At 60.3% G+C, this 113,463-nt stretch carries 109 protein-coding genes, 3 tRNA genes and 3 pseudogenes; 67 read left to right on the top strand and 48 right to left on the bottom strand.

Annotated features, from left to right (window positions below; translation table 11 throughout):
* Nucleotides 1-22 precede the first annotated feature (22 nt).
* Together P7F28_RS21685 and P7F28_RS21680 are read left to right on the top strand one after the other, a co-directional pair.
* The gene (locus tag P7F28_RS21685) at nt 23-514 is read left to right on the top strand and encodes a MarR family winged helix-turn-helix transcriptional regulator (RefSeq protein WP_277186735.1); all 492 of its coding nucleotides are present in this window, start codon (nt 23-25) and stop codon (nt 512-514) included.
* 110 nt (nt 515-624) lie between these two features.
* Nucleotides 625-2,187: a DHA2 family efflux MFS transporter permease subunit gene (locus P7F28_RS21680; RefSeq protein ID WP_277186734.1), complete on the top strand. Its 1,563-nt coding sequence runs from the start codon at nt 625-627 to the stop codon at nt 2,185-2,187.
* A gap of 3 nt (nt 2,188-2,190) precedes the next feature.
* Here the strand turns inward: P7F28_RS21680 and P7F28_RS21675 are convergent, their stop codons facing one another.
* From P7F28_RS21675 to P7F28_RS21620, 12 genes are all read right to left on the bottom strand, one after another.
* The gene (locus P7F28_RS21675) at nt 2,191-2,733 is read right to left on the bottom strand and encodes a hypothetical protein (protein WP_277186733.1); all 543 of its coding nucleotides are present in this window, start codon (nt 2,731-2,733) and stop codon (nt 2,191-2,193) included.
* A 146-nt stretch (nt 2,734-2,879) separates the two neighbouring features.
* On the bottom strand, nt 2,880-4,496 hold the full coding sequence (gshA, locus tag P7F28_RS21670; protein ID WP_277186732.1) for a glutamate--cysteine ligase: 1,617 nt from the start codon (nt 4,494-4,496) through the stop codon (nt 2,880-2,882).
* Nucleotides 4,497-4,704: 208 nt separating this feature from the next.
* The gene (gene ada / locus P7F28_RS21665; RefSeq protein ID WP_277186731.1) at nt 4,705-5,790 is read right to left on the bottom strand and encodes a bifunctional DNA-binding transcriptional regulator/O6-methylguanine-DNA methyltransferase Ada; all 1,086 of its coding nucleotides are present in this window, start codon (nt 5,788-5,790) and stop codon (nt 4,705-4,707) included.
* A 338-nt stretch (nt 5,791-6,128) separates the two neighbouring features.
* Nucleotides 6,129-7,469, bottom strand: coding sequence for an ATP-dependent protease ATPase subunit HslU (hslU, locus tag P7F28_RS21660; RefSeq protein WP_277186730.1), 1,341 nt, complete (start codon nt 7,467-7,469; stop codon nt 6,129-6,131).
* A gap of 12 nt (nt 7,470-7,481) precedes the next feature.
* Nucleotides 7,482-8,018, bottom strand: coding sequence for an ATP-dependent protease subunit HslV (gene hslV / locus P7F28_RS21655; RefSeq protein WP_277186729.1), 537 nt, complete (start codon nt 8,016-8,018; stop codon nt 7,482-7,484).
* A gap of 336 nt (nt 8,019-8,354) precedes the next feature.
* Nucleotides 8,355-8,771: an RNA polymerase-binding protein DksA gene (dksA, locus tag P7F28_RS21650; protein ID WP_277186728.1), complete on the bottom strand. Its 417-nt coding sequence runs from the start codon at nt 8,769-8,771 to the stop codon at nt 8,355-8,357.
* A gap of 590 nt (nt 8,772-9,361) precedes the next feature.
* Nucleotides 9,362-10,447 (bottom strand): GTP-binding protein, encoded by a 1,086-nt coding sequence (locus tag P7F28_RS21645; RefSeq protein WP_277186727.1) that lies wholly within the window; start codon nt 10,445-10,447, stop codon nt 9,362-9,364.
* An 87-nt stretch (nt 10,448-10,534) separates the two neighbouring features.
* Entirely contained in the window at nt 10,535-11,734 is a 1,200-nt protein-coding gene (locus P7F28_RS21640; protein WP_277186726.1) for a class I SAM-dependent rRNA methyltransferase, read from the bottom strand.
* Between the two features lie 54 nt (nt 11,735-11,788).
* Nucleotides 11,789-12,697 (bottom strand): tyrosine recombinase XerC, encoded by a 909-nt coding sequence (gene xerC, locus P7F28_RS21635; RefSeq protein ID WP_277186724.1) that lies wholly within the window; start codon nt 12,695-12,697, stop codon nt 11,789-11,791.
* 3 nt (nt 12,698-12,700) lie between these two features.
* Nucleotides 12,701-13,414: a DUF484 family protein gene (locus P7F28_RS21630; protein ID WP_277186723.1), complete on the bottom strand. Its 714-nt coding sequence runs from the start codon at nt 13,412-13,414 to the stop codon at nt 12,701-12,703.
* Nucleotides 13,415-13,449: 35 nt separating this feature from the next.
* Nucleotides 13,450-14,331 (bottom strand): diaminopimelate epimerase, encoded by an 882-nt coding sequence (gene dapF, locus P7F28_RS21625; RefSeq protein WP_277186721.1) that lies wholly within the window; start codon nt 14,329-14,331, stop codon nt 13,450-13,452.
* Between the two features lie 52 nt (nt 14,332-14,383).
* Entirely contained in the window at nt 14,384-15,268 is an 885-nt protein-coding gene (locus tag P7F28_RS21620; protein WP_277186720.1) for a lipid A biosynthesis lauroyl acyltransferase, read from the bottom strand.
* A gap of 279 nt (nt 15,269-15,547) precedes the next feature.
* On the opposite strand from P7F28_RS21620, the gene metK reads away from it, so the two are divergent.
* Both metK and P7F28_RS21610 read left to right on the top strand, forming a co-directional pair.
* Nucleotides 15,548-16,735 (top strand): methionine adenosyltransferase, encoded by a 1,188-nt coding sequence (metK, locus tag P7F28_RS21615; protein WP_277186719.1) that lies wholly within the window; start codon nt 15,548-15,550, stop codon nt 16,733-16,735.
* Between the two features lie 126 nt (nt 16,736-16,861).
* Nucleotides 16,862-17,977 (top strand): alkene reductase, encoded by a 1,116-nt coding sequence (locus P7F28_RS21610; protein ID WP_277186770.1) that lies wholly within the window; start codon nt 16,862-16,864, stop codon nt 17,975-17,977.
* Here P7F28_RS21610 and P7F28_RS21605 read toward each other — a convergent pair.
* Nucleotides 17,974-18,342 carry a hypothetical protein gene (locus tag P7F28_RS21605; protein WP_277186718.1) on the bottom strand — a complete coding sequence of 123 codons (369 nt, stop codon included), beginning with the start codon at nt 18,340-18,342 and terminating at the stop codon, nt 17,974-17,976. The genes P7F28_RS21610 and P7F28_RS21605 overlap by 4 nt on opposite strands.
* A 326-nt stretch (nt 18,343-18,668) precedes the next feature.
* Between P7F28_RS21605 and P7F28_RS21600 the strand changes: the two genes are divergently transcribed.
* Complete coding sequence (locus P7F28_RS21600) at nt 18,669-19,445, top strand: phytanoyl-CoA dioxygenase family protein (protein ID WP_277186717.1); 777 nt, start codon at nt 18,669-18,671, stop codon at nt 19,443-19,445.
* A 9-nt stretch (nt 19,446-19,454) separates the two neighbouring features.
* On the opposite strand, the gene P7F28_RS21595 is transcribed toward P7F28_RS21600, so the two are convergent.
* A complete protein-coding gene (locus P7F28_RS21595; protein ID WP_277186716.1) occupies nt 19,455-19,658 on the bottom strand; it encodes a DUF3185 family protein in 204 nt (67 codons plus the stop codon).
* A gap of 55 nt (nt 19,659-19,713) precedes the next feature.
* Complete coding sequence (locus tag P7F28_RS21590; protein WP_277186715.1) at nt 19,714-20,499, bottom strand: mechanosensitive ion channel family protein; 786 nt, start codon at nt 20,497-20,499, stop codon at nt 19,714-19,716.
* Between the two features lie 202 nt (nt 20,500-20,701).
* Between P7F28_RS21590 and mgrA the strand changes: the two genes are divergently transcribed.
* The 14 genes from mgrA (at nt 20,702) to P7F28_RS21520 (ending at nt 35,518) form a co-directional block, all read left to right on the top strand.
* Nucleotides 20,702-21,748: an L-glyceraldehyde 3-phosphate reductase gene (gene mgrA / locus P7F28_RS21585; protein WP_277186714.1), complete on the top strand. Its 1,047-nt coding sequence runs from the start codon at nt 20,702-20,704 to the stop codon at nt 21,746-21,748.
* 455 nt (nt 21,749-22,203) lie between these two features.
* Nucleotides 22,204-22,974, top strand: a complete 771-nt coding sequence (locus tag P7F28_RS21580) for a ferredoxin--NADP reductase (protein ID WP_277186713.1) — start codon at nt 22,204-22,206, stop codon at nt 22,972-22,974.
* A gap of 328 nt (nt 22,975-23,302) precedes the next feature.
* On the top strand, nt 23,303-24,121 hold the full coding sequence (locus tag P7F28_RS21575; protein ID WP_277186712.1) for a sensor histidine kinase: 819 nt from the start codon (nt 23,303-23,305) through the stop codon (nt 24,119-24,121).
* A 7-nt stretch (nt 24,122-24,128) separates the two neighbouring features.
* Nucleotides 24,129-24,785: a response regulator transcription factor RqpR gene (gene rqpR / locus P7F28_RS21570; RefSeq protein WP_277186711.1), complete on the top strand. Its 657-nt coding sequence runs from the start codon at nt 24,129-24,131 to the stop codon at nt 24,783-24,785.
* 170 nt (nt 24,786-24,955) lie between these two features.
* Nucleotides 24,956-26,386, top strand: a complete 1,431-nt coding sequence (locus P7F28_RS21565; RefSeq protein ID WP_277186710.1) for an amino acid permease — start codon at nt 24,956-24,958, stop codon at nt 26,384-26,386.
* 203 nt (nt 26,387-26,589) lie between these two features.
* Nucleotides 26,590-27,066, top strand: coding sequence for a (2Fe-2S)-binding protein (locus P7F28_RS21560; protein ID WP_277186709.1), 477 nt, complete (start codon nt 26,590-26,592; stop codon nt 27,064-27,066).
* 58 nt (nt 27,067-27,124) lie between these two features.
* On the top strand, nt 27,125-29,497 hold the full coding sequence (locus P7F28_RS21555) for a xanthine dehydrogenase family protein molybdopterin-binding subunit (RefSeq protein WP_277186708.1): 2,373 nt from the start codon (nt 27,125-27,127) through the stop codon (nt 29,495-29,497).
* Nucleotides 29,498-29,517: 20 nt separating this feature from the next.
* Complete coding sequence (locus P7F28_RS21550) at nt 29,518-30,321, top strand: xanthine dehydrogenase family protein subunit M (RefSeq protein ID WP_277186707.1); 804 nt, start codon at nt 29,518-29,520, stop codon at nt 30,319-30,321.
* Between the two features lie 6 nt (nt 30,322-30,327).
* A complete protein-coding gene (locus P7F28_RS21545) occupies nt 30,328-31,215 on the top strand; it encodes a MoxR family ATPase (protein WP_277186706.1) in 888 nt (295 codons plus the stop codon).
* Nucleotides 31,188-32,405 carry a VWA domain-containing protein gene (locus tag P7F28_RS21540; RefSeq protein ID WP_277186705.1) on the top strand — a complete coding sequence of 406 codons (1,218 nt, stop codon included), beginning with the start codon at nt 31,188-31,190 and terminating at the stop codon, nt 32,403-32,405. The genes P7F28_RS21545 and P7F28_RS21540 overlap by 28 nt, the downstream gene beginning before the upstream one ends.
* Nucleotides 32,396-32,959, top strand: coding sequence for a CoxG family protein (locus tag P7F28_RS21535; RefSeq protein ID WP_277186704.1), 564 nt, complete (start codon nt 32,396-32,398; stop codon nt 32,957-32,959). Before P7F28_RS21540 ends, P7F28_RS21535 begins: the two co-directional genes overlap by 10 nt.
* Complete coding sequence (locus tag P7F28_RS21530) at nt 32,932-33,951, top strand: XdhC family protein (RefSeq protein ID WP_277186702.1); 1,020 nt, start codon at nt 32,932-32,934, stop codon at nt 33,949-33,951. Before P7F28_RS21535 ends, P7F28_RS21530 begins: the two co-directional genes overlap by 28 nt.
* 93 nt (nt 33,952-34,044) lie before the next feature.
* Nucleotides 34,045-35,154: a PepSY domain-containing protein gene (locus P7F28_RS21525; protein WP_277186701.1), complete on the top strand. Its 1,110-nt coding sequence runs from the start codon at nt 34,045-34,047 to the stop codon at nt 35,152-35,154.
* Nucleotides 35,155-35,233: 79 nt separating this feature from the next.
* Complete coding sequence (locus tag P7F28_RS21520) at nt 35,234-35,518, top strand: BRO family protein (protein ID WP_277186700.1); 285 nt, start codon at nt 35,234-35,236, stop codon at nt 35,516-35,518.
* Nucleotides 35,519-35,937: 419 nt separating this feature from the next.
* Here the strand turns inward: P7F28_RS21520 and P7F28_RS21515 are convergent, their stop codons facing one another.
* From P7F28_RS21515 to P7F28_RS21505, 3 genes are all read right to left on the bottom strand, one after another.
* Nucleotides 35,938-36,666 (bottom strand): PepSY-associated TM helix domain-containing protein, encoded by a 729-nt coding sequence (locus P7F28_RS21515; RefSeq protein ID WP_277186699.1) that lies wholly within the window; start codon nt 36,664-36,666, stop codon nt 35,938-35,940.
* 184 nt (nt 36,667-36,850) lie between these two features.
* Nucleotides 36,851-37,888, bottom strand: a complete 1,038-nt coding sequence (locus tag P7F28_RS21510) for a serine/threonine protein kinase (RefSeq protein ID WP_277186697.1) — start codon at nt 37,886-37,888, stop codon at nt 36,851-36,853.
* Nucleotides 37,889-37,951: 63 nt separating this feature from the next.
* Nucleotides 37,952-38,164: a hypothetical protein gene (locus tag P7F28_RS21505; protein ID WP_277186695.1), complete on the bottom strand. Its 213-nt coding sequence runs from the start codon at nt 38,162-38,164 to the stop codon at nt 37,952-37,954.
* 593 nt (nt 38,165-38,757) lie between these two features.
* Between P7F28_RS21505 and P7F28_RS21500 the strand changes: the two genes are divergently transcribed.
* Nucleotides 38,758-38,943 carry a hypothetical protein gene (locus tag P7F28_RS21500; RefSeq protein WP_277186694.1) on the top strand — a complete coding sequence of 62 codons (186 nt, stop codon included), beginning with the start codon at nt 38,758-38,760 and terminating at the stop codon, nt 38,941-38,943.
* A 58-nt stretch (nt 38,944-39,001) separates the two neighbouring features.
* On the opposite strand, the pseudogene P7F28_RS21495 reads toward P7F28_RS21500, so the two are convergent.
* Nucleotides 39,002-39,693, bottom strand: a pseudogene (locus tag P7F28_RS21495) (dienelactone hydrolase family protein).
* A 567-nt stretch (nt 39,694-40,260) separates the two neighbouring features.
* Between P7F28_RS21495 and P7F28_RS21490 the strand changes: the two are divergent.
* The gene (locus tag P7F28_RS21490; RefSeq protein WP_277186693.1) at nt 40,261-41,406 is read left to right on the top strand and encodes a branched-chain amino acid ABC transporter substrate-binding protein; all 1,146 of its coding nucleotides are present in this window, start codon (nt 40,261-40,263) and stop codon (nt 41,404-41,406) included.
* 65 nt (nt 41,407-41,471) lie between these two features.
* Here the strand turns inward: P7F28_RS21490 and P7F28_RS21485 are convergent, their stop codons facing one another.
* Entirely contained in the window at nt 41,472-42,695 is a 1,224-nt protein-coding gene (locus P7F28_RS21485; RefSeq protein WP_370467370.1) for an MFS transporter, read from the bottom strand.
* Between the two features lie 169 nt (nt 42,696-42,864).
* On the opposite strand from P7F28_RS21485, the gene P7F28_RS21480 reads away from it, so the two are divergent.
* The 3 genes from P7F28_RS21480 (at nt 42,865) to P7F28_RS21470 (ending at nt 45,557) form a co-directional block, all read left to right on the top strand.
* Entirely contained in the window at nt 42,865-43,530 is a 666-nt protein-coding gene (locus tag P7F28_RS21480; protein ID WP_277186691.1) for a HugZ family protein, read from the top strand.
* A gap of 360 nt (nt 43,531-43,890) precedes the next feature.
* Nucleotides 43,891-44,196, top strand: coding sequence for an H-NS histone family protein (locus P7F28_RS21475; RefSeq protein WP_277186689.1), 306 nt, complete (start codon nt 43,891-43,893; stop codon nt 44,194-44,196).
* Between the two features lie 200 nt (nt 44,197-44,396).
* Nucleotides 44,397-45,557, top strand: a complete 1,161-nt coding sequence (locus P7F28_RS21470) for a cation diffusion facilitator family transporter (protein WP_277186688.1) — start codon at nt 44,397-44,399, stop codon at nt 45,555-45,557.
* Nucleotides 45,558-45,567: 10 nt separating this feature from the next.
* Here P7F28_RS21470 and P7F28_RS21465 read toward each other — a convergent pair whose 3' ends face one another.
* From P7F28_RS21465 to P7F28_RS21455, 3 genes are all read right to left on the bottom strand, one after another.
* On the bottom strand, nt 45,568-46,026 hold the full coding sequence (locus tag P7F28_RS21465) for an Lrp/AsnC family transcriptional regulator (protein WP_062638894.1): 459 nt from the start codon (nt 46,024-46,026) through the stop codon (nt 45,568-45,570).
* Between the two features lie 105 nt (nt 46,027-46,131).
* On the bottom strand, nt 46,132-46,788 hold the full coding sequence (locus P7F28_RS21460) for an exonuclease (RefSeq protein ID WP_277186686.1): 657 nt from the start codon (nt 46,786-46,788) through the stop codon (nt 46,132-46,134).
* Entirely contained in the window at nt 46,785-47,429 is a 645-nt protein-coding gene (locus tag P7F28_RS21455; protein ID WP_277186685.1) for an MBL fold metallo-hydrolase, read from the bottom strand. The genes P7F28_RS21460 and P7F28_RS21455 overlap by 4 nt, the downstream gene beginning before the upstream one ends.
* A 659-nt stretch (nt 47,430-48,088) precedes the next feature.
* On the opposite strand from P7F28_RS21455, the gene P7F28_RS21450 reads away from it, so the two are divergent.
* Complete coding sequence (locus P7F28_RS21450) at nt 48,089-48,673, top strand: septal ring lytic transglycosylase RlpA family protein (protein ID WP_277186683.1); 585 nt, start codon at nt 48,089-48,091, stop codon at nt 48,671-48,673.
* 45 nt (nt 48,674-48,718) lie between these two features.
* Here the strand turns inward: P7F28_RS21450 and rsmI are convergent, their stop codons facing one another.
* Nucleotides 48,719-49,612 (bottom strand): 16S rRNA (cytidine(1402)-2'-O)-methyltransferase, encoded by an 894-nt coding sequence (rsmI, locus tag P7F28_RS21445; RefSeq protein WP_277186681.1) that lies wholly within the window; start codon nt 49,610-49,612, stop codon nt 48,719-48,721.
* Between the two features lie 69 nt (nt 49,613-49,681).
* On the opposite strand from rsmI, the gene P7F28_RS21440 reads away from it, so the two are divergent.
* The 6 genes from P7F28_RS21440 (at nt 49,682) to P7F28_RS21415 (ending at nt 52,512) form a co-directional block, all read left to right on the top strand.
* A complete protein-coding gene (locus P7F28_RS21440; protein ID WP_277186679.1) occupies nt 49,682-50,041 on the top strand; it encodes a YraN family protein in 360 nt (119 codons plus the stop codon).
* 76 nt (nt 50,042-50,117) lie between these two features.
* Nucleotides 50,118-50,705 (top strand): phosphoheptose isomerase, encoded by a 588-nt coding sequence (locus P7F28_RS21435; protein WP_277186678.1) that lies wholly within the window; start codon nt 50,118-50,120, stop codon nt 50,703-50,705.
* Between the two features lie 31 nt (nt 50,706-50,736).
* Entirely contained in the window at nt 50,737-51,546 is an 810-nt protein-coding gene (locus P7F28_RS21430; RefSeq protein ID WP_277186676.1) for a BON domain-containing protein, read from the top strand.
* On the top strand, nt 51,546-51,875 hold the full coding sequence (locus P7F28_RS21425) for a c-type cytochrome (RefSeq protein WP_277186768.1): 330 nt from the start codon (nt 51,546-51,548) through the stop codon (nt 51,873-51,875). Before P7F28_RS21430 ends, P7F28_RS21425 begins: the two co-directional genes overlap by 1 nt.
* Nucleotides 51,876-51,942: 67 nt before the next feature.
* Nucleotides 51,943-52,018 (top strand) — tRNA-Ala (locus P7F28_RS21420).
* Between the two features lie 86 nt (nt 52,019-52,104).
* Complete coding sequence (locus P7F28_RS21415) at nt 52,105-52,512, top strand: VOC family protein (RefSeq protein ID WP_277186675.1); 408 nt, start codon at nt 52,105-52,107, stop codon at nt 52,510-52,512.
* Nucleotides 52,513-52,515: 3 nt separating this feature from the next.
* Here the strand turns inward: P7F28_RS21415 and P7F28_RS21410 are convergent, their stop codons facing one another.
* Together P7F28_RS21410 and sap1 are read right to left on the bottom strand one after the other, a co-directional pair.
* Complete coding sequence (locus P7F28_RS21410) at nt 52,516-53,067, bottom strand: YaeQ family protein (protein WP_277186674.1); 552 nt, start codon at nt 53,065-53,067, stop codon at nt 52,516-52,518.
* A 148-nt stretch (nt 53,068-53,215) separates the two neighbouring features.
* On the bottom strand, nt 53,216-53,560 hold the full coding sequence (gene sap1 / locus P7F28_RS21405; protein WP_277186673.1) for a surface attachment protein Sap1: 345 nt from the start codon (nt 53,558-53,560) through the stop codon (nt 53,216-53,218).
* Nucleotides 53,561-53,926: 366 nt separating this feature from the next.
* Here sap1 and P7F28_RS21400 point away from each other — a divergent pair, with 366 nt between their 5' ends.
* Entirely contained in the window at nt 53,927-54,553 is a 627-nt protein-coding gene (locus P7F28_RS21400; protein ID WP_277186672.1) for a LysE family translocator, read from the top strand.
* Nucleotides 54,550-55,020, top strand: a complete 471-nt coding sequence (locus P7F28_RS21395; protein WP_277186671.1) for an SgcJ/EcaC family oxidoreductase — start codon at nt 54,550-54,552, stop codon at nt 55,018-55,020. The genes P7F28_RS21400 and P7F28_RS21395 overlap by 4 nt, the downstream gene beginning before the upstream one ends.
* A 2-nt stretch (nt 55,021-55,022) precedes the next feature.
* On the opposite strand, the gene mnmE is transcribed toward P7F28_RS21395, so the two are convergent.
* Nucleotides 55,023-56,408, bottom strand: a complete 1,386-nt coding sequence (mnmE, locus tag P7F28_RS21390; protein WP_277186669.1) for a tRNA uridine-5-carboxymethylaminomethyl(34) synthesis GTPase MnmE — start codon at nt 56,406-56,408, stop codon at nt 55,023-55,025.
* Between the two features lie 313 nt (nt 56,409-56,721).
* On the opposite strand from mnmE, the gene P7F28_RS21385 reads away from it, so the two are divergent.
* Nucleotides 56,722-57,135 (top strand): transcriptional regulator, encoded by a 414-nt coding sequence (locus tag P7F28_RS21385; RefSeq protein ID WP_277186668.1) that lies wholly within the window; start codon nt 56,722-56,724, stop codon nt 57,133-57,135.
* Between the two features lie 99 nt (nt 57,136-57,234).
* On the opposite strand, the gene yidC is transcribed toward P7F28_RS21385, so the two are convergent.
* The 4 genes from yidC to rpmH form a co-directional block, all read right to left on the bottom strand.
* On the bottom strand, nt 57,235-58,905 hold the full coding sequence (gene yidC / locus P7F28_RS21380) for a membrane protein insertase YidC (protein WP_277186667.1): 1,671 nt from the start codon (nt 58,903-58,905) through the stop codon (nt 57,235-57,237).
* A gap of 8 nt (nt 58,906-58,913) precedes the next feature.
* Nucleotides 58,914-59,216, bottom strand: a complete 303-nt coding sequence (yidD, locus tag P7F28_RS21375; protein ID WP_277186666.1) for a membrane protein insertion efficiency factor YidD — start codon at nt 59,214-59,216, stop codon at nt 58,914-58,916.
* A gap of 58 nt (nt 59,217-59,274) precedes the next feature.
* Nucleotides 59,275-59,760 (bottom strand): ribonuclease P protein component, encoded by a 486-nt coding sequence (rnpA, locus tag P7F28_RS21370; RefSeq protein WP_277186665.1) that lies wholly within the window; start codon nt 59,758-59,760, stop codon nt 59,275-59,277.
* Nucleotides 59,761-59,831: 71 nt separating this feature from the next.
* Entirely contained in the window at nt 59,832-59,966 is a 135-nt protein-coding gene (gene rpmH, locus P7F28_RS21365; protein ID WP_006998755.1) for a 50S ribosomal protein L34, read from the bottom strand.
* Between the two features lie 428 nt (nt 59,967-60,394).
* Here rpmH and dnaA point away from each other — a divergent pair, with 428 nt between their 5' ends.
* The 3 genes from dnaA to gyrB all read left to right on the top strand — a co-directional run bounded on the left by dnaA (nt 60,395) and on the right by gyrB (nt 65,943).
* Nucleotides 60,395-61,978, top strand: coding sequence for a chromosomal replication initiator protein DnaA (gene dnaA, locus P7F28_RS21360; RefSeq protein WP_277186663.1), 1,584 nt, complete (start codon nt 60,395-60,397; stop codon nt 61,976-61,978).
* A gap of 253 nt (nt 61,979-62,231) precedes the next feature.
* Nucleotides 62,232-63,335 carry a DNA polymerase III subunit beta gene (gene dnaN, locus P7F28_RS21355; RefSeq protein WP_277186662.1) on the top strand — a complete coding sequence of 368 codons (1,104 nt, stop codon included), beginning with the start codon at nt 62,232-62,234 and terminating at the stop codon, nt 63,333-63,335.
* Between the two features lie 124 nt (nt 63,336-63,459).
* Nucleotides 63,460-65,943, top strand: coding sequence for a DNA topoisomerase (ATP-hydrolyzing) subunit B (gene gyrB, locus P7F28_RS21350; protein WP_277186661.1), 2,484 nt, complete (start codon nt 63,460-63,462; stop codon nt 65,941-65,943).
* An 85-nt stretch (nt 65,944-66,028) separates the two neighbouring features.
* Here gyrB and P7F28_RS21345 read toward each other — a convergent pair whose 3' ends face one another.
* Nucleotides 66,029-66,886, bottom strand: a complete 858-nt coding sequence (locus P7F28_RS21345; protein ID WP_277186660.1) for a GyrI-like domain-containing protein — start codon at nt 66,884-66,886, stop codon at nt 66,029-66,031.
* A gap of 126 nt (nt 66,887-67,012) precedes the next feature.
* On the opposite strand from P7F28_RS21345, the gene P7F28_RS21340 reads away from it, so the two are divergent.
* Both P7F28_RS21340 and dbpA read left to right on the top strand, forming a co-directional pair.
* A complete protein-coding gene (locus P7F28_RS21340) occupies nt 67,013-67,207 on the top strand; it encodes a hypothetical protein (protein ID WP_277186658.1) in 195 nt (64 codons plus the stop codon).
* A 4-nt stretch (nt 67,208-67,211) separates the two neighbouring features.
* Nucleotides 67,212-68,597 (top strand): ATP-dependent RNA helicase DbpA, encoded by a 1,386-nt coding sequence (dbpA, locus tag P7F28_RS21335; RefSeq protein ID WP_277186657.1) that lies wholly within the window; start codon nt 67,212-67,214, stop codon nt 68,595-68,597.
* 15 nt (nt 68,598-68,612) lie between these two features.
* Here dbpA and P7F28_RS21330 read toward each other — a convergent pair whose 3' ends face one another.
* Nucleotides 68,613-69,980, bottom strand: coding sequence for an MFS transporter (locus tag P7F28_RS21330; RefSeq protein WP_277186767.1), 1,368 nt, complete (start codon nt 69,978-69,980; stop codon nt 68,613-68,615).
* A gap of 162 nt (nt 69,981-70,142) precedes the next feature.
* Here P7F28_RS21330 and P7F28_RS21325 point away from each other — a divergent pair, with 162 nt between their 5' ends.
* Nucleotides 70,143-70,529, top strand: a complete 387-nt coding sequence (locus P7F28_RS21325; RefSeq protein WP_277186766.1) for a DUF488 domain-containing protein — start codon at nt 70,143-70,145, stop codon at nt 70,527-70,529.
* Nucleotides 70,530-70,566: 37 nt separating this feature from the next.
* Here the strand turns inward: P7F28_RS21325 and P7F28_RS21320 are convergent, their stop codons facing one another.
* The 4 genes from P7F28_RS21320 to P7F28_RS21305 form a co-directional block, all read right to left on the bottom strand.
* Nucleotides 70,567-71,241 carry a DUF799 domain-containing protein gene (locus tag P7F28_RS21320; RefSeq protein WP_277186656.1) on the bottom strand — a complete coding sequence of 225 codons (675 nt, stop codon included), beginning with the start codon at nt 71,239-71,241 and terminating at the stop codon, nt 70,567-70,569.
* 9 nt (nt 71,242-71,250) lie between these two features.
* Nucleotides 71,251-71,613 (bottom strand): DUF4810 domain-containing protein, encoded by a 363-nt coding sequence (locus P7F28_RS21315; protein WP_277186655.1) that lies wholly within the window; start codon nt 71,611-71,613, stop codon nt 71,251-71,253.
* Nucleotides 71,614-71,637: 24 nt separating this feature from the next.
* Nucleotides 71,638-72,315, bottom strand: a complete 678-nt coding sequence (locus P7F28_RS21310; protein WP_277186654.1) for a CsgG/HfaB family protein — start codon at nt 72,313-72,315, stop codon at nt 71,638-71,640.
* A 249-nt stretch (nt 72,316-72,564) separates the two neighbouring features.
* Nucleotides 72,565-72,640 (bottom strand) — tRNA-Lys (locus tag P7F28_RS21305).
* A gap of 163 nt (nt 72,641-72,803) precedes the next feature.
* Between P7F28_RS21305 and P7F28_RS21300 the strand changes: the two genes are divergently transcribed.
* From P7F28_RS21300 to P7F28_RS21290, 3 genes are read left to right on the top strand one after another with little or no spacing between them, the layout of a single operon-like run.
* Complete coding sequence (locus P7F28_RS21300) at nt 72,804-73,211, top strand: PaaI family thioesterase (protein WP_277186653.1); 408 nt, start codon at nt 72,804-72,806, stop codon at nt 73,209-73,211.
* On the top strand, nt 73,211-74,077 hold the full coding sequence (locus P7F28_RS21295; RefSeq protein ID WP_277186652.1) for a patatin-like phospholipase family protein: 867 nt from the start codon (nt 73,211-73,213) through the stop codon (nt 74,075-74,077). Before P7F28_RS21300 ends, P7F28_RS21295 begins: the two co-directional genes overlap by 1 nt.
* Nucleotides 74,078-74,091: 14 nt before the next feature.
* On the top strand, nt 74,092-74,568 hold the full coding sequence (locus P7F28_RS21290; protein WP_277186651.1) for an OsmC family protein: 477 nt from the start codon (nt 74,092-74,094) through the stop codon (nt 74,566-74,568).
* Here the strand turns inward: P7F28_RS21290 and P7F28_RS21285 are convergent.
* Nucleotides 74,565-75,581: a D-2-hydroxyacid dehydrogenase family protein gene (locus P7F28_RS21285; protein WP_277186650.1), complete on the bottom strand. Its 1,017-nt coding sequence runs from the start codon at nt 75,579-75,581 to the stop codon at nt 74,565-74,567. The genes P7F28_RS21290 and P7F28_RS21285 overlap by 4 nt on opposite strands.
* A 498-nt stretch (nt 75,582-76,079) precedes the next feature.
* Here P7F28_RS21285 and P7F28_RS21280 point away from each other — a divergent pair, with 498 nt between their 5' ends.
* The 3 genes and pseudogenes from P7F28_RS21280 to P7F28_RS21270 all read left to right on the top strand — a co-directional run bounded on the left by P7F28_RS21280 (nt 76,080) and on the right by P7F28_RS21270 (nt 80,232).
* A complete protein-coding gene (locus P7F28_RS21280; protein WP_277186649.1) occupies nt 76,080-77,945 on the top strand; it encodes a phosphoenolpyruvate carboxykinase (GTP) in 1,866 nt (621 codons plus the stop codon).
* 349 nt (nt 77,946-78,294) lie between these two features.
* A pseudogene (locus P7F28_RS21275) lies at nt 78,295-79,219 on the top strand (LysR family transcriptional regulator); the annotation flags it as partial.
* 179 nt (nt 79,220-79,398) lie between these two features.
* Nucleotides 79,399-80,232 (top strand): AraC family transcriptional regulator, encoded by an 834-nt coding sequence (locus tag P7F28_RS21270; RefSeq protein ID WP_306805966.1) that lies wholly within the window; start codon nt 79,399-79,401, stop codon nt 80,230-80,232.
* 9 nt (nt 80,233-80,241) lie between these two features.
* On the opposite strand, the gene P7F28_RS21265 is transcribed toward P7F28_RS21270, so the two are convergent.
* From P7F28_RS21265 to dprA, 4 genes are all read right to left on the bottom strand, one after another.
* Nucleotides 80,242-80,826, bottom strand: a complete 585-nt coding sequence (locus tag P7F28_RS21265; protein WP_277186647.1) for a LysE family translocator — start codon at nt 80,824-80,826, stop codon at nt 80,242-80,244.
* A 163-nt stretch (nt 80,827-80,989) separates the two neighbouring features.
* Nucleotides 80,990-83,641 carry a DNA topoisomerase III gene (locus P7F28_RS21260; RefSeq protein WP_277186645.1) on the bottom strand — a complete coding sequence of 884 codons (2,652 nt, stop codon included), beginning with the start codon at nt 83,639-83,641 and terminating at the stop codon, nt 80,990-80,992.
* 168 nt (nt 83,642-83,809) lie between these two features.
* Nucleotides 83,810-84,187, bottom strand: a complete 378-nt coding sequence (locus P7F28_RS21255) for a thioredoxin family protein (RefSeq protein WP_277186643.1) — start codon at nt 84,185-84,187, stop codon at nt 83,810-83,812.
* A 63-nt stretch (nt 84,188-84,250) separates the two neighbouring features.
* Nucleotides 84,251-85,420, bottom strand: coding sequence for a DNA-processing protein DprA (dprA, locus tag P7F28_RS21250; protein WP_277186642.1), 1,170 nt, complete (start codon nt 85,418-85,420; stop codon nt 84,251-84,253).
* Nucleotides 85,421-85,623: 203 nt separating this feature from the next.
* Between dprA and def the strand changes: the two genes are divergently transcribed.
* The 9 genes from def (at nt 85,624) to P7F28_RS21205 (ending at nt 94,241) form a co-directional block, all read left to right on the top strand.
* On the top strand, nt 85,624-86,127 hold the full coding sequence (gene def / locus P7F28_RS21245) for a peptide deformylase (protein ID WP_277186640.1): 504 nt from the start codon (nt 85,624-85,626) through the stop codon (nt 86,125-86,127).
* Between the two features lie 4 nt (nt 86,128-86,131).
* Entirely contained in the window at nt 86,132-87,097 is a 966-nt protein-coding gene (fmt, locus tag P7F28_RS21240; RefSeq protein ID WP_277186639.1) for a methionyl-tRNA formyltransferase, read from the top strand.
* A 58-nt stretch (nt 87,098-87,155) separates the two neighbouring features.
* Nucleotides 87,156-87,797 (top strand): LysE family translocator, encoded by a 642-nt coding sequence (locus P7F28_RS21235; protein ID WP_277186637.1) that lies wholly within the window; start codon nt 87,156-87,158, stop codon nt 87,795-87,797.
* Nucleotides 87,798-87,906: 109 nt separating this feature from the next.
* A complete protein-coding gene (gene htpX, locus P7F28_RS21230) occupies nt 87,907-88,761 on the top strand; it encodes a zinc metalloprotease HtpX (protein WP_277186636.1) in 855 nt (284 codons plus the stop codon).
* Nucleotides 88,762-88,912: 151 nt separating this feature from the next.
* A complete protein-coding gene (rsmB, locus tag P7F28_RS21225; protein WP_277186635.1) occupies nt 88,913-90,337 on the top strand; it encodes a 16S rRNA (cytosine(967)-C(5))-methyltransferase RsmB in 1,425 nt (474 codons plus the stop codon).
* Nucleotides 90,334-90,930, top strand: a complete 597-nt coding sequence (locus P7F28_RS21220) for a DUF4390 domain-containing protein (protein WP_277186634.1) — start codon at nt 90,334-90,336, stop codon at nt 90,928-90,930. Before rsmB ends, P7F28_RS21220 begins: the two co-directional genes overlap by 4 nt.
* Nucleotides 90,931-90,952: 22 nt before the next feature.
* Nucleotides 90,953-93,376, top strand: a complete 2,424-nt coding sequence (locus tag P7F28_RS21215) for a PAS domain-containing sensor histidine kinase (protein ID WP_277186633.1) — start codon at nt 90,953-90,955, stop codon at nt 93,374-93,376.
* The gene (gene esaR, locus P7F28_RS21210; RefSeq protein WP_277186632.1) at nt 93,377-94,090 is read left to right on the top strand and encodes a response regulator transcription factor EsaR; all 714 of its coding nucleotides are present in this window, start codon (nt 93,377-93,379) and stop codon (nt 94,088-94,090) included. It abuts the gene before it with no gap.
* Between the two features lie 75 nt (nt 94,091-94,165).
* Nucleotides 94,166-94,241 (top strand) — tRNA-Phe (locus P7F28_RS21205).
* 145 nt (nt 94,242-94,386) lie between these two features.
* Here P7F28_RS21205 and P7F28_RS21200 read toward each other — a convergent pair.
* Nucleotides 94,387-95,298 carry a lipopolysaccharide biosynthesis protein gene (locus tag P7F28_RS21200; protein WP_277186764.1) on the bottom strand — a complete coding sequence of 304 codons (912 nt, stop codon included), beginning with the start codon at nt 95,296-95,298 and terminating at the stop codon, nt 94,387-94,389.
* A gap of 1,695 nt (nt 95,299-96,993) precedes the next feature.
* On the opposite strand from P7F28_RS21200, the gene queC reads away from it, so the two are divergent.
* The 5 genes from queC (at nt 96,994) to P7F28_RS21175 (ending at nt 100,469) form a co-directional block, all read left to right on the top strand.
* Nucleotides 96,994-97,728 (top strand): 7-cyano-7-deazaguanine synthase QueC, encoded by a 735-nt coding sequence (queC, locus tag P7F28_RS21195; RefSeq protein WP_277186631.1) that lies wholly within the window; start codon nt 96,994-96,996, stop codon nt 97,726-97,728.
* Between the two features lie 29 nt (nt 97,729-97,757).
* Entirely contained in the window at nt 97,758-98,390 is a 633-nt protein-coding gene (gene queE / locus P7F28_RS21190) for a 7-carboxy-7-deazaguanine synthase (RefSeq protein ID WP_277186629.1), read from the top strand.
* On the top strand, nt 98,390-98,830 hold the full coding sequence (gene queD / locus P7F28_RS21185) for a 6-carboxytetrahydropterin synthase QueD (protein ID WP_277186628.1): 441 nt from the start codon (nt 98,390-98,392) through the stop codon (nt 98,828-98,830). Before queE ends, queD begins: the two co-directional genes overlap by 1 nt.
* Before the next feature lie 158 nt (nt 98,831-98,988).
* Nucleotides 98,989-99,771: an aldolase/citrate lyase family protein gene (locus P7F28_RS21180; protein WP_277186627.1), complete on the top strand. Its 783-nt coding sequence runs from the start codon at nt 98,989-98,991 to the stop codon at nt 99,769-99,771.
* Complete coding sequence (locus P7F28_RS21175) at nt 99,768-100,469, top strand: tetratricopeptide repeat protein (RefSeq protein ID WP_277186626.1); 702 nt, start codon at nt 99,768-99,770, stop codon at nt 100,467-100,469. Before P7F28_RS21180 ends, P7F28_RS21175 begins: the two co-directional genes overlap by 4 nt.
* 39 nt (nt 100,470-100,508) lie before the next feature.
* Here P7F28_RS21175 and rodA read toward each other — a convergent pair whose 3' ends face one another.
* The 5 genes from rodA to P7F28_RS21150 form a co-directional block, all read right to left on the bottom strand.
* A complete protein-coding gene (rodA, locus tag P7F28_RS21170; protein ID WP_277186763.1) occupies nt 100,509-101,657 on the bottom strand; it encodes a rod shape-determining protein RodA in 1,149 nt (382 codons plus the stop codon).
* 22 nt (nt 101,658-101,679) lie between these two features.
* Nucleotides 101,680-103,935, bottom strand: a complete 2,256-nt coding sequence (gene mrdA, locus P7F28_RS21165; RefSeq protein WP_277186625.1) for a penicillin-binding protein 2 — start codon at nt 103,933-103,935, stop codon at nt 101,680-101,682.
* Between the two features lie 88 nt (nt 103,936-104,023).
* Nucleotides 104,024-104,536: a rod shape-determining protein MreD gene (mreD, locus tag P7F28_RS21160; RefSeq protein ID WP_277186624.1), complete on the bottom strand. Its 513-nt coding sequence runs from the start codon at nt 104,534-104,536 to the stop codon at nt 104,024-104,026.
* On the bottom strand, nt 104,533-105,657 hold the full coding sequence (gene mreC, locus P7F28_RS21155; RefSeq protein WP_277186623.1) for a rod shape-determining protein MreC: 1,125 nt from the start codon (nt 105,655-105,657) through the stop codon (nt 104,533-104,535). The genes mreD and mreC overlap by 4 nt, the downstream gene beginning before the upstream one ends.
* A gap of 185 nt (nt 105,658-105,842) precedes the next feature.
* Entirely contained in the window at nt 105,843-106,886 is a 1,044-nt protein-coding gene (locus P7F28_RS21150; RefSeq protein ID WP_004189550.1) for a rod shape-determining protein, read from the bottom strand.
* A 378-nt stretch (nt 106,887-107,264) separates the two neighbouring features.
* Here P7F28_RS21150 and gatC point away from each other — a divergent pair, with 378 nt between their 5' ends.
* From gatC to P7F28_RS21120, 7 genes and pseudogenes are all read left to right on the top strand, one after another.
* Nucleotides 107,265-107,564: an Asp-tRNA(Asn)/Glu-tRNA(Gln) amidotransferase subunit GatC gene (gatC, locus tag P7F28_RS21145; protein ID WP_277186541.1), complete on the top strand. Its 300-nt coding sequence runs from the start codon at nt 107,265-107,267 to the stop codon at nt 107,562-107,564.
* A gap of 40 nt (nt 107,565-107,604) precedes the next feature.
* Nucleotides 107,605-109,101 (top strand): Asp-tRNA(Asn)/Glu-tRNA(Gln) amidotransferase subunit GatA, encoded by a 1,497-nt coding sequence (gatA, locus tag P7F28_RS21140; RefSeq protein ID WP_277186540.1) that lies wholly within the window; start codon nt 107,605-107,607, stop codon nt 109,099-109,101.
* A complete protein-coding gene (gene gatB, locus P7F28_RS21135; protein ID WP_277186539.1) occupies nt 109,098-110,573 on the top strand; it encodes an Asp-tRNA(Asn)/Glu-tRNA(Gln) amidotransferase subunit GatB in 1,476 nt (491 codons plus the stop codon). The genes gatA and gatB overlap by 4 nt, the downstream gene beginning before the upstream one ends.
* An 86-nt stretch (nt 110,574-110,659) precedes the next feature.
* Entirely contained in the window at nt 110,660-111,499 is an 840-nt protein-coding gene (locus P7F28_RS21130; protein ID WP_277186538.1) for a PPK2 family polyphosphate kinase, read from the top strand.
* A 23-nt stretch (nt 111,500-111,522) separates the two neighbouring features.
* Nucleotides 111,523-112,308: an exodeoxyribonuclease III gene (locus tag P7F28_RS21125; protein ID WP_277186537.1), complete on the top strand. Its 786-nt coding sequence runs from the start codon at nt 111,523-111,525 to the stop codon at nt 112,306-112,308.
* Between the two features lie 241 nt (nt 112,309-112,549).
* On the top strand, nt 112,550-113,101 hold the full coding sequence (locus P7F28_RS33890) for a PAAR domain-containing protein (protein WP_368860350.1): 552 nt from the start codon (nt 112,550-112,552) through the stop codon (nt 113,099-113,101).
* Between the two features lies 1 nt (nt 113,102).
* A pseudogene (locus P7F28_RS21120) lies at nt 113,103-113,463 on the top strand (N-acetylmuramoyl-L-alanine amidase); the annotation flags it as partial.

Here is a 113,463-nt window from a genome sequence, read left to right as displayed (position 1 = left end):
AAGCGGGACGCTCCCCGGCAAGATGAATTCAGAACCGCTCTACGACCCGGCCACGATTCAACTCGAATCCAGCCTCGGCTATTACCTGTCGAAGGCGCGCAACGTGTTGGTCGCGCGAACCGATGTGGCGTTGAAGCCGCTCGATCTCACGTCCAGACAGATTGGCGTAGTGTTGATGCTCGCGTCTGGACGCGCGCGCACGCCGCAGGAGTTATCGCGCGAAATGTCTTACGACAGCGGATCGATGACGCGCATGCTCGACAGGCTGGAAAAGAAGGGCTTTCTAAGCAGAACGCGGAGCGACGCGGACCGTCGTATCGTCGAACTGAGTCTGACCGAGCGCGGCCGCGATGCCGCTGCGCGCTTGCCGCAAATCGGCGCGGCGGTGCTGAACGAGCAGCTGCAAGGATTCACGCGTGCGGAACTGGATACGCTGACCGGATTGCTGGCGCGGATCATCGGCAACACGCCTGCGGATGAATGCGGCGGCTGCGCAGACGACGAAGACGATTGATTGCTTCTGAAGTAATTCTCTGACAAAAATTTGCGAAAATATCTGTCTGGGCAGAGAATGCCACGACATGGAAAAACCGATGCCTTCGCAGCGCATCCGGAGAGATCACGATGTCAACGACGACACCCGGCGCAGTCGCAGCGCCGCCCGCGCCGCGCCCGCTGACCGGCGGCGTGCTCGCCCTTCTGACGATGGGCCTCGCGCTCGGCACCTTTATGGAAGTGCTGGACACGTCCATCGCCAATGTGGCGGTGCCGACCATTTCCGGCAGCCGCGGCGTGGCGACCAGCGAAGGCACGTGGGTGATTTCGTCGTACTCGGTGGCATCGGCGATTGCGGTGCCGTTGACGGGCTGGCTCGCGCGCCGCGTCGGCGAGGTGAAGCTGTTCACCATTTCCGTGCTGCTGTTTTCGGTGGCATCGGCGCTGTGCGGGTTTGCGCATAACTTCGAATCGCTGATCGGGTTTCGGCTGCTGCAAGGACTCGTGTCCGGACCGATGGTCCCGCTGTCGCAAACCATCCTCATGCGCAGCTATCCGCCGGAGAAGCGCGGCCTCGCGCTCGGCCTCTGGGCGATGACCGTGATCGTCGCGCCGATCTTCGGGCCGGTGATGGGCGGCTACATCACGGATAACTACACGTGGCCGTGGATCTTCTACATCAACGTGCCGATCGGCATTTTTTCGGCGGTGATCGCGTATTTTCTGTTGCGCGGACATGAGACGAAAACGACCAAGCAACGGATCGATGCCGTCGGGCTGTCGCTGCTGGTGATCGGCGTCGCCACGCTTCAAATGATGCTCGACCTCGGCAAGGATCGCGACTGGTTCAACTCGACCTTTATCGTCTCGCTGGCGATTATCTCGGCGGTATCGCTCGCGTTCATGTTTGCGTGGGAGTTGACGGAGAAGGAGCCGGTGATCGACTTATCGCTGTTCCGCGACCGCAATTTCGCGATGGGCGTGCTCATCACGTCGCTCGGCTTTCTCGCGTTCTTCGGCTCGGTGGTCGTGTTGCCGTTGTGGCTGCAAACCGTGCTTGGTTATACGCCGTGGCTCGCGGGTCTCGCCACGGCGCCGGTCGGCATTCTCGCTCTCGTGCTCTCGCCGATGATCGGGCAGAACATGCATCGCATGAATCTGCGCGTGGTGGCGAGCACGGCGTTTATCGTGTTCGCGTTCGTGTCGTACTGGAACTCGACCTTTACGCTCGATACACCTTTCCACAGCATCATCTATCCGCGTTTGATTCAGGGCATCGGCGTGGCGACGTTCTTCGTGCCGATGACCACCATCACGCTATCCAGCGTCACCGACGATCGGCTGGCGGGCGCGGCGGGTTTATCGAATTTTCTGCGGACTTTGTCGGGCGCAATCGGCACGGCGGTCAGTACGACGTTCTGGGAAAACGACATGATTCGCCATCACGCGCGGCTGACGGAATCGGTCAGTGCGTACGCGCCGGCTACGACCGCGTATTCGGATACGTTGTCAGGGCTCGGGTTGTCGGGTCAGGCGTTGACGGCGCAGATGGATCGCGTGGTGACGGCGCAGGCGTACATGATGTCCACCAACGATTTCTTCCGCATTTCCTGTTACGCGTTTCTCGTGCTCGCCGTGATGGTGTGGCTGACGCGCCCGAAGAAAGGCGCATCAGCTTCGATGGGACACTAGCCCTTACTGTGGCGTGAGTTGCTGGCCGGATTGTCCCGGCTGGCTTTCCAGATTGAGCGGCATCGGCGTTGGAATCGGATTGACCTGCACGGCGCTCGGCGCGGGCGTCTGCGCTTGCGGCGTCACGTAACGCGCCGTCGATGGACCATTGCGCACGAACTGCTTGAAATCAGCGCCCGCTTGCCACGGACCCGGCTCGCAACCGAGCGGATGATCGCAATGCGCCGCAAAGCCGATCGTCGCGGTCGCTTCGTTCGTCGGCGTCATGGTCACCTGATAAGCCAGCGCGCGTTTGCTGCTCGACGGTCCCGCCGTCTGAATGATTGAGTTCGTCACCGTTTCAAGCTTGTACTCCGAGTGATTGGTCACCCAGACTTGCGCGCGCGCCCACCACGCATCGCATTCGGCCTTGCTCATGCACGTGAGCGGCTGCGTGGCCTGTTCCATCGTGGTGCTGCTGACCTGATCTTGCGACGCACAGCCGCTAGTCAGCAAAACGAGCGCGAGCGATGCCGCTAACGTTGCGCCTGTGAGTTTGATTCGCATCGTTTCCCCGAAATTCATGGATAAGTCACCAATTTTGGACACGACCAAACGGGCGATGTTTCCGCACGTTTCGGTCTGTTGCAAAAACGGGTAACACTTGCCGGCGCGCGGCGGCGCACACGCGGAAAAACGTGCGATAGCTGCGCTCAGCCGTTGTGATAATCGCGATACGACGCGACGAACGCATCGAACGATTCGGTATCGGCGTGTTCGACGGCGGCCTGATCTTCGACCGATTTCGCCGCGAGCGCCTTCATCTCGCGTTCTTCGTCGGCCGAAAGCGGGCGCGCGAGGAAGTTCTTCGCGTGTTCGCGGCTGAGGCCGAGCGCGAAGGCATCGAACGATTGGCCGTTGTCGCGCATGGTTTGCAGCACGCGTGCCGACGGCGTCAGCGACGCATCCGCGATGCGCGGGCGCAGGGCCGTCAGCGCGTCCGTATGCTCAGTGTGGCCGTGGAGTGTGTCAAGCGTGGCGGCGACGGGCGCGATGGCATCGAACAATTCGTTGGCCCATTGCGTGAGCGTGACGGGCTTGCCTTCGCGATTGAGCGTCAGCCCCGGTTTGCGGCCTTCCTTGGCGACCGCGCTGAAGTTGCCGTTTGCTTCGACGCTCGCATCGTGCGGCAGCATCGGGCTGTCTTCGAGCGCGCAATAGAGCAGATAGCCGTCCATGAAGCGCGACGTTTCGAGCGAAATGCCGGTCGGCTCGAACGGATCGATATCCAGACAACGCACTTCGATGTACTGCACGCCGCGCTGCGCCAACGCATGCAACGGACGCTCGCCCGACTGCGTCACGCGCTTGGGCCGAATGGTCGAATAGAACTCGTTTTCGATCTGCAACACGTTGGTGTTGATCTGCACCCACTCGCCGTTCTGCTGCGTGCCGATGGCTTCGTACGGCGCGTACGGCTTGCTCACCGCTTTCGCCAGCACATCGACATAGGCGTTCAGGTTGTCATAGCTCGGCAGCAAATCCGATTGCGCGGGATTGTTCGTATAACCGAGATCGCTCATGCGCAGGCTGGTGGCGTGCGGCAGATAGAACGTGTCCGCATCGAACGATTCGAGCGCGTGCGTCTTGCCCGCGACAAAGCGCTTGTTCAGCGCAGGCGATGCGCCGAACAGATACATCAGCAGCCAGTTCGTGCGGCGGAAATTGCGGATCAGCGCGAAGTATCGTTCCGACTGAAAATCCTGCGCCGATTGCGCGCTGGACGGATCGAGCGCCTGCCACGCGCGCCACACGTTTTCGTGCAGCGAATAGTTGTAGTGAATCCCGGCGATGCACTGCATCGTGCGCCCATAACGCAGCGACAAGCCACGCCGATACACCTGCTTCAACTGCCCGATATTCGACGTGCCGTAATAGCCGATCGGAATCTCCTGATCCGGTGGCAACGTGTTGGGCATCGAATCGTTCCAGAGGAATTCGTCGCCCATATGCGCGTGCGCAAATCGATGCAGCTTGTCGAGCCATTCCAGCGTCAGCGCGACATCCTTTTCCGCGGGCGTGATGAGTTCGACCAGCGCTTCCGAATAATCAGTCGTGATGTACGGATGCGTCAGCGCCGAGCCGAACAAACGCGGATGCGGCGTCATGGCGAGCGTGCCTTGCGGCGTCACGCGCAGACTTTCTTTCTCGATGCCGCGCAAGCCCTGACGCAGCGCATCGGCATGTGGACCGGACGCGAGCGCGGCCAGACGGCGTTCGTACGTGCCGGATTGGCGGGCTTCGAGGGGAGTGGAATTGTTGTTTGGCATGAAGCGTAGTGCTGATCGCGCTGCTCGGATTCTTAGGGTAGCGGGCACTTTAACATCTCGGTAATGGATGTGCTTGAGCCTAACGTTGACGTGGGTTTGCGGGATTTTTACGTGGATTTGCCGGGCGGTTTGCAGCAAGAAACGCACAAGGCAAAACGTCCGCGCGTCTTGCGACGGCGGACGTTTGGTTAGAGCAGACGATGAAAGATCAGCTTGTCTTCGCGGTCTTGCGCTCCGTATCCAGCAGCGTTTCCTTGCGATGCAGTCCCCAGCGATATCCCGCAATCGCGCCATCCTTGCCGATCACGCGATGACACGGAATCGCCAGCGCCACGGGATTCGATCCGCACGCGTTCGCCACGGCCCGCACCGCGCGCGGCGACCCGAGCGTTTCAGCGATATCCGTATAGCTGCGCGTCTGACCATACGGAATCTGCCGCAGCGCGTCCCATACGCGGCGCTGGAACGCGGTGGCGTTGATATCGAGCGGAAGATCGAAGCGTTCGCGCGTGCCGCTGAGATACGCACGAACTTGCGCGACGAACGGCTCCATCGCTCGAGCATTTTCGACGCGTTCGGCCTGCGCGAAATCCACCGCGAGTTGATCGATGAGCGTGGTCGAATCGTCGCCGAAGCTGATCTTGCAGACGCCTTTGTCCGTCGCTGCGATCAACACGGTGCCGAGCGGGGTATCGGCGGTGGTGTATCGGACCGTGAGTCCCGCGCCCTTGCGCTTATAGTCCGATGGCGTCATGCCAAGTTCCGCCGGCGCGGCTTCGTACATACGCGATGGCGAGCCGAAACCCGCATCGTGCGTGGCGCGTGTTACGTCGCGGCCGCGTTGAAGGGCATCGCGCAACACGCCCGCGCGCTGCGCCGCCTGATACTGACGCGGCGAAATCCCGACGATCCGCGAAAACAGTCGTTGCAGATGGAACGGGCTGATGTGGACGGCATCGCTCAATTGCGCGAGTGTCATGCGCTGCTGCGGATCGGCGTCGAGCACTTTGCAGGCGCGCTCGATGATCGCCAGTTCGCGCGGCAGACTCGTCGGCTGACACCGCTTGCACGGACGATACCCCGCGCGCTCGGCTGCCTGCGTCGTCATAAAGAACTCCACGTTCTCCCGGCGCGGCGCCCGCGATGCACACGATGGCCGGCAAAACACGCCCGTTGTGCGTACAGCGAAGAAGAATGCGCCGTCCGCGTTCCGATCGCGTGCGGTAACGGCTTGCCAGCGGTCGTCGTCGGATTCGAAGTGCGGAGCGATGTGGCTGGTTTCTGCGATGTTCATGATGGCCTCGATGGCTTTTGGGTACGAGTCCACTGTAGAGCCATGCCGATCAGGTTACGCGCCGTTTCTTGCGCTGTCATTTGAGCGCTTTTCTTACGGTTTCCTGACGGGTGACGCGCAGATACCACAGTTTGACGCCATTGGGGTTTATACTCAAATTTGTATTGCGTCGCATCAAGGAGCTGTGTAGTATTGGAACTGTCTCCTCCATGTCTCCTCCTGATATGGATTCAACCCGCCAACTTAGGCGGGTTTTTTTTCGCCCGTGCTCAGCGTGAGGGCGTAAAAAAAACCGGACATCGTTCGATGCCCGGTTCTTTGTAGTCACGCGCCAAACATCAAAGCACGTAGCGCGACAAGTCTTCGTCCTGCGCCACATCGCCCAATGCGCGATCCACATACGCGGCATCGATCTTCACCGGCTCGCCCGCGTGATTGCCCGCCGCGAACGACACTTCTTCCAGCAGCTTTTCGATCACCGTATAAAGCCGCCGCGCGCCGATATTCTCCGTCTTCTCGTTCACCGAATACGCGATCTCGGCCAGACGACGAATCCCGTCTTCAGCGAAATCGAGTTCCACGCCTTCGGTCGCCAGCAACGCCTTGTATTGCTTCACGAGACTCGCATCGGTCTGGTTCAGAATCGATTCGAAGTCCTGCACAGACAGCGAATCCAGTTCGACGCGAATCGGAAAGCGGCCTTGCAGTTCGGGAATCAGATCGCTCGGTTTGGCGAGATGAAACGCGCCGCTGGCGATGAACAAGATGTGATCGGTCTTGATCATGCCGTACTTGGTGTTGATGGTCGTGCCTTCGACCAGCGGCAGCAAATCACGCTGCACGCCCGCGCGCGATACCTCCGCGCCACCCACCTCGCTGCGCGACGCGATCTTGTCGATCTCATCCAGAAACACGATGCCGTTCTGCTCGACGTTCTGCACCGCGCGGCTCTTGACCTCTTCGTCGTTGAGCAGCTTGCCGGCTTCTTCATCGGTCAGCAACTTCAACGCTTCCTTCACCTTCACCTTGCGGCGCGTCTTCTTGCCACCGCCGATATTCGCGAACATCGAACGAATCTGCTCGGTCATGTCTTCCATGCCCGGCGGCCCCATGATGTCCATGCCGGTTTGCGGCTGCTCCACGTCCAGCTCGATTTCCTTGTCGTCGAGCGCGCCTTCGCGCAGACGCTTGCGGAAAGTCTGACGCGTGGTGTTGTCGCCTTCGCTGGTCACGTCCGTGGCGGCGTTGAAACCGACCGGGCGCGCCGTCGGCAGCAGAATATCGAGAATGCGATCTTCCGCACGATCCTCGGCCTTGGTGCGAACCTTCTTCATCTCCGATTCACGCGTCTGCTTCACCGAAATCTCGATCAGATCGCGCACGATGCTGTCCACATCGCGGCCCACATAGCCGACTTCGGTGAACTTGGTCGCTTCGATCTTGATGAACGGCGCATCCGCGAGCTTGGCCAGACGACGCGCGATTTCGGTCTTACCGACGCCCGTCGGCCCGATCATCAGAATGTTCTTCGGCGTGATTTCCTGGCGCAGCGGATCGGCCACTTGCTGACGACGCCAGCGATTGCGCAGCGCGACCGCGACCGCTTTCTTCGCGCGGCCCTGGCCGATGATGTGTTTGTCGAGTTCGGAGACGATTTCGGAGGGAGTCATGGTGGTCATCGCTGGGTTCCTTTACTCGATCGTCTCGATCACGCGATTGTGATTGGTGTAGATGCACATATCGCCCGCAATCGTCAGCGACTTTTCGACGATCTCGCGCGGCGAAAGCTCGGTGTTTTCCATCAGCGCCTGCGCGGCGGCCTGCGCATAAGCGCCGCCCGAACCGATCGCCGCGATGCCGTGTTCGGGATCGAGCACGTCGCCGTTACCGGTGATGACCAGCGTGGTGTCCTTATCGGCCGTAATGAGCATGGCTTCCAGCCGACGCAGCATGCGGTCGGTGCGCCAGTCCTTGGCGAGTTCGACCGCCGCGCGCGTCAGATTGCCCTGATGCTTTTCCAGCTTCGCTTCGAAGCGGTCGAGCAGCGAGAACGCGTCGGCCGTGCCGCCGGCGAAGCCGACCAGCACCTTGCCGCCATAAATGCGGCGCACCTTTTTAGCGCCGCCTTTCATGACGATATTGCCGAGCGTCACCTGACCATCGCCGCCCAACGCGACTTTGTCGCCGCGTCGCACGGAGACGATGGTCGTGCCGTGAAATTGTTCCATGTGCGTTCCTTGAGAAAACGGGGAGTGCGAGGCGCAGTATCGCCAGGCAGTCGAGAATTCGATGGGGTGCACGGCGCGGGGTTCCGTCGAGCGGACGGCGCCGCGCACGCGGCTCGCGGTTTTCAAGCGATTCAATGCTTCCGCGAGGCGCGTCCAGTTTATTTTAGGGCGTCGGCGGATTTATCAAGATGCGCGCGTCGATTCGCTGCACACGGAACACGCAGAAATGAAAAAGGCACACGTCCGACGTGTGCCTTTTTCAGAAACCACAGCTTTTTCGCGGCGGCGCGTTCCCCGTTGCGGGCGGTCCCGCGACGTGGGTCCGCTCGCCGTGCTTCAGTCGCCGAACAGCTTCTGACGCAGTTCGCGGCGCTCCTGTGCTTCGAGCGAGAGCGTGGCGGTCGGACGGGCGATCAGACGCGGAATGCCGATCGGCTCACCGGTTTCTTCGCACCAGCCGTAATCACCGGAATCGATTCGCGCGAGCGACTGCTGCACCTTCTTCAGAAGCTTGCGCTCGCGGTCCCGCGTGCGCAGTTCCAGTGCATGCTCTTCCTCGATGGTCGCGCGATCCGCCGGGTCCGGCACGATCACCGTTTCCCGCAGGTTCTCGGTCGTCTGGCCGGCATTCTTCAGAATGTCCGCTTGCAACTGTTCGAGCCGGTTCTTGAAGAAGGCGAGTTGTTCCTCGTTCATATAGTCCTTCTCGCTCATCTTCAGGATTTCGGCTTCGGTCAAGAGTTTCGTTGTCATCTGCTTGCTTCTTCAATGTAAGGCGATGTCTTCGCACCGCCCGCGACTGCGTGACCCGCATGCGACGCTTCTGGCTTCGCGCTAGGCATCACGCAAACGCCGATGCGGGGCCGAACTCCTCTGGAAACCGATATTGGATGATGCTCCGGACGTGATGAATCGTTTGCACGACTCGCATTTTCCGGCCCCGGTGCTCTGCCTTCGATTCGCCTTCCCCCGGTGAATCTCGACATCGTCCCGTCAGGACATCCCTTCTCCTGTATCCGCCGGCGTTGCGCTCAAGGACGCGCGGCCTTTGGAACTGCCCTTCTCCAGTGGGGCTGTATTGTAACTGAACCGCAATTTCCGGCGACAAGGAGGAAAACCCTGTCAATTTGTGCCGGAATGTCAAAAATATAACGCCTCAACGTGCAAAAAGCGATGTCAGTTGGTGGTCGCGATTACACATGCGTAATGAAAAACAACGATGAAAAACGCCGCGCGCGGGGCTTGTCGTTTCCCCATCGGCGGCGTTTTCGCATTTTCCACATTTTTCATTAACCGCTTCCCGCCGATAGAGCGAGATGCGTGCCAACCAATATCTCGCTTGCTTACTTCACGAGGCAGGCGTTGAGTCCATCGGTAATCAGATCCTGCGGCAGTTCGATACCGATAAACACCATCTTGCTGTTCTTCTTTTCGATCGGCATCCACTTGCCCGCGAGGTCGCTGCCCATCATCTGATGCACGCCCTGAAACACAACCTTGCGATCGACGCCCTTCATATACAGCACGCCCTTGTAACGCAGCAGACGCTCGCCGTAAATCTGCAAGATGCCGCCGAGAAAATCTTCGAGACGGTTTGGATCGAACGGCTTGTCGCTGCGATAGACGAACGACTTGATCTTGTCGTCGTGATGCGCGTGATGATGATTGTGGCCATGACCATGCTCGTGGTCATGACTGTGATCGTGACCGCAGGTGGAATGATCGTGATCGTCGTGATCGTGACCGTGAGCGTGGTCATGATCGTGATCGTGATCGTCTTCCGCGAGGAAATCCGGATCGATCTCCAGCTTCGAATTCAGATTGAAGCCGCGCAGATCGAAGATTTCCTTGATATCCGCATCGCCGAAATTCACCACGCGGATGGCCGCGCGCGGATTCATATGCAGCACGCGATGCTTCAGCGCCTCGAGTTCATCGGCGGAAACGAGATCGGACTTGGTGATGAACAGACGGTCCGCGAAACCAACTTGCCGCTGCACGACTTCGTGCTGATCGAGCTGCGCGTTCGCGTGCTTGGCGTCCACCAGCGTAATGATGGCGTCGAGCAGGAATTCGTCGGCAACGGTGTTGTCCATGAAGAACGTCTGCGCCACCGGGCCGGGATTCGCGAGGCCGGTGGTTTCGATCACCACGCGGTCGAAGTCCAGCGTGCCGGTCTTCTTGCGGTTGGCCAGGTCTTCCAGCGCGCGCGCCAGATCGCCGCGAATCGTGCAGCAGATGCAGCCGTTGCTCATCTGGATGATCTGCTCGTTCGTCTCCTGCACGAGAATTTCGTTGTCGATATTCTCTTCGCCGAACTCGTTTTCGATCACGGCGATCTTCATGCCGTGTTGCTCGTTCAGGATGCGCTTGAGCAGCGTGGTTTTGCCGCTGCCCAGAAAGCCGGTCAGGATGGTTACGGGAATCATGGTGTTCCTTTGAAATCGGGAGTCGCGCTTAATCGGCTATTGAAACATATTTGCAAAGCCGATGCTTTCGCGCCTAGATTGGGCCGTTCAGGCGATTTGCAACAGCAGTCCTTTCAGGTACTCGCCTTCCGGAAACGCCGTCAGCAGCGGATGATCGACGCCCGCGCCAAGCCGCTTGAGAATGCGCGCATCGACCCGCGCGTCCGCCGCCGCGCCCGCGACGATCTTCTGAAACAGGTCCGAATCGATCGCGCCGGAACACGAATAGGTGAACAGCAGGCCGCCCGGACGCAGCAGCTTGAAGCCGCTCAGATTGATGTCCTTGTACGCGCGCGCCGCGCGATCCACGGTTTCCTTCGATGGCGCGAACTTCGGCGGATCGAGCACGATCAGGTCGAAGCGCTGGCCTTCGTCGTAGAGACGGCGCAGGGTTTTGAAGGCATCGGCGTCGAGCCATTCGGCTTTTTCGGCGTCGAAGCCGTTGGCTTTGACGTTCTCGCGCGCGAGCGACAGCGCTTCGCCGGATGAATCGACGGACACCACGCGCGTTGCGCCGCCTTTGAGCGCGGCCAGCGAAAAACCGCCCGTGTAGCAGAAACAATTCAGCACTTCGCGGCCTTGCGCGTGCTGCGCGACCAGCACGCGGTTATCGCGCTGATCGACGTAGAAGCCGGTTTTATGGCCATTGCGCACATCGACGTGATAGCGCACGCCGCACTCGTTGGTGATAAGCGTATCGGCGGGCGGCGCGCCGGCGAGCACGCCGACGGTCTGCTCCAGCCCTTCCTTCTGCCTGATCGATACATCCGAGCGCTCGTAGACATTCGGGCAATCGGTCGCGGCGATCAGCGCCTGCACGATCGCGTCCTTCCACGACTCCACGCCCGTCGCCATAAACTGGCAAACGAGTTGCGCGTGTTTGCCTTCATCCGCGACGTAGTAATCGACGATCAAACCCGGCAAGCCGTCCGCTTCACCGAAGATCAGGCGCGTCGCGCCCGTATCGCGCACCATCGACTGACGATGCGAGACCGCGCGCTGCACGCGGCGCTTGAAGAACGCGTGATCGACGGGCTCGGTTTCATCGAACGTCCAGACGCGCGCGCGAATCTGCGATTGCGGACTGTACGATGCGCGCGCCAGAAAGCGCCCGTCGGCGGCGCGCACGGTGACCGTGGCACCCGGCGTCGGATTGCCGTCGATACGCGCGATGGCGTTCGCATAAACCCACGGATGGCGGCGAACCAAAGACCTTTCCTTCGCCGGTTTGAGCGTGATGGTGTTCATTTCTTTACTTCTTCAGATGCTTCGATGCAGCGCTCTGTTCAAAGCGCCGGAAGATTAATCGCGCTTCTTCGCGCGCGGATGCGCCGAGTCGTAGACGCGGGCCAGATGTTGAAAATCGAGCGATGTATAAATCTGCGTCGCCGTGATGTTGGCGTGGCCGAGCAACTCCTGCACCGCGCGCAGATCGCCGCTCGATTGCAGCACGTGCGTGGCGAACGAATGCCGCAGCACGTGCGGATGCACGTTCGACGGAATGCCCGCCATCAGCGCCATGCGTTTGACGCGTTCGCGCACCACGCCCGGCGCCATGCGATTTCCCCGCGACGACAGAAACAGCGGCGATGCATCGGCTTTGACGAACTGATCGCGCACCGCGATCCACGCGCGCAAGGCATCGATCGCCTTGCTGCCGACCGGAACCGTGCGCATACGCTTGCCTTTGCCGAGCACGGTGACTTCCGCGCTATCCAGATTCAGCCAACCCAGCGATGCCTTGTTCTGCGAAATATCGATACCGACGAGTTCCGCCAGTCGCAGCCCCGACGAGTAGAACAGTTCGAGGATGGCGTGATCGCGGAGTGCTTCGGGGGAATCCGAGAGCGGGGCGTCCATGAGCTGTTTGGCGTCATCGACGGATAGGGCTTTTGGCAGCGTTTTCGCGCGTTTGGGCGCGCGTACGGTCGCGACCGGATTCGCGGGCATTTCCACGCGCTCCGCGAGCCATCGATAAAACGCCCGCCACGCCGACAAGCGATGCGCAATCGAGCGCGACGATAAACCCGCCGCGTGCGCGCGCACCACCGCGCCACGAATATCGGCGGCGACCAGCGTTTCGAGCGGACGCGCTTTGGCGAGCGCGCGCAGTTCGCTCAGTTCGTGCGTATAGCCGCGCAACGTGTGCTCGGACAACTTCCGCTGATCCTTGAGGACCGCGAGATAGTCGGCGATGTTGTCGGCGGACATTTTTTAATGCGGCAGCAAGCGCGACAACGCCGCGCTCGACAACGCGCCGATCTGCGAGAGAAAGTCGGTCGCCATGCCATCGTGGAAGCGGCGCGGATCCGGTGAGCCCATCACGAGCAGACCGAACACGGGCGCATCCGGACCGCCTTGCGGATCACGCAATGCGATCAACGCGACGGACTGGATTTCGGCTTGTGCATCGCTTGCGTTGCTCGATGAAACCGCCGACGCCGAATTCGATGCCCCCAGCCATTGCGCCGCCGCGAAGCCGGTGTTCGCGCCGCAATACGGCGCATCGAGACTGGTCGCGAAAATGCGCACTTCCTCGCCAACCTGACGCGCGAAGTCGGCCTGACGGAAGGCCTCGTCGATATCCCACACGCGCAACGCGGCGTGCGGCACATCGAAGACATCGCACAGACCTTCGCTGATGGTCGCGGGCAGCGTGTACGGATCGCGCTGCGAAATCACGCGCACGGTCCATCGATTGAACTTGCTCGAAATGCTGTCGTTTTCGTGACCGTAACGCAGCAGTTCCGCCAGACGGCGTTCGAGCTGCTTGTTCTTGTCGCGCAGCATTTCCATCTGGCGTTCTTGCAGCGACACGGCCGCTTTGCCATGCGGATTCGACAGCCGGATACTGCCGAGCAACTCGGCGTTCTCGGCAAAGAAATCGGGATTGTCGAGCAGATAGTCGGCGACTTCGCGTGGATTCATGATGATGTGATTGCGTTAGGCACGGTCAGGCAAGATCAGGCACGATCTGCGAGGCGATCGAGATCGATCTCGCCTTCGAAAACCGTCGTCGCGGGTCCTGCCATGAAGAGCGACGCGGATTCGTCCGTCGCGCCTTCCCAAGTGATCGTAAGTGTTCCGCCGTGTGTATCGACGCGTACTGGAGAGTCCAGCACACCGCGCCGGATGCCTGCGGCCACTGCCGCGCATGCGCCCGTGCCGCACGCGAGCGTTTCACCCGCGCCGCGCTCGAACACGCGCAATTTGACCGAATGTCGATCGACGATCTGCATGAAACCCGCATTCACGCGCTGCGGAAAACGCGTATGCCGTTCGATCAGCGGTCCTTCCGTAGACACCGGATAGTTTTCGACATCCTCGACGATCTGCACGGCGTGCGGATTGCCCATCGATACGACCGAGATCCAGTTCGTGCCGCCGAGCACATCGAGCGGCCAGAGCGTGTCCGCGCCTTGCTTGCGGCCTTCGAGATTGCGGGCATCGAACGGGACGAGCGGCGGGTCGAAAACCGGCGTGCTCATATCGACCATCACTTCGCCGTTCGGCTGCACGGAGAGCGTGATGACGCCGTTTTGCACCTGCACGCGCACTTTCGATTGCTCCGTCAGCCCGCGCTCGCGCACGAACTTCACGAAACAGCGCGCGCCATTGCCGCAATGTTCGACTTCGCCGCCATCGCAATTGAAGATGCGGTACTTGAAATCGACGCCATCCACCGTCGGCTTTTCGACCAGCAGCAACTGGTCCGCGCCGACGCCGAAGTGCCGGTTGGCGAGCGCGCGAACCTGCGCGGCGCTCAGATCGAGCGCTTGCGAAAAGCCGTCGAGCACGACGAAGTCGTTGCCCGCGCCTTGCATTTTGGTGAATTTGAGTTTCATGGCCGGTATTGTATGTGAGTCGCGCGGGGCTGACTTGCGCGCGACATCGTCATCAATAAAAGCCCGGTTCGCCAGGCGGCCGCGTCTTGAAGCGCTTGTGCACCCAGTAATACTGTTCGGGCATTTCGGGAATGTGCTCTTCGAGAAACGCGTTCATGCGGCGCGCGTCGGCGTCGTCATCGCCGGAAGGGTAGTTCTGCCAAGGCTCGTAAATCTTCAGCCGATAACCCTTGTAGTTCGGCAGCACTTCACCGATGAACGGCACCAGTTGCGCCTTCCCCGTCTTCGCCAGCCGGCCGACGGCGGTCAGCGTGCAAGTGGGAATGCCGAAGAAGGGCACGAAGGTGGAATTACGCATGCCGTAATCCATATCCGCGCCGAGCATCACGGGCTTGCGATCACGCAGCCATCGCAAGACGATACGCGCGCTGTCCGCACGGCTCGCCATATCCGCGCCGAAACGCGCGCGCTGCGCCTTCGCCAGTTCTTCCACTTGCGGATTCGAAAACGGCTGATACAGCGACCCGCATTGCCGATGCAGCGAGTAATTCAGAAAGATCGATCCCGCTTCGATGCCCACGAAGTGAAAGCCGAGAAACAGCGTAGGCGGCAAATCCGGATCGGTGAGATCGACGGCGCTGTCGAGTTGAATCAGCTTTTCGAGCTTCTTTGCCGAGCCGAACCACTGCACGCTTCGTTCGACATAACTTCGAATGGCATGCCGAAAATGCTTCTGCGCGATGTCCTCGCGTTTCTCATCGGACCACTCGGGAAAGCACAGTTTCAGGTTCGTATGTACGATGCGTCTGCGCCGGCTGGGAATCTGATACAGCAGCCAGCCGAGACCATCACCGAAACGCGCGGTGATGCCATAAGGGATGATCGCCAGAAACTTGAGAAATGCAATGGCAATGGCCACGCCGATTCGCCCTAGCATGATGAAGCGCTCCAGCGAACATACGCGTTGTTGCGACGAATGGATGATTGTTTCAGGTCGAATGACAGCAAACGTTCGGCTCTGTAAAAACACGGGAAACCGGTATAATAAGACCTTCGCCGAGTTAATGGACAACTTGCGGGGCGAAGCCAGACGCGATCTTTCTCAAGCATGAGAATGCGCAACTGGAGGATGGACATCCGCTAAAGCGTCGCCGCTTCAGACTCCAAACGAAGTCGGCTACGTGAATATCAACCGTACTTTATTGGAGTCTGAAGCGTGTCAAACGACTACCTGTTTACCTCCGAATCCGTTTCCGAAGGCCACCCGGACAAGGTCGCCGATCAAATCTCCGACGCCATCCTCGACGCCATTCTGGCGCAGGACAAATACTCGCGCGTCGCAGCGGAAACGCTCTGTAATACCGGCCTCGTCGTGCTCGCCGGTGAAATCACCACCAACGCCAACGTCGATTACATCCAGGTCGCGCGTGACACGATCAAACGCATCGGTTACGACAATACCGACTACGGTATCGACTATCGCGGTTGCGCGGTGCTGGTCGCGTATGACAAGCAATCGCCGGATATCGCGCAGGGCGTGAACAAGGCGCACGACGACAACCTCGATCAAGGCGCGGGCGACCAAGGTCTCATGTTCGGTTACGCATGCGACGAAACGCCCGAACTCATGCCGCTGCCGATTCACTTGTCGCACCGTCTGGTCGAGCGTCAGGCGAATCTGCGCCGCGATGGCCGTCTGCCCTGGCTGCGTCCGGATGCAAAGTCGCAAGTCACCGTGCGTTATGTCGATGGCAAAGCGCATTCGATCGACACCGTCGTGCTCTCCACGCAGCACGCGCCGGACATCGAACTGGCGCAACTGCGTGAAGCGGTGATCGAAGAAGTCATCAAGCCGACGCTGCCGAAGGACCTCATCAAGGGCGATATCAAGTTCCTGGTGAACCCGACGGGCCGCTTCGTTATCGGCGGTCCGCAAGGCGATTGCGGTCTGACGGGCCGCAAGATCATCGTCGATACCTACGGCGGCGCAGCCCCGCACGGCGGCGGCGCGTTCTCGGGCAAGGATCCGTCGAAGGTCGATCGCTCGGCGGCTTATGCGGGACGTTACGTGGCGAAGAATATCGTCGCGGCCGGTCTGGCCTCGCGCGCGCTGATTCAGGTTTCCTACGCGATCGGCGTGGCGCGCCCGACTTCGGTGATGGTCAACACGTTCGGCACGGGCCGCGTGTCGGATGCGGAAATCACCAAGCTGGTTCTGGAGCACTTCGATCTGCGTCCGAAGGGCATCGTTCAAATGCTCGATCTGCTGCGTCCGATTTACGAAAAGTCGGCAGCTTATGGTCACTTTGGCCGTGAAGAGCCGGAATTCTCGTGGGAAGCAACGGACAAGGCGCTGGCACTGGCCGAAGCCGCTGGCACGGAGCCGGTCGCGTCCGTCGCGTAAGGCTTCGGGCGGTTTGACTTAGTTTCGATGTATCAAGAAACGGCAGGCATCGCGCCTGCCGTTTTGCATTGCGGCGCGGATTTTGCATATTGTTCGATGAGCCAACCGTCCGAGCAATCATCCGCCATGCCGTACGACACGCTGCTTTCGCCCGTCACCATCGGCAATTTAGAGCTGCCGAATCGCGTCATGATGGCGCCGCTCACGCGCAATCGCGCATCGCAACCCGGCGATGTGCCGTCCGAAATGAACGCCCTTTATTACGCGCAACGTGCGAGCGCGGGCTTGATCGTGACCGAGGCGACGCAGGTTTCGCGGCAAGGTCAGGGTTATTGGGCCACGCCGGGGATGTATTCGGATGCGCAGGAAGCGGGCTGGAAGGCGATCGCGGGCGCGGTGCACGCGCGGCATGGGCGGATTGCGCAGCAGCTCTGGCATGTGGGGCGCGTGTCGCATCGGCTGATACAGGATGGTGGTGCGCCGCCGGTCGCGCCTTCCGCGATCCGCGCGCGCAACACGCAGGTTTTCGTGCGAAACGATGACGGCTCGTTCGGCATGATCGACGCCGACAATCCGCGCGCGCTCGAAACGAATGAAATTCCCGGCATCGTGCTGCAATTCGTCGATGCCGCACATCGCGCCAAGCGCGCCGGTTTCGACATGATCGAAGTGCACGCGGCAAACGGCTATTTGCTGCATCAATTCATGGCGACCGGGACGAACCATCGCACGGACGATTACGGTGGCAGCGTCGAAAATCGGCTGCGATTGACCATTGATGTGCTCGAAGCTGTGTGCGGTGTGATGGGCGCGAATCGCGTCGGCATTCGTGTATCGCCGAACTTTATCGGCTTCGATTTGCAGGATGACGAAGCGGATACCTCATCGCTGCATCTGGCCTCGGAGTTGAAGCGCATCGGCGTGGCGTATCTGCATTTGGCCGAAGGCGATTGGGCGGGCGGCGAACCGCTGACGGAAGATTATCGCCGTGCGCTGCGTGAGGCATATGACGGGTCGATCATCCTGTGCGGCAATTACACCGCGAAGCAGGCGAATCAGCGCATCGAACGGGGCGATGCGGATGCCGTGGCATTCGGTCGCGCGTATCTGGCGAATCCTGATTTAGTGGAACGCATCCGTGCCAACGCGCCGCTGAACACGCCCGATGAATCGACGTTCTACGGCGGCGCGGAAAAAGGCTACACGGATTATCCGACGCTCGATGAAATGCCCAAGACTTAACGCGCCGCGAACGCGTACCAACCCGTGCTGCTGGTCGATAGACGACGCGGACGTCGGCTGGTCAACGCGGCGGCTTTGGGCTTGGCTGGTTTCATCGACGAGAAAGAGGGCGCGCGCAATGCCGCCGGACGCGGCAGCAATGACTTCAGCGTCACTTTCCGCGAGATCGCGCTGACACGCAGATTCAGGAAGAAACCGCGAAACCACGACCGAATGCCTTCGACCGGATGCACATGCTTGAACTGCTCCGCGATCGCATGCGTGCGCGCGGAATGATGACGTAACGCGCGGATAACGCCGTGTCGTGCGGGACGTGCGGCACGCGCCGCAACGCGGGTGAGGCCGTTGACTAGTCGTGGATTCATGTGAGCGTTTGGGTCGGTTTGCAATTGCGCAAACTCGAAGATAGTCGTCTCAAAAATAGCGTTCAACCGATTCGATTCAGCCGATAGAACGAAGTTGCACCGATATGATGCAGCGAATGTATCGGTTCATTACGACAAGGGTAAGTCCGCGTTTTCCCTGACCATTTCTTAAGCACACGCTTTATCAGGAATCCGCAATGCCTTGCCGTACAAGGCAGAACGGGCTTTCGCGCGGCGGCGGATTTACAATGATCCGAAAGTCTGATTCCGGGCATTAAGCCGGAAACATGAAGTCGTTTGAAAGCCGGTCGAGAGTGAAACTGAAAATGTCCGATCAAAATTTCCTTAAATCAAAAAAAGAGCAAGTCGCTGAACTGCGTGAAACGGGTTTCGTCATCGTGAAGGGATTGGTGTCCGAAACGCGTTGCGAAGCGATGCTCGCGGTCGCGCGCCAGCAATTGGCCGAAGCCGCCGCGCCGCTCGAATTCGAAGCCGATTTGCAATATCCCGGCGCGCCGTCGTCCAAGGACGCGCCCGGCGGCCACACGGTCCGCCGTCTGCTCGACGCTTATGTGCGTCACGCGCTGTTCGCCGAATGGGCGACATCGCCCGATGTGCGCGGCTGGATGGAGCTGTATTTCGGCGAGACGCCGTATCTTTCGCGCGCGCATCACAACTGCATGATGACCAAGCATCCCGCGTACGGAAGTCTGACGGGATGGCATCGCGATGTGCGTTACTGGTCGTTCGAGCGCGACGATCTGGTGTCGTCGTGGCTCGCGCTCGGCGATGAAGAAGTGGATAACGGCGCGCTGTGGTTCGTGCCGGGATCGCACAAACTGCCGTTCACGTCCGACCGTTTCGACGACGCCAAATTCTTTCGCGCCGATACGCCCGACAATGCCGCGCTTATCCGCACCGCCTTCTCACCGAAGCTTGAACGCGGCGATGTCGTGTTCTTCCACTGCAACACGCTGCATTCGGCGGGCAAGAACCTCACCGATCAGGTGAAGTTCTCGCTCGTGTACACGTATCGCGGCGCGAGCAATGCGGCGTTGCCGGGTTCGCGATCGGCATCGAAGCCGGAGATCGCGCTGGTTTGAATCGATAAATCAGCGTTTGGACGGAATCGCCAGGCCGATCAACCCGGCCAGCGACGCGATCACGCCGCCCGCGATCAGCCAGATGGTCTTGTTCGTGGGCGAGCCGGTGAAGAAGCGCGAAAAGTCGCTCGACAGCGAGTGAAACGACTGGCCGCCGAAGTACAGCAGAATGACGCCGCCGACCAGCAGCGCAACGGAAATCGCTCGGGACATAGTGTGAGTTCTCTGTCGATAAAGCGCGTTAGCTTATCAACACCTGGTCAGCACATCATGCGGCTTGAGGTACATCGCGCGTGAGCGGCTGAATCTTGCGCAGCAAATCGGCTTGCACGCTGGCGTGATCGCTGGCGCGCGTCCATGCGCCGACGTTGTACTTCACGCCCGTATCCGTGTAATCCGTCACCGCGACCCACGGCGCAGGCACGTCCTGCACGATGCGTGCATCTTCACTGATCAGCCGACGCAATTCTCCGAGCACATGCTCGACCTGCAAGCCATGCTGCGCCTGAAAATTGATCACCACGCGGCGACGGTCGTTGGCGCTGTAATTGGTGATGGCGTTCGCCCAGATCAGACTGTTCGGCACATACATGATGATGCCGTCCGCTTTCGTCAGCCGCGTGGTGAACAGACCGATTTCGTTGACCGTACCCGCCGTCGTCCCCGTTCCTTCGATGTAATCGCCCACGCGAAACGGCCGCAGCAGCAGCAACATTAAACCCGCCGCGATGTTCTGCAACGTGCCCTGCAAGGCCAGACCGATAGCCAGCCCCGCCGCGCCAAGCACGGTCAGAATGCTCGCCGCCGCGATCCCGAACTTGCCGAGCGCCGCGACGATGGCGACCACGCGGATCGCCCACATGGCGACGCTGGCGAGCACGGGCGTCAGCGTCGCATCGACACTCGTGCGGGCGAGCGCGCGACGCAGCGCGTTCGCGACGGCATTCGAAATCCACCAGCCGATTACGAGAATCAGGAGCGCCAACAAAATGTCGATGCCGTAGGTCAAGGCAATCGCGGAAAAGGAATCGTAGGCGGGGCGCAGGTTGTCCATGGGTCTTGCTCCAACGTAGAAGATTTGCTTTGGTCCGGCGGCGCGCCGGATCGTTCCCCGCACCGAATATCGGGATGGCGTGCGTGGAGTGCTCGTTGAATCGCTGATTGCCTTACCATTTACGACCCGGCTCGCGCTCAGGCGCGCCGATTCTTCAAAGATCATCCAACCGCACAATCGCAATCCGCAGGGGACATCCGACATGGCATACGAAGCCGCCTCAGAACGCTATTCATCGCACATGCAGTTCCGCACCTGCGGCAAGACCGGGCTGAAACTGCCCGCGCTGTCGCTGGGGCTTTGGCACAATTTCGGCGATACCACGCCCATCTCCACGCAACGCGACATTTTGCGCACCGCGTTCGACCTCGGCGTGACGCACTTCGATCTGGCCAACAACTACGGCCCGCCGTACGGCAGCGCCGAAACCAACTTCGGCCGCCTGTTCAAGGACGATTTCAAACCGTATCGCGACGAGCTGCTGATTTCGACCAAAGCCGGTTGGGATATGTGGCCTGGTCCGTATGGTCAAGGCGGCGGATCGCGCAAATACGTGCTCGCGAGTCTGGATCAGAGCCTGAAGCGCATGGGTCTGGATTACGTCGATATTTTCTACTCGCATCGTTTCGATGCGGATACGCCGCTGGAAGAAACCGCTGGCGCGCTGGCAACGGCCGTGCATTCGGGCAAGGCGCTTTACGTTGGCATTTCGTCATATTCATCGGCCAAAACGCGGGAAATGGCCGCGCTGCTGGCGGAGCACAAAGTGCCGCTGCTGATTCATCAGCCTTCGTACAACATGCTGAATCGGTGGATCGAAAAGGATCTGCTCGATACGCTCGATGAAGTCGGCGCGGGCAGCATCGCGTTCACGCCGCTCGCGCAAGGCTTGCTGACGAACAAGTACCTGAACGGCATTCCGCAGGACGCGCGCATTAACAAGCCGGGCGGCGGCTCGCTGAAGCAGGAACATCTGAGCGATGAAAACATCGCGCACGTCCGCAAACTCAACGATATGGCGCAGAAGCGCGGCCAAAGCCTCGCGCAGATGGCGCTCGCGTGGGCGCTGCGCGGCGGGCGAGTGACGTCGGTGCTGATTGGCGCGAGCCGCGCGGAGCAGGTCCGGGAGAACGTCGGCGCGCTGAAAAACCTGGAGTTTTCGAAGGAAGAACTCGCCGAAATCGATCAATACGCGCAGGAAGGCGGCATCAACCTGTGGGAAAAGCCGTCAACCGATCAGCGAATCTGACGCATCCGTGGCCTATCGCCAACAGGGATTTTCGAGATAAACGCGGCATCGTTGCTATCATGCGGGCTCGGCGGCTTTTCGATTTTCGTATCGACCAGCCGCCGTTTCGTCGGATGGCTTGTCTCTCCGATCGTGCAGCCAGCCGGGTCCATTCCGCCAGCCAGCACACGCCTGCGCGTTTGCCTGTGCGTCTGTAACGCAGGCGGGACGCGCGCTCTGCCGTAAGACGACGGGTGGCTATCGGGTTAAAATAGTCGATTGCACCGGTCAGCCTGACGATCAGCCTGCTCCTGCGGTTTGCGCCACGAGCGATGACGCCGGAGCAGCGCCGCTTGCCTCGCCATGCGCGGCGGCAAGCAGAATACGCAATCGATCAGCCACGTCTCGCGCCCTTTCGACGCCCGTTTCGGCTTATCCCGTCGCCAGCGTCACGATTTCGCATAGTCCAAGAAGCCATGAGCAACCTGAATCCTCAAACCGTTCTGAGTGTCCATCACTGGACCGACACGCTTTTCAGTTTCACCTGCACCCGCGACAGCGCGTTCCGCTTCGAAAACGGCCAATTTACGATGGTCGGCCTCGAAGTTGATGGCAAGCCGCTGCTGCGCGCCTACAGCCTCGCGAGCGCGAACTACGAAGAGCATCTCGAATTTTTGAGCATCAAGGTGCCCGACGGCCCGCTGACTTCGCGTCTGCAACACTTGAAGGTGGGCGATCCCGTGCTGATCGGCAAGAAGCCGACGGGCACGCTGGTCGCTGACAATCTGCTGCCCGGCAAGACGCTGTGGCTGCTGTCCACCGGCACGGGCCTCGCGCCGTTCATGTCGATCATCAAGGATCCCGAGGTGTACGACCGTTTCGACAAGATCGTGCTGACGCATACCTGCCGCTTTGTCGATGAACTCGCGTACAAGGATTTCATCACCGAGCATTTGCCGGCGCACGAGCATATCGGCGAGATCGTGTCGGAGAAGCTGGTGTATTACCCGACGGTCACGCGCGAAGAGTTCGCGAATCGTGGCCGTATCACCGATCTGATCGAAACGAAGAAGCTGTTCGCCGATCTGGCGATGGAGCCGTTCTCGCTCGAAAACGACCGCGTCATGCTTTGCGGCAGCCCGCACATGCTGCGCGACACGCGCGAACTGCTCGACTCGATGGGCTTCCAGGAAGGCAGCAACAATCATCCTGGTCATTACGTGGTGGAAAAGGCGTTCGTCGGCTGATCGCTATCTTCTGCAAAAAAAACCGGAGCCGCGTGCTCCGGTTTTTTTTCGCCTGTGCGTTGTTACATTTTCCCGAGCGTCTAAGAATGCTGTAGGACATCTTCCTACTGATTTTACGCAGCGAACTTCGCAAAAAACTTGAAGTTCGTGCGTTGAAGCCTTGTCGGACATGGATTTATAATATTTTTGAGATAAGATCCCTCAAACTGAATTGGACCGGATGACGAAACATCGTCCGAGTTCGATGTTACAGAGTGTAAAAGCCGTTACGCCGCTCGCGCGATGACCGAGGACGTAGCCGCCATTACGCTCAAAGCGAGGAAAGTCAATGAAACCGTCGGCCAGGGTCTCAGCGAGCCGCGCATCGCTTGCGGCGTCTTCGGCGGCGTCGGCGTCTTCATCTGCGTGTGAAGGCGAAGGCAAGCTCGAAGGTGACCGGCGTATCGAACGCCTGACCGCGCGCGTGCGCGATCTCGCCGCGCAAATCGTATCGGTTGAAGAACATACGCGGCGCGCGCTCGCTCAGGATCTCCACGATGACGCTGGCGCAGCCATGACCGCCGCCAATATCGCGCTTGCTCGCGTCGCTCACTGGCTTCCCGCCGATGCCCCCGACGCCTGCGCCGATGCACTCAGGCAAGCGCGCGCGTGCCTCGCGGATATCACCGAAGCGTGCCATCGGATTGTCGAAGACTTGCACGAGCCTGCGTTCGACCTGGGCGTGGGTGTGGCGATCGAACAATGGATCGCGGGCTTCAGTGAACAAACCGCGATTCCCGTCAATTTCAACCAATCAGTTGAAATTCCGCTCGATCGCCTGCCGCGCGATATCGCGATTGCGCTTTATCGCGTGATGCAGGAGGCGCTCAGCAACGCCGCGCGCCACGCGCAGGCCACGCGCGTGAGCGTGAGCATCGCACTCGATGCGCAATCGGTTACGTTGATAGTGGAAGACGATGGCGTCGGCATTACGCCGGTCGCGCGTCGCAAAACCGGCCGCTTCGGCCTGTCAGGCATGCGCTCGCGCTGCGATGCGCCCGGCGGCAGCCTGCGTATCGTGGCGGCGAAGGCGGGCGGCACCAGCGTGCGTGCGCGTCTGCCGCTGAACGGCGCCGCGCGTCGCATGCTGCGTGTGCTCAACGCGTGAGGCGACTGTGACGCTCAAAGTCCTGCTCGCCGACGATCACGCCATCGTGCGCCGTGGCGTCGCGCAATTGCTGGTGGAAGTGGGCGCGGCATCGAGCGTGATCGAGGCCGAAACGGGCCGCGACGCGCTCTCGCTCGCCACGCGCGACGCCTTCGACGTCGCCATGCTCGATATTTCGCTACCCGATATCAACGGTCTCGATGTGCTCAAACGCGTAAAGCGCGACGTGCCGCGTCTGCCCGTGCTGATGTTTTCGATGTATCGCGAGGATCAATACGCGGTTCGCGCGCTGAAAGCGGGCGCGTCGGGCTATCTGCCGAAAACCGCCGATCCGGCGTTGATGATCGGCGCGATCCGGCAAGTCGCGGCGGGCCGGAAGTACGTCAGCCCGGAAATGGCCGAAGCGCTCGCCACGTACGTGTCGCTCGACACCGAGCGCATGCCGCACGAAAAGCTCTCCGATCGCGAGTTTCAGACGCTTTGCATGCTCGCTTCCGGGAAACGATTGACCGACATTGCCAACGCATTGTCGCTTTCTGTGAAAACGGTAAGCGTTTATCGTGCACGCTTACTCGACAAGATGAAGCTTGCGAATAACGCCGAGCTTACCTTCTATGTGATGAGTAATCGCCTTGTCGATATGAATCCGGCGATTGCCGGATGACATCACACGCACGCAGAAATTTATCCCGAACAAGATAAATCGGTAAAAATTCACCGCAACAGTGCGCTATTTGCCCAAAAACTGGGCAATCTCTGAGTCTCCGCTAAAATGTCGGGTTTTCCCGAAGTAGCAGTAGGGCGCCCGACTGCGCCAATAGGAGACTCACCGCAATGTCGTTGTTCCGCAAGAAAAACATCGAGCACATGCTGGCCGGTGCTCACAGTACGTCACTCAAGAAATCGCTCGGCGCCATGGACCTGATGTTTCTGGGTATCGGCGCGATTATCGGCACGGGGATTTTCGTGCTCACCGGAAAAGGCGCGCTGCAAGCCGGACCGGCGCTGACGCTGGCCTTTATCGTCGCGGCTATCGCGTGCGGGCTTGCGGGTCTCGCGTATGCCGAATTTGCATCGGCGATTCCGGTTGCCGGCTCCATCTATACGTATTCGTACGCCACGCTCGGTGAACTGGCCGCGTGGATCATCGGCTGGGATTTGATGCTGGAATATGGGCTGGCGACATCGGCTATTTCGGTCGGCTGGTCGGGATATCTGCAATCCTTGCTGGCGGGATTCGGCATTCATTTGCCGACCGTGCTAACCGCCGCGCCCGGCGCGGACCCGCATCACGTTACGTATTTCAATTTGCCCGTTTTCCTCGTGATGATGGCGATTACGTGGCTGCTGTCCATCGGCGTGAAGGAATCGACGCGCGTGAATAACGTGATGGTCGGGATCAAGGTGTTAGTGGTGTTGCTGGTGATCGTGGTCGGCGTGTTTCATGTGACGCCTGCCAACTGGCATCCGTTTATGCCGATGGGTTATTCCGGCGTGTTCGGCGCGGCGGCGATCATGTTCTTCGCGTTTATCGGCTTCGATTCGGTGTCGTCGGCGGCGGAAGAAGTGAAGAATCCGAAGCGGGATCTGCCGATCGGCATTATCGGTTCGCTGGCGGTCTGCGCGGTGTTGTACGTGGCGGTGTCGGCGGTGGTGACGGGCATTGTGCCGTGGCAGCAGTTCGCGGGCATTCCGAATCCGGTTTCGTATGCGCTGAAAGTGGCGGGGCAGAATTGGGTCGCCGGTCTGATCGATCTCGGTGCGGTGCTCGGCATGCTGACCGGCATTCTCGTGATGCTCTACGGCCAGACGCGCATCATTTTCGCGATGTCGCGTGACGGTTTGCTGCCCGCGAAGCTGTCCAGCGTGCATCCGCGCTACAAGACGCCGCATTTCACGACGTGGTTCGTCGGCATTTTCTTCGGGCTGATTGGCGCGGTCGTGCCGCTCGACGTGCTGGCCGAACTGATCAATATCGGCACGCTCGCGGCGTTTTCGATGGTATCGATCGCCGTGCTGATTCTGCGCCGCACGCATCCGGAACTGCCGCGCGCGTTCCGTTGCCCCGGCGTGCCGGTCGTGCCCATTCTTGCCGTCGCGGCCTGCCTGTTCCTGATGGTCAATCTTCAGCCGGTGACGTGGATTGCCTTCATCGCGTGGCTGGTGATTGGCCTGGCGATCTACTTCGTGTATTCGCGCCGTCATTCGAAGCTCGCGCAAGGCGAAGCGGCGGTGACGAGCGAAAGCAACGTCGCAACGCACTGAAAGAGCACAGAAACAACGCCGCCTCCGGGCGGCGTTTTTCATTGGCGCGCGATTCCCGCACACGCGTGCGCCCCGATTGGCGGCATCGGCGGATTTGTGTTTTACTCGTTGTCACAAAAACGCATACACGAAATCCCAGCCTCGCGCTCAGGATGTGTTGTCGGGCGCGTGAGGCCGGTCTATCCCCCTAGGAGACAGTGAAAATGGCGCTCAGCATCAGCCTGACGGTCAACGGCAAACCCGTGACCGCCACCGTCGAACCGCACGTCCTGCTCGTTCAATTTCTACGCGAAGAACTCCGCCTGACCGGCACGCATATCGGCTGCGATACCGCGCAGTGCGGCGCGTGCACGGTGCATCTCGAAGGCCGCGCGATCAAGTCGTGCAACATTCTTGCCGCGCAGGCGGACGGAATGAGCGTGACGACCATCGAAGGCATGTCGAAGGACGGCCAGCTTCATCCGATGCAGGCAGCGTTCAAGGAATGCCATGGTCTGCAATGCGGCTTCTGTACGCCCGGCATGGTGATGAGCGCGAGCGCGCTGGCGGCGCAATCGCCGGGACTCTCCGAAGAAGAAGTGCGTGAACAGCTCGACGGCAATCTGTGTCGCTGTACGGGCTATCACAACATCGTCAAAGCGGTCATGCAGGGCGCGCAGGGCATGAAAGCCGGCGCCTGACTCGCGAACCCAATCTCATCCAAACGATGTATCGCGCCTTGTCGGAAAGGAGACCGCGATGAATGCCCCTGAGCAACACAAAATGATCGGCGCTGGTGTGAAGCGCAAGGAAGACTATCGATTTCTGACGGGCGCGGGCCAGTACACGGACGATGTCGTGCTGCCGCAGCAAAGCTACGGCGTGTTTCTGCGCTCGCCGCACGCGCACGCGAAGATCGGCAAGATCGATCTCGATGCGGCGCTCAAGTCGCCCGGCGTAATCGCCATTTTCACCGGTAAGGATCTGGCGGGCGAGAACGTCGGCGGATTGCCGTGCGGCTGGCTGATTCACAGCACCGATGGCTCGCCGATGCACGAGCCGCCGCATCCGGTGATCGCGCATGACAAGGTGCTGCATGTGGGCGATCAGGTGGCGCTCGTCGTGGCCGAATCGATCAAGCAAGCGAAGGACGCGCTCGAACTGATCGAGGTGAATTACGACGTGTTGCCCGCCACCGTCGATACCGCGAGCGCATCGAACGAAGGCCAGCCGCTCATCCACGACAGCGTGCCGAACAACGTCTGCTACAACTGGGGCCATGGCGATAAAGCCGCCACCGATGCCGCCTTCGCGCAAGCCGCGCACGTGACGACGCTCGATATCGTCAATCAACGCCTGGTGCCGAACGCGATCGAACCGCGCGCCGTGAACGCGAGCTATTCGAAGCACGACGAAAGTTATACGGTCTACGTCGCCAATCAGAATCCGCACGTCGAACGCTTGCTGATGGCGGCGTTCGTGTTGTCGCTGCCGGAATCGAAGTTGCGCGTGATTGCGCCGGACGTCGGCGGCGGTTTTGGCTCGAAGATCTTTCTGTATGCGGAAGATGTCGCGCTGACGTGGGCATCGAAAAAAGTGGGGCGTCCGATCAAGTGGACGGCCGAGCGTTCCGAAGCCTTTCTCTCCGATGCGCACGGCCGCGATCACGTTACCAAAGCCGAACTCGCACTCGATAAGGATGGCAAATTTATCGGCATGCGTGTGCATACGACGGCGAACATGGGCGCGTATTTGTCCACGTTCGCGTCGTCGATTCCGACCGTGCTTTACGCGACGCTGCTGGCCGGCCAATACGCCACGCCCGCGATCTACGCCGAAGTGAAAGCGGTCTTCACCAACACCGTTCCCGTCGATGCCTATCGCGGCGCGGGTCGCCCGGAAGCGACGTACGTGGTCGAGCGATTGGTCGAAACGGCGGCGCGCGAATTGAATATCGATCCGGTCGAGCTAAGACGTCGCAATTTCATTCGCGAGTTTCCGTACGCGACGCCGGTTGGTCTCACCTACGACATTGGCGATTACGACGCCATTCTGAATCGCGCGTTGGAACTCGCGGACGTGGCGGGATTCGCGCAACGCCGCGAAGAATCGAAGAAGAACGGCAAGCTCCGAGGACTCGGTTACTCGTGCTACATCGAAGCATGCGGACTCGCGCCATCGAACGTGGCGGGCGCGTTGGGCGCACGTGCGGGCTTGTTCGAAGCGGGCGAAGTGCGCGTGCATCCGACCGGCTCGGTCACCGTCTTCACCGGATCGCACAGCCACGGACAAGGGCACGAAACGACCTTTGCGCAAGTCGTCGCGGATCGGCTCGGCATCGCGATAGAAAACGTCGAAGTGATTCACGGCGACACCGGGCGTATTCCGTTCGGCATGGGCACGTACGGCTCGCGTTCGATATCGGTCGGCGGTTCCGCGATCATGAAAGCGCTCGATAAAGTCGAAGCCAAAGCCAAGAAAATCGCCGCGCATCTGATGGAGGCATCGGCGGAAGATATCGAGTTCGAGAATGGCGTGTTCCGCGTCGCGGGCACGGATCGGACGAAGACGTTTGTCGATGTGTCGCTCGCGGCGTACGTGCCGCACAACTTCCCGCTCGACAAGCTCGAACCCGGCCTCAACGAAAACGCTTTCTACGATCCGACCAACTTCACGTATCCGTCCGGCGCGTACATTTGCGAAGTCGAAGTCGATCAGGACACCGGCGAAACGCGCATCCAGCAATTCACGGCGGTCGATGACTTCGGCAACGTCATCAATCCGATGATCGTCGAAGGACAAGTGCATGGCGGACTCGCGCAAGGCATCGGTCAGGCGATGCTGGAGCGCTGTGTGTACGACAAGGAAAGCGGCCAGTTGCTTTCCGGCTCGTTCATGGATTACGCGATGCCGCACGCCATCGACCTGCCGAACTTCACGGTGGAAACGGCGAAAGGCACGCCGTGCACGCATAACCCGCTCGGCGTGAAAGGCTGCGGCGAAGCGGGCGCGATCGGTTCGCCGCCCGCCGTCATCAACGCGATTCTCGATGCCCTCGCGCCGCTCGGCGTGAAGGATTTGCAGATGCCTGCGACGCCGCATCGCGTGTGGACCGCGATGCATAACGCCTGAGCGCCCGAGGAGATCACGCCATGTATTCATTCGATTATCAAAGGCCGGATCAGGCGCAAGCGGCCGTCGCCGCGCTCGCATCCGATGGCGAAGCGAAGTATCTCGCCGGTGGCCAAAGTTTGTTGCCGACCATGCGTTTGCGCCTCGCGCAACCTTCCGCGCTGATCGACGTCACGCGTATCGCGTCGATGAAAAGCGTGTCGCTGAGCGGCGATACGCTGACCATCGGCGGCGCGATGTGTCACGCGGCGGTTGCATCGAACGATGATGTGAAGCGCGCGTTGCCCGGACTCGCGGACCTTGCCGGACGCATCGGCGATCGGCAAGTACGCGAGCGCGGCACCATCGGCGGCTCGCTCGCCAACGACGATCCGGCCGCGTGCTATCCGTCCGCCGTGCTCGCGTTGAACGCGACGGTGGTGACCGACCGCAGACGCATCGGCGCGGACGATTTTTTCCTTGGCATGTACGAGACCGCGCTGGAACCCGATGAACTGATTGTCGCGGTCGAGTTTCCGCTGGCCGAGCGCGCGGGCTACGAGAAGTTTCGCAATCCGGCGTCGCACTTCGCGCTGGTCGGCGTGTTCGTCGCGAAGCACAAGGACGGAGCCGTGCGCGTCGGCGTGACGGGCGCGGCGTCTTCCGTGTTCAGGGCGAAGGAACTGGAAGCGGCGTTATCGAAGGACTTTTCGGTGGCGTCCGCGCGCAGCGTGACCATCGCGCCCGACGACCTCAACGACGACATGCACGCGAGCGCCGTGTATCGCGCGCATCTGATTCCGGTGCTCGCGGGCCGCGCAATCGAACGGGCAATGTCCTTTTAAAAGGCGATGCAATCCATCGATGAAACGCTCGCGCGTCTGCGCGAGCAGCAATACTTCGCCAGCCGCGAACTTGCGACGGCGCTCTTTCTCGCCTTGAAGATGCAGCGTCCGCTGTTTCTCGAAGGCGAACCGGGCGTTGGCAAGACCGAACTGGCGAAGGCCGCGGCGGGTTTGTGCGGCACGACGCTCTTGCGTCTGCAGTGCTACGAAGGACTCGATACGGCGAGCGCGCTGTACGAATGGGACTATCCGCGTCAGATTATGGCGTTGCGGCTGGCGGAAGCATCGGGCGATACGCCTTCGAATGACTCGCTGTATCGCGAGGAGTTTTTGCTGAAGCGGCCGTTGTTGCAGGCCTTGCTGCCCGATCCATCGAATGTGGATGCGCGCCGCGTTTTGTTGATCGATGAAATCGATCGCGCCGATGAGCCGTTCGAAGCGTTTCTGCTCGAATTGCTGTCGGACTTTCAGGTATCGATTCCCGAATACGGCACGGTGCGCGCGACGCATCCGCCGCTCGTCGTGATGACGTCGAATCGCACACGCGAAGTGCACGATGCGCTGAAGCGGCGATGCTTGTACCAGTGGATCGGCTATCCGGAGCGCGAGGTGGAACTGGCGATTGTCGCGGCGCGCGCGCCGGAAGCGAGCCACGCGTTGCAGACGAAGGCGGTTGCGTTCGTGCACGCGTTGCGCACGCTGGATTTGTTCAAGGCGCCGGGCGTGGCGGAAACCATCGACTGGTGCCGTGCGCTTGCGGCCTTGTCCGTGTCCGAACTCGATCCGCAATCGGTGCAGAACACGCTGGGCGTGCTGCTGAAGTATCAGGACGATCTCGCGCGCATGGATGCGGACACGCTCGCGCAATGTCTCGCGGCGTCGCCATCGCCATGACGACGGACGCGTTCGCCCGCAATGTCGTGCATTTCGTGCGCTTGCTGCGTGGCGCGGGACTCGGCATGTCGCCCGCGCACGCCGTCGATGCGCTCGAAGCGCTGCGCTTTATCGACTTGCGCCGCCGCGACGATGTGCGCGCGACGCTCGCCTGTTTGCTGGTCCACGCCAACGACGAACGCAATATCTTCGACGCCGCCTTCGATCTTTTCTGGCGCGATCCGGATTGGGAAGGCAAGCTGCGCGCGCTGCTGCTGCCGAAGGTGACGAACGGCATGCCGCCGCCGAAGCGCAATAACCGTTTGGCCGATGCGTTGGCTGTTCACGCCGCGTCACGGGCTTCTCCGCCGCAGGAACAGACGGCCGAGATAAACGCGAAGCTCAGCTTCAGCGCCTCCGAACGCCTGAATCATCGCGATTTCGACACGCTTACCGCCGATGAATGGCGCACGCTGCGGCATCAGATTCGCGCGCATCGGCTGCCGCTGGCGACGGAGCGCACGCGTCGGCTGAAAGCGGCATCGCGCGGCACGCATGCCGATCTGAAAGCGAGCGCGCGTCATGCGGTGCGCTCGGGCGGCGACTGGACCGTGTGGAAATATCGCGCGGTCGCGGAGCGCCGTCCGCCGCTCGTTTTGCTGCTCGACATCTCCGGTTCGATGAGCGCGTACTCGCGCGCGGTCCTCTACTTTTGCCACGCGCTGTTGCAATCGCGGGAACGTTTGCAGGTGTTTCTGTTCGGCACGCGGCTGACCAACGCCACGCGCGCCTTGCGCGAACGCGATCCGGATATCGCCATTGCCGCGCTCGGGCAGAACGTCGCGGACTGGTCGGGCGGCACGCGTATTGGCGCGGCGCTGGCGGAGTTCAATCGGCGCTGGGCGCGGCGCGTGCTATCGGGTCGTGCAAGCGTGCTGCTCGTCACCGATGGCCTCGATCACGAAGCCATCGACGTACTCGATACCGAAATGCAGCGGCTCGCGCGCTTTGCGCATCGGCTGGTATGGCTCAATCCGCTGCTTCGATTTGCTGATTTCACGCCGCGCGCGCGAGGCGTGCGCGCGATCCTGCCGCACGTTGATGCGATGCTCGCGGCGCACAACCTCGACAGTCTGAGCGCCGTAGGACGCGAACTCGCCGCGCTGTCACGGCATAAAGGACGCCATAAAGGAGACATGCGATGGAACTGACCGAAACGCACACGCTGCCGGTGCCGCAGCAACGCGCGTGGGAAGCGCTCAACGACACGTCGATTCTGAAGGCGTGCATTCCCGGCTGCGACAGCATCGAAGCAGACGGCGAAAATGCCTATAACGTCGGGATGACTGCCGCCGTCGGCCCGGTCAAGGCACGCTTCAAGGGCCGCATGGAACTGACGGAAATCGACGCGCCGCACACGTACACCATCGTCTTCGAAGGGCAAGGCGGCGCGGCGGGCTTCAGCAAAGGCAGCGCGAAAGTGAACCTCGAACCCGGAGACGAAGCCGACACGACCAAGCTCAGCTACAGCGCAAACGCGCAGGTCGGCGGCAAGCTGGCGCAGATCGGTTCCCGTCTCGTGGACGGCGCGGCGCGCAAGATCGCAGCAGAATTTTTCAAACGATTCAGCGCGCAACTCGCCGGTTCAGGAAATTCCGAATCCGTTGCCGATGCGCAAGATGTAGCCTCCGCTGCTCAAGAAAGTGGCGGCGAAACGCAGGAAAAAGGAAAGAAATCATGGACAGCGTGGATCTCGAAGTCCTGAAGAACAGCGCGCGATGGCTCGCAGAGGGCAAACGCGTACTGCTGGTGACGGTGGTGAAGACGTGGGGCTCGTCGCCGCGTCCCGAAGGCGCGATGCTCGCGGTGCGTGAGGACGGGCACGTGGTCGGCTCGGTGTCGGGCGGGTGTATCGAAGATGATTTGATCGAGCGCGTGCGGCAGCGGGGCATCGAACAAGTGCTTCCGGAAGCGGTGAAGTATGGGATCAGCGCGGAAGAGGCGCATCGCTTCGGGCTGCCGTGCGGCGGCACCATCCAGCTCGTGCTGGAGCCGTTGACGCATGAGAGCGGCATCGCGGAGCTGTGTGCGGCGGTGGAAGCCGGCAAGCTGGTCGCGCGCACGCTCGATATGAAAACCGGCGTCGCGCGGCTCGAAGCTGCGCAAGCCACGGATGGCGTGCTTTTCGACGACAACCGTCTGCTGACCATTCACGGACCGCGTTATCGCATGCTGGTGATTGGGGCGGGGCAGTTGTCACGGTATCTGTGCAGTATCGCGGTCGGTCTCGACTATCAGGTGACCGTGTGCGATCCGCGCGAGGAATACACGGAAGAGTGGGACGTGGCGGGCACGACCATCGTTCGAACCATGCCCGACGACACCGTGATGGAGATGAAGCTCGACGAACGCTGCGCGGTGATCGCGCTCACGCACGACCCGAAACTCGACGATCTCGCGCTGATGGAAGCGCTGAAGACGCCAGCGTTTTATGTCGGCGCGCTCGGTTCACGTCGCAATAACGCGGCGCGGCGCGAGCGGCTAAAGGAGTTCGATCTGAGCGAGGCGGAACTGGCGCGGCTGCATGGGCCGGTGGGGATTTATATCGGCAGCCGGACGCCGCCGGAAATTGCCGTATCGATTCTCGCGGAAGTGACGGCGGCGAAAAACGGCGTCTCGCTGCCGGAATTGCTGCAAGTGGAAGGCGCGAAGGCGGCGCGCGAAATCGCGGGGAATGGAGAAGTCTGCGGCGTTTGAGGCTTACATAATGCCTACGGATGATCGTGCCGGGCTTCTATAATCATCTGTTCTCTTTCCTCAGCTTTTGATTGAATGCCCGGTAAGCCCTTTATGAGCCAGCGCGCGTTGCGCGTCTGGTCGATCGTGCATCGATGGACGAGTCTCATTTGCACGGCCTTCATGCTGTTGTTGTGTCTCACCGGTTTGCCGCTGGTCTTCGGCCACGAACTCGACCTTCTCACCGGCGATGCAATCGAGTTGCCCGCGCCCGAAACCGACGCGCGCGCAACTTACGATGCGGTGCTGCAAGCCGCATTGCGCGAGCATCCCGGTCACGTTCCGCAATATGTGATCTGGGAGCCTGACGAACTGCTGCTGCCCGTCGTCGTCACCGCGCCGCGCGCCGACACGCCTCCCGACGACACGCTCAGCACCACGGTCGATGCCCGCACGGCCAAACCGCTCGGCATGCCGCCTGGCAAAGGATCGCTCAAGTTCGTGCTGCTGAAACTGCACGTCGATATGTTCGCGGGACTGTTGGGCAAGCTGTTCCTCGGCGCGATGGGCGCGGTGTTTCTCGCGGCAATCGTGTCGGGCGTGGTCGTGTATCTGCCGTTCTGGCGCAAGGTCGGACTCGGGCGCGTACGGCTGAAGAAGAAACGGCGCATCGTGTGGCTCGACTGGCACAACGCCTTCGGCATGTTGACGCTGGCGTGGGCGCTGCTCGTCGGCGCGACCGGATCGATCAATACGCTTGCCGATCTGATGCTCGATGCCTGGCGCAACGATCAACTCGCGCAGATGCTCGCGCCTTATCACGGACAGCCGCCCGTCATGGTGCGCGCTTCTATCGACGATGCCGTGAAGACCGCGCACGAAGCCGCGCCGGGGATGATTCCATCGTTCGTGGCGTTTCCGGGCACGCGCTTCGCGAGCCCGCATCACTACGCGGTGTGGATGCGCGGCGACGGCATTCTGACCACGCGCATCATGCGCCCGGTTCTCGTCGATGCATCGACCGGCGCGCTCACGGATTCACGCGAACTGCCGTGGTATCTGAAAGTGCTGCTCGGATCGCAGCCGCTGCACTTCGGCGATTTCGGCGGCATGCCGCTCAAGATCTTCTGGGCAACGTTCGATCTGCTGACGATCGTGGTGCTGGGCAGCGGCCTGTATTTGTGGCTGACGCGGCATAACCCGAGGAGAGCGAAGCGGGCGTGATTTGGCCGTTTGGCCGAGGTGTGCTTTAAAAGGCGCGTCGATACATTGGTACTTCCTTTTCACAGCGAGGAAGTTATCGATGTCGAGCAATGAAGCTGCATCACGGCATCACCTGACGTTCGAAAACATCAGGCAGAAAAATGAAGAGGGCGAGTTCTGGTTTGCTCGTGATCTTGCGCCGCTGCTGGACTATCAAGACTGGCGCAACTTTGTTCAGGTGATCAAAAAAGCGAAGACCGCTTGCGAGCGCTCGGGGCACAAGGTCGAAGACCATTCGGTGACGTCACCAAAATGGTCCGGCTCGGCTCTGGCGCGAATCGCGCGGTGTCGGATTCCAGGTTGTCGCGTTACGCCTGTTATCTGATTGTCCAGAACGGCGATCCGTCCAAGGTCGTTATTGCCAACGGACAGACCTATTTCGCGCTCCAGACGCGCCGTCAGGAGTTGAGCGACGAGCCGTCATTTTCAAGCCTTTCTGAAGATCAACGGCGTTTGATACTTCGCGGAGAGCTGACGCATCACAACAAGGCGCTCAGCGCTGCTGCGCGTGCCGCCGGAGTAACAACTGGCTCAGACTATGCGATCTTTCAGGATCACGAGAGGCGCTTCCCACGCCGGAGAAAAGTATTCAGCAGATCGAGCGCGCGAAGCGGAAGGCGTTGAAGCAAAAGGAAAAAAACGCCGATCCTGAACGCTCTTCAAATTGACTTGAGAGATGCAACGGGACCATTTCGGTGAATCCACCGAAATGGTCCTTAGGACCTGATCAAACTGCGCCAGCCTTTACATTAACCCGCAAACCACCGCCGCAATCAGCGATACCGTCACGATCACCACGCCGGCCGTACGCCGCTTGTTCAACTCCGTCCACAGCAGCAAGCCCGTCAGCGAAAGCAGAATGATGCTGCCCGCGAACGTATCGATCAGCAGCACCCAGCCGATGCTCAGTCCCACGCCCTTGTGCAGATTCGTCATAGTGGCGAGGAAGGTGTTCTCGGTGCGCTTCACCGATACGAAGTTGTTGCCGACCCAGTACTCCGCCTGCACATTGCCGCCAGGAGAGGCGACCATCACCGACCATTGCTCCGGTTGCATCGTGCTCTTGTCGCCCCAACCGACGGGATGCGCGGGCTCGCGGCGCGTGCGTCCCAGATTGCCGTCGATCTTCAGTTCCTTCTTCAGCCACACGCCGAGATCGCGCGGCGATTTGAGGCCTTCGGCGGGCAGCGGCATCTGCATTTGCGCGACTTGCGGCTCGCCAGTGGAAATGCGCATCGGCGGCGCGCGATGATTCAGCAGAAAGCCCGTCACGCCGAACAGCAAACCCAGCAGCGCGCCCCACAGACCGACCCAGCCGTGCACCTTGCGCAGCCACTTCAAGAACGTCGAACGCCGCGAGCGATTCTTTCGAACCACGTGTTCTGCATCGTCGATCAAACGTCCGTGCGGGCGATATTGCGTGGAATGGCCCGTTGCGGGCGGTCGGGGACTGAGGGTGTCAGGCGCGTTCACGCGTCTCTCCAGAATTCGGGGGATGGCAGGCAACGCCATGCCCCGACCGGCTGATGACGCTTACGCGTGTCGATCGAAATGGGGATGGCAAATGTGGCAAATGAGAATCGTTATCATCACACGCTCAAATGACGTTTTCAATACCCTGCGAATCCCTGACAACATCCTTTTGTGACGAAAAATTTCAGACGGGCCAGAGCGGACCTTCCTGCATCGCGCCGATTTGCTCGCGCAACTCGAGGATGCGGTCTTCCCAATAACGCTGCGTGTTGAACCACGGAAAGGCGGCGGGGAACGTCGGATCGTGCCAGCGGCGCGCGAGCCAGGCGGAATAGTGGATGAGCCGCAGTGTGCGCAGCGCTTCGATCAGATGAAGCTCGCGCGGATCGAATTCGGCGAAATCTTCGTAGCCCGCGAGCAAATCGGTCAGCGCACGCGATGCCTCCGCGCGGCCGCCCGGCAGCAGCAGCCAGAGATCCTGAATCGCGGGCCCCATGCGGCTGTCGTCGAAATCGACGAAATGCGGGCCGGCGTCGGTCCACAAGACGTTACTTGGATGACAGTCGCCGTGCATCCGCAAATGCCGCACGTCGCCGGCGCGTTCGAAGCATTGTTCAACGCCTTCCAGCGCCAGCGATACCGCGCGTTCCCACGCTTCACGGACATCGTCCGGCACGAAGCGATGCGCGAGCAGAAAGTCGCGCGGTTCATAGCCGAAGGTCTGGATATCGAGCGTCGGCCGCTCGCGGTACGGCTCGATCGCGCCCACCGCGTGAATGCGCCCGATAAAACGCCCGAGCCATTCGAGCGTATCGCTACGATCGAGATCCGGCGCGCGCCCGCCGCGACGCTCGAACACGGAGAAGCGGAAACCGTCGAATTCGTGGAGCGTCGCGCCGTCGAGCACGCGCGCCGGAACGGCCGGAATTTCGCGCGCCGTCAGACTCGCGACGAAAGCGTGCTCTTCGAGAATCGCCGCGTTCGACCATCGTTGTGGCCGATAAAACTTCGCGACGACTGGCGGCCCATCTTCCACGCCGACCTGATATACGCGGTTTTCGTAGCTGTTGAGCGGCAGCATGCGGCCGTCGGTGCGTGCGCCGGTCGGCAGAAGCACGCTGTCGATCGCATCGAGCACGCGCTCGGGCGTGAGGCCGGCGAAGGGCGGCGCGTCGGCATCGGCGGACGGGCGCGGGGAATCATCGGAATGAGGAGAGTTCATTCCGGCATTGTGCCGCGCCTCGCAGCCGTTGGCATCGCGAATGCGCGGCGTGATGCGTGGGCGTCAATGCACGACCGTGTTGGCGGGACGTATGACGTCGCCGGTATCGATCAAATCTTCGAGGAAAAACGGCTCGGTATTGAGCAGTTTAGTTACGCCTGGCTCGCCTTCGTACCAGGCGACCATCGCCATATCACCGAGAATGCGCATGACAATGCCGCGTGCCCCTTGAGGCACGGCGATATGCACGGAGCGGACAATCGAACCGATTTGCATGATGAATCCCCGTTCCAGCGCCGGCTGAGGATAAAACGCCGGTCATATATTTCACCAAGCACAGGCTTTTCACGGCTCGTGCACCCAAACAACCGACCGCATCAATGTTGTGCGATGCGCAGCACGCACGGCCTACATGAACGATTGTGCAGTTACTTTAGCGCATCGTTGCGCGCTGGCGCGACGCTGAATGCGCGGATATGTTGTCCATCGCAGACGACTGGCACCAATTACTGACTCATCGACCGTTTAACAAGCATTCGCATAAGGCGAAACCCTTGCTTTCCAAAGGGCAGGCTCGCGGGCATTCCGGCGCGCGGCGCTTGGGTTGCGGATTGCATCGCATAAGGCACGCGCGTTCTGAAAGCCGAATGAAATCGGAACAATCTAAGGGTTTTTCCGCGTCTGCTTAAAAATTCGCAGCGCAAACCCTTGTCGTGCAAGGATTTTGCGCGTCGCATGGTTTCCCATTCGCTGAACTTGTGCCGACTTGTGTCAAAGCGCGGCCTATACTCGAATTGTCGATGCGATGCCCTTCACGACGATCACGACGACAAAGGCAAAGCTAAAAGCAGGACGATGGGAGACGCAAGATGACCACGTACTTCACGATCGGCGATTTCATTCTGATCATCCCGATGGCGCTCGCAGGCGCGCTGTTTCTCGGGGCCATTCCGTGCGCAACGCATTTCAAGAACAACGTGCTGCGGGTGTTCGGCGCGCTGCTCGGCGTGCTGGTGGCTTTTCTGCTGGTCGAGGGATTGCCGGCGCTAGTTTAGCGCCGCGCTTCACGCGATAAAAAGCGGACGCGCCGCGCCCGCTTCGGTTTCGCTTTGATTACAGATTTTCGCCAAGGAAGGTCAGCGTGCGCCCGTGCGCCAGCGCCGACGCCTTCGCGTTGAACGATGCGCGGTCACCGCAGTTGAAACCGTGATCGGCTTGCGGATATACATACAGCGCGGAGTCCTTGCGGCCCGCGAATTTCTGACGCACGGCATCGACGGCGTCGGCGGGAATGTGGGCGTCGAGTCGCCGTAGTGGAACTGCATCGGCACCTTGATCTTGTCGGCCTGATCGAGCGCGTTTTGAATGCCGCCGCCGTAGTACGCCACGCCCAGATCGACCGTGCCTTGCGCCGCCGCCAGATACGCGAGGCGGCCGCCGAAGCAATAGCCGATCGCCGCGACCTTACCCGTGACTTCGGGCAATGCACGCAATGCCTTCGCTGCAGCGCCGACATCGGCGACGGCTTCATCGAGCTTGGTCTTTTGCAGCAGTTCCATCGCCTTCTCGCGATCCGCGCCTTCGTAGCCCAGTTCGACGCGCGGCTGCGTGCGCCAGAAAACGTCCGGCGCCAGCGCGATATAACCATCGGCAGCATATTGATCCGCCACGCTGCGGATATGCGCGTTCACGCCGAAGATCTCCTGCAGGATGATCACGGCCGGTCCGGTGCCGGTCTTCGGCAGCGCCAGGTAACCCTGGAAGCTGTCGCCGTCGGCGGGAATATCGATCCAGCGGGAAGTCACGGAAACGGTCACGTTGAAGCTCCTTATTTAGCCGAAAGAGAGAGGCGAGTGAGTGTGCCAGCTTTCCCTTTCAGTCGCATAAGCGCGTCTTCTTGGCAAGCTGTGTGAAAGCTGGCATAGCCTTTGACGCGCATGGGTATTTTTAGAGCAGCGAGTCTAACAACACATCTAAATCGGCTTTAAAAAACAGCCTAATGAAGTGTCGATGCCGCGATTATCCAAAGCATTCCGACAAACCCGAACATCGCTCAAACCTTTGCGGGTGCAACCCGTGGAGAACCGCATGCCTAGGGCGTCTTCAGGGAAATGCACCACAAACGGCTGCATATCACAACAGGACGATAATCGGTAGTGACACCAGTATCTTAAAAAACTTCCCTAAATTAATTTGACAACCCTACACTTGCGCGCAGTGCGGATGGCAGCCGCCACAAATGGCTCGCCAGAAGGACTTGCCAAGTGCATGACGATGCATCCGGCGTGGTCGTCCACGGGACTGAGCGATCGTGATGAAAGACGGGGCACAGGGCGATTACGTAGTTTTTGGGACCGAAACTGGAGACTTACATGAACACCAAGCTTCACAAAATGTTGCCGATCAGCGCCGCAGCCTTGCTGTTCGCTACGTTGGCAACGTCCGCAGCAGCCGATGAAGTGGTCAAGATCGGTCACGTCGCTCCGCTGACCGGCGGTATTGCGCACCTGGGCAAAGACAACGAAAACGGCGCGCGGCTCGCAGTGGAAGAAATCAACGCCAAGGGTCTGACGATCGGCGGCCAGAAGATCACCCTGCAACTGGACCCGCAAGACGATGCAGCCGACCCGCGTACCGCTACGCAAGTCGCGCAGAAGCTGGTCGATGACAAGGTCGTCGGCGTCGTCGGTCACTTGAACTCCGGTACGTCGATCCCGGCATCGAAGATTTATAGCGATGCGGGCATCGTGCAGATTTCCCCGTCGGCAACGAACCCGACCTACACGCAGCAAGGCTTCAAGACGACGTACCGCGTCGTCGCGACCGATGCGCAGCAAGGTCCGGCGCTCGCCAACTACGCGGCGAAGACGATGAAGGTCAAGAGCGTCGCCGTGGTCGATGATTCGACCGCGTACGGCCAGGGTCTTGCCAACGAGTTCGAGAAGACCGCCAAGTCGCTGGGCCTGAAAGTCGTTTCGCACGATGCGACCAACGACAAGGCCGTCGATTTCCGCGCGATTCTGACGAAGATCAAGGGCGAAAATCCTGATGCCGTGATGTACGGCGGCATGGACGCAACCGGCGGCCCGTTCGCCAAGCAGGCCAAGCAACTCGGCCTGCGCGCCAAGGTGCTGGCAGGCGACGGCGTCTGCACGGAAAAGCTGGCTGGTCTGGCGGGCGGCGCCACCGACAACATCGTGTGTTCGGAAGCCGGCATGGCGCTCGAGAAGATGGAAGGCGGCGCGGCGTTCCAGGCGAAGTATCAGAAGCGTTTCGGCCAGCCGATCCAGATCTACGCTCCGTTCACGTACGACGCGGTGTACATCATCGTCGATGCAATGAAGCGTGCGAACTCGACGGATCCGGCGAAGATCGTCGCTGCGATGCCGAACACGGACTACAAGGGCGTGATCGGCGAGACGACCTTCGACTCGAAGGGCGATCTGAAGCACGGCGTGATCTCGCTGTACGACTACAAGAAGGGCAAGAAGTCGCTCCTCGACGTCGTGAAGATGTAATCACGCTTTAGTTTGATCGAAGCACAGAAGCGCGCGGTGCCGATTTGCTGATCGGCCCGCGCGCTTTATATTTTCCAGCGCCTGAGAATGCGCGGCCCGATTACGGTGATGATCGCGCAGCACGCTGCCACCACGCATAGGCCGATCGGCAGCGTGCTGATTTGCGCGACGCCGCCGATCAGAACCGGTCCGAACAGCAAGCCGAAATACGCGAGACCCGCGACCTGCGCGAGACCCTCCGCCGCCGTCACGCCTTCGACGCGCGCGGCTGCCGCGAACAGCACGGGCATCATGTTGGCGAGGCCTAGGCCCATCAGCGTGAAGCCGGTCATGGTGATCCACGTGATAGGGAAGACCAGCGCCATCACCATGCCGATAAACGCGAGCCCGGCGCTGCCGAAGATCAATTGCGGTGCGCCGAAACGCGCGCGGACCGTATCGCCGCCGAAGCGTCCGGCCGCCATGCCGCCTGAAAACGCCGCGTAGGCCGCGCTCGATACCGATGGCGTGGCCAGCACGACATCGCGCATATAGACGGTGGCCCAGTCGTACATGGCGCCTTCCGCGATCAATGCGATCAGCGCCATGCCGCCCAGCGCCCACAACGCGCCCGAACGCCATCGGTTCGATGACGACGCCTTCGCATGCTCATCGTGATGCGGCACGTGCGGCAGAACCGAAGGTATCGATATGAACAAGACGAGTGCGCCGAAGCCCGACGCCAGCGCGAGATGCAGCGCGGGCGCGAGTCCGTGCGCGAGCAACGCGCCACCGGCCGCCGCGCCCGCCATACCGCCGACGCTGAACATGCCATGCAGCGACGACATGATCGGCCGCCCGAGCGCTTCCTCGACCGCGCTGGCTTCAGCGTTCATCGCGACATCGAGCGTCGCCATGCCGAAGCCGAACGCCGCGAGCACGATCAGCAGCATCCAGTATGTCGGCGTCACCAGAATCAGCGAGCCGAAAATCACCATGCCGATACCGCCCGCCATACACGCGTTGCGCGTGCCGACGCGCGCGATCCACGACGCGTTCGTGAGCATCGCGAAGATCGAGCCGCCCGCGACCGCGAGCAGCGCGAAGGACAACATGCCGGGACTCAGCGCGAACTTGTCGCGCACGGTCGGCACGTGCACGCCCCACGACGCGTACATCATGCCGGCGATAAAGAAGATCGCCATCGTCGCGTAACGCGCGCGTTCGCGCGTCGCTGGCGGCAAGCTGCGATGCAGCGCGAGCGCCGATTGAGTTTCGCGGGAAGACGAGGCGGGAGTGGAATCGGACACGAAAGCAGCCGTTTGAGGAAATGAAGCGAAACGAGGACAACCCGAAGGACAACCGGACAGATTGCCACGAATCGAAGGAGCTTTCGATTCTATCGAACGGCTAGCAGACACGCTCGGACGTGGTGCATTACCATCGAACGCACTTATTTATGTTCGTCCGGTTAATCACATGCACATTCCATCGGAAGCGCCGATTCATCTTTTGCACCGTGTTTCGAACGGCACACTCTCGACTCATTCGCGCGAGCCTGCCGGTTTTCCTTATCCGACCGCACTGCCATTCGCACCGACCGCCCAACATATGCCGATGCTGCTGATCAGCAATCTCGCCGAACACACGCGCAATCTCCAGGCCGATTCACGCGCGGGTTTTCTGGTCGCGCATTCGGAAAACACAAACGTGCTCGAAGGCGAGCGGCTGACCTTGCTCGGGACATTTGCAGCGGCATCCGCCGATCGACAAACCGAACTCGCCCGCCGATATTTGCGTTATCACCCTTCCGCTGCGCGTTATCTCGATTTGGGCGATTTTTCGTTTTGGGTCATGAACGCGCAACGCATGCGATATATAGGCGGATTCGGCGCAATGGGCTGGCTCGACGGCAACGCGCTCGATCCGCTGGAGCCGATTTCCGCCGAAGACGAACTTTTTCTATACGAATTCGCCGACTCGCACGCCAATCGGCCGAAGCATCTTCGATTAACCGGAGTGGACCGATATGGCGCGGATTTGCTGATTGAGAGTGTGCGCAATCGTTTTACATTTGATCAGCCGAAATTAACTACGGATGAATTGGCGTCAGCGCTTACAGATTGTTTTACGCGCGAACAGTGAATTTTTGCGCGATTCGCTAACGATGTTACGTCCCGAATTGCAGTTTGACTGTCAACAGCTTTGTTCGCGTGATGTAGTTCCCACTGCATGAAACGTTTGGCGCGAATATCGCGGTTTGTTTTCATCGCATGGCAAAGAAACCAACTATCTGCATGTTCGCTATTTTGTGCCGGTCTACCGCAATTTAAGCAGAGTGGGCGGCAAATGTTACGAGGGAAACAAACAACGACGAATTCCGTGTCAAACAGCACATGTCAACATAATCGATTTTGTGCTACTCTGCGTGCCAATCCGAGGCTTTACTCACTGAATAAACGGGCAGAACGACTCGTCAATCAGCAAACCACTTAGGGAATTGCCATGCCTTCATACAAGGAACTACTCGCACAGCGCGAGACACTCGAGCGTCAGATCGAAGAAGCCAAGTCGCGCGAATATGCGGAAGTGCTTAACGAGATCAAACAGAAAATGGCGGATTATGGCATCACGCTTCAGGAACTCGCTGGCGGTCGCGGTGCCAAGGGTACTAAAGCAGCATCGCGCAGCCGTTCGGGCGTTGCGCCGAAATATCGTGATCCGGACAGCGGCGCCACGTGGTCGGGTCGCGGAAAGCCGCCGAAATGGATTGCCGGACAAGATCGCGACAGCTTTTTGATCGGTCGATAAAAGTCCGCTAAGCGCTGAAACGAGTTTGGATGGTTAAAAGCCGCGCCTTTTGTGCGCGGCTTTTTGTTTTTGCGGTGCGCTTTCCCGCTGCGGCCACAGAGTTAGCGGTCTGATTTATAAGCGCTTTTGTCATTCTTGTCACGGCGTCGCCGATGTACGGAGTGATAAAATCTCAGCCACTCGGTTCTGAATAAATTTACATGTCCCTTTCGACGGTTCACGCTGCGGAAAAGCAGGAAATCGCCCGCAAGACTACGTGGACAAGCATTGCGCTTAATACCGGGCTGACTACCGCGCAACTCGTCGTCGGCGTTATTGCACACTCTCAGGCCTTGATTGCAGATGGCGTTCATTCGCTCGCGGACATTGTGTCGGACTTTATCGTTCTGATTGCTAATCGGCAGGCTTCTGCCGCGCCGGATGTCGATCATAACTATGGACACAATCGCTATGAAACGGTTGCTTCATTATTTCTGGGCGGATTGTTGATTGCCGTTGGTGTCGGAATGCTTTGGCGCGGTGGATCGCGTGTCGCGAACCTTCAGGATATTGCGCCGGTTCACGCGAGTGCGCTCGCCGTCGCAATAATCGTCCTGGTTTCAAAAGAAGCGCTTTTTCGCTATATGCTGCGTGCGGCTGAGCGCGTTCGTTCAGCCATGCTGATTGCAAATGCGTGGCATGCGCGATCGGACGCGGCATCATCGCTCGTAGTTGCGTTGGGCATTATCGGCAGTCTGGCGGGATTTAGAGTTCTCGATCCGGTTGCCGCGTGTCTGGTCGGTTTTCTGATCGGCAAAATGGGATGGACGTTCGCGTGGGATGCCTTACAAGATCTTTCCGACCGCGCGCTCGATTTGGCGACCACGGAAGATTTGCGCGGCATTTTGCTGGCCACGTCCGGCGTGCGTGAAGTCCACGAGTTGCGCACACGCAAAATGGGCGATCTCGCAATGGTGGACGCACATATTCTCGTCGATCCGCTTATTTCCGTGTCCGAAGGGCATTTCATCGCGGAGTCGGCGCGCGCGCATATTCTCGCCGATGCGCGCGTGATCGACGCCCTGATTCACGTCGATCCGGAAAGCGATGATCTGAATCCGTTACCCGGCAATTTTCCGCTGCGTTCCAAAGTGACGGCAGCGGTCAGCGCCGCGTTGGCGGAACAGGAATTGACGCTGGAAACGCTGAACCTGCATTACCTGTCCAGCGGTTTCGATGTCGATATCGTTCTGCCCGAATCAGCGGACAATCAGATTGAGATTGCCGCGAAACTCGGCCGTGTCGATTTCCACGCGCTTAAACAATCGCTCGGCGCGCGACGAATCCGCGTGACGCGGAGCGTCACGACCGGATCGAACTGACCGCGAAACTTCAGAGCGGCAATTGGGTATCAAACTTGATTTCGCGCAGCACAACGCTGGTACGAACCTGCGCGACGGCGGGAATCTTGAAGATGCGATCGTGGAGAAAGGCGTCGTAGGACTTGATATCCGGCGCCACGATCTTGAGGATGTAATCGGACTCTCCCGTCGTGCTGTAGCACTCGGTGACTTCCGGGCACGTGGCGATCTCGCGTTCAAACTGCTCGACGCCGCCTTCCGTGTGCCGCGTCAAATGAATATGCGCGAGCGCGCAAACATGAAGACCGAGTTTTTCCCGGTCGAGCAGAGCGGTGTAGCGCTGGATCACGCCGGACTGTTCCATGTCCTTGATGCGCCGCCAGCAAGGCGTGCTGGACAGACCGACTTGGTCCGAGATTTCCTGAACAGAACGGCGCGCGTCCAGTTGCAGAAGACGCAGGATTTTTTGTGAGAATGTATCGAGAGTCAACTGCGCCTCCGTTCGGTCGCGATCTGACTCTAATGTTAGAGGCGCAGAAAAAGAAACGCAATGCAACGCGCCCGCACTGAGGGAGTTTCCCTAACGCGATTGCCTTCAGAGTGTTGTTTTACCCTCAGTCCCGATTCCGGGCGCGGGCGAATCGGCCGAATTCGTTTCGTTCGATGATTTCCCCGCTCCGGCTTGCGTGGCGCGCAACTCGGCCAGCATATTGCAGAACAGCGCGCCTTGTTCGATAGCGTCATCGAGCGCGACGTGCGTGTGCGGCAACTCATCGAACCAATGCTTGGGCAGACGCGGTTTGATGGCTTTTCGATACGGCAGCCCGGTCATGGCAAATGCGAGCGTCTTGATGTCGAGCGCGGACCACGAAAACGGGCATCGCTCGGCAAAGCGCATCATGTACCAGAACATATAGGTGAAGTCGAAACCCGCCGGGTACGCGACGAACACCGGCTTGCCAGGCAATTTTTCGACCCATTCGACATACGCCGGCAGCGCGATTTCCGGCTTTTGCAAATCCGTTCGGCACGCGGCCCACGCGTCGGGCTGCGTCTTCCACCATGCCGCCTGCACCGGATGCGCCGTCGCGCCTTCGAGCGTTTCGAGATTCGCGGAGAACGTGGCGATGAGCTGCTTGTCCGCCGTGAACGCCGCCGATGCAAAGCTCAGCATCGAATGCGGACCGGGAATCGGGCCATCGGCTTCGACGTCGGTGCTGACGTAGATTTCGGGGATCGCGGTCTCGTTCATGCCGCGACTCCATCGCCGACGTACGGATTCGTGCGCCGTTCGTCGCCAAATGTGGATGCCGGGCCGTGACCGGGCACGAAGGTGACGTCATCGCCGAGCGGCCAGAGTTTCTCGCGAATCGAACGGACGAGATCGGCATGATTGCCGCGCGGAAAATCCGTTCGGCCGATGGAGCCGGAAAACAGCACATCGCCCACGAACGCCAGCCGATGCGCGCGGCTGAAGAACACCACATGTCCCGGCGTGTGTCCGGGGCAAAAATAGACTTCCATGCTTTCGTCCCCGACTTGCACGGTGTCGCCGTCTTCGAGCCATCGCTCGGGCGTGAAGGCTTCGGCGTTCGAGAAGCCGAATCGCTGTGTTTGCGCGGGAAGCTGATCGATCCAAAACGCATCTTCCCGATGCGGGCCTTCGATCTCGATACCGTAGTGCTGCGCAAGCGCCTTTGCCCCGCCGCAGTGATCGAGATGCCCGTGCGTCAGCAAGATTTTTTCGACCACGACGTCATGCCGATCCACTTCCGCAATGATCCGTTCGATATCGCCGCCCGGATCGACCACGGCGGCGCGTCGCGTGGTCTCGCAGATCACGATCGAGCAGTTTTGCTGAAACGGTGTGACGGGAACAAGGATGACTTTCATATGACGCGTGTCGGTTCAGGGCAGCCTGTAAAAGATGCATTGTAGCGGGGCCAAAACAATCGCTGTGGGCTTTGGAAAAGCGTGAAAAATCAACGCAAGAACCAGCAATTCTTACGTTCATAGACAAAATCAATTGCTTTCAGCGCAGTCCGACGAGCGGAACCCCACTTTTTTTGTATAATGCCAACATCTGCGCATGGGAGTAACCGTGCCATCAATGAGTGATCGTCTTAACGCTTGTGCGTTTTTACAATCGCTTTCAGTACGCTGTTGGGGGCCAAAAGCCTCGTAACTGCAACTCAAGCACCGTTAGTTGGTGCACACGTCTTGTCCAGCCAGGCGCCGCGCGTCTGTCAGACGGCCATTGCCGCCGTCATGCTGGATGGGGCCTACGCCGCCGTTCCTGCGCATTTCATCGCGCATGAACGTGAAGCCACGTTCGACTGGCGGCATGTGGGGTCTGGTCAGGCTGCCGGGGACAGGTTGCGCCAGACGTGAACATTAATCGGGCGTTTGCGGCACGAATTTGCCGCATCCGTGCAGGAGCGCGTCGTTCGCTTGGTCGGACGGCGTTTTGCTTTGTGCGGCAAGTCCAGAGCGGCCTATCGCGCGCCCAGGGGCGCTGCGCGGGACGCTCACTTTACTGTTGATACACGTCTATGAATGCTCGACTTATTCGACACGTCGGTGGCCTGCTAGCCCTGGTGCTGGCCGGTTGCGCCGCGCCGGGATCGGGCGATGTAGCCTCCAATCCTCCGACGACTACCACCGTCAGCACGAGCAGTGCCCGCTCGCCGGCACCGCTCGCGTTCGACAACAACCTCAGCACGCTGCCGGACGACAAGAGCAAATCGCTCGCGGACGCCAAACCGATCACGAGCGGCCCGGATGCCAGCAGCTTCGAGCAGCAGGGTAAGGCATCGTGGTACGGCCGCATGTTCCACGGTCGCAAGACCGCAAGCGGCGAGAAGTTCAACATGAACGCGATGACGGCCGCGCACAAAACGCTGCCGCTGGCGTCGTGGGTGCGCGTGACGAACGAAGCGAATCACAAGACCGTGGTCGTGAAGATCAACGATCGTGGTCCGTACGTGAAGGGCCGCGTGATCGATCTGTCGTACGCGGCGGCGTCGAAGCTCGGCATGCGCGGCGAAGGCACGCAGAAGGTCAAGATCGAAGGGCTTTCGCAGCAGGAAGCGCAAGAGGCGCGCGAGGAAGCGCAGTCTCTCGCCGCGGATAATTGATCGCGCGAGAGGCCTAGCCTTTCAGCCAGTACGAACGGGCCGTTTTCACGGCCCGTTTTCTTTTTCGCCGCGCTTGTTAAGTATGAGCGCGCGCTCATACAGCGCGTTACGCGACGCGCCCGTCAACGTCGCCGCAATCTTCGCCGCGCTCTTTACCGATAACTCTTCCAGCAACGTCGATAGCAACGCGTCATGCGCGTCCTCGGCGTCTTCGCGTTCGGGCGCGCCCTCGACAACGAGCACGAACTCGCCGCGCTGACGATTCGCATCTTCTTCGAGCCAGCTATGCCCTTCGGCCAGGGTGCATTGATGAACGCTCTCGTGTAACTTCGTCAATTCGCGCGCGATCAAAAGCCGCCGCTCTCCGCCGAACGCGTCCGCGAGTGCGCGCGTCGTTTCGACTATTCGATGCGGCGCTTCGTAGAACACCAAGGCGGTCGGCAAATCGACGAGTGTGCGCAGTTGCGTCGCGCGTTGTTTCGCCTTCGTCGGCAGGAAGCCGATGAACGTAAAGCCGCTCGCCCATGCGCCCGCGACGCTCAGTGCGGTCGTGACGGCGCTTGCGCCCGGCAGCGGAATGACGGGAAGACCGGCTTCGCGCACGGCATCGACTAAACGCGCGCCGGGATCGGAGATGCTGGGCGTGCCTGCATCCGATACGCACGCCACGCGCTCGCCGCTGCGCAGATGCTCGATCACGCGTTCGGCGGCGCTGCGTTCGTTGTGCTCGTGTACGGCGATCGACGGCTTCGAGATGCCGTAGCGTGCGAGCAATTGCGCGGTGTTGCGCGTGTCCTCGGCGGCGATGCGATCGACAAGACCGAGCACATGCAACGCGCGCACGGTGATATCCGCAGCATTGCCGATGGGCGTCGCGACCACGTACAACGCGCCCGCCGGATAGGTTTGCCCTTCGGCCAGTTCGGAGACTTGAAGCATGAGCGCGCGCGTCCTGCGACTTGATAAAGAACGCCATTTTGCCACGCATGGTTCGACAACTTTTATGAGGTGGCCGTGTCCAAATCGCTCGGCGATGCTTTTGAAACGCACGCGCTCGACTATCTGCAACGGCATCGCATGACGCTTGTCGCGCGTAACGTGCGATGTCGCGGCGGCGAGATCGATCTCGTCATGCGCGATGAGCGCGGCGCGCTCGTGTTCGTCGAAGTGCGCGCACGCAAGAGCCGCCGATTTGCGGATGCGGCGTCGAGTATCGGCGTAACGAAGCGCGCGCGACTGATACGCGCAGCCCAGCATTATTTGCTGACGTGGCGCGGAGCCATACCACCATGTCGATTCGACGTGATTGCGTTCGATGCCGGCAAGATAAGCTGGCTACCGGATGCTTTTCGCGCCGATGAAACGTAGTCGCGCTTGATGCATGCGGTAAACTGCGCAGATTCAAACGCCCGCATAAATCACGCGCTTCCCAACACGAGAGTCGATGTCAGTCGAACGCATCCAACAGCAATTCCGCGACAGCGCGGCGCTTACCCATGAAGCACTCGACACGCTGGCGGTCCCGATCGCGGCCGCCGTCGATACGCTTTTCGGCGCGCTCGCCAACGGCTCGAAAATCCTCGTCTGCGGCAACGGCGGCTCGGCGGCCGACGCGCAGCGTTTCGCCGCGCATCTGATCGGCTGCTTTGAGCGCGAACGTCCGGGCTTGCCGGCCATCGCATTGACGACGGATACCTCGATCCTCACGGCCATTGGCAACGACTACGCGTTCGAGCAGATCTTCTCGAATCAGGTCCGTGCATTGGGACAAAGCGGCGACGTGTTGCTGGCGATCAGCGCATCGGGCAATTCGGTCAATGTGCTCGCGGCGATTCAGGAAGCGCACGAGCGCGAGATGATCGTCATCGCGCTGACGGGCGACGGCGGCGGCGCCATGACCGACGTCCTCGCCGATACCGACATCCATATCTGCGTGCCATCCGAGCGGACGGCGCGTATCCAGGAAATCCATCTGCTGACCATTCACTGTCTGTGCGACGGCATCGACGCGATGCTGCTCGGTGAAGATTGAATCTGAAAGTCTGAAAGGGGGAACGGAGTTGATGAACAAGACACGCGTCAAGGCGACGCTGGCCAATGCGACGCTCGTGGTGACTATGTTGTCGGGTGTGGCGTTGACCTTGCAGGGCTGCGCGCTGGCGGTCGTCGGTGCGGCGGCGGGTGGCACGCTGATCGCCACGGACCGGCGCACGCTCGGTGCACAGACCGAGGACCGCGAAATTCAGGTCAAGGCGAGTTCGCGGATCAATGAGAATTTGCCTGACGCCGCGCACGTGAACGTGACCGTGTTCAATCGCCGCGTGCTGCTGACCGGCGAAGTACCCGACGATGCATCGAAGCAGAAGGCCGAGGCCGTCGTGCGCGATATCAACAACGTGGGCAGCATCGTCAACGAACTGGCGATTCAGGGCGCGGCATCGATCTCCTCGCGCGCCAACGATTCGTATCTCGAAGGCCGCGTAAAGACTGCGATGGTCGGCGAGAAGGATCTGCGCGCGAACTACTACAAGGTGGTGTGCGAGCGCAGCATCGTTTATCTGATGGGGCTGGTTACGCCGGACGAAGGCGCGCATGGTGCGGATGTCGCGGCGCGTGTTCCGGGCGTCGAGCAGGTCGTGAAGGTGTATCAGTACATCAAGCCGGAAGAGGCGGTGGCGTTGTCGGCTGCTGCTTCGTCGGATGCGAGCGCTGTCTCTGCGGCGAGCGCGCCTGTTGCTGCTGAGCCGACTGTCGGCACGGTGCCGGATTCATCGGTGACTTCGCGTCCGCTGGATACGCAGACGCCTGCGCCGGTAAAGCAATCGGATGTGCATCCGGGAAGTGCGAATCCGGCATCGGCGGCTAAGAAATGATGTTTTTGTTTATGCGATCGGGTTTGGCCGCTGCAGTGCTGATGGGTGCTGCGGCTTCTGCATCGGCTGCGGATGGGATGACGATTGCGCGTGGCAACGCGTGCATGGGCTGTCATGCGGTGGATCGCAAGCTCGTGGGGCCGTCGTTTCAGCAAATCGCCGAGAAGTACAAAGGCGATGCGCAGGCGCCCGCGAAACTGGCGTTGAAGGTCAAGAAGGGCGGTGCGGGCGTGTGGGGTTCGATACCCATGCCCTCACACCCCGCCATGAACGATGCGGATGTGAAGACGGTCGTCGCGTGGGTATTGGCGGGCGCGCCGACGAAGTGATGCTTGTACGTTGCCTTCGCGCTTGCGTTTGAGTAAAAGGCGTGTGGTACTATTTTGTTTCGTTGGGGGGGGGGTAGCTCAGCTGGGAGAGCGTCGCGTTCGCAATGCGAAGGTCGGGAGTTCGATCCTCCTCCTCTCCACCACGAATCTAAAGGGCTTGGCTAACCGCCAAGCCCTTTTCATTTCCGCTAGCATTTGCCTCACACGCGCCGAACTCAACGGGGGCAACATGCACATCACCATCCGAGAAATCGATCACGTAGTGATTCGCTGTGCCGATCTCGACCGCATGATTGCGTTCTACCGCGACGTGCTGGGTTGTCCCATCGACAAAGAGCAGCGCGAAATCGGCCTCGTGCAGATGCGCGCGGGACGTTCGCTCATCGATCTGCTTGCCGTGGGCGCGACCATCGATCGGCCGGAAAGCGGTCAGCCAGGCGCGGGCCGCAATGTGGATCACCTGTGTGTGCGCGTCGAGCCATTCGATGCCGACGCCTTGCGCAAGCATCTGGAACAACACGGCGCGCGCATCGGCGAGCAGGCACGGCGATACGGTGCCGAAGGCTTCGGCCCTTCGCTTTATCTGTTCGATCCCGAGGGCAATATGATCGAACTCAAAGGTCCGCCCGAAGCCTGAGCGTCATTCAGCCGGCGCTTTGAGAACCGTCCAGCGAATCTCGACCGCATCGGCCTTCTCGCTTCCGAGCGATACATCGCCGTCCTGAACCATAAGCTGCAGCCGCATCGTCCGTTCGGCCATTTTCCCGAGCGCCTCAGCGATGCCATCATCGAGCGACCACACCGTCACATTCTGCAAACGTTCGATCTTGCCCTTCACGCCCTGCCACCAGATATCCGCCGTCCGTCCGGCATAGGCAATAACGACGACGCGATCCGCCCGGCCGCTTGCCTTCGCAATTCGCCGTTCATCCGGCTGCCCGACTTCGATCCACGTTTCGATCTGGCCCGTGAGGTCTTTCTGCCAGAGATCAGGCTCGTCCGTATCGGAGAGTCCTTTGCAGAATTCAAGGCGCTCGTCCGCGAACAGCCCGAAAGCCGCGACGCGCACCATCATCCGTTCGTCGGTTTCGGATGGGTGACGGGCGATCGTAAGCGAATGATCGCCGTAGTAATGACGATCCATATCGGCAATCTGAAGCTCTGCCTTGTAGATAGTTGATTTGAGGGCCATGCGAAGATTGCTGACAAAAGGAGTAGCGCCAGGACGGCGCGAGAGCGCTATTGTGCAGCGAATCGGTGTCAAATTGCAGCGGTAGCATGAACGACTTTCAGCCGACGCGATTTAAAATCGGGTCGGCTGAATCAGCACCCCAAAAGTTTTACTGGTCGATAAACCGATCAGTTGTCCACATACCTTGTTTATCGTTATTCGCCGCATTCACGAATTCGATATCGTGGCCCACTACGCGCACGACACGGAATTGCGAATTCATTGGCGTGGAAATGCATTCGTAGCCTTCGAAGAATTGCTGCATCTTCTGATGCTCGCCTGCTTGCGCATGCTGATCGGCTGAATCGAATTTATCTTTTGAGAGGCAGCCGAACGAATTGGGCCGGAAAGTGAATGTCTGCTGGGGCTGAACTACGTTGTCTTGAGCCTGAGCGGTACTTACGACGGCGAAAAGACCCATGATTGCGACAAGAGCAGGGACGCGTTTCTTCATGTATATAGCCTCCGAACGAAATCGTTTCGCATTTAGCTATGTATTTAAAAGCGGCTGACCGCAAAACTCATGCTAATTGAGTGCGACAAAGTTGCAAGGAAAGAATGTGTGCGAATGCAGCACGTTAATCGCTTTCCATTAATTTGGATATAAGCTAATCAAAAGCGAAAATCACTTCGATGGACAGTTTCGAGAATGAAAGCTTCGTTTGGCTTCCGCGGTCTGCGACAATTCGTCTCTGGCGGTGAGTTGTGCGCCGCATTAGGCGCTCGTGCGCGCCAGCCCACGCAGGCTAGACCATTCGGCCTATTGCAACGCGGCGCGGTTCGTGGATAAATCGACGGATCAAAAATCTGGAGACGGTGTATGACGCTTGCTCAATGGTTGCCCTTCGCCATCGCCTCGGCGATCCTCGTCGCGATTCCCGGTCCGACGGTGCTGCTCGTGGTGTCCTATGCGCTCGGACACGGGCGCAAGTACGCACTGGTGACGACGCTCGGCGTCGCGCTCGGCGATCTGACCGCGATGACCGCGTCGATGCTCGGGCTCGGCGTGCTGCTCGCGGCATCGGCGGAATTGTTTATGGTGGTGAAGTGGATCGGCGCGGCCTATCTCATTTATTTGGGCTTCAAGTTGTGGCGCGCGCCGATCGTCGATACGGACGCGGTCAAACCAAGCAATGACTTGCACACCGGCCGCATCATGGCGCACGCATACGCCGTCACGACGCTGAACCCGAAGAGCATCATTTTCTTCGTGGCGTTCGTGCCGCAATTCGTCGATCCGCACACTGCCAGCGTGTCGCAAATAGCGATTCTCGAAGCAACGTTCGTCGGCCTCGCCGCAGCGAATGCGTTCGCCTACGCGCTGCTCGCGTCCGGCGCACGCCGGGCGATCCGCAAGCCGTCGGTGCAGCGCGCGGTCAACCGAACCGGCGGCGCGCTGTTGATGGGCGCGGGCGTGTTTGCGGCGGCGTGGAAAAAGTCTGCATGAGCACAATCGACGATTGGTCGGCGAGCGCGCGCCGCGTGTATTTCGGCTTGCTCGATGACTGGAACCGGCAAGACGCGCGCGCAATGGCATCGCGTTTTGCGGAGCGCGGCAGTCTCGTCGGCTTCGACGGCAGCGCGATCGACGGGCACGCGTGCATCGAAGCGCACGTAACGCCGATCTTCGCTCAGCATCCAACGCCGCTTTTCGTGGCGAAGGTGCGCGAGGTTCGGCGCATCGCGGGCGATCAGACCTTGCTGGTGCGCGCCGTTGCGGGCATGTGGCCGCGCGGCGCGTCGGCGCTCGATCCTCAAATGAACGCAATTCAGACCGTCGTGCTTTCGCGATATGACGGGGTGTATCGGATAGAGATGTTTCAGAACACGCCCGCCGCGTTTCATGGGCGGCCGGAAGAGGCCGAGAAGCTCAGCGAAGAATTGCGCGCCCTTGGGAAACCGCAGTTCTCCTAGCCTTATTTTCCGATACAAAACCGGCTGAAAATCACGCCCAAAAGGTCATCGGAGGAGAATTCGCCGGTGATCGCGTTGAGATTGTCCTGCGCGAGACGCAGTTCTTCGGCGAACAAGTCGAGGACTTGCGAGTGTTGATCGGCGTGCGAGGCGGCAAATGCGAGGTGGTCGCGTGCCTCGCGCAGCGCAATCAAATGCCGCTCGCGCGCGAGATAAACGCTCTCCGCGCCCGCTTGCCAGCCGGCAATCTTCAGGAGCGCGTCGCGTAACAGGGCGATACCATCGCCCGTTTTCGCGGACAAATTCACTTCACGACCTTCAGCGTCGTCACGCAGCGCAGCGGCCGCGCCCGCCAAATCGGTCTTGTTCAACACGCGCACGACGGGGACGCCCGCCGGGAAGCGCGTGGCGATCACGCGGTCTTCGTCCGTTACGCCGGTACGCGCATCGAGCAAATGGAGCACGACGTCCGCGCGCTCGATCTCGCCCCACGTCCGCTCGATACCGATGCGCTCGACTTCGTCTTCGGTCTCACGCAAACCGGCCGTATCGATGATACGCAGCGGGATGCCTTCGACCTGAATCGTTTGAGCGACTTTATCGCGCGTCGTGCCGGCAATCGGCGTGACGATCGCGAGTTCAGCGCCCGCCAACGCGTTCAGCAACGACGATTTGCCGACGTTCGGCTGACCTGCCAGCACGACGGACAAACCCTCGCGCAGCAGCGCGCCCTGACGGGCATCGGCGAGAACGGAGTCCAGCCGTTGCCTGATGCGCGTCAGCTTGCCGCGCGCGTCCGCCGCTTCGAGGAAGTCGATCTCTTCTTCGGGAAAGTCGAGCGTCGCTTCCACCAACATCCGCAAATTGATGACGTCGTCCACGAGTACGTGAATCTCGCGCGAGAACGCGCCGTCGAGCGAGCGGCCGGCGGATCGCGCGGCGGCTTCCGTGCTGGCTTCGATCAGATCGGCGACGGCTTCGGCCTGCGCGAGATCGAGTTTGTCGTTAAGAAACGCGCGACGCGTGAATTCGCCCGGTTCGGCCAGGCGTAATCCGAACTCGCGTCCCACTTCGATCGCCCGTTGCAGCACGAGCTGCAGGACGATCGGCCCGCCGTGTCCCTGCAGTTCGAGCACGTGCTCGCCCGTGTATGAATTCGGCGCCGGAAAGTACAGCGCGATGCCGCGATCGAGCGCTTCGCCGTTTGCATCGACGAACGGTACATAGCTCGCGTGTCTCGGCGCAAGCGCCTGGCCGCAGAGCGCGACCATCGCTTTCTGCGCTGCCACTTCTCCCGCGCGACCAAACGACAGCCGCACCACGCCGATACCGCCGCGCCCTGGCGCAGTGGCGATTGCGACGATCGGATCGGTGTCGTTACTCAGCATGGCGGCGGTCTTGAGGGCAGAAATTAGGTTGTCGGGATTGTATCGCGGTGGCGATTTCGACCTGCGTTACACTTCTTTCATCAGACTATTCTCAAGTTATCTTATGTGCGATATATTGCGAAATGTGAAACAAATTGCAATTACGGCAAAGTTTTGATGAAACACAAAGTCTGGCAAGGCTTTGACGCATAACGAAGCTTGCTCAAAAGCAACTATTGAAATCGTCTGATCGAGATAAAAAGACTTATTGCTTCGACATATCTAGCGTGAGTGGTTGACTGCTAGCGGGCGAATGTTTCGCACAATCCACTCCATGCCGACACCAATCGAAAAGGCCGACTTCTCAGAGCGGCTCAAATTTTGCATGGCCCGCTCACCTGAAAAGATGCGCGGCGCGACCGATCTCGCGAATCGATTCAATCTGCGATATCGAGGAGAACCTGTCTCTGCACAAACCGCGCACAAGTGGCTGACGGGACGTTCAATCCCGACGGTCGATAAGCTCGAGACATTGTCAGAGTGGCTCAAGGTCGATATGCACTGGCTTCACTACGGACCGTCGCCGAGCAACTCGCAGACGCCACCGAAGCCGTTAGTGCATAGCGCGGATTATCCGGCGTCGGACGAAACGCTGGAGTTGGCGGCGAAGATCGAAGCGTTGTCACCGCATCACCGATATTTGCTCGAGGAGTTGATCGAGCAGTTCTATGGGGCGGGGAAGCGGTAGGTGTCGCTACTTTTCGGACTTGATAACGATCCTTGACGCATGAAAACAAAAACGCCCGGCAAGCCGGGCGTTTTCACATTCAATTGGAAGCAAGCAACCTCAAGCCGCCTTCTTCCTGTTCTTACCCATCATCCGCGTAATGTAATACTGCTGCGCGATCGACAGCACGTTATTCACCACGTAGTACAGCACCAGACCAGCCGGGAAGAAGAAGAACATGACCGAGAAAGCAATCGGCATGAACATCATCATCTTGGCCTGAACAGGGTCCGGCGGCGTCGGGTTCAGGCGCGTCTGCAGGAACATCGACACGGCCATCAGCACCGGCAAGATGAAATACGGGTCTTGCTGCGACAGATCGTGAATCCAGCCGATCCACGGTGCGCCGCGCATTTCCACCGACGACAGCAGCACCCAATACAGCGAGATGAACACCGGAATCTGAATCACCACCGGCAGACAGCCACCGAACGGATTCACCTTCTCGGTCTTGTACAGACCCATCAGCTCCGCGTTCATCTTCTGCGGATCGCTCTTGTAGCGTTCGCGAATCTGCTGCATGCGCGGCGTGATTTCCTTCATGCGCGCCATCGACTTGTAGCTCGCGGCGGACAGCGGGAAGAACACGGCCTTGATCAGCAGCGTCAGCAGCACGATCGCCCAGCCCCAGTTGCCGACGTAGCTGTGAATCTTCTCCAGCAGCCAGAACAGCGGCTTGGCGATGATCGTCACCATGCCGTAGTCCTTCACCAGTTCCAGACCCGGCGCGATGCCTTCGAGCATGCGCTCTTCTTCGGGACCGGCGAACAGACGCGCATCGACCGTTACGGTTTGCCCCGGCGCGATGGTCTGCACTGGTTGCTGCACGCCCACGCGATACAGATCCGGATCGATCTTCTGCACGTAGATATCGCGCTTGACGCCGGCCTGCGGAATCCACGCCGACGCGAAGTAATGCTGCACCATCGCGATCCAGCCGTTATCGGCAGAAGGTTCGAACGTAGCCTTGTTCTTGTCGATGTCCGAGAAATCGATCTTCTGGAAGTGCTTGGCTTCCGTATAGACAGCCGGCCCGATGAACGTGTGCGAGAAGCGCGGCGTTTCCACCGGCGTGTTGTCCCGCACCAGTTCCATATAGAGCTTCGGCGTGACCGGCGTGCTGCCGACGTTCTCGATCTTCGTATCGACATTGATCACGTAGCTGCCGCGCGTGAACGTGTAGGTCTTGATGACCTTCACGCCACCCTTCACCGGCGATTCGAACGCGAGCGTCAGCGTCTTGGCATCGCCCGACAGCGACGTCTGGCCGGGAATCGGCGTGAAGATGTCGTTGTGATTCGGGAAATCGCCGCCGAGCAGGCCGGTGCGCGCAAGGTACGTGTGGTTCGCGGTGTGATCGAACAGCGTGATGTAGAGGTTCGGCTGCTTGCCGTCGCCTTCCTTCATCAGTTCGAGCTTCGAGAGCGTGCCGCCGCGCGTATCGATTTCACCCGAGTAGACGTCGGTGGTGAATTTGACGAGTTGCGCCTGCGCCGTGGCGGGCGGAGTCGTCGTGCCCGGTGCGGCCGCGCCGGCAGGCGCATTCGGCAATTCGGACGGCTGTGCGCCGGAAGCTGCGGTTCCGGGTGCCGGGTTGGCGGCCGTCTTGGCCGGCTGCGTCGCGCTCGGGAAGAACATCGACGGGCGCCCGTGGTCGCGTTGCCAGTTGTCGAACAGCATGACCACTGACACGAAGAAGATGACCCATAGGACGGTGCGTTTGATATCCATGCGTTGTCTCAGTGTCGATCGGAAAGCGCTTCTGCGCCGTTTGGTTTTGAAAACTTGTCTTGCCCGGAAACGTCAGCCGGGCGCGAGGTGTGTTCGTTGGGAGGCGGCACGAGATCGACGCCGCCCGCGGAGAGCGGATGGCAGCGGCACACTCGCTTGACGGCGAGATACGTGCCACGCGCGGCGCCATGATACTGGATTGCTTCGCGCGCGTAGTCGGAACAGGAGGGATAAAAGCGGCACCGGTCGCCGAGCAGAGGGCTCACTGCAACCTTGTAGAAGCGCAACAACGCGATAAGTGCCGTTTGCATAAGCTTCGCGCCGCATGCCTGACGCGCCGTGGAGGACGAATCAGGCGCATCCCGCGCTTCATGGCCCGGAAGGGCCGGGTGTGACATCGACGGCGGGCGCACTGGGCGGCTCCGCCACAATTTCGGCTTTGCTTTCGGCCGCTCTGCGTGCAGCTTCTCGCACGGCGCGGTCGAACAAATAGTCCAGTTCGCCGCTGATCAGCGTGCCGAGCGCCGGAGACTTCGCACTCGGCATGGCTTTACGGTCGATTTTCGCGTGCAGCCGCACAAGGATATCGAAACCGTTCAACTGCTCGCGGCGCAGCCGGAAAGCTTCGCGCGCAAGCCGCTTGATCAGATTGCGGGTGACCGCGCGCGGCGCCTGCTTCTTGCCGATAACCAGGCCGAGCCGCGCTTCGTTTCCCGTGGGCTTGCCGTACAGGACGAAATGCGGCGAGCGTCGCCAGGGGCGCAAACGAAAAACGGATGAGAACTCATCCGTTTTCAGCAGCCTTGCGGCCTTGGGGAACGCGGCCTGCGCCGGCAACTGAACGATGTCCTTCATCAAGACTTCTGTGCGGCGCATGAGCGGCCCGCTGACACATGATGCCGACCGCGAGCTGCCATCGGCAAAACTCAGACTGCCAGGCGCTTGCGGCCCTTCGCGCGACGAGCGTTGATGACCTTGCGGCCGCCAGCGGTCTTCATGCGAACGCGGAAACCGTGGGTGCGCTTGCGGCGGGTAACGGAAGGTTGGTAAGTACGTTTCATGGTGCTCTCACTTGAGTGTTAAATGACCGCGCGGGCTAGGCTCCAGTGGGGTCACTGCAAGCACGATGGCCGGAGGCTCAGGAATTCTGTTTTCGCGGAACCCGCTATTTAAACCGTTTTCCTATTGACCGTCAATACTTTAGCGTGTTCGTTCGGCCGATCGAGCCGCCTCGAGACTGCACCGGCGACAAAAAATCGCGCTGATATGGCCCTGTGGATAACTCGCGCGCGCCCCGGTTTTGGCGTTAGAATCTCGCCTTACTCCCAAATATCCGCCTCCTGCTTCGGCCCGCCGTCCGCCCGCAAACCCTTGCGGCGTAAGCCTCCGAAGCGGGTCTGCTTGGCTGTGCCGGGACTTGCCGCGAATAGACGAACGTTCGGCAAGCACGGCCCGCAGATGCGCGGAGCAACCAAAACGACCGCATTCGATGAACGATTTCTGGGAACACTGTTCCGCACTGCTGGAGCGTGAACTGACGCCGCAGCAGTTCGTCACGTGGATCAAGCCGCTGACCCCGGTCGACTTCGATGCCGACGCGAACACCCTGCGCATCGCTGCTCCCAATCGCTTCAAGCTCGACTGGGTGAAGAGCCAGTTCTCGGGCCGTATCGCCGATGTGGCGCGCGAGTTTTTCGGCGCATCGATCGACGTGCAGTTCGTGCTCGACCCGAAGGCGACCGCGCGCAACGCGATTGGCGGCGGTCCGGCTGCCGCTCCGCGTCCGAGCGCGCCCGCTGCGGCTGCGCCGCGTGTGCCGACGCCTGCCGCTGCTCAGCCGCAGCCGCCGACGGTCGTCGCGCATGCGAACGCCACCGCGCATATCAACGCGCTCGCCGCCGAAGCCGCGCAGCAGGCCGCTCAGTCATTGCAGGACGATCAGGCCGATCTCGACCTCCCGAGCCTCGACGCGCAGGAAGCCGCCGCTGGCCGCCGCACGTGGAGACCGGGCAACGCGCCATCGACGGGCGGCGAAACCGATTCCGCCTACGAGCGCTCGAAGCTGAATCCCGTGCTGACGTTCGACAATTTCGTCACCGGTAAGGCGAATCAGCTCGCCCGCGCGGCCGCGATTCAGGTCGCCGACAATCCGGGCATCTCGTACAACCCGCTGTTTCTGTACGGCGGCGTGGGCCTCGGCAAGACACACTTGATCCACGCCATCGGCAATCAATTGTTGATGGACAAGGCCGGCGCGCGCATCCGCTATATCCACGCGGAACAGTACGTGTCGGACGTGGTGAAGGCGTATCAGCGCAAGGCGTTCGACGACTTCAAGCGCTATTACCATTCGCTCGATCTGCTGCTTATCGACGATATTCAGTTCTTCTCGGGCAAGTCGCGCACGCAGGAAGAGTTCTTCTACGCGTTCGAAGCGCTGGTCGCGAACAAGGCGCAGGTGATCATCACCAGTGATACGTATCCGAAGGAAATCTCCGGTATCGACGACCGGCTGATCTCGCGTTTCGACTCCGGTCTGACGGTGGCGATCGAGCCGCCCGAACTGGAAATGCGCGTGGCCATTCTGATGCGCAAGGCGTCGTCGGAGGGCGTGAGTCTGTCGGAGGATGTGGCGTTCTTCGTCGCCAAGCATCTGCGTTCGAACGTGCGCGAACTCGAAGGCGCGTTGCGCAAGATCCTCGCGTATTCGAAGTTCCATGGCCGCGATATCACCATCGAACTGACCAAGGAAGCGCTGAAGGATCTGCTGACGGTGCAGAACCGCCAGATCTCCGTCGAGAATATTCAGAAGACTGTCGCCGACTTCTACAACATCAAGGTCGCCGACATGTATTCGAAAAAGAGGCCGGCTAACATTGCGCGCCCGCGCCAGATCGCGATGTATCTGGCCAAGGAACTGACGCAAAAGAGCCTGCCCGAAATCGGCGAACTGTTCGGCGGACGCGATCACACCACGGTGCTTCACGCGGTGCGCAAGATCGCCGCGGAGCGCGGCACCGACGCGCAACTCAACCACGAGCTGCACGTTCTCGAACAGACGCTGAAGGGCTGACGCCAAATCGAGTCGATTATTGCGCGCGCGGGCCTGTTAATCGGCAAAAACGCCCCCATTTTTTCGGAACCCGTGGCGTTTTGAGGCACAATATAGGTTTTGGCCGCCCACGGCCTGGGCGGCTGGCGCCAAGCTTTCGCGAGTGACCGGCGGGGGGCCGGCAACGCGTGCTACGAGGTTGTCCGGCAATACGGTTCGATGAAAGAGCGGTGGCGAACCGGCGGACAGGCCGTCACATCAACGAAGGAACTCTATGCAACTGGTCAAGACCGAACGAGATAATCTTCTAAGGCCGCTGCAAACCGTGAGCGGTATCGTAGAACGCCGCCATACGTTGCCGATCCTCGCCAATTTGCTCATCACCAAGAACGGTGCCGACGTGTCGTTCCTCTCGACGGATCTCGAACTCCAGATCACCACGCGCGCCGACTTCGGCGTGGGCAGCGACCAGGTCGCCACCACGGTCGCCGCGCGCAAGCTGCTGGACATCCTGCGCGCCATGCCACCGGGCGACGTCGCGCTGGATCTGTCGGACAAGCGTCTCACGGTGCGTTCCGGCAAAAGCCGCTTCGCGCTGCAAACGCTCGCCGCCGACGAATTTCCTACCGTCAATCAGGCTACTGACTTCGGCGCGAGCCTCTCGGTTCCCCAGAAGACCTTCCGCCAGTTGCTCGGCATGGTCTATTTCGCGATGGCGCAGCAGGACATTCGCTACTACCTGAACGGCATGCTGCTGGTGGTGGACGGCGATCAGTTGATGGCAGTCGCCACAGACGGCCACCGTCTCGCGTTCTCGTCGATGAAAATCGAAGGTTCGTTCGCGCGTCAGGAAGTGATCATCCCGCGCAAGACCATTTTGGAACTTCAACGCCTGCTCGAAGATATCGACGACTCGCTGAAGATCGACATCGCGGCGACGCAGGTGAAGTTCACGTTCGGTCAGGTCGAACTCGTGTCGAAGCTGGTCGAGGGCAAGTTCCCGGACTTCCAGCGCGTGATTCCGAAGTCGCACAAGAACACGTTCGACATCGGCCGCGAAGAATTGCAGCGCTCGCTTCAGCGCGCGGCCATTCTGACGTCCGACAAATTCAAGGGCGTGCGATGCCTGGTCGAACCGGGCCAGCTCAAGATCATGTCCACGAACGCGGATCAGGAAGAGGCGCAGGAAGAACTCGAAATCGCGTATCAGGGCGACTCCGTGGATATCGGCTTTAACGTGACGTATCTGCTCGACGTGCTCGCGAACCTGAAGGTGGACACGCTCAAAGTCAGCCTCGGCGATGCCAATTCCAGCGCGCTCATCACTATTCCCGAGAACGAGGAATTCAAGTACGTGGTGATGCCAATGCGCATCTGACGCATTCAGTATCGAGAACACTCCAAGGGGCGGCTAGCCCCTTTGGCGTTTTTAAGGCGTTTCGAAAAGTTTCGAGCATCAGCGCAGTAACGTCGAAGCAGTGACGCAGAACCGGAAAAAATCCATGACTGAAAACACAAATTCGCAACCCGACAACAAGCCTGACAACAGCTATGGCGCATCGTCCATTCAGATCCTCGAAGGGCTGGAAGCAGTGCGCAAGCGGCCGGGCATGTATATCGGCGATACGTCGGATGGCACCGGTCTGCATCACCTCGTTTTCGAAGTGCTGGACAACTCCATCGACGAAGCACTGGCGGGCTATTGCGACGATATCCACGTCGTCATTCACGCGGACAACTCCATTTCCGTGACCGACAACGGTCGCGGCGTGCCGACCGGCCTGAAGATGGACGACAAGCACGATCCGAAGCGCAGCGCCGCTGAAATCGTGATGACGGAACTGCACGCGGGCGGCAAGTTCGACCAAAACAGCTACAAGGTGTCGGGCGGTCTGCACGGCGTGGGCGTGTCGTGCGTGAACGCGCTGTCGGAGTGGCTGCGTCTGACCGTGCGCCGCGATGGCAAGAAGCACTTCATGGAATTCTCGCGCGGCGTGGTGCAGAACCGCGAGATCGTCGAAGAAAACGGCGTGCAAATGTCGCCGATGCCTGTGGTTGGCGACACTGAAAATCGCGGCACCGAAGTGCATTTTCTGGCGGACGCGACCATCTTCGGCAATGTCGAATTCCACTACGACATTCTCGCCAAGCGTATGCGCGAGTTGTCCTTCCTGAACAACGGCGTGCGGATTCGTTTGACCGATCAGCGCACCGGCAAGGAAGACGATTTCGCCTTCGCGGGTGGCGTGAAGGGCTTCGTCGAGTACATCAACAAGGCGAAGCAAGTGCTGCATCCGAACGTGTTCCACGCGGTCGGCGAGCGCGAAAACGTGACCGTCGAAGTGGCGATGCAATGGAACGACAGCTTCAACGAAAGCGTGCTCTGCTTCACCAACAACATTCCGCAGCGCGACGGCGGCACGCATTTGACCGGCCTGCGCGCGGCCATGACGCGCGTGATCAACAAGTACATTGTCGATAACGACATCGCGAAGAAGGCGAAGGTCGAGACCACCGGCGACGATATGCGCGAAGGCTTGTCGTGCGTGCTGTCGGTGAAGGTGCCGGAGCCGAAGTTCAGCTCGCAGACAAAGGACAAGCTGGTGTCGTCGGAAGTGCGCGCGCCGGTGGAAGAAGTGGTCGCGAAGGCGCTGGAAGATTATCTGCAGGAAACGCCGAACGACGCCAAGATCATCACTGGCAAGATCGTCGATGCCGCGCGTGCGCGTGACGCCGCGCGTAAAGCGCGTGAAATGACGCGTCGTAAAGGCGTGCTGGATGGCATTGGTTTGCCGGGGAAGCTGGCGGATTGCCAGGAGAAAGATCCGGCGAAATCGGAGATTTATATCGTCGAGGGTGACTCGGCGGGTGGATCGGCCAAACAGGGACGTGATCGCAAGTTCCAGGCGATTTTGCCCTTGCGCGGCAAGGTGCTCAACGTGGAGAAGGCGCGCTTCGACAAGCTGTTGTCGTCGGAGCAGATCGTCACGCTGGTGACGGCGCTGGGCTGCGGTATCGGCAAGGACGATTACAACCTCGACAAGCTGCGCTATCACCGCATCATCATCATGACCGATGCTGACGTGGACGGCGCGCACATTCGTACGCTGCTGCTGACGTTCTTCTATCGGCAGATGCCGGAGATCGTGGAGCGCGGGTTTATCTATATCGCGCAGCCGCCGCTGTACAAGATCAAGGCGGGCAAGGACGAGCGGTATATGAAGGACGCGCACGAGTTGAATCAGCATATGCTGAAGCTCGCGTTGCAAGGCTCCGAGTTGCTGCCGAGCGAAGGCGCGGACGCCATTACCGGCGATGCGTTGGGCGAACTCGCGCGGGCGTATTTGCTGGCGCAGGCGGTGGTCGATCGTCTGAGTCGTATTTATGACGCGGCTTCGCTGGAAGCGGTGATGGATGGCGTGGTGATCGATTTGTCGTCGGAAGAAGCGGCGGCCGATTCGGCCAAGCGGCTGCAAGAGCGTCTGCGCGCTGATCCGCTAAAACCGGAAGTGACGGTCGAGCCGGCGTATGACCAGGTTCGTGAGTTGCGCTCGCTGCATATCAAGCGTCGTCATCATGGCAACGTGAAGGTTTCCGTGTTGGATGAAGACCTTCAGTTGACCGCCGACTACAAGCAACTCGTATCGACGGCGGATACGTTCAAGGGTTTGATCGGCGATGGTGCGTTGATCAAGCGAGGCGAACGTTCGATGGCCGTCACCGACTTCAAGAGCGCGATGAAGTGGCTGATCGCGGATGCCGAACGTAATGTGTCGAAGCAGCGTTATAAGGGCTTGGGCGAGATGAATCCGGGGCAGCTTTGGGAAACCACGATGGATCCGACCGTGCGGCGTTTGCTGCGCGTGCAGATCGAAGACGCGATTGCGGCGGATGGTATTTTCACGACGCTGATGGGCGATGATGTGGAACCGCGTCGCGCGTTTATCGAGAGTAATGCGCTGCGGGCGGGGAATATTGATGTTTGAGGGTTGAGCGATTCGACTCAAGCCTTATCGAAGCCCGTGATGCTGAAACATCACGGGCTTTTTCATTTGAAAAGCGACGCCCGATTTAACCCGCCGCCTTCAAAGGCAACCAAATCTCCGTCACCAACTCCGCCGGCGCCGTGTCCCTCGGGTTATTCAAATAAACCTCAAAAACCGGCGCCTCACCCGGCTCGCGACCGGACGAAGGCAACCACTGCCCATAAAGCCACTGATAAGCAAAACAAAGCTGTGCATACGGCCCGACGTGCGTCAAAACCGCAAACTCCCCGCCCGCGATTTCAAATCGCTTAACCGGCGTTTCGAACTTCACATCATTCGGCGAAAACACTTCAGCACAAGCCATCGACCGCAAATCGTCTTCGGCGACCGCATCCGGATCATCGAAATAAACGCCGACCATTCGTGCACGTGGATCGATCAAATTGCGCACAGCAAGCCACGAATAAAGCGATTCGAAAGCCCGCGAAATCCCCATATAAGATCCGCGATGATCCACGGCCGCAACCGTGAATCCGTCCTGCCTGCGAATATCGATGTTATGCATCACGCCACCTCCAGAAGGTAAAGGTTCCGGCGAATAAACCGCCGCGCCGCCCGCGCTGCGAAATTGCCCCGGCGGCATCCGATAACTCGCCTGAAACGCCCGCGAAAACGCCTGCACGCTGCTGTAACCGGCTCGCGCCGCAATCGATTCGATCGCGCCATCCGCGTGCACCAGCTCATTGGCCGCGCGATGCAGCCGCAGCCGCCGCACCGTCGCCGCCGCCGTCTCGCCGAAAAATCCGTGATAAATCCGATGCCAGTGATACGGCGACAAACACGCAACCTCCGCCAGCCGATTGAGGTTCAACTCGTCGTCGAGGTGATCGTGGATATACGCGATCACGCGCGCGAGCCGCGCTTCGTAGGGTTTGTCGCTCATGGCGTCTCCGGTGAATCACGACGAAAGCAAGGTAGCACGACCCGGTTTAGCATTTCTTGCGGACTTGGCAATCCCCGCGCGCCGACCCGCGTACACTCTCGCCTTTGAATCCTCACGCAAATCATCATGTTTACTTGCCGAAACCAGTCTTGCGGCGCCGATTGGTCGCTCGCGGACGTCGTTATCAAGAACGAGGGCCAGGGCCTGCTGTTCCGCTGTCCGATGTGCGGCGCGCGCAATTATGTCGAGCGCCACGAATCGGACGATGGCGAAGTCAGCTACGAACAGGTCGTCGATATCAAGCCGTACGGCCTGCAATAACGCCATGACCACGAACGACACCTCCTTCAGCAGTCTGCCGCTGCCGCCCGCCATGCAGGCGAATCTGCAACAACTCGGCTATTTGTCGATGACGCCGATCCAGGCCGCGAGCCTGCCGCACGCGCTCGCCGGCCACGATCTGATCGCGCAGGCGAAAACCGGCAGCGGAAAAACGGCAGCGTTCACCTTGCCGCTGCTCGCCAAACTCGATTTGAGCCGATTCGACGTGCAAGCGCTCGTGCTCTGCCCGACGCGCGAACTCGCCGATCAGGTCACGCAGGAAATCCGCCGCCTCGCGCGCGCGGAAGACAACGTGAAAGTGCTGACGCTCTGCGGCGGCACGCCGATGCGCCCGCAAATCGCGAGTCTCGAGCACGGCGCGCATATCGCGGTTGGCACGCCGGGCCGCATCATGGATCACCTCGATCGCGAAACGCTGTCGCTCGATTCCGTGCGCACGCTCGTGCTCGACGAAGCCGATCGCATGCTCGATATGGGCTTTTTCGACGATATCGCATCGGTCGCGCGTCGTTGTCCCAAGGACCGGCAGACGCTGTTGTTCTCGGCGACGTATCCGGAAGGCATCGTCAAATTGAGCCAGCAGTTCTTGCGCAATCCGCGCGAGATCAAGCTCAAGGAGCAGCACAGCAGCGCCAAGATCAAACAGCGTTTCTATCAGGTCGATGACAACGAACGTCTGCATGCCGTCGGCTTGCTGCTCGATCACTATCGGCCGGTCAGCACGCTTGCGTTCTGCAACACCAAGAATCAATGCCGCGATCTGCTCGATGTGCTGCGCGCGCAGGGTTTCGAAGCGCTCACGCTGCATGGCGAACTCGAACAGCGCGAGCGCGATCAGGTGCTCGTGCAGTTCGCGAATCGCAGTTGCTCCGTGCTGGTCGCCACCGATGTGGCGGCGCGCGGACTGGACATCGCGCAACTCGAAGCCGTGATCAATGTCGATGTGACGCCCGATCCGGAAGTGCACGTGCATCGCATCGGGCGGACCGGGCGCGCGGGCGAAGAAGGCTGGGCGCTGTCGCTGTCGAGCATGGACGAGATGGGGCGCGTCGGCGGTATCGAGCAGGCGCAGGGTTACGAGGTCGAATGGCATCCGCTCGATGAACTGACATCGGCGGAACCGGGCCATCTCAAACCGCCGATGGCGACGCTTCAAATCCTCGGCGGCCGCAAAGACAAAATCCGTCCCGGCGATGTGCTCGGCGCGCTGACCGGCGAAGCAGGTTTCAAGGGCGAGCAGATCGGCAAGATCAACGTAATGGACATGGTCACGTACGTGGCCGTCGAACGCAGCGTCGCCGATGACGCCGTGCGCAAGCTGAGCGCCGGGAAGCTCAAAGGGCGCAAGGTGAAAGTGCGCCGTATGTGAGCCTCATTCGCGTCGTTATTCGCGCGCCATGCGCTCCGGCGTGGCGCGATTCGTATCGCGCGTGACGAGCCGCAAGCCGCTCGCGATACTCGCCACGCCCGCAAAACCCGCACCGAGCGCCAGCGCGAGCGTCGGCCCATGTTTCCCGGCGATGCTGAAGCACAGTGCGACCAACGCCGCGCCGGACGCCTGCCCGATCAGCCGCGCCGTCGCGATCACGCCGCTTGCGCCGCCACTGCGTTCACGCGGCGCGCTCGACATGAACGCCTTCAGATTCGGCGATTGAAAGAAGCCGAAGCCCGCGCCGCAAATCGCCATGCGGATGCAGATGTTCAGCACGTGCGGATTCGCCGGCAACAACGCGAGCGACACCATGCCCGCGCACAGCACCGCCAATCCCACGCCGCCGAGCAAACCCGGCGCATATCGATCCGACAAACGCCCCGCGATCGGCGCCATCAATGCGACGAGCGCGGACCACGGCGTCATTAGAAAGCCGGTTTCGACCTGGCTGCGGCCGAGCACGCTTTCGAAGAAAAACGGCAGCGACACGAACGCGAGACCTTGTGCGGCGAACGAGCAAACGGCGGTCATCGTCGATAAGGCGAACATCGGGCGGCGGAACAGATCGACGGGCAGCATCGGCGCGGGATGGCCGCGTTCGCGTCGCAGCATCAGCAATCCGGCGATGATCGAAACGCCGATCGTCGGCAGCACGATATGCGCCGGTCCGCGCTGCGACGCCTCGCCGAGCGCAAAGATCAGCGATGCGAACATCACGACGTTGAGCGCCGCCGCGATGCGATCGAAGCCATGCGTGCTGCGCTTGGTTTGCGGTATCGACGGCCACGCGACGGACAGCGCGAACACGCCGAATGGAATATTGATCGCAAACAGCCACGGCCACTTCCCGAGCGACAACACGACCGATGCGACGGTCGGCCCGACCGCAAACGCGATCCCGACCACGAGCGCATTCAACCCCAACCCACGCCCAAGCCGATGCGGCGGAAATATCGCGCTGATGAGCGCGGCGTTGACGCTCATGATCGCGCTCGCGCCGAGCCCTTGCAGCAAGCGCGCGGCGACCAGCGTCGGCAATGACCACGAAAACGTGCACGCCGCCGATGCGACGATAAACAGCGCCAGTCCGGCGAGATACACGCGCCGATGGCCGAGAATGCCGCCGAGCGCTGCGAGCGGCAATAGCGTGGCGACCATCACGAGCTGATAAGCGTTGATGATCCAGACCGACGCGGCGGGCGTCGTATGCAGATCAGCGGCGATGGCCGGCAACGCGGTATTGGCGATAGCGGTATCGAGCGTCGCCAGCGAAACGGCGACGAGAATTGCCGCCATGCCGCGGCGTTCGAGCGAGGTCATCGGCGCATCGGGATTGCGGGGCGCGGTATTGTCTTGGTCTTCGGGAGGCACGTCGGCGATTCCGGATGTAAGCGGACGGAGAACAATCCGCCACGATACGGGAAGCAGCAATATTTCGCTCGACGGAGCCACGACAGCTTTCAAATTCGAAGGAGACCGATGATGGCGATACGAATCGTGCGGCTGGGATCGCCGCGTGTGCAGAACGAGGGTTTGCGGATTGGCACGGTGCGACGGCCGCCGCGCGGTGTGCCGAAGGCTGAATTCGCTACGCGCGATTTTTATGACGTGTGGTATCCGAATCTGTCGCCGTCTGCGGAGTTGGTCGCGCAGGCGTTGCATGCGGAAAGCGAGAAGGAGTGGCGCGACTTCGTGCGCAAGTTCAAGGCCGAAATGGCGATGCCGGATGCGTCCAGAACGTTGGATCTGCTGGCGGCGTTATCGCATTCAGCGGATTTGTCGGTGGGATGCTATTGCGAGGATGAAGCGCGGTGCCATCGGGCGGTGTTGCGGGAGTTGCTGGAGAAGCGAGGGGCGGTGATTGGGTGAGGCGTCGCCGGACGCGGTGCCCGGCGACGTGACGGCGTTAGTCGGTGCCGTACTTCGGTGATCGCGGACCGTAGAGCAAAGTGTTCGCGCCTCCCGCAGAAAGCAAACGCTGGCTCGTCAGGGCGGCGACCGTGTAAGACTTGTCGGTCGACGCGTTGACGACTTGCGAGACGGCCGCTGACACGAGCACGCCGATCAGACTTCCTCCTCCGACTGCGACGTTGGCGCCCGCTTCGCTGCCGTTGGCGGTCGCCGACCCGCTCCACAATTCATTGCCGGAACGCAGATCGACCAATTTCGTATTGGCGGTGACATTGGTCTTGCTGCCGACGACGACGAACTTTGAACCATAGTCCGTCACCGTCGTGTACAGCGCGGCATCGGCTGCGAATATCTCGCGCAGCTTCGCTGGCGCAACGTTCTGAATGTCCGTCGGGGTAGTCAAACCGTTGTGCTTGAACGTCTCGTCCATTTCGGCGACGGGCACCACGTAATAACCCGCTTCCGCGAGCGGCATGGTCATCTGCGCGAGCATGCCGTACGTTGCGTTCACTTCGGACGTCTGATTGACCGGCGGCAACACGAGAATCGAACGCGGCTTGGCATTGCGGAATGCGGTGTAATCCACTTGCTTCGGACCCGATGCACAGGCGCTCAACAGGATCAGCGCCGACAGCGCCACGCAAAGTTTATTTGAGAAGAACTTGATCATGGCTCGCGCTTACTTGAGGTTTTTCAACATGAAGTCCATGTACGCGGACGACTCGGGGAAGGCCTGCTTCTCGGCGCTCAGCTCAGTTCTGGCATCGTCCGAGCGGCCGACGCTCGCGTACAACGCGCCGAGATGCGCGTGGAAACCGGGCGGCACGGCATTGCCTTTAGCCGCAATCTTCTGACGTGCTTGTTCGAGCGCGTCGATCTGTTCCGTGGGTGTCGACTTGCCGGTGAATTGCGCGTAGACCTGCGGCTGATACGCATCCCATTGATAAAGCGGCTGCGGCTTACTCGCGCACCCCGTCAGCAGCGCGCACGCCGCCGCGACCGACAGCGCGATGCCGGTCGAGATATGGTTCTTGGTTTTCATGCTTTTCGATGTGTTGAAAGTGACTTACTTCGACGACTGCAACGCGCCCGCATCGACCTGTTCGGCCAGATGGTTGACGGCTTCCTGAATGGCCAGATCGAGCACCTTGCCGTTGAGCGTCGAGTCGTAACTCGCCGTACCGCCAAAGCCGATGACTTCGCGATTCGACAAGCTGTATTCACCCGCGCCCTGACTCGATGCGACGACTTCGGACGTGGTCGTATCGACGATATTCAGGCTGACCTTGGCGTACGCAACCTGCGTCTTGCCGCTGCCGAGAATGCCGAACAGTTGATGATCGCCGACATCCTTGCGGCCGAATTCCGTGACGTCGCCAGTGATGACGTAATTCGCGCCCTTGAGCGCCTGCGCCTTGTTGGCGATGGCGGCTTCCTGCTTGATCTCGCTCATGTTGTCGCGATCGAGCACGTTGAAGCGGCGGCTTTGCTGGAGCGTGGTGACGAGAATCGTCTTGGCCTGACTGCCGACGCGATCGACGCCATCGGAGAACACGCCGCGCATATAGCTCGAACGATTATCGAATTTGCCGACGGAGACGGGCACGGTTTTGCCCACGTAAGGCGTGCTGGCGATGCTGACTTGCTGAACCGGCAGCGTGCGGGACGCCTCGGTTGCGCATCCGGCGAGCACGACGGCAAGCGATGCGAGGACCACGCCCGTGCTTTTCTTGGTGAAGTACATTGAATGCCCCCAGGGTAATGGATACCGACGCGCGCGCCTTCACGCTTCAGAGGCGATCAATAGACAAGAAAGGGAAGGCGCGGCTGAATCGTTCGCGGTGGATCGATGTGCGAAACGACGGGGATTGTTCAGTGCTTTGAAAGCAACCGATAGAGGAAATAGTCTGAAAAACGCAGCGATTGGAGGAAGATCAATCGCCGAAAAGCAAAAAGCCCGATCCAAGGACCGGGCTTTTCACTGAATATCTGGTGGTGGGGCGTGAGTGACTCGAACACTCGACCTACGGATTAAGAGTCCGCTGCTCTACCAACTGAGCTAACGCCCCAACAGAAGCGAAATTATAGCTGGACTATTTCGATAAGCGCAAGCCCCCTCGCGCAAAAAATTTGAGACGCGCGGAACGCGGCCGCCGATGCGTCCGATGCGTCCCAAACCGCCCGCTATCATGACGCTTCATCAGCAAAAGCAAAGCGACACGGCACAGAGACATGGACAATCAGGCGATCAGCGCGCTGCTCGACAGCATTCTCGCGCCGTGGGTGCGCGAACTGAATCTCACACCCGAATCGACGAATCATAACGAGATCACGCTTCGGCTTCCGTACTCCGAGCATTTGAAGCATGCGGGCGGCGTGATCTGCGGTCAGGTCTTCATGGCCGCCGCCGATACCGCGATGGTCATCGCCATCTCTCAGGCGCTCGGCGCTTTCCAGCCGATGACCACGGTTTCCCTCAACACGACCTTCATGCGCCCGGTCAAATTGGGCGATGTGCTCGTCACCGCGCGCGTTCAGCGACGCGGCCGCAATCTCGTGTTCGGCGAAATCGAATTGCGTGACGATCAGGGCGAACTTGCCGCGCACGCCACCACAACCTACGCGCTCCTCAATCAATAATGTTCGATCAGGTCGTATTCGCAGGCGGCGGCAATCGCTGCTGGTGGCAGGCAGGTTTCTGGGACATCGTGAAGCCAGAGTTGAATCTGAAACCGCGCATTATCGCGGGGATTTCGGCGGGCGCGGCGACGGCCTGCATGCTGTACACGAACGAATCGCGCTGGGTGATGGATTACTACGCTCGTGCGCTCAGCGGCAACACGAAGAACGCGTATTGGGGCAATCTCGTGCGGCGCGAATCGGTGTTTCCGCACTATCGGATTTATCGGCAGGCATTGGTCGATATCTTTGCCGAGCGCTTCGACGATATTCAACACGCGCCGGAGATCCGCATTGGCGTGTCGCATCTGCCGCGTTGGCTGGGCGCGCGCAGTGCGGTGGCGGCGGGGATCATCGCGTATAACATCGAGAAGTACGTGCGCAAGACGCTGCATCCGACGCTCGGGCAGGCGCTTGGTTTTCATCCCGAGTTCGTGACGGCGCAGGAGTGCGCGACTATCGACGATCTCGCCGATCTCATTCTGCAATCGTCAAGCACGCCGCCGTTCACGCCGATTCTTCGCCGCAACGGTCGTCCGGTGCTCGATGGCGGCATGGTCGATAACGTGCCCGTCTCCGCGCTTGACGCATCGCCCGGTCTTGCGCTGGTGATGGTCACGCGCTTGTATCCGCGCGAGCAGATGTTCGTGGTGCCGCACGGCGAGCAGCGGCGTATCTACGTGCAGCCATCGCGCAAAGTGCCGATTTCGAGTTGGGATTACACCAGTCCCGCGCAAATGCAGCACGCCTACGACCTGGGCCGCGCCGACGCCGATGACTTTCTCGCGCGTCTGCCGCGTCTGATCGAAGTGGCCGCGCACAGCTAAAACAGGAGCCGATCGTGTCGAAGCAGCACACCTACGAAGTGTCCACCGCATGGACCGGCGACCTCGGTTCCGGCACGTCCGCCTACGATGCCTACTCGCGCGATCATCTCTTGCGCATCGGCACCAAGCCGGCGATCGAGGCATCGAGCGATCCGGCGTTTCGCGGCGATCCCGCGCGCCACAATCCCGAAGAGTTGTTGGTGGCGTCGCTGTCGTCGTGCCACATGCTCTGGTATCTGCACTTATGCGCGACGAACAAAATCGTCGTGACCGGTTATGTCGATGACGCCATCGGTACGATGCAGGAAGAGAAGAACGGCAGCGGCCGCTTCGTCGATGTGACGTTGCGGCCGCGCGTGACCATCGGCGCGGGCGGCGATGTAGCGCTGGCGGCGCGTCTGCATGAAGACGCGCATCGCTACTGCTTTATCGCGAACTCGGTGAACTTCCCGGTTCGCTGCGAGCCGGTGATCGACGTATCGACAATTTAACGGCGGCGCGCGTGCTGTAGCGCTTCCTGATTCGCGACGCTCGATGTATCGCCGGCATCGAACGCGAGAATATTGCGGAACGCCGCGCCGAAATAAAGCTCGTAGCTCTCGCGCTCCACATAGCCGATGTGCGGCGTGCAGATGACGTTTTCCATCCGCAGCAAGCCGTAGCCTTGCAGAATCGGCTCGCTCTCGAACACATCTACGGCCACCATTCCCGGCCGATTGTGATGCAGCGCGTTCAGCAGCGCGTTGTCTTCGAGCAGCTCCGCGCGGCTCGTGTTGACGAACAGCGCGGTCGGCTTCATGCGCATCAAATCTTCCTGTTTGACGATGGCGCGCGTTTCATCGCTCAAACGCAAATGCACGGTCAGCACATCGCTTTGTTCGAACAGCGCTTCGCGACTTTCGGCAACCGCGAAGCCATGTTCGCGCGCCGCTCCCTGCGAATGTTCGCGCCCGTGCACGAGCACGTTCATGCCGAACGCCTTGCCATAACCCGCGACCAACTGACCGATTTTGCCGAAGCCCCAAATGCCGAGCGTCTGTCCGCGCAGCACTTGGCCGAGGCCGAAATTCGGCGGCAACGCCGACGTCTTCAGTCCCGATTGCTGCCACGCGCCTTGCTTCAAATTCGCCACGTACTGCGGAATGCGCCGCTGCGCCGCCATGATGAGCGCCCACGTCAGTTCCGCAGGCGCGACCGGCGAACCCGCGCCTTCGAGCACGGCGATACCGCGTTCCGTGCAGGCATCGATATCGATATGACCGCCGCCCGCGCGACCCGTCTGGCTGATCATGCGCAGCTTCGGCAGCTTGTCGAGCAGTTGCGAACTAATACGCGTGCGTTCGCGAATGAGCACGAGCGCGTCCACTTCCGACAGTCTGCTAGCCAACTGTCCCAGTCCACGCACGGTGTTATTGAATATTTTCACCTCATGTTCATCGAGCAAATGAAAGCAATCGAGCTTTCTTACTGCGTCTTGGTAGTCGTCGAGGATGGCGATTTTCATGAGCTTTGATTGAATTTTGTTGGGCATCAAACGTGCTGCTTTTTGTCCGGGCGAGAGAATAGAGCGAATAGCTTCGGGTAATTACCGATAAATGTGCGCTTTATCAGCTTAACTGCATTACCGATACGCGCAGGCGTTTTGCAGTGTTAAGCTTGACTCCCATTTTTTAAGAAGTCGCCCCGGCCGCGCCGCCAGCAAACGCATCGGCGCTTCAGGCAGAAAACGCGGATAACCGCGAGGAGATAGGCCACTTAGTATCGCTTTTTTACAGATTGTTCCTTTGCGATGCAAGTTGCGCCCGAACGCGTGATTTTCGCGCATACGCATCGCAAAGCGTCACATTCACGGCGTCGCAAATGGCGCGCGAAACGTTTCGTGTCGAAAGAACACGAATGCCCCGCGTTTTGCGCCAATGCTCTCGATTAACAAGAGGGCGAAGCCTCTCGCATGCAGCGTCGTGGGTGCAAGGTTTTCATTGCAAAGAGTGGAGACAACTCGATGAACCAGCCCGCAGTAGTCGAAGATAACAACGCCGTCGATATCGAAGCGCCGGCCTATGTCCGGCACCGACGATTGATCGAATGGGTGCAACAGATTGCGGCGCTCACCAAGCCCGAACGCATCGAATGGTGCGATGGCAGCACGGAAGAGTACGACCGCCTGTGCGCGCAGATGGTCGCCGCCGGCACCATGAAGAAGCTCAACGCCGAGAAGCGCCCGAATTCCTATCTCGCGTGCTCCGATCCTTCGGATGTGGCGCGTGTCGAAGATCGCACGTTCATCTGCTCGCAGCGTCGCGAAGACGCTGGTCCGACCAACAACTGGATCGATCCGCAGGAAATGCGCGTCACGCTAGACGGCCTGTTCGATGGCTGTATGCGTGGCCGCACCATGTATGTCGTGCCGTTTTCGATGGGACCGCTCGGCTCGCCGATCGCGCATATTGGCGTGGAGTTGTCGGATAGCCCGTACGTGGTCACGAACATGCGCATCATGACGCGCATGGGCCGCGCCGTGTACGACGTGCTCGGCGAAGACGGCGAGTTCGTGCCGTGCGTACATTCGGTCGGCGCGCCGCTGAGCGATGGCCGCAAGGACGTCGCGTGGCCGTGCAACGACACGAAGTACATCGTGCATTTTCCCGAGCAGCGCGAAATCTGGAGCTTCGGTTCGGGCTACGGCGGCAACGCGCTGCTGGGCAAGAAATGCTTCGCGCTGCGCATTGCATCGACGATGGGACGCGACGAAGGCTGGCTCGCCGAACACATGCTGATTCTTGGCGTGACATCGCCCACTGGCGCGAAGTATCACGTCGCGGCGGCGTTTCCGTCGGCGTGCGGCAAGACCAACTTCGCGATGCTGATTCCGCCTAGCGATTTGAACGGCTGGAAGGTGACGACCATCGGCGACGATATCGCCTGGATCAAGCCGGGCCGCGATGGCCGTCTCTACGCAATCAACCCGGAAGCGGGCTACTTCGGCGTCGCGCCTGGCACGAGCGAAAAGACCAACTTCAACGCGATGGCGACGCTCAAGGAGAACGTCATCTTCACCAATGTCGCGCTGACCGACGACGGCGACGTCTGGTGGGAAGGCATGACGGACACGCCGCCTGCGCATCTGATCGACTGGCAGGGCCGCGACTGGACGCCAGCGATCGCGAAGGAAACGGGCGCGAAGGCCGCGCATCCGAACGCACGCTTCACCGCGCCCGCATCGCAATGTCCTTCGATCGATGCCGACTGGGAAAACCCGGCAGGCGTGCCGATCGATGCGTTCATCTTCGGCGGACGCCGTTCCAACACGGTGCCGCTCGTCACCGAAGCGCGCGACTGGACCGAAGGCGTCTACATGGCCGCGACGATGGGCTCGGAAACGACCGCCGCCGCTGCCGGTCAGCAAGGCGTCGTGCGCCGCGATCCATTCGCGATGCTGCCGTTCTGTGGCTACAACATGAGCGATTACTTCGGCCACTGGCTCAAGATGGGCGAGAAAGTCGAGTCGATGAACGCGAAAGCGCCGAAGTTCTTCTGCGTCAACTGGTTCCGCAAAGGCGATGACGGCAAGTTCGTGTGGCCGGGCTTTGGCGAGAACATGCGCGTGCTGAACTGGATGATCGGGCGTATCGAAGGCACGGCGCGCGGTGAGGAACACGCGTTCGGCATTTCGCCGCGCTACGAGGACATCGACTGGGGCGCGCTCGGCTTCACGCGCGAGCAGTTCGAACAGGTGATTTCGGTTAACGAAGCCGCCTGGCGCGATGAGCTCGCCCTGCACGACGAGTTGTTCGCCAAGCTGCATCAAGGCTTGCCGAACGCGCTTCCCGAGGCAAAGGCTGACATGGCGCGACGTTTTGCCGCCTGAGCGTAACTGCACGTAATAATAGTGCGATGCCCGGTGATTAGCGTCACCGGGCGAATCAATCCCCAATTACGCTATGCCTTCGCGCGATCGCGTGAACACGCTGCATAGCGTGTCAAAATTGACTCGGCCAGTATTTTCAAAAATTAATCGGCTGAGTTGGTAACAGTCGGGTGTTGTGCACATAACAACAATCGGCGTTCTTTCGTCCCCGATTTCCGCGTGTTGCGCCGTTTTTCCCCGAAAAATCCCTGTCTTCCCGCAACTTCTGCACGAAACTTCGAGTCCTAGGATAATTCTGAATTGCTTTGCAGCAGAATTTAGAAGCCGCTCAAGCGGCAGGAGTTGTCCCATGGATCATTTGCAGTCGATGAGAGTGTTCGTCCGTGTCGCCGATCTGGGCAGTTTCGCCCGGGCCGCGAGCGCGATGGACATCTCCAATGCGGTAGCCACGCGCCACGTCGCCGATCTCGAAGGCCGCCTCGGAACGCGTTTGCTGAACCGCACGACGCGCAGCCTTTCGCTCACGGAATCCGGCCAGGTATATCTGGAGCGAGCCAGGCAAATTCTCGATGAACTCGAGGATGTCGAACAGATGGTGGTTGCGCGTAATCATGAACCGCTCGGCTCGCTGAGGATCGTCGCGCCGGTGGTGTTCGGGCTGCATAATCTCGCACCTGTGTTACAGACGTATGCACAGCGTTATCCGAAAGTCGTGCCGGACGTGACGCTGGTGGATCGTCAGGTCGATCTGGTGGAGGAAGGTTTCGATGTCGGCATTGTGATTGCGCGGCAGGTGAAGAGCGCGAGCATTGTGACGCGGAGGCTGACGACGGGTTGCATGACCGTGTGCGCCACGCCCGAATACCTCGCCAAGCACGGCACGCCGACGCGTCCGGAGCATTTGCTGGAGCATCCGTGCCTGAGCCTGCCGTCCGAGTATTGGGGCGATGAGCGCGTGTTCACCGGTCCGGACGGCGAAGTGCGCGTGCGGCCGCAGAACGTGATCATCGCGAATAACACGGAAATGCTGCGGCAGTTTGCGCTGCTGGGCATGGGCATCGCGATACTGCCGAGCTATCTGATCGGCAACGATATGTCGCGTGGACAGCTCGTGCGCCTGTTGGGCGATTTCCAGTTGCCGCAGGTCGAGATCAATGTCGCGTATCCGAGCCGTCGGCATTTGCCGGCGAAAGTGCGGACGTTTATCGATCATTTGGTCGAGCATTTCAGCCAGACGCCGAACCATCAGATGAGCGAACAGTGGCTGCGCGATCAGCCCGCGCGCGTTGTTGAGCGGCCGGCCTATGAAGAACGCGATGACGATGATCTGAAGCTGTCCAAGCCATCGCGGACAAGAGCGCGGATGCCGGCGCCTTCGCCTTTCTGAGTCTTAGTTCGCGACGAATTTGAGCCGATAGCGCGGTATCCTTTTGAGTCTTATGGGGATTTCGCCATGACGCTCTACGACTCACGTCCTGCCAAAGCAAGCCCGAAATTCTGGCGCAATGCAGCGTTGCCTTTTATCGAGATGCGCGAGGTGCCAGATGGAAGACGCGTCTGCTACGCGCCTCACGCGCATCAATGCTTTTCTATAGGCGCGGTGACTGGTGGCATCAGCAAATATGTGAACGGCAGCCATGCGGAGCAAATCAGCGGTGGCACGGTCGTTGTCATGAATCCGGGCGATGTCCACGCGTGCAATCCGATCGATGACAAACGATGGTCTTATCGGATGCTCTACGTCGATACCCGTTGGCTGGCGGATCTGCACGCGCAACAGGACGCGCAGTCGGCGACGCTGCGACGCTTCGAGCTTGCCGCTATCCGTGATCCATTCCTTTTTCACGCGCTGAACGCACTCTGCGAAGTCCTGACGAACGACGCTTCCAGCGATCTGGAGAAATGCTGCACGGCGTGGACGTTCTTCTCCGAACTCCCGTCTCGCCTTCAGCCGATCCCGACCCCGAGACACACGACTCATCCCAGACTCGACGTTGTCGCCGATTTCGTCAGGGACCATTGCACGCAACCGCTTCGAATCGAAGACTTGTGCGCCGTTTCTGGCCTGTCCGGTTCATATCTTATTCGAGCGTTCAAAGCACAGTTCGGCATGACGCCGCACGTGTATCAGTTGAATGCGCGAATCGAGTATTGCCGCACGGCACTCCGTCGAGGCGTTGCAATTGCGAGCGTTGCCGCCGACGCCGGTTTCTCGGATCAGGCGCATCTGCAGCGCACGTTTAAACGCTTCGTCGCGGCAACACCGGGCGAGTACATCAAGCGATAGCCCGCGTGGCTACTCCTGCATCAGATAAACCGCGCTGAACACCAGCAGTGCCGAGATCATCCGATTGAAAAGCCTCATCCGCGCCGGACGATCAATGTATTTGCGCAGAAAAATACCCGCCGCCGACCAGCACGCCAGCGACGCCAGGCAGATCGCAAAGTAGATGCACGTCAGTTGCCAGATCAGGCCGATATCGCTGCCCGCGAATGCGCCCATCCCCGCCAGCGATGCAAGCCACGCTTTCGGGTTGAGCCATTGCATCGTTGCACCGGATAGAAACGATGGTGCTTTGGCTTCACTGCTTACGCCAAGCTCTCCGTTATCGCGTACGAGTTTGTAGGCCATGTAGATAAGGAACGCGCAGCCCGCCCACTTCACGAATTCGATCAATCGAGGCATGACATTCAGCAACTCTCGCATGCCGAGACCCGTCAGCAGAAGCAGGACCGTAAATCCGATCGTCGCGCCGATGACATGTCGCATGCTGACCTTAAATCCATGCCGCATGCTGCTGCTCAGCGCGACGAGATTCACGGGACCGGGAGAGATCGATGATGCGAGCGCGAATGCGCCCATCGAGATAACGGTGTTCATCGCCTATCCTCAACGTACTTTTTCGTTCTGGGTAGCGAAGGATAGGGACTGCGTACGCAGACGTATTGAACAAAACTGCTCTCAGACTCTGGCGATCGGTGGAAATGAAAAAAGCCCGCGAAATTACTCTCGCGGGCTTTTTCACATACAGCGCATCAAACGATCAGCCCGTCTTGCGCGCCGCTGTCTTCTTCGCCGCAGCCTTCTTCGCAGCAGGCGCCTTCTTCGCCGCGACGGTCTTCGTCGCAGCCTTGGCGCGAGTGGTCTTCGCGGAGACGGCGACATCGCTATCGCCTTCATCCCCGTTATCCGCCGATGCCTCCGCTGCCGCCGCGCCGCGTTTCGCCGCCGGCTTGCCTTCCTTCTTCTCGAACTCGAAGCCGATCTTGCCGTCCGGCTGCTTCACGAGGAACGCCTTGAAATTGCGGCCCGTGCGCGACGACTTGAAGTTCGTCAGCAAATCCGTGCGGCCTTCGCCGAGCAACTTCTCCATCTGCTCGCGCGCGATTTCCTGTTGCAGGATCACCTTGCCCGAGCGGAAATCGCAAGTCTTCGGATTCGCGACGGAGTTCTCGCAGACGTAGCTCATGCCGTGCTCGAACACGCGCGAGTGACACTTCGGACACGCGCCGACCGGTGTTTGCTCGGAGAAATCAGGCGGTTCGCCATCTTCGCCGCCGTTATCCTGACCGAAATCGAATTCCAGCTTGTAGTTCTTGATCTCGTCGTCGAGCGCGAGCTTGAGAATGGCCGAGAACGGACGACCCATCTTGCTGCGGAATCCCGACAGCGGTCCGATGGTCTTCTCGCGCAACAATTCCTCGACTTCCGGAATCTCGAACTGGCGACCGCCCGGAATCTTCGAGATCGAGAACTCGCACTTCGTACACGCGAACCGGCGATAGTTCTCCTTCACCTGCGCGCCGCAATGCGGGCACGGCGTTTCGAGCGTCGCGTAATCGCCGGGAATGGTGTCGGAGTCGTATTCCTTCGCGCGCTTGACGATGGTCTGCGTCATGCGCGCGATTTCCTGCATGAACGTATCGCGATGCAAACTGCCGCGTTCCATCTGCGAGAGCTTGTGCTCCCACTGGCCGGTCAGTTCGGGCGCGGTGAGTTCTTCCACGCCGAGGCCGCGCAGCAGCGTCATAAGCTGGAACGCCTTGGCGGTCGGAATCAGCTCGCGGCCTTCGCGCACCATGTACTTTTCGCCGAGCAAACCTTCGATGATCGCCGCGCGCGTGGCCGGCGTGCCGAGGCCCTTTGCCGCCATCGCGTCGCGCAGTTCTTCATCTTCGACGAGCTTGCCCGCGCCTTCCATCGCCGAGAGCAGCGATGCTTCGTTGTAGCGTGCAGGCGGTTTGGTCACCAACGCGTGCGCTTCGACCTTTTCGACATCGACCTTTTCGTCCTTCTGAACCGGCACGAGATTGCCTTCCTCGCCCGCCGCTTCGCGTCCGTAGACTTGCAGCCAGCCCGGCTCGACCAGCACCTTGCCTTCGGTCTTGAAGTGATGCCCCGAGACCTCGGTGATGCGCGTGGTCACGAGATATTCGGCAGCCGGGAAAAACACCGACAGGAAGCGCTTCACAACCAGGTCGTACAGCTTCTGCTCCGGCTCGGACAACGCCTTGGGCGCTTGCAGCGTCGGGATGATGGCGAAGTGATCGCTGATCTTCGAGTTGTCGAAGATGCGCTTGTTCGGCTTGACCCAACCCTTGTCGAGCACTTGCTTGGCGTGCGGCAGGTAGTTGTTGCTTTCCTTGAGCATGGTCAGCGTTTCCTTGACCGTGCCCAAATAGTCTTCCGGGAGCGCGCGCGAATCGGTACGCGGGTAGGTCAGGACCTTGTGCTTTTCGTACAGCGCCTGCGCGAGACCCAGCGTGTTCTTCGCCGAGAAGCCGAAGCGGCCGTTGGCTTCGCGCTGCAAGCTCGTCAGATCGAACAGCAGCGGCGACATTTGCGTCGATGGTTTCGATTCCTCGGTCACCGTGCCGGTCTTGCCGCGACAAGCCGCAACGATCGATTCCGCCGCCGCGAGGCTCCACAAACGCGAATCGCGCTGTTCCGGATCGTTTTCGACCCGCTTGAACTTCGGATCGAACCAGCGGCCTTCGTAGATGCCCTTCGCCGCGATGAACTCGCCGCGCACTTCCCAGTAATCGCGTGGGATGAATCGGCGGATTTTCTCTTCACGTTCGACGACGATCGACAACGTTGGTGTCTGAACGCGACCAACTGTCGTCAGAAAGAAGCCGCCGCCCTTGCTGTTGAACGCGGTCATCGCGCGCGTGCCGTTGATGCCGACCAGCCAGTCCGCTTCCGAGCGGCAACGCGCGGCGTCTGCGAGCGGCTGCATGTCGGCGTCGCTGCGCAGGTTCGCGAAGCCTTCGCGAATGGCGGCGGGCGTCATCGACTGGAGCCAGAGGCGCTGGACCGGTTGCTTGGCTTTCGCGTGCTGCGCGATCAGGCGGAAAATCAGCTCGCCCTCGCGCCCCGCGTCACATGCGTTGATCAGGCGATCGATATCCTTGCGCTTGAGCAGCTTGGTCAGCACCTTCAGGCGCGACTCGCTCTTGGCGATCGGATTCAGATCGAAATGCGGCGGAATGACCGGCAAATTGGCGAAACTCCACTTGCCGCGCTTGACGTCGTATTCCTCCGGCGCGGCGATTTCCAGCAAGTGGCCGACGGCGGACGAGAGCACGTAGTCGTCGCTCTCGAAGTACTCGTCATGCTTGGTGAAGCCGCCCAGCGCACGCGCGATGTCGTTCGCGACGGAGGGCTTCTCAGCGATGATCAGGGCTTTGGACATGACTCAATATATAGGTGGCTTGCAGCGGCCCGGTTTGGGCGCTTTAACGTCCGCTTTATAGCACAGGCTTTGAACGGCGGGCGTCGAAGCGCGAAATAGCCGATGCCGCCGAACGGTTCACGGTGCGCGCTTTGTCGGACGCTATCGGACGCGAAAAGCTGTTTCAGCTTACGCCGTAGCAAGCGCCGGGCGCAGTTTCGGCGCGCCGATCATATTCGGGAGCGCGGTCAGATCGGTGAGCATGCGCTCGACGATCGACACTTGCGGCAGCACCGTGCCGAAAAATCGGGTCGTGATCGAATCTTCGATCAGGATGGTCGGAAAATTTTCGACATCGAGATCGTCGAAGCGATCCGCCTGATTCTCGATGTCGATCCACGCGAAGCAAATATCGGGATGCGCGGCCGCGAGTTTGTCGAAACCGTCGCGATATTCGCGACACGTGCCGCACCATTCGGCGCACAAACAGGCGACGAACAGCATGCCGGGCTGGGCTAAGCGTTCAGCGATGGCATCGGCATCGGTGTCGAGATTCAACGCGGACATGGCGCAATTTCTTATCAGGTAGCGAAACGGCTTGATTTTCCGCGAATGTAGCACGACGCCGGTTCACGAGCGTTCGATTGCCGTGAAACGCCCGCCGGGCAACGCGCAGATGTGCCCTTCAAGCTCCAGTTGCAGCAACGCGGCCTGAAGCGCCGCGCCATCCAGTTCGGTGCGATGGGCGAGGATTTCAAGCGTCACCGGAGAATGGCCGATTGCGGCGAGCACGCGATTGGCGTCTTCGGTGGCCGACAGCCGCGCCGACGCCCACGACGCGCTGACCGGTTTCGGCGCTTTGCTCGCCGCGCGCGTGATGCCGAATTCCTCGAGCACTTCCTCCGGCGTCTCGACAAGCTTCGCGCCCTGCTTGATCAGCCGATGGCATCCGCGCGACAAGGGCGAGTGGATGGAACCTGGCATTGCGAAGATATCGCGCCCCATTTCATTGGCAAGCCGCGCGGTAATGAGCGATCCCGAGCGCATCGCCGCTTCGACGATCAGCACGCCGCTGCTCAAGCCCGCGATCAGCCGATTTCGCTGCGGGAAGTTGGCTGAGCGCGCGGGCGTGCCCAATGGCCATTCGGACAGGATCACGCCGTCGCGGGCGATTTCGTGCGCAAGATCGCGATTGACCGACGGATAGACGAGATCGAGTCCAGTGCCGACGACGGCGATCGTGCCCGATCGACCCAGCAGCGCGCCGCGATGCGCCGCTGCATCGATACCGACGGCAAGTCCGGACGCGACCGCGAGACCCGCATCGGACAGCGCCCGAGCGAAGCGCCGCGCGTCTTCCAAACCTTGAGGCGTCGCGTGCCGGCTGCCGACGATCGCCACCGCGCGCGATTGCAGCAGTTCCAGCCGGCCTTTCGCGTAGAGCAGCGGCGGCGGATCGGGCATCGTGAGCAGCGCTTGCGGATAGTCGGCATCGGCGAGCGTCAGAATGTGATTGCCCGGCACCGCGAGCCATTCGCGCACATCGTTCATATAGTGATCGAACGAGACGCCTTCGATATCCGCGGGCGGCGCGAGCACAGCGTTTGCCGCGATTTCGCCCGCGACGCGCGTCAATTCCACGAAACTTTCCGATAAGACTTCACACGGTCCGCGAAACTCCGCAAGCAAGCTACGAAGCGCGAGCGGACGCAAGCCTTTCGCATGCGCGAGACGCAGCCACGCGGGCAAATCGGAAGCGGGCGCGAGACCGGGCTCGGTCGGCAGGAGAGCGGTTGACATGTTAATATTTTCGGTCCTGTACACAAAAAGTAAGAATGTCGCCCGGCCTTGCCTGCCGCCCGCGGCGACGCGCTCTGGCCGCAATGCCGGCGGCGTTGAATCGACTGGATTCACCCGCATATCTTCGGCATGCCGCCGACTACCCGCAACCTGGCCGAATGGCCGATTTACACGCGTCGCGGCGCGCGTAGACAATCCGAATCATGGCTCTGCTCAACATACTGAATTACCCGGACAAGCGGCTGAACAAGGTGGCGAAACCCGTCGCCGTGGTCGATGACCGCATCCGCAAACTCGTCGCCGATATGGCCGAGACCATGTACGCCGCGCCGGGCGTTGGCCTCGCGGCTACGCAGGTGGACGTGCACGAGCGCGTGATTACCATCGACGTATCGGACGCGCATGATGAACTGCTGGTGTTCATCAACCCGGAAATTGTCTGGGCGAGCGAAGTCAAGAAAGAGTGGGAAGAAGGCTGCCTGTCGGTGCCCGGCATCTACGACTTCGTCGAGCGGCCGGACAAGGTGCGCGTGAAGGCGCTGAACGAAAAAGGCGAAACCTTCGAACTCGATTGCGACGGGCTGCTCGCCGTGTGCATTCAGCACGAGATGGATCATCTGGCGGGACACGTGTTCGTCGAATATCTTTCGACGCTCAAGCAGACGCGCATTCGCGGCAAGATGAAAAAGCTGGAAAAGGCGCTGTAATTCGATGACTCAATCGCTGCGCGTTGTTTTCGCCGGAACGCCGGAATTTGCTGCCGCCGCGCTCGCGGCCATCCATGCGGCGGGTTTTGCCGTTCCGCTCGTGTTGACGCAGCCGGATCGTCCTGCCGGACGTGGCATGAAGCTGACCGCGAGTCCGGTCAAGCGCTTTGCCGTCGAGCATGGTTTGCCGGTCGCGCAGCCTACATCGCTGCGGCGCGCGGGCAAATATCCGCAGGAAGCGGCCGATGCCATCGATCTATTGCGCGCCACGCCGCACGACGTCATGGTGGTCGCCGCGTATGGCCTGATCCTGCCGCAGGAAGTGCTCGATATTCCGCCGAAGGGCGCGATCAACATTCACGCGTCTTTGCTCCCGCGCTGGCGCGGCGCCGCGCCGATCCATCGCGCGATCGAAGCGGGCGACGTGGAAACCGGTATCACGTTGATGCAGATGGACGTCGGTCTCGACACGGGAGCGATGATCCGCGAAAACTGCACGTCGATTTCCTCCGACGACACCACCGTCACGCTGCACGATCGCCTGGCCCAAATGGGCGCGGAGATGATCGTCGCGGCACTGCGCGATCTCGAACGCGACGGTTCGCTGCCATCCACGCCGCAGCCCGAAGACGGCACGACCTACGCTGAAAAGATCGCCAAAAACGAAGCCGCGCTCGACTGGACGCGTTCAGCCGATGAACTCGCGCGACAAGTGCGCGCCTTCGATCCGTTCCCCGGCGCATTCGGCACGCTCGATGGCGTCGCGATCAAAATCTGGTCCGCGCAGCCGATCAGCGGCGCGGGCGAAGCGGGCACGATCGCTGAAGTTTCGCCCGAAGGCATCGTCGTGAATTGCGGCGGGGGCGGCGCGCTGAAGCTCACGCAATTGCAGAAACCGGGCGGTAAGCGTCTGCCCGTGCGCGAGTTCCTCGCGGGTGCATCGATCGTAAAAGGACAGCGCTTCCAATAAGGCCGCAGCGCTAAAATAAGCCGTCTCAAATTAGCGCTTTCGCTTTCGTGGAGTCCCGATGCTCGGCATTACCGGTTTTGCTTTCTTCCTGCTCGCCGTCTTTCTTCTGAACGTCACGCCCGGTCCCGATACCGCGTACATCGTCGGGCGCAGTGTCGCGCAAGGTCGCGGCGCGGGCGTCGTGTCGGCGTTGGGGATTTCGGCGGGATGCATCGTGCATACGCTGGCGACGGCGTTCGGATTAACGGCGATTCTCGCAGCATCGGCAACGGCATTTACCGTCATCAAAATCGCGGGCGCGATTTATCTGATTTATCTCGGCGTGCGGCTGATTTTCGCGAAGCACGAAGACGTCGATCAGGACGTGCAGAAAAGCGCGCAGTCCGCGCCGAAGTCGCTGCATCAATTGTTTATGCAAGGCTTCGTCACCAACGTGCTGAACCCGAAAGTCGTGCTGTTTTTCGTCTCGTTCTTCCCGCAGTTCGTCGCCGCCGACAGCCAGCACAAAACGCTCGCGTTCCTCCTGCTCGGCGCGGCCTTCATTGCGATGAGCACGGCGTGGAACAGCTTCGTGGCATGGATCGCGGGCAGCGTGACGCAGCGCTTTTCGGGCAAGCCGGGCATCAAGAAGTGGATGGATCGCGGAGTGGGCAGTGCATTCGTCGGACTTGGCATCAAGCTGGCGACGTCGCATCAATAAAAACGGATTGAATTTTTGACGGACGCCCTTATCTAACATTTTGCTTACAATGCGTCGCTGGCCATTTGGCCGGGACAACCTGCATTTGCTTTGGAGAGGAGCTCCTCACATGTTCAATTGGGTCAAAACCGCGATGCTGATGGCGGCGATCACGGCCCTCTTCGTCGTGATCGGCGGGATGATCGGCGGCAAGAGCGGCATGATGCTCGCGTTGCTCGTCGCGCTCGGCATGAATTTTTTCTCGTACTGGTTCTCGGACAAGATGGTTCTGCGCATGTACAACGCGCAGGAAGTCGACGAAACCACTGCGCCGCAGTTCTATCGCATGGTTCGTGAACTCGCCACGCGTGCCGAATTGCCTATGCCGCGCGTCTATCTGATCAACGAAGATGCGCCGAACGCGTTCGCCACGGGACGTAACCCGGAGCACGCGGCGGTGGCGGCGACCACGGGCATTTTGCGCGTGCTGTCCGAGCGCGAAATGCGCGGCGTGATGGCGCACGAACTCGCGCACGTGAAGCATCGCGACATCCTCATTTCGACGATCTCCGCGACGATGGCCGGCGCGATCTCGGCTATCGCGAACTTCGCGATGTTCTTCGGCGGACGCGATGACGAAGGCCGCCCGTCGAATCCGATCGCGAGCATTGCCGTGGCGATTCTTGCGCCGATCGCAGGCGCGCTGATCCAGATGGCGATTTCCCGCGCACGCGAATTCGAAGCGGATCGCGGCGGCGCGCAGATTTCGGGCGATCCGCAGGCGCTGGCGAGTGCGCTGGAAAAGATCCACGCGTACGCAACCGGCACGCCGTTCCCGACTGCCGAAGCGCATCCGGCCACGGCGCAGATGATGATCATGAATCCGCTGTCGGGCGGCGGCATCGCCAATTTGTTCTCGACGCACCCGGCGACGGAAGAGCGCGTCGCGCGTTTGATGGAGATGGCGCGCACCGGCCGCATGTAATCGCATCGAGCTTTCACAGAAGGCCATTCCAGTAGTCTGGAATGGCCTTTTTCCTTTCCGCGTACCAACGAGGCAGGCGCTTCAATCCCAGCAGTTACAATCGACGTTCACGCAAGCGCGACGCTTGCCGTCCGACAGTTCCCGCATCGACATGACAGATCAGCCTTCCCGACGGCCCGCCGCCGCGCAACATTCATCGGCGCGTGCATCGTCTCGTTTGAGCGCGTTGCATCTCGCGCCCGATTCGCTCGCGTTCGCGCTGGACGGCGCGGCGCAGGCCGTGGGCGCGGTGCGCGGCGGATCGGCGTTGCCGGCTGCGTTGCAGAACGTCATGGCGTCGGGCAAACATGCGGCGGCGCGTGGCGCGATTCAGGACATCGCGTATCGCGCGATGCGCCGTCTCGCCCTCACCGATGCGCTGATGCACGTGCTCGTGCGCAAAGCGCCGCCGACGCATGTATCGAACGTGCTTTCGTGTGCGCTGACTTTGCTGGTCGATGAAGAAGCGTATGCGCCGTTCACCGTGGTCGATCAGGCCGTCGGCGCGATTTCCGCGCGGCGCGAAGTGTCGTTTGCAAAGGGCCTTGTCAACGCCGTGCTGCGCACCTTCCTGCGCGAGCGCGATGCGCTGATCGAAGAAGCGCGCAAGAGCGACGTCGCGCGCTTCAACTATCCACAATGGTGGATCGATGCCGTGAAGCGCGGTCAGCCCGACGCATGGCAAGACATTCTCGAAGCGGGCAACGAGCACGGTCCGCTGACCTTGCGCGTGAACGCCCGCCACGCAACCGTCGATGAATACCTCAAACGTTTGACCGAAGCGCAAATCGACGCGCAGATCGCAGGCGAACACGCGGTGCGTTTGAAAACGCCGATGCCGGTCGAACGCATTCCCGGTTTTATCGATGGCGTTGTCTCCGTGCAGGACGCAGGTGCACAGCGCGCCGCACAATTGCTCGACGTCAAAAACGGCATGCGCGTGCTCGATGCGTGCGCCGCGCCCGGCGGCAAGACCGGCCACATTCTCGAACTGGCGGACGCCGACGTGATCGCGCTCGAAAGCGATGCAAAACGCGCGGTGCGTATCGAAGAGAATCTGGCGCGGCTCAAGCTCAACGCCGAAATCAAAGTAGGCGATGCGGGCGATCCCTCGACATGGTTCGATGGCAAACCCTTCGATCGCATTCTTGCCGATGTGCCGTGTTCGGCATCGGGCATCGTGCGGCGGCATCCGGATATTCGCTGGTTGCGTCGTGAAACGGATATCGCGGCGCTAGTCGAAGAACAGCGGCGCATTCTGAACGCGCTCTGGCCGCTCGTCGCGAAAGGCGGCGAACTGCTCTACGTGACGTGCTCGATTTTCCCTGAGGAGGGCGAACAGCAGGCCCGCTGGTTTGGAACCCTGCATGAAGATGCGGTACGATTGGACGCGCCGGGCCAATTGCTGCCGACAGCGGCGCGTCCGAGCGCGGATGCGGGGCAGGATTCACCGGACGGTACAAAATCATCGAACCGGAACGCGGATATCATCGCGGACCACGACGGATTCTTCTACGCGCGCTTTCAGAAACGGTGACGATCAAACGCTTTTTTCCGCCGCGGCTCGCGCTCGCCGTGTGGACTGCGCTGGCGCTTTGGCTGAGCTTCGGCACGGCCATTTCCGCGCATGCCGAGACGATCTCCGTGCAGCGGGCATCGTTGCAGGCGGACAATGGCGGCTGGAGCCTCGATGCGCACTTCGACTTCGATCTCAACAGCAGCCTCGAAGAAGCCGTGAACCGCAGTGTGCCGCTTTACTTCACCGTGGACTTCACCTTGTCGCGGCCGCGCTGGTACTGGTTCGACGAAGAGCCGGTCAACGTGTCGCAGAGCATTCGGCTTTCCTATCAGCCGCTCACCAACGAATATCGCGTGTCCACGGGCGGGCTGCAATTGCGCTTTGCATCGCTTAACGAGGCGCTCGCGGTCATCAAGCATGTCACGTCGTGGCATGTCATCGACCGGAATCAGGTGCATGGCGGAGAGACGTATGACGCATCGGTGCGCATGCAATTGGATATCGCGTTGATGCCCAAGCCGTTCCAGATCGACGCGGTGAATAACCGCGACTGGAACCTGTCCTCGGATTGGAAGCGTTTCCTTTTTACGGCGTCTGAACGTGCGAAATAGATTTCGACGCGGCCGTACTGACATGAAGAGTTTTGTCGTTCGGTTGCTTGTCTCGACAGTCGCGGTCACAGCAGTCCTGCTGCTCGTGATGCTCGCGCTCGCGAGCGCCAACACCGAATTCTTCGACCGATACTACGGCTGGCTCTATGCCGCGAACGTGGCCGTGGCGCTGATCTTCATGCTGATCGTTGTCAGTCTGATATTGATCATCGTGTCGCGTGTGAGGCAGGGGCGCTTCGGCACGCGACTGCTCGCGAAACTCGCGCTGATCTTCGCGCTGGTCGGCGTGGTGCCGGGCGCGATCATCTATATCGTTTCGTATCAGTTCGTGTCGCGCAGTATCGAATCATGGTTCGATGTGAACGTGGAAACCGCGCTCACGTCGGGTCTCACGCTCGGGCGCGGCATGCTCGAAAACTCGCTCGCGGACTACAAGAACCGCAGCAAGCAGATGAGCGATCAACTCGCGAGCGCGGACCCGTCGAGTCTTACGCTTGCGCTGCTGCGTTTGCGCGATCAGTACAACGTGCAGGACGCCGTGGTGTTCGAGCGTCCGCGCGATCAGTACAACCGCGAAGATCTGACGTCGAACGGTGCGTCGTTGCGCGTGCCGGGATTGCGCACGGTCGCGCAGGCGTCGGGCAATTACTACGCGCTGCTGCCGAACAACGAGCCATCGGCGGCGATGTTGAAGGAGGCGCAGGATCATCCGTACGGTGCGATCGAAGGCGAACTCGACGGCGATCCAAAGGACAACGGGCCGAAGGGCGCGTTGCGATTACGTATCGTCACCAAGATTCCCGATCCGACCACGACCACGGAATTTCAGCATGCCGATCGGTATTTGCAGATCGAGCAGCCCGTGAGTCAGGCGCTCGCGCGCAATGCAGATGCCGTGCAGCGCGCGTATCGCGAGTATCAGGAAAAGCGGCTCGGGCGCACGGGTTTGCGCAAGATGTATATCGGCACGCTGACGTTGGCGCTGTTCCTCGCCACTTTCATCGCGATGATGCTGGCGCTCGCGCTCGGCAATCAGCTCGCGCGTCCGCTGTTCCTGCTCGCGCAAGGCACGAAGGAAGTGGCTGAAGGTGACTACACGCCCAAACGCGAAATCAATTCGCGCGATGAACTTGGCTTTCTCACGCAGTCCTTTAACGCCATGACGCGTCAGTTGTCCGAAGCGCGCGCGGCGGTGGAGAACAACCGGATCGCGCTGGAGCATTCGAAGGCGTATCTCGAAAGTATTCTCGCCAACCTGACGGCGGGCGTATTCGTGTTCGATCGACAGTTCCGTTTGACCACGGCCAATCGCGGCGCGGAGCGCATCTTCCGTCAGCCGTTCGGCGCCATGCTGAATCAGCCGCTCGATCAGATCGATGCCCTCGCCGAGTTCGGCGCGATGACCCGAAAAGCCTTCGCTGAACGCGATGCCGCGGCCATCGGCAGTGATCGTCCGATGGGCGATCGCGGACACTGGCAACAGCAAGTCGCGGTGACCGTGCCCGGCGAAAACGATCCGCTCACGCTGCTCGTGCGCGGCACGCAATTGCTCAGCGCAAGCGATGGCGAAGAGGACGCGCAAACGTCCGGCTATGTCGTCGTGTTCGACGATATTTCCGACGTCATCTCCGCGCAGCGTTCGGTCGCATGGGGCGAAGTGGCGCGGCGTCTCGCGCACGAAATCAAGAATCCGCTCACGCCCATTCAGTTGTCCGCCGAGCGCCTGCAAATGAAGCTCGCCGATAAACTCGCGCCGCCGGATGCCGATGTGCTCAAGCGCGCATCGACCACCATCGTCAATCAGGTGCAGGCGATGAAGCAGATGGTCGATGATTTCCGCGAATATGCGCGCACGCCGCCCGCCGTGCTCGGCAATCTGCATCTGAACGATCTGGTGGCGGAAGTGCTGACGCTGTACGGCATCGAAGACGGCAAGAGTCCGATCAAGGTCGATCTCAACAAGTTGCCGGTCATTCGTGGCGATGCGACGCAAATCCGCCAGGTGATTCACAACTTGCTTCAGAACGCGCAAGACGCTGTCTCGGAAGTGGCTCAGCCGCGCGTTCTGCTCGAAACGAGAACAGTAGAATATGGCGACCCCGACGCATCGGGCCATGCGCGTGTCGCCGTGCGCCTGACGGTGTCGGATAACGGCTCGGGCTTTCCGGCGCGCATACTGTCGCGCGCTTTCGAACCTTACGTGACGACCAAGGCGAAGGGCACGGGTCTGGGACTTGCAACGGTGAAAAAGATCGTCGACGAGCACGGCGCCCGTATCGACATCCGCAACCGATCGAAGTCGCCGGATGTGGTGGAAGGTGCGCAGATATCGATCCTGTTTCTACAACTCGCGGACGATGCCGCCGCGCCGGGCACACCACCCGGTTCGGGCGCGGCCACGAATCACGGAACGACAAAAGCAACAGTGCAGACAAGGGCAGCTTAAATGGCAACCATCCTGGTGGTAGACGATGAAATGGGGATCCGGGAACTGCTCTCCGAGATCCTGAGCGACGAAGGGCATGTGGTCGACGTGGCGGAGAACGCGCAGAAGGCGCGCGACTATCGGCTACAGCAGACACCCGACCTCGTATTGCTCGACATCTGGATGCCCGATACCGACGGCGTCACTCTGCTCAAGGAGTGGGCCGCGCAGGGCAAACTCACGATGCCGGTGATCATGATGTCCGGGCACGCGACCATCGACACGGCTGTCGAGGCGACGAAGATCGGCGCGCTCAACTTTCTCGAGAAGCCGATCGCGCTGCAGAAGCTGCTGAAGGCGGTGGAGCAGGGACTCGCGCACGGCACGGCGGCACCCGCTGCGCTGAGCGCAGCCAAGCCGATCTCGGGCGCGAGTGCATCGGGCGTGCCGGTGGCGGCTGCGTTGCCTACGGCGTCCTCGCTCAACGCATCGCCCGATGGCGGCGCGAATAACGCGATGCAATCGCAGACGGGACAAACCGCGTCGATCTCCTTCGACATCCCGCTGCGCGATGCCCGCGATGCGTTCGAACGTGCGTACTTCGAATATCACCTCGCGCGCGAGAACGGCAGCATGACGCGCGTGGCGGAGAAGACGGGGCTGGAGCGCACGCACTTGTATCGCAAGCTCAAGCAGTTGGGCGTGGACCTTGGGAAGAACAAGAACGAAGTCTGAGCCTGATCTCCGCGAGAAAATTTCGCGGAAGGGCTTGAGCAGGCTCAGTGCTTCTGCTATAGTCTCACTTCTGTTGGCCCGGTAGCTCAGTTGGTAGAGCAGCGGATTGAAAATCCGCGTGTCGATGGTTCGATTCCGTCCCAGGCCACCAAAGTTTCAAGCAAAAGCCCAGTCCTCGCGACTGGGCTTTTTGTTTTGCGCGGCGTTGTCGTGCGTGCGGCTTCGAAATAAAAAGGGCAGATTGCTTTCGCAACCTGCCCTTTTGCGCATCTACAGCATCTACAACTCGATCAAACTTACTTCGGATTCGCCTTCACGAAGTTCTTGAACGACGTGTAGTTCGCCTTGACCGTCTTGCCGTCGTTCTGGATCAGACCGTACGCGCCCTCGCCGCCTGCCGGATCGTCGTACAGCTCATACGTCTGGATCGCCTGAATGTTGTACTTCGACGCCACCGACACGAACTGCGCCATCATCAGATTGCCCGTCAGGTAAGACGCGATCTGCGCATCGCTGCCGAGCCACGGACGAACGCCGTATTCGTTGATCCAGATCGGCTTGCCGAACTGCGCGAGCGTACCCAGAACGTCATGGCAACCCGTGCCGCCGCATGCGTTGGTGATGTCGCCCTGATCCGAGTACCAGTGCCATGCCGTGATATCCCACGACACAACCGGGTGACCCGTCGTGCCGTCCGGCTGTGTGCCGTTCGCGAGCATCTGGTCGAAGCCGTAGTGCATCCACGCGCCGCCGCCCATGATGATCTTCGCCGACGAATTCACCGACTTCACACCGGCGATCATGCCGCGGATCACGCCACGCGCAAGCTGGAACTTCGTGTTGTCGAATTGCTGCGGATACACGCCATCGACGTTGCCGGCGAGTGCTTCGGCGTCGAGTTCGTTGCTGACTTCGAAGTACGGATAGTTATACGAAGACGCCGTTTGCTGGCCGAGCGCGTAGCCCGCGTTGTAGGCATCGGATTCGCTGTTGAAGTTGATGTCGCTCAGCATCACCGGATACACCGTCACGCCGCCAGCGGCCATCGTCTTCGCGACCGTTGCGAGGTGATTCGCCGAAGCCTGGCTATACACCTCATTCCGATACAGCTTCACGCCCAGATCCTGCAACTGCGACAACTGAAGCGCCGCCGACGAAATGTCGTACGCGCCGCCTTCGTTGTTGTGGCCGTTCGCGCCGTAGAAGATGCTGCTTGATGTCGGCGTGGTGGTCGTGCCGCCGCCGCTGCCCGTCGAGGTCTTCGTGTTCGAAACCGTCACGCTGATGTTCTGCACGGAAGTCGCGCCGGTGTTCTTGTTCGTCGCGTAGATCTTCCACGTATGGACGCCGTTGACCTGACGCGTCGAATCGACGGACGTGCTCCACGAACCGCTCGACGGCACCGCATCGCGCGCCACTTTGTTGCCCGTCGTCATATCGACGACCGATACGCTGGTCCAGTTCGAACCGGTCGTGCCCTTGACGGTGACGGTGACGGTGCCGGTCACGGTGGCGTTGCTCGTCGGCGATGCGATCGCGAATGCGTTCTGGCCGCGGCTGGCGGCATCGACGGTCGATGCTGTATCGAATGCGTCGTTGGCGCCGCCACCGCCGCAAGCGGCGAGCAACAGGCTGGTCGCGACTGCGGCTGCGATCAGACCGGCTTTAGGAGCGAAGGAAATGCGGGCGAAGGTTTGGGTCGTATTCTTCATACAAGTAATCAGTAGTACTGAAGTAGATGTTGTGCATGAGCGAAGCGGCCGCGTTATCCGGAGCGCCGCAGAGTCGGGCGGATCGGAAACGGAACCTGCGATCCCGCGTAACCCTGCGGGAGGGTGCTAGGCGCAATATCATTCGGAGTCCGAATGAATGCGCCCTGTGGGTTGGCAGGATCGTCCAACACCAATGTCAGAAGATGCTGCTAGGCAGCCGAACCCGCACCGATCGTCCCTGGCGATTTGCCGGGTTCGATTACGATGGACTCGCCTTGCGGGCCGACACGAGAAACTGTGCGATTGTTGCGTGCAAAAGTTTGCACGCTAACCATTGTTTGATGCAACGAAACTGCGTAGACAGGAAGAAATTTCTACTTGATCTGTCATCACCGGCATTGCTTGAACGTTATGTCGGCAACTTCAATCCAAAACTTTAGCTTTTCTTCCAAATTTTGCCGATGCCCGGTGTTTGTTTCTGTAAAACTTGCCGAAAATCAGCGACGACGGACGAAGGTTACTATAAGTCGTCGCGAAACGTGAAAATTCATATTTAAACGACGCTGCACAATCGGCAAAAAATAGTTTGTTTTCGAGTTTAGCTGTCAGAAATTCCGATTTTTAACTCACCCGTAAACGGAATGAAATTACTTCAACGTTTTTCGACAGACGTTTGAATCTACAGACTTTTTCTTAGGCATCCGAAAACATGCGCTGAAGAATTTGTTACTTGTATGACCATAAATTCGGTAAATTAAACTCAAAAATTACCTGTTGTAAAAAGTCTGAAGAAGGCAATTTAAACCCCTAAAAATTATTCAAGTATTATTTTCCAGAACACATTTCCGATGTCTCGCTTTGTATTGAGGTAAAAAGTGCGTTATTGAATCGGTGGGGGATGATTCGGAAATTTGTACAGACGCTCGCCTGCGACACCGTCGCTCCAGCAGGCCGAAAATGCGCTGACCGTGCTAAAATCCGTTCCAATATAAGGACTTGCCTCGTCCTCGGGCCGCAAGTCCTTTTCTTTTGTGGCTCGGAATTCGATGTGCGCGCACGGTCGCGCTGCTATCGGAGACATAAGGAGCGGGTGCGACCGGCGGCGGAGCGCGAGCCTATACTGAACTCGCGGGGCACGGCCCCTCCGTTCATCGCGCGGCGATGACGCCAATCTCATCACGGAGTTTCCAGTTGACTCGGACAGACGCCAAGGACAGCGCGCTCGTGTTGTTTTCCGGCGGCCAGGACTCGGCTACGTGCCTTGCCTGGGCGCTCGAACGCTATAAAACGGTTGAAACGCTCGGCTTCGATTACGGCCAGCGGCATCGTGTGGAACTGGAGTGTCGCGAAGGTTTTCGCGCAGCCGTCACGCGTGAGTTTCCGCAGTGGGCGGAGCGGCTCGGCGAAGATCACATGATCGATCTGTCCGTGCTCGGCGCGATCAGCGACACCGCCATGACGCGCGAGATCGAAATTCAGGCGACGGCGAGCGGCTTGCCGAATACGTTCGTGCCCGGACGCAACTTGCTGTTTATGACGATCGCGGCGGCGTTGGCGTATCGGCGTGGCTTGAAAGTGTTGGTGGGTGGCATGTGCGAAACCGATTTTTCGGGCTATCCCGATTGTCGCGACGACACCATGAAAGCGCTGCAAGTCGCGCTGAATCTCGGCATGGAAACGCGCTATGCGCTCGAAACGCCGCTTATGTGGCTCGATAAAGCGGACACGTGGCGTCTGGCCGAAACGCTCGGCGGCGATACGCTCGTCGAGCTGATCCGAGTCGAAACGCATACGTGTTATGTCGGCGAGCGAGCCGAATTGCACGACTGGGGCTTCGGTTGCGGCCAATGTCCGGCATGCAAGCTGCGCAAACGCGGCTACGAGGCGTATCGCGCGGGCGAACAGGTCGACGTCGCGCCGGTTTGAACATTTAGAGAAGGCATCACAGGGCAGTCATGACGTACGCGGTAAAGGAAATTTTCTACACGTTGCAGGGCGAAGGCGCGAACGCCGGGCGTCCGGCCGTGTTTTGCCGCTTCGCCGGCTGCAATCTGTGGTCTGGGCGCGAGGAAGATCGCGCCGAAGCCGTCTGCCAGTTTTGCGATACCGATTTCGTCGGAACCGATGGCGAGAACGGCGGCAAGTACCGCACGCCGGCCGATCTGGTCGCGATGATCGCGTCGCTGTGGCCGGAGGGCGAGGTGAATCGCTTCGTCGTTTGCACGGGCGGCGAGCCGATGCTGCAAATCGATCAGCCTTTCGTCGATGCGCTGCACGAAGCCGGCTTCGAAATCGCTATCGAAACGAATGGGTCGTTGCCGGTGCTCGAGACGATCGATTGGATTTGCGTAAGTCCGAAGGCCGATGCGCCGCTCGTCGTCACGAAGGGCAACGAACTCAAGGTCGTCGTGCCGCAGGATAATCAGCGACTCGGCGAACTGGCGAAGCTCGATTTCAAGTACTTTCTCGTCCAGCCGATGGACGGCCCGTCGCGCGATTTCAATACCAAACTCGCGATCGACTGGTGCAAGCGGCATCCCCAGTGGCGACTGTCGATGCAGACGCACAAATACCTGAACATCCCCTGATGCAAATCACCCGAAAACTCGAATTCGATGCGGGCCACCGCATTCCCGATCACCGCAGCCAGTGCCGCAATTTGCACGGGCATCGCTACGTGCTGGAAATCACGCTGCAAGGCGATCTCGTCGATACCGAAGGCGCGCCCGATCGCGGCATGGTGATGGACTTCGCCGACGTCAAATCGCTGGCGATGGAGCATCTCATCAACAAGTGGGATCATGCGTTCATCGTCTACGAAGGCGATGTCAAAGTGCGCGAATTTCTGCAAACGCTGTCGGATCACAAGACCGTTGTGCTGGATCGGATTCCGACTGTCGAGAACCTCGCGGCCGTGGCGTTCCGCATCCTCGCTGACGTCTACGACGCGCATTACGGCGTCAATCTGAAGCTCAAGCGCGTGCGCCTGTACGAAACGCCCAACTGCTGGGCCGACGTCGAAGGCTAATAATAAGCACGCCAATGCGCGGCAAACGTCCGCGCATTTGTCACGGTATGATCGCTCGATGAGCCGCCCATCACCCGGCGCGGCCGAAAACGGAGCGCGAGCATGCCGTCTTATTTGTTTCGTCGCAATCGAATGGCCCGCTCACAAGAGGCCGCGCGATGAGCGCCTTCACCAATCCCCTCAAGCAGCGTTTCAGCGAACCCGGTCCGCTTTTCGGCCTATGGCTTTCGCTCGGCAGCGCCGATGCCGCCGAAGCACTCGCGCACGCGGGCTTCGACTGGTTGTGCATCGACATGGAGCACTCTCCGAACGATAGCCGCGATGTCGTCGATCAGCTTCGCGCGATTGCCGCCGCGCATTTGCCGAGCGAGCCGATCGTGCGCGTGCCGTTCGCGGAAGGCTGGCTCGTCAAGCGTGTTCTCGATGCAGGCGCGCGCACGTTGATGTTCCCCAACGTGCAATCGGCGGAAGAAGCGGCGCATGCCGTGAAGCTCACGCAATATCCGACCGCCGATGCGCGCGACGGTTTGCGCGGCGCGGCGGGCATGGTGCGCGCGGCGTCCTACGGCGCGCGCCGCGACTATATGACGACCGCGAATGCGCAGATTGCGACCATCGTGCAGATCGAGTCTGCGCAAGCGCTCGATTCTATCGATGCAATCGCGGCCACGCCAGGCGTCGATTGCCTGTTCATCGGCCCGGCGGATTTGGCCGCGAGCCTCGGCCATCTCGGCGATAGCAAGCATCCCGACGTGCTGAACGCGATCGACAAGATCGTCGCGGCGGCGGAACGCGCGGGCATCGCAAGCGGCATCTTTGCGCTGGATTCGGCGAGCGCGCGTCAGTACGCGCAGTCGGGCATCAAGATGGTTTCGATCGCCGCCGATGTCATCTGGCTACTCAAAGCGACACGGCAAGCGCTTCAGGAGACGAGTTCATGAGAACCGCTTGGCGAGTCGTTATCGCGGCGGCGTCGTTCGTCTGGCTGACGGGCGCGGTTCCGGGCGCGGCATCGGCGCAAGGCAAGTCGAAACCGGTCGATCTCGCCACTCAGAACGCCGTCGCCGATTACAACGCGGGCAATCTCGTGTCGGCGCGTTCGGAATTCAATCGCGCGGCGCAAAAGGGCAGCCGTCTCGCCGAATTCAATTACGCGATGATGCTGCTCAACGGCGAAGGCGGCCCCGCCGACGTGCCCGAAGGCAAAAAGTGGCTGCGCAAAGCGGCCGACGCGAACATGGCGCACGCGCAGTACGTCTACGGCAAGATGTACGACGACGGTGAGTTTGTCGAGAAGGACCCGACGGAGGCGCATCGCTGGTTCTTGCTGGCGGCGAATCAGGGGCACGTGCAGGCGGAACTCGCGCTGGCGAATCAGTTTCTCGATGGACGCGGCACCGCGCGCGACAACACGCAGGCGTTCACCTGGTACAAGAAAGCCGCGCAAGGCGGCGATATGACCGCGCAGTACGTGGCGGGATCGTTCTACGAGCGTGGCGGCGATGGCGTCGAGCGCAATCTGAATGTCGCGCGCGCGTATTACGCGGCGGCCGCGGCACAGGGCGATCCGGCGGCGAAGCTGAAGTATCAGCAGTTGAGCGCTGAACTGGAGAAGGAACGGCCGCAGCAAGCGCAATAAAAAAGCGCGGAGCAATCCGCGCTTTTTTTCATGGAACGATCAGCTCTGCATCAATCGCTTCTGCCGCGCCACGCTCATGATCAGTCCGACGGCGACGCCCAGCGTCGTCAACGCCGTCCCGCCGTAACTCATGAACGGCAGCGGCACGCCGACCACCGGCAATATCCCGCTCACCATGCCGATATTTACGAACGCGTAAGTAAAGAACGCCAACGTCAGCGATCCGGCCAATAGTCGCCCGAAAAATGTCGCGCCGTTCGCCGCGATAAACAATCCGCGCGCGATCAGCGCCATATAGAGAAAGAGCAGCACCAGCCCGCCAGCCAGCCCGAATTCTTCGGAAAAGACTGCGAAAATAAAGTCCGTGTGCTTCTCGGGAATGAACTCCAGATGCGCCTGCGTGCCCTTCAGCCAACCCTTGCCCAACGTGCCGCCCGAACCGATCGCGATGACTGCCTGAATGGTGTGGAAGCCTTTGCCGAGCGGATCGGAAGTCGGGTCGAGCAGCGTGCAGATGCGATGCTTCTGATAGTCGTGCATCATCGGCCAGTTCACTTCGGGCTGGCAGATCTTGTCCTGAAAAATGGCGATGCCCGCCACCGCGATCACCGCCGCGATCAACACCGGCACGATCAGCTTGAAGCTCAGACCCGCGAAATAGATCACGAACACGCCCGCCGCGAACACGAGCACGGCAGTGCCCAGGTCCGGCTGCTTGGCGATCAACCCGACCGGCAGCATCAAAATGATGAAGCCGACGATGTAATCCCACCAGCGGACATTGCTCTCGCGCTTCTGGTAGTACCACGCGAGCATCAGCGGCATGGCGATCTTCATGATTTCGGACGGCTGAATCACCACGCCGACGTTCAGCCAGCGCTTCGCGCCTTTGCGCGTCAGCCCGAACGCGGCAACGGCGATCAGCAAGGCCACGCCGACGGTGTACATCGGCACGGCGAAGCGCATCAGGGTTTGCGGCGGGATATTGGCGAGCACCCACATCAGCCCGAAGGTCAGCATGATGTTGCGCAGTTGGTCTTCCACGCGCCCCGGCATGTCCAGACTCGCGCTGTACAGCGTGACGATGCCGACACACAGCAGCAAAAACACGATCAGCGCGAGCGGCTTGTCGAAGCCGGCGAACATCCGCTTCGCGCGCTCCATCCAGACGTGTTTGTCGAATTGCATGTGCATTTGCATGCCGTTTCCTTTATTCGTCGATGCCGCCGGACGGCGCAACCGTGCGCACGTCGTTTTCGTTGCCGCGCACCATGGTCGGTGACGGCTCCGTGGGCCGCTTTTTCGGCGCGGGCGTGCGGCTCGGCGCGGAGGCGGGCAGGGCGGCGGTCGGCTGCGACGCGGCGCGTGACTTCGCTGCGCCCGATGCAGCCGGAATAGAAGCCGCCTTCGCGACATCCGGATTCGATGCCGCCTGCGGTGAAAACGCCGGCGACTTGTTCGCAACCGATGCCGGCAGCGCAGCCGCAGCAGGATTGCTTTCGCCGCCGATCATCGGCAGGCCGGAATCTTCCGTCGCGGATGCAGCAGCGGCGACCGCAGCGGCCTCCGCGCCCGGCTTCATCCGATCGACGAGGTAGTAATCGAGCACCTTGCGCGCGATCGGCCCGGCCGATTCCGCGCCCCAACCACCGTTTTCGACGATCAGCGCCAGCGCGATCTGCGGCTTCTCGGCAGGCGCAAACGCGATAAACAACGCGTGGTCGCGCAAATGCTCGGCGAGCGCGTGTCCCTTGTAGTTCGCGCCCTGCAGCGAATAAACCTGCGCCGTGCCCGTTTTGCCCGCCGCCTGATAGGGCGCGCCCGCAAACACCTTCACCGCCGTCCCGTTCGTCACGACGCCTTCCATCGCGCGCTTGATGAAGTCGATATCTTGCTGCTTCACGGCAATTTTGTCGCTCGGATCGCGGACGACTACCCGCATAGCCTTGCTGATCGGATTTTCGATATCGCGCACCAAATGCGGCTTCATTACGACGCCGTTGTTCGCCAGCGTCGCCGTGGCGTGCGCGAGTTGGAGAATCGTGAACGAGTTGTAGCCCTGACCGATGCCGAGCGAAATCGTCTCGCCCTCGTACCAGCGCTGCTGCTCCGGCTTGCGATACGCCTTGCGCTTCCATTCGGTCGAAGGAAGAATCCCGCGCGCCTCACCCGCGATATCGATGCCCGTAATCTGCCCGAAGCCCCACGGCTTCATGAACCCGGCCATCGCGTTGACGCCGAGATCATGCGCGAGCATGTAAAAGTACGTATCGTTCGACACGACGATCGCGCGGTTCATGTCCACCCAGCCCTGACCGGAACGCACGTCGTTGCGGAACGTGTGGCCGCCGAAGGTGTACGAACCCGGATCCTGGAAGCCCCAGCCCGGCGTGCGCTTGTGCAGCGTCAGCGCGGCGAGCGCCATGAACGGCTTGTACGTCGAACCCGGCGGATACGTGCCATGCAGCGGCCGATTCAACAGCGGGTGATCAGGCGAATTATTGAGCGCGTCCCACGTCTGCTGATCGATGCCATCGACGAAGGAATTCGGATCGAAACTGGGCGCGGACACGAACGCGAGCACGTCGCCGGTGGATGGCTCGATCGCAACGAGCGCGCCGCGCTTGCCCGCGAACGCCTGCTCCGCGACCTGCTGCAAACCGATGTCCAGCGACAACACGAGATTGTTGCCCGGCGTCGCCTGCGTGCGCGACATGGTGCGCACCGGACGCCCGCCCGCCGTCACTTCCACTTCTTCGAAACCGGTCAGCCCGTGCAGTTCGGTTTCGTAACTCTGCTCGACGCCGATCTTGCCGACGTAATCCGTGCCCTTGTAGTTGTTCGCGTCGAGACGCGGATCGTAGTGGTCGGAATTGGCGTCGTTGGCATCGCTTGCGTCGTCGATACGCTCCTGATCGCGCTGCGAAATCCGGCCGATATAGCCGATCACGTGCGCCGCCGTCGTCCCGAGCGGATATTGGCGGAACAGCCGTGCGCGCACTTCGACGCCCGGAAAGCGATAGCGCTGCGCCGTGAACTTGGCGACTTCGTCGTCGGTGAGACGCGTGCGGATCGGCAGGCTTTCGAAATTCTTGGAGTCTTCCAGCAGCTTCTTGAAACGGCGACGATCGCGCGAATCGACCGGAATGACTTGCGCGATGCCATCGATCACTTCATCCAGCGTGCCATTGATCTTCGATGGCGTGATTTCCAGCGTGTAAGCCGAATAGTTCTTCGCCAGCACCACGCCGTTGCGGTCGGTGATGATGCCGCGATTCGGCACGATCGGCGCGACGGAAATGCGGTTTTCGTTCGCCTGCAGCGAGTATTTGCTGAAGTGCCAGACCTGGAGATACAGGAAGCGCAGCCCGATCAGCCCGAAGCAGACGAACACGAACAGTCCCGCCGCCGCGACGCGCAGGCGGAACTTCGACAACTGTTGCTCGGTGTTCTTTATTTCGGTCATGCAGCTTTCGCGATTACGTTCGCGATGATTCGCGATTCAAGTGTAGTCCGCGCGCAGGCGTTTGCCTTGCGGCGCGCGGATGTCGCGCTCAGATCGGGCGCGTGTCGTCGGGATCGGCGGCGCGGCGTTGCGGTATCAGCAACAGAAAACTGGCGATCGGCCACAACGCGGCTTCGACGAAACCGTTGGCCAGATAGCTCCAGCCCGGGAACGCAGCCGCCGTCATCAGGCGGATGATGAACGGTACGAGCTGCGCGCCGACCAGCAACGGCAGCACGACAAACATCTGCACCATCAGCGACATCCACAATACACGCCGATGGATGGTGATCGCGCCATAGGACAGCAAGGTGTAAGCGAGCGCGTGCTCGCCGAGCAGATTCGCATTGTGCACGTCCATCAACAGCCCGAGCATAAACGCGATACCCATACCGACCTTGCGCGGCTGATGCACGTTCCAGAACAGCAGCACGATGGCGACGAAATCCGGCACGAACAGGAAACGTCCCCACGGCATCAGATTCAGCAGAAACGCGGCGGCGAGACTGAACGTGATGAAGTACGGATTGACCGGCTGGAGAATGTATTGCGGGCGGTTCATCGCGCAACTCCCGTCGATGACGCCGGTTTCGGCATATGCGCTTTCTTCGAATGCTTGGCCGCTGCCGCGCCGGATGCGGCCTTCGGTGCAGCCGATTTTTCCGATGCCGCCGCGCTCGCCGCAACCGCGGGAGCCGCCGGCGCGGGTGCCGACGCAGCCACCGCCGCCGATGCGCCACTCGCGCCCGACGCCACAGCAGCCTTGGCCGCAGGCTTCTTCTTGCCCTTGTTTTCCTTCGCTTCCTTGGCAGCAGCGGCCGCTTCGACTTCGATCGGATTCGGCGGCGTGTTCACGTTGTAGTGCAGCACGAGCAACTGACGCGCGCCGCGCACCGCCGCGATCGGAATACAGACCACGCGAGCGAACGCGGTATCGGCTTGTTTATCAACACGCAGCACTTTCGCGACCGGCAAACCCGGCGGATAGATACCATCCAGACCGCTGGTGACGAGTTCGTCGCCGGCTTGCACATCCGCGCTGATCGGCACGAAACGAAGATCGAGCGTGTCGCCCTTTGGCGTGCCGTAAATGACGCTGCGAAGGCCCGTACGCTGAATTTGCACGGGCACGGCCTGATCCTTGTCCGTCAGCAACGTGACTTCGGATTGCAGCGGAAACACGCGCGTCACCTGACCGATTACGCCGTCTTCGGTCACCACCGGCGCGCCGTCCTGAATGTTCTGCTGCGCGCCTTTGCCGATAACCACTTTCTGCGTGAAAGGATCGCGCGTGTCGTATTGGATTTCGGCAGGCGTCTCATCCGTCGATGCGCGCGATTGCAGATTCAGCAGCGCACGCAAATGCGCATTCTCGACCGCAAGTTGCGAGGCGTCGTTTGCTTTGACGGAGAGTTGCAGATTCTTCTCGGCGAGCTTGCTGTTCTCGCTGCGCAGCGTCGCGCTGGTCACGGCGAGATCCGCCGCGCCCATGAAGATGTCGCGCGGCACGAGCGCCGCGCGCTGCAACGGATAAAGCCCTGCGCCGAGAATGCCCCGGACGATTTCCAGCGTATTGAAACGCGCATCCGAAATCAGCAATGTGATGGCAAGCACCACAAAGAAGATCAGGCGCGCGAGCGCGGAAGGGCCTTGCTTGAATAGGGGCGGCGGACTGTATTCCATGGTCGGCGCCGAGGGCGTGAACGGATGGATCGATGCTGCAGGATTGGTCGCTGGTGGCGATTCCTGCCCTACGCTGTTTCGACAACGGCCCGGGTTGGAACCGGGCCGTGCTCGCGTCGCGTTACGCGGATGCGCTTAATTTTGCTCAGGCGTCGTGTCGAAAGACACAAGCCGATTGCAAAGCATCACTCGTAGGAGAAGATGCTGCCGAGCTTGTCCATGCGCTCGAGCGCCATGCCCGAGCCACGCACCACGCACGTCAGCGGATCTTCGGCGACGAGCACCGGCAGGCCGGTCTCTTCCGCGAGCAGACGGTCGAGGTCGCGCAACAATGCGCCACCGCCCGTCAGCATCATGCCGCGCTCGGCGATATCCGCGCCGAGTTCCGGCGGCGTTTGTTCGAGCGCGATCTTCACGGACGAGACGATCTGGTTGAGCGGATCCGTCAGTGCTTCGAGAATTTCATTGCTCGAAATGGTGAAGCTGCGCGGAATGCCTTCGGACAGGTTGCGGCCCTTGACTTCCATTTCCTTGACTTCGGAGCCAGGGAACGCCGAACCGATTTCTTTCTTGATGGCTTCGGCCGTTTGCTCGCCGATCAACATGCCGTAATTGCGGCGAATGTAGTTGACGATGGCTTCATCGAACTTGTCGCCGCCGACGCGCACCGAGCCTTTGTACACGATACCGCCGAGCGAAATCACGCCGACTTCCGTCGTGCCGCCGCCGATATCAACGACCATGGAACCCGTGGCTTCCGACACCGGCAAGCCCGCGCCGATTGCAGCCGCCATCGGCTCTTCGATCAAATACACCTGTGATGCGCCCGCGCCGTGTGCCGCTTCCTTGATGGCGCGGCGCTCGACTTGCGTGGACCCGCACGGCACGCAAATGATGATGCGCGGCGACGGCGAGAACATGCGGGATTCGTGTGCAGTCTTGATGAACTGCTTGATCATCTGCTCGGTGACGGTGAAGTCGGCGATCACGCCGTCTTTCATCGGCCGGATGGCTTCGATGTTGCCCGGCACCTTGCCGAGCATCTGCTTGGCTTCCTTGCCGACAGCCTGAATGGTCTTCTTGCCATTCGGACCGCCTTCTTGACGGATGGAAACGACTGACGGCTCGTCGAGAACGATGCCTTTGCCGCGCATGTAGATCAGCGTGTTGGCTGTGCCGAGATCGATCGCCAGGTCGTTGGAAAAGTAGCTACGCAAAAAGCCGAACATTCAAAAATCCTGTCTCGCTGGGTGGCCGTTCGTCGCTAAAAAGCGCTCAAGACGGCAGCGGAAAAAATAACGGTTTGCCGGGACGGCGAAAGCCCGCCGTGAAGTGCTAAACCGGGAAGAAATCTACCGCAGAATGGAACGTCCGGCGCAAACGTTTCTCGCAATACATTGATACAGGGAGAAAGCCGCTGCAAGGCCGATCCAGAAATGAGTCGAACGTGTAATGATACCTTATAATTTGTGGGTATCTATAGGAAAAGGATGGCAGTTTTTGCCATCGCCAGCCCTGTTTTGAAGGCTTCCTCCCATGATCGTAAAAGGCTGTCACAGCCATGATTTTTGCGATTCGGAGTTGTCCACGTTTTCTCCGGTGAATCCATGTCTTTGACCCTGACCGACGTAAAGCGCATCGCGCATCTCGCGCGGCTCGAACTGCCCGATAACGAAGCCGAACCCACGCTCGCGCGCCTGAATGACTTCTTCGGACTCGTCGAGCAAATGCAGGCTGTCGATACTTCCGGCATCGAGCCGCTCGCGCACCCGATCGACGCGATCGAGGAAGTCGCGCTGCGTCTGCGTGATGACGCTGTCTCAGAGCGCGTCGAGCGCGAAGAGTTCCAGCGTTCGGCGCCTTCCGTGCAGGATGGCCTCTACCTCGTGCCGAAGGTCATCGAATAATCATCGAATAAAACTGCGCTGCGAACATCAGGGAACTGCAATGCATCAGAAAAGCTTGACCGAATTGCGCGCCGCTCTCGACTCGAAGGAAATTTCCTCGGTCGAACTGGCGCAGTCGTATCTGCAACGCATCGACGCGGCGAAGTCGTTGAATGCGTTTATTGGCGTGGATGCCGCGTTGACGCTCGAACAGGCGAAAGCCGCCGATGCGCTTATCGCGCAAGGCCGTGCGGGCGCGCTGACCGGCCTGCCCATCGCGCACAAGGACGTGTTCGTTACGCGCGGCTGGGCATCGACCGCTGGCTCGCACATGCTCGAGAACTACGCCAGCCCGTTCGATGCCACCGTCGTCGATCGGCTCGCGCAGGCGGGCATGGTCACGCTCGGCAAGACCAATATGGACGAGTTCGCGATGGGCTCGTCGAACGAGAATTCGTACTTCGGCCCGGTGAAAAATCCGTGGGACGTGAAAGCGGTGCCGGGCGGTTCGTCGGGTGGATCGGCGGCGGCGGTGGCGGCGCGTCTCGCGCCCGCTGCAACGGGCACGGACACGGGCGGATCGATTCGCCAGCCTGCATCGTTCACGGGCATCACAGGCATCAAGCCGACGTACGGCCGCGTGTCGCGTTACGGAATGATCGCGTTCGCGTCGTCGCTGGATCAGGGCGGGCCGATGGCACAAACCGCCGAAGACTGCGCGCTGCTGCTCAACGCGATGTCCGGTTTCGACGAGCGCGACTCGACCAGCCTGCAACGCGAGAACGAAGACTACACGCGCTACATCGGCAAGAGCTTCGGCGATGACGCCAGCAAGCCTTTGAAAGGCCTGCGCATCGGCATGCCGAAGGAGTACTTCGGCGCGGGCCTCGCCGACGACGTCCGCGCGGCCATCGATGCAGCGTTGAAGCAATACGAAGCGCTCGGCGCGACGCTCGTCGAAGTCTCACTGCCGAAGACCGAGCTTTCGATTCCCGTGTACTACATCATCGCGCCGGCGGAGGCATCGTCGAATTTGTCGCGGTTCGATGGCGTGCGCTACGGGCATCGCGCCGCGCAGTACAAAGACCTGCTCGACATGTACAAGAAGTCGCGCGCGGAAGGCTTCGGTCCCGAAGTGAAGCGGCGGATTCTGGTCGGCACCTACGTGCCCTCGCATGGTTACTACGACGCGTACTACCTGCAAGCGCAGAAAATCCGCCGCATCATCGCGCGCGATTTTCAGGAAGCGTTCAAGCAGTGCGACGTCATCATGGGACCGGTCGCGCCGTCCGTCGCGTGGAATCTCGGCGAGAAGACCGACGACCCCGTGCAGATGTATCTCGCCGATATCTACACGCTGTCGGTCAGCCTCGCCGGTTTGCCCGGCATGAGCGTGCCGTGCGGCTTCGGCGCGGGCGCGAATGCGAATCGTCCGGTCGGTTTGCAGATCGTCGGCAACTATTTCAACGAAGCCCGGATGCTCCAGGTCGCCGACGCGTTTCAGCGCGCGACCGACTGGCACAAGAAGGCACCATCGGCAGCGGTTTCGGGAGAGTGAACATGCAGTGGGAAGTCGTCATCGGTCTGGAAACGCACGCGCAGCTTTCCACCGTCTCCAAGATTTTCTCGGGCGCGGCCACGCAGTTCGGTGCATCGCCGAATTCGCAGGCGTGTCCCGTCGATCTCGCGTTGCCCGGCGTGTTGCCCGTGATGAATCGCGGCGCTGTCGAGCGCGCGATTCGCTTCGGCTTGTCGATCGGTTCGACCATCGCGCCACGCAGCATTTTCGCGCGCAAGAACTACTTCTATCCCGATCTGCCGAAGGGCTATCAGATCAGCCAGTACGAGATTCCGGTCGTGCAGGGCGGTCAGATCACGATTCAGGTGCCGGCCAATGAAAAGGCGGGCAAGGAAGCGTACGAGAAGACCATCAATCTGACGCGCGCGCATCTGGAAGAAGACGCCGGCAAGTCGCTGCACGAAGACTTTGCGGGCATGACGGGCATCGATTTGAATCGTGCGGGGACGCCGCTGCTCGAAATCGTCACCGAGCCGGAAATGCGCAGCGCGGCGGAAGCGGTCGCGTATGCCAAGACGCTGCATACCCTGGTCGTGTGGCTCGGTATCTGCGATGGCAACATGCAGGAAGGCTCCTTCCGTTGCGATGCGAACGTCTCCGTGCGTCCGGTCGGTCAGAAGGAATTCGGCACGCGCGCCGAGATCAAGAACCTGAACTCGTTCCGCTTTCTCGAAGAAGCGATTCAGTACGAAGTGCGCCGTCAGATCGAATTGATCGAAGATGGCGGCACTGTCGTGCAGGAAACGCGTCTCTACGATCCGGACAAGCGCAAAACAGTCTCTATGCGGAGCAAGGAGGATGCAGCCGATTATCGCTATTTCCCCGATCCGGATTTGATGCCGCTGGTGATCGATTCAGCGTGGATCGAGCGCGTGAAAAGCGAGATGCCCGAACTGCCTGCGGATATGCAGAAGCGCTTCGTCGATACCTACGGTTTGACGCCGTATGACGCGGGCGTGCTGACGGCATCGAAAGCGATGGCGACGTATTTCGAAGCGCTCGTTCAGAAGGCAGGCGCGGCGCAAGCGAAGATCGCCGCAAACTGGCTGATGGGCGATGTCTCCGCGCAACTCAACCGCGAATCGCTCGATATCAGCGAGTCGCCGGTGTCGGCGGCGCAGTTGGCGTTGGTTGTGCAGCGTATCGCGGACGGCACCATCTCCAACAAGATCGCGAAGGACATCTTCCAGGCGATCTGGGAAGAGAAAGCGACGGACGAAGGCGCGGCGGATCGCATTATCGAAGCGAGGGGTTTGAAGCAGATTTCGGACACCGGCGCGCTTGAAGCGATCATCGACGAAGTGCTTGCGGCCAACCAGAAATCGGTCGATGAATTCCGCGCGGGCAAGGAGAAGGCGTTCAACGCGCTGATCGGTCAGGCGATGAAGGCGACCAAGGGCAAGGCGAATCCGCAGCAGGTCAACGAGTTGCTGAAGAAGAAGCTCGGCTGAAGATTCGTTTGATGACGGAAGCGTGAAGGAAAGGCCGTTGCCGGTTAAGCTGTGCAACGGCCTTTCTTATTGGTGGTCAGAAAAATATGTCAAAGAAACCCGAACTCGACGACTTCCGCGTGCCGTTTTTCGATGGCGGCAAGAAGCTCAAACCGTACGATCTGAGCGCGATCGATCCATCGTCCAAGCCCTTTTCCAGCGGCTCGAAAGACGCGGACCGCGAACGCCTGAGCGCGATCGGCGCGCAGCTCGACGACTTGCAGGAGAAGCTCCACGCGCAACGGAACAAGCGCGTGCTGCTGGTGCTGCAAGGCATGGACACGAGCGGCAAGGACGGCACCGTGCGCGCGGTGTTTCACGATGTCGATCCGCTCGGACTGCGTATCGTGCCGTTCAAGGCGCCGTCGGAGCGCGAGGCATCGCACGACTTTTTGTGGCGCGTCCACGCGCAAGCGCCGATGGCCGGTGAGTTCGCGATCTTCAATCGCAGTCACTACGAAGACGTGCTCGTGCCGCGCGTGCTCAAGCTGATTAACGATGACGAATGCGAGCGGCGTTATCGGCATATTCGCGAATTCGAATCCTTGCTCGCGGATAGCGGCACGACCATCGTCAAATGCTTTCTGCATATTTCGAAGGACGAGCAGCGCGCGCGTTTGCAAGCGCGTATCGACGATCCGACCAAGCACTGGAAATTCGATGTCTCGGATATTGAGGCGCGCAAGCAATGGGACGATTATCAGCAGGCGTATATGAATCTGCTCGGCGTGACATCGACGGACTATGCGCCGTGGTACATCATTCCGGGCGATTCGAAAACGCATCGCAATGTGATGATTGCCGAACTCGTGTTGCGCACAATGCAGGGTATGAAACTCGATTTTCCGCCGGCGAAGGAATCGCTGAAAGGCGTGAAGGTCGAATAAATCAATCGATAAAAAGGAAGCGTATGTTTCGCGTGATCACCGCCAATCTCAATGGCATTCGTTCGGCTGCCAAGAAAGGCTTTTTCGACTGGTTCGGCGAGCAGAAATCGGATGTCGTGTGCGTGCAGGAAATCAAATGTTCGCAGGACGACTTAACGCCCGAGTTTCTCGCGCCGCACGGTTTTCAGGGCTATTTCCAGCATGCGGTGAAGAAGGGTTATAGCGGCGCGGGCGTGTATTCGCGTCATGAGCCGGATGATGTGGTTATCGGTTTCGGCAGCGAGGAGTTCGATGCGGAAGGGCGCTATGTGGAAGCGCGTTTCGGCAAGTTATCGGTGGTGTCGGTCTATGTGCCGTCGGGATCGAGTGGCGATGAACGGCAACAGGCGAAGTATCGCTTTATGGGCGAATTCATGCCGCATCTCACGGAGCTTTCGAAGGAGCGCGAAGTGATTTTGTGCGGCGACGTGAATATCGTCCACAAGGAAATCGATATCAAGAACTGGAAGAGCAATCAGAAGAATTCGGGCTGCTTGCCGGAAGAGCGCGCGTGGCTCACGCAATTGTTCGATGAAGTCGGTTATGTCGATGTATTCCGCACGTTGGATCAACGCGCCGAGCAATACACGTGGTGGAGCAATCGCGGACAGGCGTATGCGAAGAACGTCGGGTGGCGGATCGATTATCAGATCGCGACGAAAGAGGTTGCCGCGACCGCGAAGAAGACTTCGATTTTCAGGGATATCAAGTTCAGCGATCATGCGCCGCTGACGATTGATTACGACTGGAAGCTGACCAAGAAGAAGTGATTGATTGCCCTGTACTGGATATTGATCTGGTACAGGTGTTGCCTCAACTTGAGCGCAAGCCTCACGGCGGTTGGTTTAACGCTTGCGCAAGTGGTAAAGATTTAATGTAATTGGTGACTCTGCTCCTTCGACGCAAATACAAATCTCCCAAGCACGATTATTCTTAAGCGGTTCTGCGCGCTACGTGAGCGTTTGCTGAATGATTCGTTAAACGAATCAAATAATCCGATGAGGGAAGAGTATGCGAAAAGCGGCTGTGAGAGATGGAGATTCAACTACCACAGGAGGACGCGTCTTTGCCTCCGGATCAAGCATCAATGACAAAGGAAGGAAAGTCGCGCTCGACGGTAACGAAGCAACTTGCGGAAAGTGCGACGGTGTTTTCAAGATTCTTGGCACTGGCCGAAATGTTCTCAATGGCGCCCGAAATGTGGTGGTGGACGATGATCGCGTTCTGTGCCCTTGCGGGAAGAATCGCGTAATCGTCGGCAGCACCCCTGGAATCTGGCTAAATACTGCGAAAGGGAGTAAGCCGACAGGTACGACTTCACTGGTGGAAGAAGGTAGCGAGCCGAATAGCGGGGAAAATCGAAGGTGGATCCTTGTTCAAAATGAACTCGGTAAGCCTCTTGCTAATCGCTCGTACATCGCCCGAGTGGCAGGCGTTCAGCATTTCGGGACCACAGATGCAAGGGGTTACGCGGTGGTTGAAACGGATCGCGAGCAAGCAGTGGAGATACACGTTTTGTTTTCTTCCCCGCGGCGTGAGTTAAGTCCATTGCAAGGGAGTTAGGATGGCAGCCGACTACAACATCGAGCATTGGACGTCTACGCGCACGCTCGCAGGAAATACACGTGACGAAGCCATTGTCATCTCGGTCAATGATCGAGCAGCCACGCGACAAGCAATCATCAATCTTGTTCGCCGCCGCGGCTTGAACTTTGTGGAACGCTCGGATTGGGCCGCGCATAAAAGTCGTTCGGAGCGAATGCGCGACGACTGGGACTACACGAAGATAGCAATTCATCACGCCGGGCGGAGCTTTGCATGCGGGCCGGCGGCACTGCAATTGCAAGACATTCAAGACATGCAAATGGGGCGATCGAAGTCTCCAAGCGACGATATCGGCTATCACTACGCCTTGGATTGCTTTG

The organism is Caballeronia sp. BR00000012568055, assembly GCF_029439455.1.
GTDB lineage: Bacteria > Pseudomonadota > Gammaproteobacteria > Burkholderiales > Burkholderiaceae > Caballeronia.
The sequence above is the reverse complement of the archived record's forward strand: the minus strand, read 5'-3'. Positions and strand labels throughout refer to the sequence as shown.

Bases quoted from the DNA above. Each gene is read 5' to 3' on its own strand.
- P7F28_RS21685 (WP_277186735.1), top strand. From the start codon at position 23: ATGAATTCAGAACCGCTCTACGACCCGGCCACGATTCAACTCGAATCC.
- P7F28_RS21680 (WP_277186734.1), top strand. From the start codon at position 625: ATGTCAACGACGACACCCGGCGCAGTCGCAGCGCCGCCCGCGCCGCGC.
- P7F28_RS21675 (WP_277186733.1), bottom strand. From the start codon at position 2,733: ATGCGAATCAAACTCACAGGCGCAACGTTAGCGGCATCGCTCGCGCTC.
- gshA (WP_277186732.1), bottom strand. From the start codon at position 4,496: ATGCCAAACAACAATTCCACTCCCCTCGAAGCCCGCCAATCCGGCACG.
- ada (WP_277186731.1), bottom strand. From the start codon at position 5,790: ATGAACATCGCAGAAACCAGCCACATCGCTCCGCACTTCGAATCCGAC.
- hslU (WP_277186730.1), bottom strand. From the start codon at position 7,469: ATGACCACCATGACTCCCTCCGAAATCGTCTCCGAACTCGACAAACAC.
- hslV (WP_277186729.1), bottom strand. From the start codon at position 8,018: ATGGAACAATTTCACGGCACGACCATCGTCTCCGTGCGACGCGGCGAC.
- dksA (WP_277186728.1), bottom strand. From the start codon at position 8,771: ATGACAACGAAACTCTTGACCGAAGCCGAAATCCTGAAGATGAGCGAG.
- P7F28_RS21645 (WP_277186727.1), bottom strand. From the start codon at position 10,447: ATGATTCCCGTAACCATCCTGACCGGCTTTCTGGGCAGCGGCAAAACC.
- P7F28_RS21640 (WP_277186726.1), bottom strand. From the start codon at position 11,734: ATGAACACCATCACGCTCAAACCGGCGAAGGAAAGGTCTTTGGTTCGC.
- xerC (WP_277186724.1), bottom strand. From the start codon at position 12,697: ATGTCCGCCGACAACATCGCCGACTATCTCGCGGTCCTCAAGGATCAG.
- P7F28_RS21630 (WP_277186723.1), bottom strand. From the start codon at position 13,414: ATGAATCCACGCGAAGTCGCCGACTATCTGCTCGACAATCCCGATTTC.
- dapF (WP_277186721.1), bottom strand. From the start codon at position 14,331: ATGAAACTCAAATTCACCAAAATGCAAGGCGCGGGCAACGACTTCGTC.
- P7F28_RS21620 (WP_277186720.1), bottom strand. From the start codon at position 15,268: ATGCTAGGGCGAATCGGCGTGGCCATTGCCATTGCATTTCTCAAGTTT.
- P7F28_RS21610 (WP_277186770.1), top strand. From the start codon at position 16,862: ATGCCGTACGACACGCTGCTTTCGCCCGTCACCATCGGCAATTTAGAG.
- P7F28_RS21605 (WP_277186718.1), bottom strand. From the start codon at position 18,342: ATGAATCCACGACTAGTCAACGGCCTCACCCGCGTTGCGGCGCGTGCC.
- P7F28_RS21600 (WP_277186717.1), top strand. From the start codon at position 18,669: ATGTCCGATCAAAATTTCCTTAAATCAAAAAAAGAGCAAGTCGCTGAA.
- P7F28_RS21595 (WP_277186716.1), bottom strand. From the start codon at position 19,658: ATGTCCCGAGCGATTTCCGTTGCGCTGCTGGTCGGCGGCGTCATTCTG.
- P7F28_RS21590 (WP_277186715.1), bottom strand. From the start codon at position 20,499: ATGGACAACCTGCGCCCCGCCTACGATTCCTTTTCCGCGATTGCCTTG.
- mgrA (WP_277186714.1), top strand. From the start codon at position 20,702: ATGGCATACGAAGCCGCCTCAGAACGCTATTCATCGCACATGCAGTTC.
- P7F28_RS21580 (WP_277186713.1), top strand. From the start codon at position 22,204: ATGAGCAACCTGAATCCTCAAACCGTTCTGAGTGTCCATCACTGGACC.
- P7F28_RS21575 (WP_277186712.1), top strand. From the start codon at position 23,303: ATGAAACCGTCGGCCAGGGTCTCAGCGAGCCGCGCATCGCTTGCGGCG.
- P7F28_RS21565 (WP_277186710.1), top strand. From the start codon at position 24,956: ATGTCGTTGTTCCGCAAGAAAAACATCGAGCACATGCTGGCCGGTGCT.
- P7F28_RS21560 (WP_277186709.1), top strand. From the start codon at position 26,590: ATGGCGCTCAGCATCAGCCTGACGGTCAACGGCAAACCCGTGACCGCC.
- P7F28_RS21555 (WP_277186708.1), top strand. From the start codon at position 27,125: ATGAATGCCCCTGAGCAACACAAAATGATCGGCGCTGGTGTGAAGCGC.
- P7F28_RS21550 (WP_277186707.1), top strand. From the start codon at position 29,518: ATGTATTCATTCGATTATCAAAGGCCGGATCAGGCGCAAGCGGCCGTC.
- P7F28_RS21545 (WP_277186706.1), top strand. From the start codon at position 30,328: ATGCAATCCATCGATGAAACGCTCGCGCGTCTGCGCGAGCAGCAATAC.
- P7F28_RS21540 (WP_277186705.1), top strand. From the start codon at position 31,188: ATGTCTCGCGGCGTCGCCATCGCCATGACGACGGACGCGTTCGCCCGC.
- P7F28_RS21535 (WP_277186704.1), top strand. From the start codon at position 32,396: ATGGAACTGACCGAAACGCACACGCTGCCGGTGCCGCAGCAACGCGCG.
- P7F28_RS21530 (WP_277186702.1), top strand. From the start codon at position 32,932: ATGGACAGCGTGGATCTCGAAGTCCTGAAGAACAGCGCGCGATGGCTC.
- P7F28_RS21525 (WP_277186701.1), top strand. From the start codon at position 34,045: ATGAGCCAGCGCGCGTTGCGCGTCTGGTCGATCGTGCATCGATGGACG.
- P7F28_RS21520 (WP_277186700.1), top strand. From the start codon at position 35,234: ATGTCGAGCAATGAAGCTGCATCACGGCATCACCTGACGTTCGAAAAC.
- P7F28_RS21510 (WP_277186697.1), bottom strand. From the start codon at position 37,888: ATGAACTCTCCTCATTCCGATGATTCCCCGCGCCCGTCCGCCGATGCC.
- P7F28_RS21505 (WP_277186695.1), bottom strand. From the start codon at position 38,164: ATGCAAATCGGTTCGATTGTCCGCTCCGTGCATATCGCCGTGCCTCAA.
- P7F28_RS21500 (WP_277186694.1), top strand. From the start codon at position 38,758: ATGACCACGTACTTCACGATCGGCGATTTCATTCTGATCATCCCGATG.
- P7F28_RS21490 (WP_277186693.1), top strand. From the start codon at position 40,261: ATGAACACCAAGCTTCACAAAATGTTGCCGATCAGCGCCGCAGCCTTG.
- P7F28_RS21480 (WP_277186691.1), top strand. From the start codon at position 42,865: ATGCACATTCCATCGGAAGCGCCGATTCATCTTTTGCACCGTGTTTCG.
- P7F28_RS21475 (WP_277186689.1), top strand. From the start codon at position 43,891: ATGCCTTCATACAAGGAACTACTCGCACAGCGCGAGACACTCGAGCGT.
- P7F28_RS21470 (WP_277186688.1), top strand. From the start codon at position 44,397: ATGTCCCTTTCGACGGTTCACGCTGCGGAAAAGCAGGAAATCGCCCGC.
- P7F28_RS21460 (WP_277186686.1), bottom strand. From the start codon at position 46,788: ATGAACGAGACCGCGATCCCCGAAATCTACGTCAGCACCGACGTCGAA.
- P7F28_RS21455 (WP_277186685.1), bottom strand. From the start codon at position 47,429: ATGAAAGTCATCCTTGTTCCCGTCACACCGTTTCAGCAAAACTGCTCG.
- P7F28_RS21450 (WP_277186683.1), top strand. From the start codon at position 48,089: ATGAATGCTCGACTTATTCGACACGTCGGTGGCCTGCTAGCCCTGGTG.
- rsmI (WP_277186681.1), bottom strand. From the start codon at position 49,612: ATGCTTCAAGTCTCCGAACTGGCCGAAGGGCAAACCTATCCGGCGGGC.
- P7F28_RS21435 (WP_277186678.1), top strand. From the start codon at position 50,118: ATGTCAGTCGAACGCATCCAACAGCAATTCCGCGACAGCGCGGCGCTT.
- P7F28_RS21430 (WP_277186676.1), top strand. From the start codon at position 50,737: ATGAACAAGACACGCGTCAAGGCGACGCTGGCCAATGCGACGCTCGTG.
- P7F28_RS21425 (WP_277186768.1), top strand. From the start codon at position 51,546: ATGTTTTTGTTTATGCGATCGGGTTTGGCCGCTGCAGTGCTGATGGGT.
- P7F28_RS21415 (WP_277186675.1), top strand. From the start codon at position 52,105: ATGCACATCACCATCCGAGAAATCGATCACGTAGTGATTCGCTGTGCC.
- P7F28_RS21410 (WP_277186674.1), bottom strand. From the start codon at position 53,067: ATGGCCCTCAAATCAACTATCTACAAGGCAGAGCTTCAGATTGCCGAT.
- sap1 (WP_277186673.1), bottom strand. From the start codon at position 53,560: ATGAAGAAACGCGTCCCTGCTCTTGTCGCAATCATGGGTCTTTTCGCC.
- P7F28_RS21400 (WP_277186672.1), top strand. From the start codon at position 53,927: ATGACGCTTGCTCAATGGTTGCCCTTCGCCATCGCCTCGGCGATCCTC.
- P7F28_RS21395 (WP_277186671.1), top strand. From the start codon at position 54,550: ATGAGCACAATCGACGATTGGTCGGCGAGCGCGCGCCGCGTGTATTTC.
- mnmE (WP_277186669.1), bottom strand. From the start codon at position 56,408: ATGCTGAGTAACGACACCGATCCGATCGTCGCAATCGCCACTGCGCCA.
- P7F28_RS21385 (WP_277186668.1), top strand. From the start codon at position 56,722: ATGCCGACACCAATCGAAAAGGCCGACTTCTCAGAGCGGCTCAAATTT.
- yidC (WP_277186667.1), bottom strand. From the start codon at position 58,905: ATGGATATCAAACGCACCGTCCTATGGGTCATCTTCTTCGTGTCAGTG.
- yidD (WP_277186666.1), bottom strand. From the start codon at position 59,216: ATGCAAACGGCACTTATCGCGTTGTTGCGCTTCTACAAGGTTGCAGTG.
- rnpA (WP_277186665.1), bottom strand. From the start codon at position 59,760: ATGAAGGACATCGTTCAGTTGCCGGCGCAGGCCGCGTTCCCCAAGGCC.
- rpmH (WP_006998755.1), bottom strand. From the start codon at position 59,966: ATGAAACGTACTTACCAACCTTCCGTTACCCGCCGCAAGCGCACCCAC.
- dnaA (WP_277186663.1), top strand. From the start codon at position 60,395: ATGAACGATTTCTGGGAACACTGTTCCGCACTGCTGGAGCGTGAACTG.
- dnaN (WP_277186662.1), top strand. From the start codon at position 62,232: ATGCAACTGGTCAAGACCGAACGAGATAATCTTCTAAGGCCGCTGCAA.
- gyrB (WP_277186661.1), top strand. From the start codon at position 63,460: ATGACTGAAAACACAAATTCGCAACCCGACAACAAGCCTGACAACAGC.
- P7F28_RS21345 (WP_277186660.1), bottom strand. From the start codon at position 66,886: ATGAGCGACAAACCCTACGAAGCGCGGCTCGCGCGCGTGATCGCGTAT.
- P7F28_RS21340 (WP_277186658.1), top strand. From the start codon at position 67,013: ATGTTTACTTGCCGAAACCAGTCTTGCGGCGCCGATTGGTCGCTCGCG.
- dbpA (WP_277186657.1), top strand. From the start codon at position 67,212: ATGACCACGAACGACACCTCCTTCAGCAGTCTGCCGCTGCCGCCCGCC.
- P7F28_RS21330 (WP_277186767.1), bottom strand. From the start codon at position 69,980: ATGACCTCGCTCGAACGCCGCGGCATGGCGGCAATTCTCGTCGCCGTT.
- P7F28_RS21325 (WP_277186766.1), top strand. From the start codon at position 70,143: ATGGCGATACGAATCGTGCGGCTGGGATCGCCGCGTGTGCAGAACGAG.
- P7F28_RS21320 (WP_277186656.1), bottom strand. From the start codon at position 71,241: ATGATCAAGTTCTTCTCAAATAAACTTTGCGTGGCGCTGTCGGCGCTG.
- P7F28_RS21315 (WP_277186655.1), bottom strand. From the start codon at position 71,613: ATGAAAACCAAGAACCATATCTCGACCGGCATCGCGCTGTCGGTCGCG.
- P7F28_RS21310 (WP_277186654.1), bottom strand. From the start codon at position 72,315: ATGTACTTCACCAAGAAAAGCACGGGCGTGGTCCTCGCATCGCTTGCC.
- P7F28_RS21300 (WP_277186653.1), top strand. From the start codon at position 72,804: ATGGACAATCAGGCGATCAGCGCGCTGCTCGACAGCATTCTCGCGCCG.
- P7F28_RS21295 (WP_277186652.1), top strand. From the start codon at position 73,211: ATGTTCGATCAGGTCGTATTCGCAGGCGGCGGCAATCGCTGCTGGTGG.
- P7F28_RS21285 (WP_277186650.1), bottom strand. From the start codon at position 75,581: ATGAAAATCGCCATCCTCGACGACTACCAAGACGCAGTAAGAAAGCTC.
- P7F28_RS21280 (WP_277186649.1), top strand. From the start codon at position 76,080: ATGAACCAGCCCGCAGTAGTCGAAGATAACAACGCCGTCGATATCGAA.
- P7F28_RS21270 (WP_306805966.1), top strand. From the start codon at position 79,399: ATGACGCTCTACGACTCACGTCCTGCCAAAGCAAGCCCGAAATTCTGG.
- P7F28_RS21265 (WP_277186647.1), bottom strand. From the start codon at position 80,826: ATGAACACCGTTATCTCGATGGGCGCATTCGCGCTCGCATCATCGATC.
- P7F28_RS21260 (WP_277186645.1), bottom strand. From the start codon at position 83,641: ATGTCCAAAGCCCTGATCATCGCTGAGAAGCCCTCCGTCGCGAACGAC.
- P7F28_RS21255 (WP_277186643.1), bottom strand. From the start codon at position 84,187: ATGTCCGCGTTGAATCTCGACACCGATGCCGATGCCATCGCTGAACGC.
- dprA (WP_277186642.1), bottom strand. From the start codon at position 85,420: ATGTCAACCGCTCTCCTGCCGACCGAGCCCGGTCTCGCGCCCGCTTCC.
- def (WP_277186640.1), top strand. From the start codon at position 85,624: ATGGCTCTGCTCAACATACTGAATTACCCGGACAAGCGGCTGAACAAG.
- fmt (WP_277186639.1), top strand. From the start codon at position 86,132: ATGACTCAATCGCTGCGCGTTGTTTTCGCCGGAACGCCGGAATTTGCT.
- P7F28_RS21235 (WP_277186637.1), top strand. From the start codon at position 87,156: ATGCTCGGCATTACCGGTTTTGCTTTCTTCCTGCTCGCCGTCTTTCTT.
- htpX (WP_277186636.1), top strand. From the start codon at position 87,907: ATGTTCAATTGGGTCAAAACCGCGATGCTGATGGCGGCGATCACGGCC.
- rsmB (WP_277186635.1), top strand. From the start codon at position 88,913: ATGACAGATCAGCCTTCCCGACGGCCCGCCGCCGCGCAACATTCATCG.
- P7F28_RS21215 (WP_277186633.1), top strand. From the start codon at position 90,953: ATGAAGAGTTTTGTCGTTCGGTTGCTTGTCTCGACAGTCGCGGTCACA.
- esaR (WP_277186632.1), top strand. From the start codon at position 93,377: ATGGCAACCATCCTGGTGGTAGACGATGAAATGGGGATCCGGGAACTG.
- queE (WP_277186629.1), top strand. From the start codon at position 97,758: ATGACGTACGCGGTAAAGGAAATTTTCTACACGTTGCAGGGCGAAGGC.
- queD (WP_277186628.1), top strand. From the start codon at position 98,390: ATGCAAATCACCCGAAAACTCGAATTCGATGCGGGCCACCGCATTCCC.
- P7F28_RS21180 (WP_277186627.1), top strand. From the start codon at position 98,989: ATGAGCGCCTTCACCAATCCCCTCAAGCAGCGTTTCAGCGAACCCGGT.
- P7F28_RS21175 (WP_277186626.1), top strand. From the start codon at position 99,768: ATGAGAACCGCTTGGCGAGTCGTTATCGCGGCGGCGTCGTTCGTCTGG.
- rodA (WP_277186763.1), bottom strand. From the start codon at position 101,657: ATGCAATTCGACAAACACGTCTGGATGGAGCGCGCGAAGCGGATGTTC.
- mrdA (WP_277186625.1), bottom strand. From the start codon at position 103,935: ATGACCGAAATAAAGAACACCGAGCAACAGTTGTCGAAGTTCCGCCTG.
- mreD (WP_277186624.1), bottom strand. From the start codon at position 104,536: ATGAACCGCCCGCAATACATTCTCCAGCCGGTCAATCCGTACTTCATC.
- mreC (WP_277186623.1), bottom strand. From the start codon at position 105,657: ATGGAATACAGTCCGCCGCCCCTATTCAAGCAAGGCCCTTCCGCGCTC.
- P7F28_RS21150 (WP_004189550.1), bottom strand. From the start codon at position 106,886: ATGTTCGGCTTTTTGCGTAGCTACTTTTCCAACGACCTGGCGATCGAT.
- gatC (WP_277186541.1), top strand. From the start codon at position 107,265: ATGTCTTTGACCCTGACCGACGTAAAGCGCATCGCGCATCTCGCGCGG.
- gatA (WP_277186540.1), top strand. From the start codon at position 107,605: ATGCATCAGAAAAGCTTGACCGAATTGCGCGCCGCTCTCGACTCGAAG.
- P7F28_RS21130 (WP_277186538.1), top strand. From the start codon at position 110,660: ATGTCAAAGAAACCCGAACTCGACGACTTCCGCGTGCCGTTTTTCGAT.
- P7F28_RS21125 (WP_277186537.1), top strand. From the start codon at position 111,523: ATGTTTCGCGTGATCACCGCCAATCTCAATGGCATTCGTTCGGCTGCC.
- P7F28_RS33890 (WP_368860350.1), top strand. From the start codon at position 112,550: ATGCGAAAAGCGGCTGTGAGAGATGGAGATTCAACTACCACAGGAGGA.